We start from the raw sequence: 99,121 nt of genomic DNA, 5'->3' as shown, positions 1-99,121 counted from the left end.
GAGGGGGGAGAGGTGGCGCCGCGAAGCGGCGACGGAGTGGGGGAAGGCGCTGCTCAAACGCGAAGCCGTCGCAAACAAGGCACGACCAAGCGCGCAAGAAATCTCCGGCAAGCCGGCAATCAAGCGGAAGCCTTGCTTTGGCTTGAACTGAAGTCACGCAAGCTCGGCGGCTATCGCTTTACGCGTCAGTTTTCCATCGGACCGTTCTTCGCCGACTTCGCTTGCCGCGAGCGTCGGCTCGTCGTCGAGGTCGATGGATCCCAACACGCCGACAGCTCATATGACCGCCGCCGCGACCACTTCATGCAGGCTCAGGGCTACTCGATCCTGCGCTTCTGGAACCATGACGTCCTGAAACATCGTGCTTCCGTCTGTGAAACCATCCTCGCCGCGCTCGACGGCAGGCTGACCGAAAACATCGCGGCATCCGATCTCCGCTTTGTTTTCACACCTCGATCCCCCGATTCAGTATTTTCAAACACGGATCTATCTGCATGAAATCCCACGTAAAAGCGGTTGTCATCGGCGGCGGCGTCGTCGGCTGTTCGGTGCTCTATCACCTCGCCAAGGCCGGCTGGACCGACATCATGCTGATCGAGCGCTCGGAGCTGACCTCCGGCTCGTCCTGGCATGCGGCGGGCGGCTTCCACACGCTGAACGGCGACCCGAACGTCGCCAAGCTGCAGGCCTACACGGTCCAGCTCTACAAGGAGATCGAGGAACTCTCCGGCCAGTCCTGCTCGCTGCATTTGACCGGCGGCGTCATGATGGCCGATACGCCCGAGCGCATGGACTTTCTGCGGCTGGCTCACGCCAAGGGCCGCTATCTCGGCATGGATACCGAGCTGATTACGCCCTCGGAAGCCAAGGCGATGTTCCCGCTGATGGACGAGACGAACTTCGTTGGCGCCATGTGGGATCCGGTCGAAGGTCATCTCGACCCTTCGGGCACCACCATCGCCTATTCCAAGGCGGCAAAAAAGCTCGGCGCCGAGATCGTGCTGCGCAACCGCGTCGTCGACCTGACTCAGCAGCCGGACGGCACCTGGAACGTCGTCACCGAGCAGGGCACGGTCCATGCCGAGCACGTTGTCAATTGCGGCGGCCTGTGGGCGCGCGAGATCGGCCGCATGGTCGGCGTCGAGCTGCCCGTGCTGGCCATGGAGCATATGTACCTTTTGACCGAGCCGATGCCGGAGGTCGAGGAGTTCAACAAGTCGACCGGCCGCGAGATGATCGGCGTGCTCGACTTCAAGGGCGAGATCTACACCCGCCAGGAGCGCAACGGCGTCCTGCTCGGCACCTATGAGAAGGCCTGCAAGCCGTGGTCGCCGGTCAACACGCCATGGGATTTCGGCCATGAGCTGCTGCAGCCAGACATCGACCGCATCGCGCCGTCGCTGGAGATCGGCTTCAAGCATTTCCCCGGCATCGAGAAGGCCGGCATCAAGCAGATCATCAACGGCCCCTTCACCTTCGCGCTCGACGGCAATCCGCTGGTCGGCCCGGTGCAGGGCCTGACCAATTTCTGGTGCGCCTGCGCCGTCATGGCCGGGTTCAGCCAGGGCGGCGGCGTCGGCCTCGCGCTCTCCAACTGGATGGTGCATGGCGATCCGGGCTTCGACGTCTGGGGCATGGATGTCGCTCGCTTCGGCGAATGGGCGAGCCTGCGCTACACCAACGCCAAGGTGCGGGAAAACTATTCGCGCCGCTTCTCGATCCGCTTCCCGAACGAAGAACTGCCCGCCGCCCGTCCGGCGCAGACGACGCCACTCTACGACACCATGCTCGCCAACAACGCCGTCATGGGCGATTCGTGGGGCCTGGAAACGCCGCTCTGGTTCGCGCCGAAGGGTACGGAGCCCAAGGACATCGTCTCCTTCCACCGCTCCAACGATTTCGGCCCGATCGGCGAGGAAGTGCGCGCCACGCGCGACAGGGTCGGCGTCACCGAGATCGCCAACTTCGCCAAATACGAGGTGTCCGGTCCGGGCGCGGAAGATTTCCTCAACCGGCTGATGACCAACCGCATGCCGAAGGTTGGCCGTATCGTGCTGACCCCGATGGTCAACGAATTCGGCAAGCTGATCGGCGACTTCACCATCGCCAAGGCCGGCCCAAGGAATGGAGAAGACCGCTTCATGATCTGGGGCTCGTCCGCAGCGCAGAAATATCACATGCGCTGGTTCGAGAAGCACCTGCCGAAGGATGGCTCGGTGCGCATCCACCGCTTCGACCAGACGCTGGTCGGTCTCTCCATCGCCGGGCCGAAATCGCGCGACCTGCTGCAGAAGCTCGTCGATGTCGATGTCTCGACAAAGGCCTTCCGCTTCATGGACTTCCGCGAGATGGCCGTTGGCGGCGCGCCCTGCATGGTCAACCGCATCACCTATACCGGCGACCTCGGCTACGAGATCTGGATGGCGCCCGCCTATCAACGCCTCGTCTACAAGGCGATCAAGGAAGCCGGCGCGGAATTCGGCATCGTCGATTTCGGCATGCGTGCGCTGCTGTCCATGCGCCTGGAAAAGAATTTTCCGACCTGGTTCCGTGAATTGCGTCCGATCTATGGACCGTTCGAAGGCTCAATGGACCGCTTCATCAAGCTGGAGAAGAACGACTTCATCGGCCGCGAGGCGTCCGCCAAGGAGCATGCCGAAGGGCCGAAGCTGCGCCGGGTCTCCTTCATCGTCGACGCTGCCGATGCCGACGTGATGGGCGACGAGCCAATCTGGGCCAAGGTCGGCAAGGATTACGGCACAGTCGAGAAGCCGCATGGCTACGGCGCGCCGCGCTTCGACACATCCGGCAAGGAAGTGCGCGGCTCGAAGGCCGCCGAAGGCGCTTCGGCCGTGCGCGGCATCGTCGATGGCGAATGGCGCGTGGTTGGTTGGGTGACCTCGGGCGGCTACGCGCATTACGTGCAGAAGTCGATGGCGCAGGGCTATGTGCCGGCCGCTCTTGCCGAGGACGAAAGCGCCGGCCTGTTCGAGATCGAGATTCTCGGCCACCGCCGCCCCGCCCGCATCAATGTCGAGCCGCCTTTCGACCCGAGCGGCGAGAAGATGCGAACCTGAAACCCCGCGAATTGTTGGATTGCGTCGGTAGCTATGGCATGGTCGGAGCCCACTACCGGCGCATCAGCATGAGAAGATCGTCCCCTTGCGGCAACTAGAGAAATGGACCGATTGGCTCTGCGATGAACGGGTCGGTCCATTCAGCGCGGCGGTTGCGTCGGTCCTCTTCTACTGCCTGACCCAGATCGTCATGATGGCCCTGCTGTCCCATGTTGCGGGCACGGGCGTCGGTGTCGACGATGCAGAGCAATTGACGGAAATGCGATTCCTGGCCGCCGGCTACGGCAGCTCGCAGCCGCCTCTATACACCTGGCTGGCGACGCTTGCGGCCTCGCTGGTCGGAACCAGCGTCCTTGCCCTCAAGATCGTCAAATACGGCCTGCTGGCCGCGGGGCTGGTCGCCTATTTCACCGCCATACGCCGCCTCGGCTACTCGAACCGTGCCGCGGCGGCCGGCATGTTCGGATTGCTGCTGTTTCCTCAGATCTTCTGGGAGATGCAGCACGCCCTCACCCACTCGGTCGCCATATTCTGTTTCACCTCGGTGCTGCTTCTGGCGCTGGTCGAGGTGGAGAAGCGGCGATCGGCTGTTGCCTATGCGTTTTTCGGCCTGGCGACGGCGGCCGCGATGCTGTCGAAATACAACATCGTCATCTTCCTTGCCGCCCTGTTCCTGGCATCTCTCTCGGTTCGCGAAACGCGTGAGGCGATCTTCGACCGCCGTTTCGCAATCAGCGTGGCGGTGGCGGTCCTTGCCTGCCTGCCTACGCTTTATTGGAGCCTGACACATCTGGAAGACCTGCTCGCGCACCAAGGGGGCCTAGGCGTCGCCGAAGGCGGCAGCGTTGCGAAAACGGCGCTTCTCGGCATCCGCAGACTGGTCAACGCGATCGTCAATTTCGCTGGACTGCCGGTCGTGATTTTTGCCGTCGCCTACGTCCTGGCGACAAGAAAACGGACGGATCCGCCTCAGCCGGTACGGTGGCCGGAAAAGCTGTTGTGGCGGGCGATCGTACTTGGTTTTGTGGTCATGGTCACAGTCGTGTTGGCGGCCGGCATCACCCAGTTTCGCGACCGCTGGATGCTACCGATCTTCATCCTCTTGCCCGCGGCGCTCGCCATGCGCTTCGACGCCATGGGCCAGAAGGGCCGAAAGACGCAAGCCACCATTGTCTTCGTCGGCGCTCTCCTTGCCATATTGGTGCTGCCGCTGAGCTGGTACATGCATCTGCATGGCGGCGACAGCCGCGGCAGCATCGTGCGCATGGATTACCGCTCGCTTTACGACCAGATCAACGCCGGCGGACCGGTCAAGACCGTGGTCTCGAGCTGGTTCTGGGTCGGCAATCTGCGCCTGGTCGATGCCGACCTCATCGCGCTCGATGATGAGACGCCGGACTTCGCCAGGTCGATCCGCGAGCCGGCGGTGCTCGTGCTTACCGATGACAGGGAATCGTCCTCGGAGGTTTTCGAAGAGTTGGCGAAGGTCGGCTACGTGATGGACACCATCCACCGCACGATTGAAGTGCCGCAGGCACTCGGCTTTCCGCCCCGCAAGGTCACGATTACCAGACTGCACAAGAAGCCCGCGCAGTAAGCTTCAGGTGGGACGAATGGACAAGTTAGGCTTCGGCCGCCATCGCAAGATCATGCCCTTCGAGCCAAGCTCGGTCGAAGCGCTGCGCGAGGCCTCGCGCGAAAAGGCGGCCTCCCTCAACCAGCATCTGCTGGGCTACGGCGCGACTACCGAAGCCGAGTGGGCGACGGCGGGCGTCGCCGCGCCGGACTTGGCCGAAATGCGCAGATACCGGCTGGACCGCATCCGCGCCGAGCTGAAACGCCGCGACTATGCCGGCGCCCTGCTCTACGACCCGGTCAACATCCGCTACGCGACGGATTCGACCAACATGCAGCTCTGGGTCGCGCACAATCCGACACGCCACTGTTTCGTCGCCGCGGAAGGGCCGGTGGTGCTGTTCGACTATTTCTCCTGCGAGCACCTGTCCGATCATTCGGGTGTCGTCGACGAGGTGCGTCCCGCCGTGTCGTGGATATATCTCTACAGCGGCGAGCTCACCGAGCAGAAAGTCCGGCGCTGGGGTGCCGGTATCGCCGAGCTCGTTGCCGAGCATGGCGGCGGCAACCGCCGCATTGCCGTCGACCGCATCAACCCGGAAGGCGTTGAGGAACTCGCCCGCCGCGGCATTGCGATAGGCAATGGCGAGGCGGTGATGGAGAGTGCACGCCTCATCAAATCGCCGGACGAGATCCTCGCCATGCGCCGCGCCATCGTCGCCTGCGAGGCAGCGATTGGCGAGATGGAGACAGCGCTGAAGCCCGGCATCTCCGAAAACGAGCTCTGGGCGGAACTGCATCGCGGCAACATCGCGCGCGGCGGCGAATGGATCGAAACGCGGCTTTTGTCATCGGGACCGCGCACCAATCCCTGGTTCCAGGAATGCTCCTCGCGCGTCATCGAGGATGGCGACCTCGTCGCCTTCGACACGGACCTGATCGGTCCCTACGGGTTCTGCGCCGATCTTTCGCGCACATGGCTTTGCGGCTACCGGCAGCCGTCGAACGAGCAGCGCGACCTCTTCCGCATCGCCGTCGATCAGATCGCTCATAACACCGATCTGATGCGGCCGGGCATCTCCTTTCGCGATCTCGTCGAGCGCTCGGCGGTGCCGCCGGACGACTGCTATCCGACGCGCTACGGCGTGCTCTATCATGGGGTCGGCCTTGCGGACGAATATCCGACGCTGCCGCATGCCGGCGACTGGACCGACGACACGCCGGACGGCGTGCTCGAACCCGGCATGGTGCTTTGCGTCGAAAGCTATATCGGCAGGCTTGGCGGGCGCGAAGGCGTCAAGATCGAGGAGCAGATCCTGATCACCGAGACCGGCAATGAGAAGCTTTCAGCCTATCCGCTGGACGAGCGGCTGCTCTGATCCGCCTTCGATAGCCGCGACGGCGTCGCGCATCGCGGCAACGATCTTTTCCGGCGTCGTTCGGGCGGTGATATAGGGCAGGCCCTTGCGCCGAGCCGTCCAGCCGACCACCTTCACGCCCCTCGCCGCCGGCTCGAAACGTTGCGCCAGCGCCCAGCTTTCGCAGTCGATGGCCGCAACATCGGCCCTGCCTTCCGCGATCGCCACGATCGACGACCGGTGGCCGCCGCTTTCGCCGCGCGAGGCGAAGATGTCCAGGCTTTCGCCCATCGCCTCCAGGTCGCGCTGCAGGCCGATCAGCCCGGACATCGAATCCGGATTGTTGAAGGTGAAGCGCCTGCCGCGGAGAAGGTCGATCGGGATGAGGGCCTTGCCGTCCACGGGCGAGGCAATCCCCGGTCCGCCATCCGCCGGCATCACCAGCGCGCTGGAATAGAGCTCTCCCTGCCCGCCCTCGAACGCATCGTAGCTCGGCTGCGCAATCACCTGCACATGCCGCGCAAGGCCGAGTTCCATCGGCCCCCAGCAGGTTTGCCCGAAGAGCAGCGCCGGGCTCAGCCAGAGCTGGTCAAAGTCCAACTCTTCCGGGGGCAGCGTCGCCGGGTCGGGCGCAATCGGCTTGCCGGCGCCGTCGAGTATCCCGCCGGGAACCCCTGGCAGCTCGCGATTGCTGCGCACGACCGCCTCCGGCGCATCGATGCCCCTTTGCCGGAAAGCATCGCGGAGCCGCGCCCATTGCGCGTCGACTTGGCCACGCGCTTCGGACCAATCATACATAGGCAGGGCCGCTATCCAGCCGCCGGAATAGCCGTCAGCTTCTCCATTCATTGATTTTTCCAACAACTCTCGTTGCATAACAGCCTCAGCAAAATCGTCCTATTCATACGCTATAGTGCGACCTCAACAAATGTGAGGCAGATCGAGCTCGTCGAGAGCACCTTCCGCAGAATGCGTAGGATCGGTAACAGCCGCCAAGGCCTTGACCGAGATACCCGCTCAACCGAGATGTCGCCGACCGCCCGTTGCCAGAAAGATTGCCCGACATCGTCCTTCTGTCTCAGATCAACAACCATGCTTATTGTAATTGCAAGGCACATCGAATATCGCTGTCCGGCCCTGCGCCCTGACGCTTTGAATATTTCGGGTCAATATCCATGAAATTGTCGGACGATACCGTTCCTTTCCATGAATACATAAATCCTGTCGCGGTATTACTTCTAATATTCGCAGCACTTTATTGGAGTGAATTAAGTACGTTCACGCTCTCGCAAGACGATGAACTCGCGGCATTCCGCCAGTCAGCAGACGTATGGCTTTCTCAAGGTCGATGGGGCATTTACCTAGTCGAACGGTTTCTGATGCCGAGGCCGATCATTCCATATCTCCCGATGGCGCTGTATGGCATCCTCAGTTCCATCGGTTACCTCTTCGTGTTGAAGGCCTATGGATTCAAGCCCGGGGCGATCGCGTACGTTATATTCCCAATCTTTGTCGCATATCCGAGTTGGTTCTGGCTTCTCGAATTTGGAGCGAACATTGCGTCAGCCGGATTCGGTATTTTGGCGGTTTCAGCGTCCACATACGTTTTCAGCCGCCTGCTTGCGAAACCGATTCGCAAGATTTCTCTCGCTGATATCTGTGCACATGTTCTGCTGGGCGGCATAGCGGCAAGTTTTTATCAAACGATTATTTTATCCAAAGCAGTTCTTCTAGTAGGTCTTATTATAGTTAATGGTACAAAATTACAGTGGAACTCCCGCACAATCCTCATCAACATAACGCTTGCAGTAATGTCGACTGTCGGGTCACTAATTACTTACGCCCTAATCCTTAAGGTATTTCTTGCGGCGACCGAAACTCACCTTGCTTACATCCAGAATTTCCTGGATTTAGAGACATTTGGTAACCGACCTTTTCACGTCTTAGCGACTACCTTGTATGAAGTTCTAGCGGTCTATAGCGGTTCGATAGACGCTTACGGGGTTTTCTCGCCTACGTTCGTGATTCCCATAGCTTTTGGTGTCATCTCAACTGTTTGGGCAGTTGGATGTCAAAAGGCAAACTGGTTGCTTCCATTGGCTACAATCCTGTTGTTGCTCGTACCGTTCGTTCAGTTTCCTCTTGCTGGCGGCTCCATGCCGCTACGTGCTTTGGTGGCCGTTCCGGCCACCGTTTGGGTTATGGCTGCTATAGGGTTCAAGTGTGCGCCGCTATGGATGTCTCGATTGGCATTCATTTCGGCGCCTCTGATCGCGCTGCAGTTAGTGAATGTATTGGCGCAGTTGGAAGCGACGAGTTCATTTCTGCGAACGCATGACCAGCTTCTTGCCGGCGCAATATATTCAAGAATCTCCGACACCATACCTGATTTCAGGACTGACCACATATACAAGATCGACATCTATGGTGGGAAACAGTTCAAACCCATTTACTATCCCGGTAGAGGATCAACTGCCAGCAATTCTTTCTTTGGGCTTGCCGGCGGCCAGACAGATCGTATCGTAAACTATATGTATCTGATTGGATTCACCAATCTGGAAGAGGTCAGCCAGGAGGAAAGAACTCGTCTCATAGGCAACTACGCAGATATGCCTATATGGCCGCAGCCCAAATCCGTGCGATTCATTGATGGAACAATTCTTGTAAGACTTGGAGAGCAGCCTAGCGTTGATCACTTAAAAATCCGGAACTGATCTGGCAGGCCAAGCGAGCCTTCGGCAACGGCTTACTCCTTCGGCGGCTCGGCGGGAACCGGCGCCGTGCCAAGTCCGCTGACATTGCGCGCCCTGACGCGCGGCTTGAAGGCGCGGCCCGGTTCCGGCGTGCGCCGCAGCACCGGATGGACGATCGGCTCTTTGGCCCTGAAGGCATGGGCTTTCAGCATCGCAAAATAGTTCGGATAGGCATAACCGTTGTTCATCCGCAGCCATTCCTCGCGGCGCTCGCGAAAGAGCTTCGGCAGCCGGTACCAGGCAATGGTCGGGCTCTTGTGATGAACGAAATGCAGATTGTTGTTCAGGAACAGGAAGGAGAGCGGCGAGCGCTCGACGATCACCGTTCGCCCCTCCGGATGCTCCGACCACTGGTGCTCGGCATAGGTGCGGATCGAGATCAGCGACTGGCCGAGCCACACCGGCACCAGGATATAGAGCCACAGCGGGATGCCGAAGCCGAACGTGACGATCGGCGCCACAATCGCGAGGCCGACGGCATGCAGCAGCCAGGCCTTGCGGATCGCTTTGTCGCCGGCAAGGATCTGCTTGGCATCGTCGATGAAGAAACCGACCGAGGACAACCACGGACCGAGGACTAGGCGGCCAACCATGGTGTTGTTGATCTTGAGCAGAAGCTTCATTGTCGGCGGCAGGCCCTCATGCATCCAGAGCGCCTGATAGTAGCTCTCCGGATCGTCGAGGGGATCGGTCAGGCGCTCGTCTGCATGATGGCGAAGGTGGATGGTTCTGAAGCGGCGGAACGGCCAGACCATGCCGATGGGCAGGAAGACGAAGGCTTCATTGATCCTGGCGTTGCGGGTCGGATGACCGTGCAGCACTTCGTGCATGATCGAGGATTGCAGAGCCAGGATAAAGGGCAGGACGGCAAGCGCCAGAAGCGGATGGGATGGCCAGACAAGGAAACCGGTGGCGAGCCATGCGCCGTAGCAGAAGAGTGTGAGGGAGACTGTCGGCCATTCGACAGCCGGTGTGCTGCTACGTCTCTTTTTCGTGCCGGTATTCACGCTTGCCATGCTCTCGACCACTGCCCCCCAGTCGCCGGAACCAACTCGATTCCTGACAACATTGTGTCAGGAGCCTGCCGTTACATCAACGCGACAATGCGCACAAACCGTTGCGAATGCGCATTTTTGGCGGCATATGTTATACATTGTAAACAGACATCGGGATTCATTTCCGCCTGAGCCACGTTCAGAACGGCCCCGGCGCAAATTTTTCCTCCTCAATGCTGGAGCTGCGTGATGGACAAGCGCGATCTGTCGACGACCTTTCGGGAGCGCCTGAAATTGCTCTTGACACGGTCCGACCTGAACCAGTCGGCCTTCGCGACGGCGGTCGGCATCGACCGTTCGGCGCTGTCGCAGCTCCTCTCCGGCGCCTCGACCCGCCTGCCGCGCGCCGAGACCCTCCTCAACATCGCCGCCGAGTTCAAGGTGTCGCTCGACTGGCTGCTGGGCCTGAGCCAGGACGAAGGTGTCACCGGCGAAATCAGAGAAAGCCTGGAGATCGAGGAGGCGCCCGACGGCTTCGACCGCACGCTTTTGGCCAAATGGCATGCCGAGGCGGCCGGCACCAAGATCCGTTATGTGCCCGCCGGCATTCCCGACCTTCTGCGGACTGAGGCACTGGTGGAATATGAGGCCGGCATTGCCAACAAGAGCCGTGAGGCGCAGGCAGGCGAAACGCAATATCGCATCGACTACAACCGTCGGCCGGAGACCGACATGGAAGTCTGCATGCCGCGCCACACGCTGGAGATCTTCGCGCGCGGCCTCGGTGTCTGGGATCGTTTCCCCGAGGCCGAACGGCGCAAGCAATTGCTGCACATGGCGGCGCTGCTTGACGACCTTTATCCGACCTTTCGCCTGTTCCTCTATGACGGCCGCATTCGCTATTCGATCCCCTATACGATCTTTGGCCCCTATCGTGCCGCGATCTATGTCGGCGACATGTATATCGTGCTGAGCGCCACTCAGCCGATCCGCACGCTCACCAGCCATTTCGACAACCTGATCCGGGCCGCCGACATCAACGCGCACGAGGCCGCGAGCTTTGCGCAAAGGCTGGCCGCAATGTCCTTCCCGTCAGGCTCTGCCTGATCGCGCGCATCGATATCATCTTGGCTGCCCCTGATCGTTCCAGCGAAACCCGTGGCCTTTCTCGGCCGCAAATTCGTTGACTGGACATAAAGACTTCTTTATATCGTTATTTGAATTTGAACGCGAAAGCCATTCCAGGCAGGAAATTCAGGGCGATGACCGCGACCAACCCTATTGACGCACTGCTTGCCGAAAAAGGCGTGCTTTTGGCCGATGGCGCCACCGGCACCAATCTGTTCGCGATGGGTCTGGAGGCCGGGGAAGCGCCTGAGCTGCTCAATGAGGCGGCGCCCGAGACCATCGCCAGCCTGCATCAGAACTTTGTCGACGCCGGCGCCGATATCATTCTCACCAACTCCTTCGGCGGCACTCGCCACAGGCTGAAGCTGCATCATGCGCAGGATCGCGTCCACGAGCTGAACAAGCGCGCCGCCGAGATTGCCCGCTCCGTCGCCGACAAGGCCGGCCGGACGGTGATCGTCGCCGGCTCCGTCGGCCCGACCGGCGAATTGCTGGTGCCGCTCGGCGCCATGACCTATGACGAGGCGGTCGAGGCCTTCGCCGAACAGATCGAGGGCTTGAAGGCCGGCGGCGCCGAAGTCGCCTGGATCGAGACCATGTCGGCGCCGGACGAGATCCGCGCCGCGGCTGAGGCCGCCATCCGGGTCGGCCTGCCCTATACCTACACCGGTTCCTTCGACACGGCCGGCCGCACCATGATGGGCCTGCTGCCGAAGGATATCCACGCCGTCGCCGATGGCCTGTCGCAGGCCCCTCTCGGCGTCGGCGCCAATTGCGGCGTCGGCGCTTCCGATATCCTGGCTTCGCTGCTCGACATGACCGAGGCGAAGCCGGACGCGACCGTGATCGTCAAGGGCAATTGCGGCATTCCGGAGTTCCGCGGCGCAGATATCCATTATTCCGGCACGCCGGAGCTGATGTCCGATTATGTGCGGCTGGCGGTCGATGCCGGCGCCAAGATTGTCGGCGGCTGCTGCGGCACCTCGTTCGCGCACCTTGCTGCCATGCGCAAGGCGCTGGACGCGCACACCAAGTCGACCCGCCCGACCGTCGAGACGATCGTCCAGCGCATCGGCCCGATGCGCAACAAGGCGGCGACGGCAAACACCGCCGAGACCAGCGAAGCCCGCCGCGAGCGCCGGCGCAGCCGCGCCTGATACGTTTTCTATTTGCTGTTTTCAGCGTAGCGCGACAGCGCGGTATTGAGATCGGTGCCGGCACTGCCCCGGTTGTCGGCGCCCATCGTCATCAGGGCGCCCGATGCGCCGGGGTCGCTGATCTGCTCGAGCATCGAGCGAAAACGGTCGTTGTTGAGGGCCGAAAGCGCTGTGTTGCGCGCCGCGTCGACATCGTTCCTGATGCGCGCGGCTTCCGCCGAAGCAGCGGACGGTCCGCGCACCGGCGCATTGGCCGCCGTCGAGTTCACGTTCCCCATTGTCGTGATATGCACTGCTGATCCCTCAAACCCTTGTCAGCACCGACTAACAGAAGCTCGTTGCGGCGAGGTTCCGGAAAAGCCGTGCAATTTAACGATCGAAAAAAGGCCGGCAGGATCTGTCCCGCCGGCCTTTCCTTCAATCCGCAATGGCCTACTTGTTGCCGTCCAGCGATGAGGCCAGCCGCACCAGCGACAGGAACTCCGCCCGATAGCCGAATGGATCGGCGCCGCGCGCGGCATTGGCGATCTCTGCGATGTGGTCATAGCTGAAATTTGCGGTCTGATCCTCGTCGCGCAGCTTCTGCCCGAAGGCCGCGACGGCAACCGAAAAACGTTGGTCGGCGCCGGCCGCATCGAAGGACGAGACCTCATTGGCGGCGGTCACCGGTGTGGTGATGAGCTTCGAGACGTTCTCGTCCGGCAGCTTGTAGCGGATCTTGACGAAGGCATATTCGCCCGCATTGGCGACGCCGCCATTGTCGACCTTGGCCTGGCCGTAGCGCAGCGGATCGACCTGCTCGCCGCCGCTGCCTTTGGGCGTGATCTCATAGACCGCGGTCACCGAATGGCCCGAGCCGATATCGCCGGCATCGACGCGGTCATTGTTGAAATCCTCGCGCTTCAGGGCGCGGGTCTCATAACCGACGAGACGGTATTCGGAGACCGTGGCTGGGTTGAACTCGACCTGAATCTTGACGTCCTTGGCGATGGTGAACAGCGTCGAGGAGGCATCCTCGACCAGCACCTTCTCGGCTTCGGCCAGCGTGTCGATATAGGCCGCCGTGCCATTGCCGTTCTGGGCGATGGTCTGCATCATCTGGTCGTTCAGATTGCCGCGACCGAAGCCGAACACGGAGAGAAACACGCCCGTCTTGCGCTCCTTCTCGATCAGCCGCTTGAGGTCGTCGTCACTGGTCTGGCCGACATTGAAGTCGCCGTCGGTGGCAAGCATCACGCGGTTGACGCCGTCCTTGACGAAGGATTGCTGCGCAAGCTTGTAGGCCTCGCGGATGCCTTCTTCGCCGGCCGTCGAGCCGCCGGGCGCCAGGTTGTCGATTGCCGCAAGGATCTTCTGCTTTTCCGCCCCCTTGGTCGGCATCAGCACCGTGCCGGCATTGCCGGCATAGGTGACGATCGAGACGGTGTCGTCTGGCTTCAGCTTGCTGACCAGCAAGCGGAAGGCGGATTTCAGCAGCGGCAGCTTGTCGGGCTCGTCCATCGAGCCCGAGACGTCGATCAGGAAGACCAGATTGGCCTTCGGCTGCTCGGCCGGCTTAACGTCGAAACCCTTAATCGCGACATGCATGAGCTTGGTATGCTCGTTCCACGGCGTCGGCATGACGGTGACGGTCGAGTTGAACGGCGTCTTGGTCGAATCCGGTCCCTTCCAGTCATAGGGGAAGTAGTTGATCATCTCCTCGACGCGGACCGTGTCCGGTTCGGGCAGACTGCCTTCCTTCAGCGAGCGCCGCACGAAAGAATAGGAGGCGGTATCGACGTCGATCGAGAAAGTCGAGACCGGATCCTGGGCTGTTTCATGCACCGGATTGGTTTTGAAATTCTCGACGCGATCGCGGTTTTCCTCCTGCGGCTGCAGTTGGTCGACCGGCATGGGCGCGGGCTGCACCATCAGCTTGGAATCGGCGACGGCGGGCGGAGACGCCGGAACGGCGGCCGCGCCGCCTGCCGGCGCCTTGTCGGCCCGCTCAGCCTCATCGACGCTAGGCGGTGTCATCGACATGATCACTCTGTTTGACGACCCGTCCTTGCCGCCGGCCGCGAGCTGGCCGCTCTCCGCCGGCGCAGGCTGCAGGGCGCGCTTGCTCTCCGGCGCAGCCTCCTGCTTGAGCAGGCCGTCGACCTCTGTCGCCGGCTTCGGCGCCGCCACTTGTGAATTGGCCCGAGTCTCGGCGTCGGCGTCTGTCTTCTTCTCCTTGGCCGGCGCCGCTGCCAGCGGCTCGTTGATCGCGGGCTGTTCCGGCGCAGGCTTCTGCGCCGCCGGCTTGTCGGCCAAGGTCTCGGTGACAGTGCCGTTGCCGCCGACGACGGGCGGGTGGTCCTTCAGCATCTCGAAAGCGGCATAGCCGGCGATAGGCAGCGCGACCAGCGCGGTGATGGCCGGCGTGGCAATGAGTTTCCGTTGCATGATGTCTCTCCAGAGCATTCTTGCTCGCTCAGTGAGACGAAGGCCTGCGAACGTTCCTTGGCGAACAGGCGAGATTTTTTCGTCGAGGTCGAAGGCCTGCATCGCGGCGGCGAACGCTCGCGCCTTGGCCTCGCCATCCGGCGCCGGTACCGCGATGTCGCGCAGCCTTTCGAGTTCGTTGTCGTCGACCATGGTCACACTTCCCCGGCTGAGCGCATCAGCAGCTTCAACCGTTTCTTCGCTTCATGGATGTGCCAGGACACCGTCGTCTCCGAGATCGCCATCACCTCGGCGGCCGCCGCGTGGTTGAGACCTTCGCCATAGACCAGCAGCACCGCGTCGCGTTGCTTGTCGGGCAGCATCCGCACCGCCGCCCACAGCGCCTCGGCCGGATCGTCGACCTCCGCCGACGCTTCGCCCGCGATCAGCGCATAGGCGCCGTAGGCATCGGTCTTGGCAGTGTCGCGGGCGCGCTTGCGCATCATGTCGCGCGAAGCGTTCAGCGTCATGGCATAGAGCCATGTCGTAAAGGCGCCGCTGCCCTGATAGTCGCGGATCGCGCGGCCGAGACGCACGCAGACGTCCTGGGCGATGTCCTCGGCGTCGGCTTTGCGGCCGCACCAGCGATAGGCGGCGCGATAGACGAAGCCGTAATGCCTTTCGAGCAATCTGCCGAAAGCACCCCTGTCTCCGCCCCTCGCCCGCCCAATCAGTTCGGCATCGGAGGCTTCGCCGTCGTCCAGCATCATCGCCATCATTTGCCTGTTAGACGAAGGCTAATGACCAATCCTTGGGACGATGAAAAGATTTTTTTGCGGAGGCGCATTTGCTTCTGCCCGTTCACGGGGAGAAGGTGCCCGAAGGGCGGATGAGGGGCGGCGCGAACATTCGAAGGCTCGCGCTGCACGGCGCCCCCTTCGCGATCTGCGAAAGAAGGCTAGCCCAGCGTCTCTTTGAAAAACGTCGTCAGCCGCTTCCAATGCCTCTCAGCGCCCGCCTCGTCATAGACGCTGTGGTCCTTGACGCACCAGCCGTGATCGACGCCGACATAGTTTTCGATGACGTGGTCAACCTCTGCCACCCTGAGCGCCTCTGCTAGCCGCGCCGACTGCTCCGGCGGGAAGCTGCGGTCGACGCCGGCGACGCCGACATAGACGCGCGCCTTGATCGAGGCCGCCTTGCGGTGCGGGCTGTCGGCCGCGTCGCTGGCGAGATTGCCGCCATGGAAGCTCGCCGCGGCGGCGATACGGTCGGGATAGCTCGCCGCCGCGTTCAGCGCCCGCGCGCCGCCCATACAGTAGCCGACGACGCCAATCGGTCCGGCGATCCCCTCGGCGGCCAGAGCATCGAGGAAGGCGCTGCCGTCGCGGATGGTCATGCCCTGCGTCGTGCCGCCGCTCAGCATCAACAGCAGGGCCTTGGTCTTTTCCTCGGCAAAGGCGGTTTTGGGATCGAACGGACCATAGGGCGCATAGCGGTAGAAGAGATCGGGCACCAGCACGGCATAGCCATGCTCCGCGAGGCGCTCGGCCATCTGGTCGAGCGCCGGGCGCGGACCGAAAATATCCATATAGAGTATGACGCCAGCCTTGGCCGGCGCGACTGGACGAAACAGCCGTGCCTTCGCCGTGCCGTCCAGGGTCTTGATCTTGATGTCCTGCCTCGTCATTGCGCGCTCCGCCGGTTTGCCAGGCGATAGATATCCGCACCGCCCGGCAGGGCAAGCCGCAACCTCTCGATCTCGGTCAAGTTTCCGTGCGGTTCGGAAGAATGCCTACAGTCCGGCGAACGCCGCCATATGGAAAGCCTGGACATCGGCCGGATAGCGATACTTAGCGCCATAAGGACAGGCGTTGCGGTCGAGGCAGCCGCCGGCGCGGCAGGGTGCACCATCCTTGCCACGCACATGCACCAGGCACGCCTGGTGCGCGAAGCCATCCACCGAATAAGCGTCCACCGGACAGGATTTCAGGCAGGGTTTTGCGACACATGTGTCGCAAAGATGAATCGCTTCGTGAGCTTCCGGGGGAGAAATCTCGTCCTCGAACAGCAAGGCCCCGCGATAGGCATGCCAGAGTCCATAGGTCGGATGCATGAGGATGCCGAGCGGCGACGGTTTCAGCCCCTCAGCCCGCATCGCCCATTGCTGGAACGGCAGATAGGGCCGGTCTGAAGGCGACACGGCGCGGACGCCGAATTCTTGCGCCACCGCGCCGATCACCTCGCGCGACCAACTGTCGAGTGGGTTGGCGATGTCCCTCGCCTGTCGTTCCCGCCAGCGCTGGAAATGCGGCCAGTGCGCCGCGCCCGCCTGTCCGACAAGCAGCACGGATTTGGCCGGCGCGCCGGAAGGCCCGGCTGGCGCCACCTCATCGTCACCGAAGCTGAAACCGCCGCGGAGAATCAGGCCGTTGGCCGCGAGCGCGGCCGCAATCTCCTCGACCGTGCCGCGGAAAAAAGTCATCCCTTCCGGTCCGGGTCGGAGAACGCGCTCCGCCAGACTTCCTTGTGGATGATGTCGGCCACTTTAGCCCGGCCTGACTCGGGCTCCTTTCACGTGAAGGCGTCGGCCATCGAGCCCTTCTTCCTGGCGATGAAGTCCTTCAGCGCCTCGTCGATGGCCGGATCGAGATGCGGCGCCTCGTAGCTTTCCAGCCAGCGGCGTGCGAGCTCGTTGGCGCGCTGCGGGGCGGTCTTCTCGCCTTCGGCCAGCCACTGCTCGTAGGAATTGTTATCGGCGATGCTGGAACGGTAGAAGGCCGTCTGGAAATTCGCCTGCGTGTGATCGCAGCCGAGATAGTGGCTGCCCGGACCGACCTGGCGGATGGCGTCCATCGCCTGGCCGTTTTCCGACAGGTCGACACCTTCGGCAAACTTCTGCTGCATGCCGAGCTGGTCGATATCCATCATGAATTTTTCGTAGCAGGACGCGAGACCGCCCTCGAGCCAGCCAGCCGAATGCAGGACGAAATTGGTGCCGGCAAGGATCGTCGAGTTGAGCGTGTTGGCGCTCTCATAGGCTGCCTGCGCGTCCGGGACCTTCGAGGCGCAGAGCGAGCCGCCGGTGCGGAACGGCAGGCCGAGCCGGCGCGCGAGCTGCGCGGCGCCGTAGGAAACCAGCGACGGCTCCGGCGTGCCGAAGGTCGGCGCGCCGGACTGCATCGAGATCGACGAGGCGAAGGTGCCGAACAGCACCGGCGCGCCAGGCCTGATCAGCTGGGTGAACGAAGCGCCGGCGAGCACTTCGGCCAGCACCTGCGTCAGCGTGCCGGCGACGGTTACCGGACTCATCGCGCCGGCCAGGATGAACGGCGTGACGATGCAGGCCTGGTTATGGCGCGAATAGACTTTCAGCGCGCCTAGCATGGTCTCGTCGAACACCATCGGCGAGTTGGCGTTGATCAGGCTGGTCAGCACCGTGTTGTTCTCGACGAAGTCGTCGCCGAACACGAGCTTGGCCATCGCCACCGTGTCCTCGGCCCGTTCCGGCGCCGTCACCGAGCCCATGAACGGTTTATCCGAATACCGGATATGCGAGTAGATCATGTCGAGGTGGCGCTTGTTGACCGGCACGTCCACCGGCTCGCACACCGTGCCGCCCGAATGGTGGATCGAGGGCGCCATATAGGCGAGCTTCACGAAATTCTGGAAATCCTCGATCGTCGCGTAGCGGCGGTTGCCGTCGAGGTCGCGCACGAAGGGCGGGCCGTAGACCGGCGCGAATACGGTCGCGTTGCCGCCGATCTGCACCGAGCGCTCCGGGTTGCGCGCATGCTGGGTGTAGATCGAAGGCGCGGTCTTCAACAGCGAGCGGCAAAGACCTTTCGGAAAATGCACGCGCTCGCCCTTGACGTCGGCGCCCGCGTCCTTCCAAAGCGCTAGCGCCTCGGCGTCGTCGCGGAAAATGATGCCGATTTCTTCCAGCACAGTGTCGGTATTCTTCTCGATCAGCGCCAGGCCTTCCTCGTTGAGGACCTCGTAGACGTTGATCTTGCGCTTGATATAGGTGAGCTGTGTGCCCGGACCGCCGCCCGAGCGCGCCGCGCGCCGGGCCGCCGCGCCGCCGCTGGCACCGCGCCCGCGCCGTGCGTTTGACGCTTCCTGGTCGACTGCCGCGTTCTCGCTCATGATCGTGCTTCCTATAAAACCTGGTCTGGATGGCTCGCGGCCCATAACCGCCGCTTCTCGCCGGATCGTAACCATGCACCCTATTGGAAACGGCCCGCCAGCGCCAACGCCTGTCGCAAAATCGACAAGAAAAGCGCCAACTTTCCAGTCGCTTTCCTTTTGCGGGAAGTCGCAAATCAGCTATGGCTAGCTTGCCCTCGCGGGTTAGGTATTGGCGCATTGATTTTTAGGCTGCCGCAGTCATTCCGAGCAGCAAGGAGCCCGAGAAAATGTCCGACGACGAGATCATCCTTTCCGAGCTTTCCGACGACGAGCTCGTGCAGCAGATGCACGACGACCTGTATGACGGCCTGAAGGAAGAGATCGAGGAAGGCACCAACATCCTTCTCGAGCGCGGCTGGGCGCCTTACAAGGTGCTGACCGAGGCGCTGGTCGAAGGCATGCGCATCGTCGGCGAGGATTTTCGCGACGGCATCCTGTTCGTGCCGGAAGTGCTGCTCTCCGCCAACGCGATGAAGGCCGGCATGGCCATCCTGCGCCCGTTGCTCGCCGCCACCGGCGCGCCCAAGCAAGGCAAGATGGTGATCGGCACCGTCAAGGGCGACATCCACGACATCGGCAAGAACCTCGTCGGCATGATGATGGAAGGTGCCGGCTTCGACGTCATCGACCTCGGCATCAACAACGCCGTCGAGAAATACCTGGACGCCATCGAGCAGCACCAGCCCGACATCATCGGCATGTCGGCGCTGCTCACCACCACCATGCCCTATATGAAGGTCGTGATCGACACGATGAAGGAAAAGGGCATCCGCGACGACTATGTCGTGCTGGTCGGCGGCGCGCCGCTCAACGAGGAATTCGGCAAGGCCGTCGGCGCCGACGCCTATTGCCGCGATGCTGCGGTGGCGGTCGAGACCGCCAAGGACTTCATGAAGCGCAAGCACAACGTCCGCGCTTCCGCCTGACCCAAGGCATCAGGATGGATCGACAAGAAAAGCCGCGCCTTGCAGCGCGGCTTTTTTGTACCCAGATGATAGGCGAGGCTGCCGATCAGTTGACGGTGTCTTTGACCGCCCTTGCCGTCGATTTGACGTCCTTACCGACGCCCCGGATGGTGTTGGCGCAGGCCGTGAGTGCAAGCGCGCATGCCAGGATGGCGATCGGCGCGATGCGTAGCAGTTTCATGGACGGTGTCTCCCTCGACAGATATTAAGCCCCGCAGCGAAAGCCGGCCCGACTTGGTCAAGACGCAAAAAACGGAACCGAATCAAACAGACAGGCTGCTCGTCATCGCCTGCGGGATGATTGCGCGCGAAGTTTTGGCCGTCAAGCAACAGCTAAAGCTCGACCATCTCGATCTGACCTGCCTGCCGGCCGAGTTCCATTTCTATCCGGACCGCATCGCGCCGGCGATGGACAAGGCGATCGAGAAGGCCAAGGCGGAAGGCTACCGGCACATCTTCGTCGGCTATGCCGATTGCGGCACCGGCGGCCTGCTCGATCGCGTCATCGAGAAGCACGACGTCGAGCGAATGGCCGGGCCGCACTGCTTTGCCTTCTACCAGGGCATGGACGCCTACGCGAAGGTCGCCGACGACGACATGATGTCGTTCTACATGACCGACTTCCTCTGCCGCCAGTTCGACGCCTTCTTCATCAAGCCGCTCGGCCTCGACCGGCATCCCGAGCTGATCAAGGATTATTTCGGCAATTACGAGAAGCTGATCTATCTCGCCCAGACCGACGATCCGGAGCTCGACAAGGTCGCCGAGAAAGCCGCCGCCATGCTTGGCCTCGCCTATGAGCGCCGCTCGACCGGCTATGGCGACCTGACCAGCGAGCTGGCGCGGACGGCACAGGGCGCCGCCCGAGACGCCTAGCCGTCACGCCTGTTCCAGCGCTGCAAGCACATCGGCGAAGCTGGTCCTGCAGACGAAGCCCAGCCGCTCCCTCGCCCGCGACGGATCGTAGACGCGGTCGATCGAGGAAAACATCGTCCAGCCCTTCCTCGCATAGAGCCTCGAATAATCCGGGAAATAGCGCGCGACGACCGTCGGCGCGTCGGCGATCAGCTCGGCGCAATCCTGCGGCCGGAACGGCGTCGGCGCCGAGATGATGAAGATGTCGAAGCTAAGGCTCGGCGCCTTCTCCAGGGCCGCCACATGGGCTTCCGCCGCATCCTCCACCGTCAGTCGCCGGAACAGCAACTCGTTGGCCTTGGTGTTGGCATCGGACTGCTCGATGGCATGCGCCATGTCGTCCGCCTCGGGAAAGAAGCGTGCCGTGCGCAGCACCACCACCGGCAGTCCATGCTCGATATGGTAGAGGCGACAGAGATGCTCGGCCGAGAGTTTCGTCACGCCATAGATGTTGCGCGGCTCAGGCGACATCTCTTCCGTCAGCCAGGCGGCCCTGCGCGCGCCGCCCTGGAACCCTGCGCGGATTGCCTGCGAGATCATAAGCGACGTCGTCGAGGTGAAGACGAAGCGTTGCACGCCGCAGGCCACGGCAGCATCGAGCAGATTGAGCGTGCCTTGCACATTCGTGGCGATAAAGGCCGTGTTCTCATGATGCTCGATATTCGGCTTGTGCAGCGCCCCACTGTGAATGATGGCCTCGATGCTGTTCTCGCGGACGGTCTTCAGGACAAGATCGCGATCCGCGATCGAGCCGACGATCTGCGTGCGCGCCGAGGCAACCGGATCGAGACCGACCACCTCATGGTCGAGCGCTTCGAGCTTTGGCTGAAGCGCGCTGCCCAACCAGCCGGACGATCCCGTGAGCAAGATTCGCATCGATCAACCGCCATTTTCTAGAGCATGATGCCGAAAAGTGTGGAGCGGTTTTCGGACGACATCATGCTCTATCTCTTTGATTTGGAGCCGGATTCAGATTTCAGGTCGACCCGACCTGAAATCATCCGGCTCTGGCTCACGCTGTAAAGCACGGATGACAGGTGAGCGCGAACCGGTAAGTTGTGCGCCAGCGATAGAAAGAACTTCGTTCCAGTCATTGATTTGAGGAAACACGTTCATGATGCCTCGCCTGTTCCTTGCCGCACTCGGTCTCGTAGCCCTCACATTGCCGTCCCTTGCCGACGGCGAGGTGCAGAAGCTGATAACGGCTGCCGACAAGGCGCGATTGGACAAATATGGCGATACGCGCAAGTCGGCTCTCGAGGAGGCAAGAGCCGGCGATCCGTCCGAGGTCAAGCAGTTGGACGAACTGCTCGCCAGACCTCTCGTCGCCTTCTCCGACAAGGATCTCACCGGCAACTGGAAGTGCCGCACCATCAAGGCGGGCGGCCTGAGCCCGCTCATCATCTATGGCTGGTTCAAGTGCAAGGTGACCGACGACGGCTCCGGTTGGCGCCTCGCCAAGATCAGCGGTTCGCAGCGCACCGCCGGCCGCTTCTTCGACGACGGCGAGAAACGCGCCATCTATCTCGGCTCGTTCTCGGTCAATGATGACAAGGCCAAGCCCTATGGCAGCGGTCCCGAAAGCGACCAGGTCGGCTACGCTTTCCGCAACAGCGCCACCGAGTGGCGGATCGAATTCCCGGCGCCCTATTACGAATCGAAACTCGACATCATGGAATTCAAGCGCTGAGCCCGTCCTTTGCTGCCTCGTTGAAACGGCGCCGGCACACCAAGGATTAACCTGCTCCGCCTAGCATGCGCGCGATTTCAAGCGGGTGGGTGCCGTGGCAGCGTCGGACTCGAATACGCGACCGGTCGTGGTCGTCACCGAAGGTGGCCCGCATATCTGGGCCATCGTCAATGCGATTGCCGACCGCGTCGGTCCCGTCAGCGTCATCCTCGAATCCGCCGAATCCAAAAAGCGCCTGCTCATCCGCCGTGCGCGACGTCAGGGCTGGATCTCGGCCATAGGCCAGCTCGGCACGATGGTGCTGACCAGGCTCGGCAAGCGGTTCCTCGCCGGTCATGCCGGGAGGCTGATCGCCGAGGAGAAGCTCGACACTGAACCGCGGCAAGGTCAGGTGATCATCCATGTGCCATCCGCCAACGGGCCCGGATGCCTCGATGCGGTCGCCAGGATCAATCCGGGCGTGGTGCTGCTTGCCGGCTGCAGGCTGTTGTCGAAGGAAACGCTGGCAAGAATGCCTTGCCCGGTGCTCAACTACCATGCCGGCATCGCGCCGAAATATCGCGGCATGAATGGCGGCTACTGGGCGCTGGCCTTCGGCGATCAAGGGAATTTCGGCACCACCGTTCACCTGGTCGATGCCGGCGTCGACACCGGCGGCGTGCTGAAGCAGGCGCGCGGCAGACCCAAGACCGGCGATACGATCGCCAGCTACGCGCTGCGGCAGGCAGCCTTTTCGCGCGATATCTGCGTCGAGGCGGTCGGCAATGCGCTGGCCGGCAGACTGGAAACGATCGATACGGGCCTGCCATCGACGCAATGGTATCACCCGACGATCTGGTTCTATCTCTGGACCGGCCTGACCAAGCGCGTCTGGTGATCAGCCGCAACGGATTCAGCATTCGCTTCGCGCCATCGCCAGCGTCGCTTTTGAAGGCGCGCGCGTCGTCCCATAACAAGCGGCTCAACCACGCATGCGGCAATGCTCCATGACTTCGAGGAGTTGAGAATTCATGGCCGATCTGATCGTCGTCTACTGGCGCGACATCCCAGCCCAGGTCATCGTCAAGAAGGGCCGGCAGAACGCCAAGCGCGAATTGCCGCTGCGCTTCACCGAGGCGATCGACATGTGCGCCATGCGTACCGGCGCCGGCGGCACCGACGACTATCTGGCGGAGTGGCGCAAGGCCGATCCGATCCCGGTCGGCGACGACATCGAAGCCGAGGTCGAGAAGGCCTATCAGGAACTCGACGCGAAATATGACCGAGAGCGGCTGGTCGCTCTGGTCAGGGCTGGCGGGAAAGAAAATGTCTGAGCAACAGCCGGCGGTCACCCAGGCCACCTTGGTCAAGAAGGCCGCGCCGAAATCCGATTACAAGCCTGCCGACGTGTCGCCGCAGCGCCGCGTTCAGCGCACTTTTGCCGTGCGGCTTTGGTCGGTCCGGCACTCGCGCTTGCTCGAATGGTTCTACAGCCGGTTCGCCGACGTCTTCCTGCTCTTGCACCCTCTTTGGAAAGGCATCGGCTACGGCCGCGTCGAAGCCCCGGTGAAATTCGTCGAGAAGCGGGTCAAGGGCTTCATGTTCGACTGCCGCATGTGCGGCCAATGCGTGCTCTCCTCCACCGGCATGTCGTGCCCGATGAACTGCCCCAAGCAACTGCGCAACGGTCCTTGCGGCGGCGTGCGCGCCAACGGCAATTGCGAAGTCGAGCCGGACATGCCCTGCGTCTGGGTCAAGGCCTGGGAAGGCTCGCGCAACATGGTCCACGGCGACAAGATCCTCACCGTGCAGAAGCCGGTCGATCAGTCGCTGCGCGAAACCTCGGCCTGGCTCCGCGTGACCGCGCAGGCCGCCGCCGCGCGCGAAGCGGCCAAGAATCCCGGAGCTTCGGCATGACCATCCGCCAGATCGACGAGAACCCGGCCGGCATCCACCTGCCGCTCGAGCCCCTGCCCGGCCACACGTCGCGCGGCCGGCTGGAGCGCGTGCTGCGCCGCGGCGAGTTCGCTGTAACGACCGAGCTCAATCCGCCCGACAGCGCCGATCCCGAAGACGTCTACAACCGCGCCAAGATCTTCGACGGCTGGGTCGACGCCATCAACGCGGTCGATGCCTCGGGCGCCAACTGCCACATGTCCTCGGTCGGCATCTGCGCGCTGCTCACCCGCATGGGCTACGCGCCGATCATGCAGATCGCCTGCCGCGACAAGAACCGCATCGCCATCCAGGGCGACGTGCTGGGCGGCGCCGCGATGGGCGTCGCCAATATGCTGTGCCTCACCGGCGACGGCGTGCAGGCCGGCGATCAGCCCGGCGCCAAGCCGGTGTTCGACCTCGATTCCATGTCGCTGCTCGAAACCATCCGCATCATGCGCGACAATGGCAAGTTCCTGTCCGGCCGCAAGCTGACGACGCCACCGCAGGTCTTCCTCGGTTGCGCGGTCAATCCCTTCGCGCCGCCCTACGACTTCCGCCCGATACATCTCGGCAAGAAGATCGCCGCCGGCGCGCAGTTCGCGCAGACCCAGTATTGCTTCGACGTGCCGATGTTCAGAACCTTCATGCAGAAGGCGCGCGACCTCGGCCACACCGAAAAGCTCTTCCTGCTCTGCGGTGTCGGCCCGCTCGCCTCCGCCAAGACCGCGAAATGGATCCGCTCCAACGTGCCGGGCATCCACATCCCCGATGCGGTTATCAAGCGGCTGGAGGGCGCGCAGGATCAGAAGAAGGAAGGCAAGCAGCTCTGCATCGACATCATCAACGAGGTGAAGGAAATCCCGGGCGTCGCCGGCATCCATGTGATGGCCTATCGCCAGGAAGAATATGTCGCCGAGATCGTCGATGAATCCGGCGTGCTGAAAGGCCGCCAACCTTGGAAGCGGGAGATCCGCCGCGACGACCAGCTGGTCGCCGACCGGCTCGACCACCTGCTGCATGACGAGATAACCGAAACCCAGGTGGATATGGTGAAGACCGCGCATTGATGTATGTCGCCCCAAAGTGGGAACCGGTTTGGGCAACGACACACATGAACCTAGAGCCTAAGAGCGCGGACGGCACGCATTCACTTGAACCAAATCAGATAACGATATAAAGAAGTCTTTATATCCCGACGGAGAGATCGCATGACCCGCACCATCGTCGCCTCGGCGACCCGAGAAATCGTCATCGGCTTCGATCAGCCCTTCTGCGTGATCGGCGAGCGCATCAACCCGACCGGCCGCAAGAAGCTGGCCGCCGAGATGGTGGCCGGCAACTTCGAGACCGTCATCAAGGATGCGCTGGAACAGGCCGCCTGCGGCGCCACTATGCTCGACGTCAATGCCGGCGTCACCGCCGTCGATCCCAATGCGACCGAGCCGGCGCTTCTGGTGCAGACGCTGGAGATCGTGCAGGGCCTAGTCGACCTGCCGCTGTCGATCGATAGCTCGGTCAGCGCCGCGATCGAAGCCGCGCTGAAGGTCGCCAAGGGCCGCCCCCTGGTCAACTCCGTCACCGGCGAGGAAGAAAAGCTCGAGGCCATCCTGCCGCTGGTCAAGAAATACAACGTTCCGGTCGTCGCCATCTCCAACGACGAGACCGGCATCTCGATGGACCCGGACGTCCGCTTCGCCGTCGCCAAGAAGATCGTCGAGCGCTGCGCCGATTTCGGCATCCCGGCGCATGACGTCGTCGTCGACCCGCTGGTGATGCCGATCGGCGCGCTGGGCGATGCCGGCCGCCAGGTGTTCGCGCTGCTGCGCCGGTTGCGCGAAGAGCTCAAGGTCAACACCACTTGCGGCCTCTCCAACATCTCCTTCGGGCTGCCGCACCGCCACGGCATCAACGCCGCTTTCATCCCGATGGTGATCGGCGCCGGCATGACCTCGGCAATCATGAACCCGGTCCGTCCGCAGGAAATGGAAGCCGTGCGCGGCGCCAATGTGCTGAACGGCACCGACGAGAACTGCACCAACTGGATCCGCACCTACAAGGATTATAAGCCGGCCGAAGGCGGCCAAGCGGTTGCGGCTCCGACCGCCGTCAATGCGCCGGGCGAAGGTAACGGCAATGGCGGCCGGCGCCGCGGCGGCCGCGAAGCCCGCATGGCCAGAGGATAAGCGCGCAATCGTGAGCCGCACCGCAAACAAGGCTGGTCCGATCGCATCGTGGATGCGGCCGGACAGCTCTGCTTTGCGTTCAGGCCACGCCCAATATGGCGTCGAACAACGCCATTCCCGCCCACGATCCGAAAATGCCTGTCACGCCGCCGACGATGAAATCATCGTCATAGGCGGGCCAGAACGCGTGCAGCAGCAGCGCACCGATGATCGCGCCGAGGATCCCGGTGGCGAGATATTGCGGATTGCGCAGCCACGAGCCCTTGATCACGCGCACCATGGTGAACGCGGTGAAGATGGCGGAGAGCAACAGATCCGACATGGTTGGCCCCTGGACCAACGGACTCTCCGCCCAATAGTAAAACGATCCGTTAAACGGCATCGGCGATTGCCATCGAGACACGTGCCAGCATGAATCCTCCCCCCAACATCACCGATCCGCTCGTGCTGTTCATGCCGTCCGGCAAGCGCGGCCGCTTTCCGGTTGGCACGCCGGTGCTCGATGCCGCGCGCCAGCTCGGCGTCTATGTCGAAAGCGTTTGCGGCGGCCGCGCCACCTGCGGCCGCTGCCAGATCGAAGTGCAGGAAGGCAATTTCGCCAAGCACAAGATCGTCTCGTCCAATGACCACATCTCGCCCAAGGGCGCCAAGGAAGAGCGCTATGAGCGCGTGCGCGGCCTGCCCGAGCGGCGGCGCCTCTCCTGCTCGACGCAGATCCTCGGCGACCTCGTCATCGACGTGCCGCAGGACACGGTCATCAACGCCCAGACCATCCGCAAGGACGCAGATACCAGGGTGATCGCCCGCGATACGGCGATCCGCATGTGCTATGTCGAGATCGAAGAACCCGACATGCACAAGCCCCTCGGCGACCTCGACCGATTGAAGATCGCCCTGATGAAGGACTGGGGTTTCAAGAACCTCGAATTCGACTTCTATCTGATGCCGCAGGTGCAAGGCATTCTGCGCAAGGGCAACTGGACCGCCACCGCCGCCATCCACAAGGACGCCGACAGCGACATCGCGCGCGTCATCGCCCTGTGGCCCGGCCTGAAGAACGAGGCGTACGGCCTTGCCTGCGACATCGGCTCGACCACCATTGCCATGCATCTGGTGTCGCTGCTGTCGGGACGCGTCGCCGCCTCTTCCGGCACGTCCAATCCGCAGATCCGCTTCGGCGAGGATCTGATGAGCCGCGTCTCCTACGTGATGATGAATCCGGACGGCCGCGAAGGCATGACGGTCGCCGTGCGCGAGGCGATCTCCGGCCTCGTCGACAAGGTCTGCGCCGAAGGCAATGTCCAGCGCAACGACATCCTGGATTCCGTCTTCGTCGGCAATCCGATCATGCATCATCTGTTCCTCGGCATCGATCCGACCGAGTTGGGCGGCGCGCCTTTCGCGCTTGCCGTCTCCGGCGCGGTGCGCATCAAGGCCTCCGACATCGGCCTGAAGCTCAACCAGGGCGCGCGCCTTTATATGCTGCCCTGCATTGCCGGCCATGTCGGCGCCGACGCGGCCGCCGTCACCCTGTCGGAAGGCCCGCATCGCCAGGACGAGATGATGCTGATCGTCGATGTCGGCACCAACGCCGAGATCGTGCTCGGCAACTCCACGCGCGTCGTGGCGGCCTCCTCCCCGACCGGCCCGGCCTTCGAAGGCGCGGAGATCTCCGGCGGCCAGCGCGCGGCGCCTGGCGCCATCGAGCGCGTTCGCATCGACCCCGAAACGCTGGAGCCGAAATATCGGGTCATCGGTTCGGAGCTGTGGTCCGATCAGCCGGGCTTCACCGACAGCGTGCAGGCGACGGGCGTCACCGGCATCTGCGGCTCCGGCATCATCGAAGTGGTGGCGGAGATGTATCTCGCCGGCATCATCTCGGAGGATGGCGTCGTCGACGGATCGCTCGGCATGCGCTCGCCGCGCATCGTGCCCAACGGCCGCACCTTCTCCTACGTGCTGAAGGAGGGCGAGCCCAAGATCACCATCACCCAGAACGACGTGCGCGCCATCCAGCTTGCCAAGGCGGCGCTCTATGCCGGCACCAAGCTTCTGATGGAAAAGCAGCACACCGACCATGTCGACCGCATCCATTTCGCCGGTGCCTTCGGCTCTTTCATCGATCCGAAATACGCCATGGTGCTCGGCCTGATCCCGGATTGCGACTTGGACAAGGTCCAGGCCGTCGGTAATGCCGCCGGCGCCGGCGCGCGCATGGCGCTGCTCAATCGCGGTTACCGGCGCGAGATCGAGGAGACGGTGAGCAGGATCGAGAAGATCGAGACGGCGCTTGAGCCGAAATTCCAGGAGCACTTCGTCTACGCCATGGCGCTGCCGAATAAGGTCGACCCCTTCCCCAAGCTGGCGGCCGCGGTGAAGCTGCCGCCGCGCAAAGCGCTGAGCGAGGACGGCACCGCCGGTGACGCTACCCCACGCCGGCGTTCACGCGAGGAGCGTGCTGCACGGCGCGGTCGGGACTAACGTTTCAGTTCATTCCGCTGCCCCTGCGGCCGCGGCATTGACTGCCTTGACGGCGCCCTTGGGACGTTGCGGATGCAGCAGCCTGATCAATGGCTTTTCGACGATCAGATATAGCATCGCCGAGAGCGCCAGCGTGGCGACCAGGATCGTCGCCGGCTGCATCGCTGCCGGCAGGCCGGTCCTCAGGACGACGCCAGTCGTCAGGACGCCGACCACGACATGCCACAAATAAATCGAATAGGACGCATCGCCGAGAAATGTGGGCAAGGCAGCCGGCTTGAACGGCCGCGACCGTTCGGCAAAAACCGCACCCGCCACGATCAATGCGGCCGGAAGTCCCCAGCGCAAGGCCCGCGGCAAATCGGCATCGAATAGCGGGCCGGCCGCAAGCAGAAGAAATCCCGCGCCAGCCATCGCCAGTCCCACCCCGAGCGGCAGCCTGGCGCCTTGGAGCCACATGCGCCCCACAAAGACGCCGGCCGCGAATTCGAGCACGACAGGATCGGTGAAGGCATGCGCATATCCGGCCGGAAGGACGAAATGCAGTGCGACGATGGCGACAAGCGCGCCGGTGAGGACGCCGAACCGCCACCGCTCGCCCAGGAACAGGACAAGCGTGAAAACGAGATAGAACATCATTTCATAGCAAAGCGTCCAACCCTGTATGACGATGGGATGCAGCGCGCCCTCCTGCAGGACCGGCAGGAAGAACAGCGAACCAGCGAAATTCGGGACGCTGAAGAAATGGCCGTAGAAGAATTGCGGCTTGAGCAGGATGCCGGCCGCGGTCAGCAGCGTGACGATCCAGTAGAGAGGCACGATGCGGGTGATCCGGCGCCCCATGAAGCGCCAAGGATCAGCCGGCCTGCCGGCGGTCGTCACCCACATGATGAAGCCGCTGATGACGAAGAAGACGTCGACGCCGGATGCTCCGACGTTGAACGGACCGCCGAACTGCTCGCTGACATGAAAGCAGACCACCGCGCAGGCGGCGAGGCCGCGCAGATATTGGACACTATGGATGCTCGTCACGATGCCTTGATCCGATCGCATCATGCTGCGATGCACACGCCCCACGCCGCATTGCACAATAACAATGCAGCCGCTTGCTGCTGTCAACCGCTCATGACAGCTATCCGGATAGGAACCGGCATAGCAGCCCTCTAAATTCGTTTGCATGCAAATGTTTCCGGATTCGCGCGATCCGGAAACCGAAACGCTGTTTTCGCGAAATCGATCCGATACATGCGTGACGCATTTAACGCGCATCGAACGGCGGCCGACCATGCATGTCGCCCAAAAGTGTTTTTGGGAAACGACATCCATGAAAGCAGATCCTCGGCTGCCGCTGGTTCTTCAAAGGGAGATGAAAATGTCGATGTTTGGAAATCTTAGCCGTTTCGGTGTCACCATCAGGCAGGCTCATGCCAGGAACAAGGCGATCCGCGCGCTCAACGATCTGCCGGCGCATGTCCAGAAGGATATCGGCTGGCCGGCCTCGCCGCCAAGCGACCCGCAGGCAGCCCTTCATGCGCTGCTTCTGGGCACGCCGCGCTGATGACCTTCGCCGATAAATGCAAGCTGCTCGGCAAGCGCCTGGGCCGCGACGCGGCCTCGGCGAACGTCGACAACAGACTGCGCGCGGCGCTGCTGTCGAAGCGGCGCTAGAGCAATTCCAGGAAAGTGCGCAGCGGTTAGGCTCGACAATTCGCCGTAGCCTTTCGCCCGAAATCGCGCAAACAAAGAACCGGCACCATCCGATCACGCCGATGTGCCAGCGTGATCCTTGACATTTTTAACTGAGGTACAATCTTCGCAGAGCGGGGGGAATTCTCTTAGTCGGCTCTGCCGAAGTGCGTGTATCTGCATGCCCAGTTTGAAAAGCCATCTCGTTTCGTTCGTTCTCAGGCACAGCCGCAAGAAGGCGTTTTCCAGTCCCGAGAACCTGCAGCGCTGGATCGCCTACGCCCGCAAGACCGAGGACTATCATCCGCCGGCCTTGCTCAGGGCACGGCTGGACATCACCGAGACCGAGATCGACGGCTTTCCCGTCTATGAGATCGCGCCGAAGGAGGGCGAAAGCCGGCGCATCCTCTACATGCATGGCGGCGCCTACGTCTTTCAGATCACCTCCTACCATTGGGGGCTGATCGCCGAAATGGCCGAGCGTCTCGGCTTCGGCATCACCGTGCCGGTCTACCCCATCGCGCCGGAGCACAATTTCCATGACATGTTCGGCATGGTCGGCAACGTCTACCGGCGCATGCTCGAAGAGACTGAGGCGCAAGACATCGTCTTCATGGGCGATTCCGCCGGCGGCAACATGGCCGTTGTGCTGACCATGATGGCCGCCGAGGAGGGGCTGCCGGCACCGTCGCGCCATGTGCTGATCTCGCCCGGTCTCGACGTTTCGCTTGCAAATCCCGAAGTCTTCGAGGCCGAGCGGCTGGATCCGTGGCTGGGTATTGCGGGTGGGCTGGAAGCGGTGCGGCTGTACAGCGCCGGTTTCGACCGCACCGACTGGCACATCAGCCCGCTCTACGGCAACCTGTCCGTGCTGCCCAAGACGCTGCTGCTGACCGGTTCACGCGACATGCTGACGCCAGATAATCTGATCTTCGCCGAACGCGCGCGTGCTGCCGGGGTCGAGGTCGACCTGGTCTACGAGGAAGGCATGTTCCACGTCTGGCCGCTGATCGAGATGCCCGAGGCGCGCCGCGCTCGCGATTCCATCGTCGATTTCCTCAGCGTTCCGGCGCCAGCCCGAGCCCGCGCTCGACGCAGGACGAAAGTAGCTTTCGCAGCCCGCTCCGCGCCCGCGGCCGAATAGTTCAGAACTTGCCGGTTTCCCGGAACACTTCGAACGTCGCCCGGATATGGTCGGCCACGGCCTTCACCGGCGCGCTCGCATCAGGCGCCACCACCATGGCAAGATTGTAGGTGCCGATCTCGGGCATGCCGTCCTTGGTGCCCAGCGAGACCATGTCGTCGCCGAGGAAGGACTTCGGCAGCGGCGCCACCGCGAGGTCGGCCATGATCGCGGCGCGCTGGCCGGCCGTGTGTGCGCTCATATAGGCGATGCGGTAGTTGCGGCCCTCGCGCCCGAGCGCTTCGAGCGCTCCCGCCCGCCAGGCGCAGCCTTCTTCCCACAGCGACACCGGCAGCGGCTCGCGCAGATGCGCGCAGCCGCCCTTGGCGCCGGCCCACACGATCGGCTCGGTCAAAAGCACCTCCGCGCCGATCGCGCTGGTCTTGTAGGAATTGGTGAGCAGCGTGATGTCGAGCGCGCGGTCGTCCATGCGCCGCCGCAGATTGATGCTCTGGTCGATGGTGACGTCGACGGCAATCGAGGGATGCGACTGGGCAAAACGCTTCAGCACATGCGGCAGCACGCGCTCGCCATAGTCGTCCGGGGAACCGAGCCGCACCACGCCGACAATGTCGGGAATGATGAACTTCGACACCACCTCGCGGTTGATCGACAACAGCCGGCGCGCATAGCCGAGCAGCATCTCGCCATCCGTGGTCAGCGTCACCGAACGCGCGTCGCGCGCGAAGACGGAACGGCCGAGGATGTCCTCGAGCTTCTTGATCTGCATGGAGACGGCCGACGGCGTGCGGAACACCGCATTGGCGGCGGTGGTGAAGCTGCCGGTCTCGGCAATCGCCACGAAGGTGCGCAGCACATCGAGATCAAGCAGCGGCAAGGGATGATTGAGCGGGGCGTTCATGGCAGCTTGCCTTCAATTTTTCTGATGCAATCCATCATTCCATTTCGTTTGATTGAACATCACTCCAGGCGCATAGTCAACTCGATCGATACAGGATGCTGCCAAAAGCAGCCATGAAACGACCCTGACACAGTCCTGCAATCGACGTGAAATGAAGCTGAAACAGACCTGACTTAACGCAGTGACGGGCGCCTCCCTGCCCGCATAGAGGAGAAAGAAATGTCTATCCTGTCGTCCATCGGTCGGCTTGCGACCGAATTCAGCGCGGCCCGCGCCCGCTACCAGACCGAACGCGCGATCCATGCCCTGCCGATCGAACTGCAGAAGGATATCGGCTGGCCGGAAGCCGCCGATGCCAAGACCGGCTTGCGCCTCGGTGTTGGAAGCTGGGCCGGAGCGAAGTAATCAAGTGTGTATGGAGTTCTGAAGGCCTGCCGGATCAGCTCGGCAGGCCTTCGTTTGTTTAGAGTCTTTTTATTTGCATTCAAATGACTTTTCCAGCCATGCGGCCGATGCATGACGCATATGAATAAGTCGCATAGCGGGTTAATTTTCGAATTAAGCCGCTGTAAATTATCGGAAATTTTGAGCACACCGCCTAAAAAAGCCGCAAATGATGTCGCTTTTCATAACAAGCGCTTCGCTTTTGCGATTTAGTTTTTGCTGAAGCGAGCCTATATCCACGCCAGCAAACGAGCTGCCCCACTCCATCAAGCGAAGGCGACCCGTCTGAGCAACCGAATGGAGATGATGATGAAGCTTTTTGCCCGCCTGTTCACCCGCCGCGAAATGAACCTGACGACCGCTCTCGAGCGTCAGCGTCTCGCCAAGACCATGCCCGGCCAGACCGGCGCCATGAATGCTGCCCGTCTCGGCTTCGTCGCCTGAGGCAATCGGCATCCAAAGCTGAATTCAACGCCGCCCGGTTGAACCGAGGCGGCGTTTTCAATGCGTTGACGTTGCATTGCCCGGGCGATGGAGCTTTATGCCCAGCTGAATTGCCCATTTGCGACCCATGTCGCAAATTTAATCTTCACTTAGCCGCCTACCCGATTGACAGGAATGATTTTTCCTGTTGTCGCTATGCTGTTCGCGACATCCTGTTCGCGTCATGGCTGCGTGAGGTTTCCCGTGAATGCCGTAAAGCATCCGATCAAGAGATCGTTTGTATTCTTCCTCATTCCCGATTTCACCATGATCGCCTTTGCGACGGCGCTCGATCCGCTGCGCTCGGCCAACCGGATGCTCGGCTACGAAGCCTATCGTTGGCGGCTGGCCAGCATAGACGGCAAACCGGTGCGCGCCTCGAACGGCGTCGAATGCGCCGTCAACACCTCGCTCGAGGAAGAGCGCAAGAAGATGGCCGGGCCGGATCGACCGAACATGGCGATCGTCTGCAGCGGCATCAATGTCGAGCGCTACCACAACAAATCGGCCTTCGCCTGGCTGCGCGAGGAGTATAATCGCGGCGTCGCCGTCGGCGGCCTGTGCACCGGCGCGCATATCCTGGCCGCCGCCGGCCTCTTGTCCAACAAGCGTTGCGCCATCCATTGGGAAAACCTGCCGGGCTTTTCCGAGGCATTCCCGAAGGCCAATGTCTTTGCCGACCTCTTCGAGGTCGACCAGAACGTCTATACCTGCGCCGGCGGCACCGCCGCGCTCGACATGATGCTGAAGCTGATCGGCGACGATTTCGACGAAAGCCTCGTCAACCGCGTCTGCGAGCAGGTGTTGACCGACCGAGTGCGCAGCCCGACCGATCGCCAGCGCTTGCCGCTGCGCGCCCGCCTGGGCGTTCAGAACTCGAAGGTGCTCACCATCATCGAGCTGATGGAAGCCAACCTAGCCGAACCGCTGTCGCTGATCGAGATCGCCGACCATGTCGATCTGTCCCGCCGGCAGATCGAGCGCCTGTTCCGCACCGAGATGGGCCGCTCGCCTGCCCGCTACTATCTGGAGATCCGGCTCGACCGCGCCAGGCACCTGCTCATCCAGTCGTCGCTGCCGGTGGTCGAAGTGGCGGTGGCCTGCGGCTTCGTCTCCGCCTCGCATTTCTCCAAATGCTACCGCGAGCTCTACGCGCGCTCGCCGCAGCAGGAGCGCGTCGACCGCAAGCAGTTGCTGGCGGCTTAAGCAGGCAGAGGCGCAGTCGTCTAGGCGGACTGCCCCTGCGCGGTCCGCATTGCCTCGATGCGGATGTCTTCGGTAAGCTGCGCCTTGAGCGCGGAAAATTCCGGGCTGGTCTTCAGCGTGTAATGGCGCGGATGCGGCAGGTCGACCGGCACGTCCGACTTGATGCGGCCGGGACGGGCGCTCATCACGATCACCCGCGACGCCATGAAGATCGCCTCCTCGATGTCGTGGGTGACGAACAGCACCGTCTTCTTGCGCCGCTCCCAGATGCCGAGCAGCAGTTCCTGCATCAGTCCGCGCGTCTGGTTGTCCAGCGCGCCGAACGGCTCGTCGAGCAGCAGGATTTCGGGGTCGTTGGCCAAGGCGCGCGCGATCGCCGTGCGCTGCTGCATGCCGCCCGACAGCTGCTTCGGCCAATGGTTCTCGAAGCCCCTCAGCCCAACGAGATCGAGATAGGAAGCGACGATCTCGTTGCGCTCGCGCTCGGGCCTGCCTTGCTCGCGCAGGCCGAAACCGATGTTCTCGGCGGCCGTCAGCCAGGGAAACAGCGTGTAGGACTGGAACACCATGCCGCGGTCCGGTCCCGGCCTGGTGACCGCCTTGCCGTCGAGCAGCACGCGGCCGGTGCTCGGCGCTTCCAGTCCGGCGACGATCCTCAGCAGCGTCGACTTCCCGCAGCCGGATGGCCCGAGGATGGTGATGAAATCATTCGCCGAGACGGACAGCTCAACCGGCTGCAGCGCCTGCACCGGCTGGCCGCCCTCGACCCCGGCAAAGGTCCGCGAAACGCCCTCGATCAGAAGCTTGCTCATGCCAGGCTCCACGGATAGAGCCAGCGGTTGAGCGCCTTAAAGGCGAAGTCGGACAGAAGCCCGATCAGCCCGATGACGATGATGCCGAAGATGATCTGTCCCGTCGCCAGCCGCGACTGGCTGTTGATGATCATGTAACCGATACCTGACGACGAGCCGATCAGCTCGGCGACGATGACATAGGTCCAGGCCCAGCCCAGCACCAGCCGCAGCGTTTCGGCGATCTCCGGCGCGTTGGCCGGCATGATGACGCGCTTGACGATGCCATTGTCGGTCGCCCCCAGCGTGTAGGCAGCTTCGACAAGGTCCCGCCTCGTGCCGCCGACCTTGACCGCGATGATCAGGATGATCTGGAACACCGAGCCGACGAAGATAACCAGGAGCTTTTCGAGTTCCCCGATGCCGGCCCATAGGATGAGCAGCGGAATGAAGGCCGACGCCGGCAGGTAGCGCGCAAAGGACACGAACGGTTCGAGGAAGGCTTCGACCGGCTTCCAGGCGCCCATGGCGATGCCGATCGGCACGGCCACGATCGACGCCAGCACGAAGCCGCCGAAGACGCGCCAGATAGTGATCAGGATATCGAGCCAGAACCGGTCTTCGACGAGCAACCGCCAGCCATCCTTCAGCATCGACAGCGGATCGGCAAGAAAGATCCGGTTCACATGGCCGCCGAGCGTGATCCACGCCCAGAACGCCACGAACAGGACGAAGAAGGCGACGCCGAGCACGGTTCGCGTGCCCGGCGCAACGGGATGCAAGGGGCGCAGCATCAGGAAAAGTCCTTGAGAGGAGGGATCGGCGGCGTCACGCCGCCGATCGGGCGATACGCGATCAGTCGGCGATCGCGCTGGTGTCTGCAAGCGTCGACACATCCGGCGCTTCCTTGATCAGCCCCATCTGCAGCAGCAGCTCTGCCGCGGTCTTGGAAAAGTCCTGAAAATCCTTGGTGAAGAACTGCTTGTTCTCGGCCTTGTCGGCCCATTTCAGGTACTTGGCCGACTCCTCGAACTCCTTGGCTGACTGCTTCACGTCGGCGCCCATAATCTCGTAGGATTTCTGCGGATCCTTCTTGATCATGTCGAGCGCGTCGAAATAGCTGTCGGCGAGCGCCTTGGCGGCATCGGGATTGGCCTTGAGGAAGTCCGGCGTGCAGCCGACCGTATCCATCACCATCGGATAATCGAGCGTGGTCGCCAGGATGTGGCCCTGGTCGGCCTTGTCGCGCACGGCTGAGATGAAGGGCTCGTAGGTGACGGCGGCATCGTTCTGGCCGGCGAGGAAGGCTTGCGCCGCCGCGTCCGGCTCCAGGTTGACGACTGTCACGTCCTTGGTCGACATGCCGTTCTTGTTGAGCACCCAGGCGAGCAGGAAATAGGGCGAGGTTCCAGGCGCGGACGAGGCGACGTTCTTGCCCTTGAGATCGGCGACGGTCTTTATGTCGTTGCGCACGACGATGCCGTCGGCGCCATAGGATTTGTCGAGCTGGAAGATCTGCTTGGTGGCGACGCCGCTGGCGTTCCACACCATCCAGGTCTCGACCGTGGTCGCCGCGCATTGCAGGTCGCCGCTGGCGATGGCCAGCGGACGGCTCGCCTGCGGCACTTTCTTGAGCGTGACGTCGAGCCCGTGCTTTTCGAAAAGCCCGGCCTGCTTGGCCAATGTCAGCGGCGCGAAGCCGGTCCAGCCGCTGATGCCGATGGTGATCGACGTCGCCGCCATCGCCGGCGCGCTGAGCACGGCGGCCGCCGTCAGCGCCGCCGCGAAAATGGTGGTTCTTACCATTGTGGTTCCCCTTTTTGCGGTGAGCGCGAATTGTCTCACAGACCCCAAAAGGCTTGTCAATGAAGCGGAAGCCGCACTCGACGATGGTCCAATCCGACGCCCGCCGGCGGACTTTGAGGGGCTTCTCGATTGCTCACGGCGTGCCCCAGCCGCGGTTGCGCCACATCTTCTCGCCCGCCAAGCAATCCGCGGCCGGCCCGTTGTCGGCGAGCACGACCGGCGGATGCGCGGCCTCTTGCGCCGCCCATTGCAGCGAAGCGGGACCGGCAAGCTCGAGCACCAGCTTGCGGCGGATCGCTTCGGGAAACTGCGTCCAGTCGTTGACCGGGATCATGAAGGCGCCCGGTCCGCCGATGACGCAGTCGCTGTAATAGCGGTCGAGATTCTCAACGTCGAAGGCGCCGCTGAAACCGCCGCGCGTCATCAACGGCAGCCCGTTGATGGTGATGCCTTGCTTGACCACCTCGTCGCGCGTGAGGTCGACCGGCGCGCCCTGATTGTTGGGCCCGTCGCCAGAGATATCGATGACGCGCTTGGTTCCCTGGAATCCGCTCTCGGCGAACAGGTCGCTGCCGAAGCTCAGCGCGCCGGAGATCGAGGTCCGCCGAGCGCTGTCGGGCGGACGGGCATCGAGTTGCGCCACCACCTTCTCGGCATCGGCGCGGTTGGCGATCACCGTCCACGGCACGATGACGCGCTGCCAGGTCGTGCCTGCCCACTCGACATAGGTTACCGCGATCTTGCCGTAGGCGCCGTCGGCGATGGCCTTCAGCACATTGTCATGCGTCAGCGCCGCGGCATAACCATGACGCTGGATCTCAAGCTCGGCCGGCGACATCGAGAGCGAAACATCGACCGCCAGCACCAGCTCGACATCGACGGGCTCGGCGGGAGAAGCTGCCGGTGTCAGCCAGAGCGCCAGCGCCAGCGCGGCACTGCCTGAAAAAATATGCCTTGCACGGGCATAAGCAGACATGGAGCAAGGTTAGGCGAAAATCCCCGCGCGCAAAAGCCGGGAATCCGGGCATCGGATTCCGCCGCCGCGGGACCGCTCAAAAATACCGCGCGAGATTTGAACGGATGCGTTCCAGCACGCTGTCACCGGAAAGATCGGGCACGAATTTCTCGCCAGTGATCGCTTCATAGGCCCGGATATAGACCGCCGAGGCCTGGTTGACGATCTCGTCCGGAATTTGCGGGATCGGATCCGTGTAGGGATCGCAGCGCGCCGACACCCACGAGCGGACGAAATCCTTGTCGAAACTCTGCGGCCGCCCGCCGCTTTCGAACGCCTCGTCGTAAGTGGAGGCGATCCAGTAGCGGCTGCTGTCGGGCGTGTGGATCTCGTCCGCCAGCACGATGGCGCCGTCCGGCGCGGTGCCGAATTCATATTTGGTGTCGGCCAGGATCAGGCCGCGTTCGGCGGCGCGCTGCTGGCCGCGCGCGAACAGCTGCTGCGCATAACGCGATACGGTGTCCCACTGCGCCTGCGTGAGCAGCCCCTGTTCGATGATCTCGGCTTCCGACAGCGGCTCGTCATGGCCGCCGCTGGCGGCCTTGCTGGTCGGGGTGATGATCGCTTGCGGCAGCTTTTCATTGTCGCGCAGCCCATCGGGAAAGGTGTGACCGTAGAAGCTCCGTTCGCCCTTCCTGTATTTGGTCAGGATCGAGGTGCTGGTGGTCCCCGCCAGATAGCCGCGCACCACGATCTCGACCGGCAGCATGTCGAGCCGCCTGCCAACCACGACATTGGGATCGGGATATTCTAGCACGTGATTGGGACAGATGTCGGCTGTCTCCTCGAACCAGTAGCGCGCCGTCTGGGTGAGGACCTGCCCCTTGAATGGGATCGAGGCCAGGATCGTATCGAACGCGCTCAGACGGTCGGTCGCGATGATGATGCGGCGCCCGTCCGGCAGATCGTAGTTTTCGCGCACCTTGCCGTTGTAGCGGTTGGGCAGTTCGGGAATGAAGGCGTCGGACAGGATGCGCATGGGGCGTGTTGCTTTCGCGAGCTGCTGATGGGCCACATAAGCTGTTGGCCCCCAGCACATCAAGCCAAGCCTGAAGGCCTTCCGAGGAAGGCCAAAGCTTTTCCGACCAGTTGCCGCTATCGCGCCGGTCGTCAGCTCCGCGGCTTGAGGTTCTCCGGGTCGTAGAGCGGCTTGTAGCCGACACCGGCCACCTCGACCGGATAGGTCTCGCCAAAATACTCGACCTGCAGCTTGCGGCCTTCCTGGCAATAGGCCCAGGGCAGATAGGCGAGCGCGATGTTCTTGCCGATGGTCGGGCCGTAGGCGACCGAGGTGGTGAAGGAGCGTCGGCCGAGCTCGTCGACCAGCGTCTCGCCGGTCGCGGGATCCAGCACCGGCATGGTGCCGACCGGATATCGCGCGACACCCTTGGCGTCCTTGTTGTCGGTCATTACCAGCGTGCACAGCATCGCCGGCTGATGCTCGCGGGCGCGATACTCCAGATGCTTGGCCTTGCCGCAGAAGTCGTTCTCCTTGACCTTTGGACGGGCAAGGTCGGCCTCGAGCAGATTGTACTCGGTGAGCAGATCGGCGTTCTGCAGCCGCAGGCTCTTTTCCATGCGGCGCGTGTTGGCATAGGTCTCGACGCCGAAAGGCATGACGCCGGTCGAGCGCAGCGCGTCCCAGACGGCCAGGCCGTCCTCGTAGCGCATATGCAGTTCCCAGCCCTGCTCGCCGACATAGGAGATGCGGAAGGCGGTGACGTCCTTGCCGCCGACGCGGATCGGCTTGATTGCCGCGAACGGGAAATTCTCCGGCGTCAGCCCGTTCGGATCCTCGACCACTTTCTGCAGGGTCGTGCGCGCATTCGGTCCCCAGATGCCGATGGTGACGTATTTCTCCGTCACGTCGGTGACGGTGACGTCGAAGCCTTTGTCCTGCGCGGTGCGCTGCATGTAGCGGAAGTCGCGCGGGCCGGCGTCGGCGCCGTCGATCAGCCGGCACCGATCGGCCATGCGGATGACGGTAAAGTCGGCGCGCACCATGCCTTCCTCGTCGAGGAAGTGGGTGTAGATGCCCTTGCCGATATTGCTGTCGCCGCCGATCTTGGCCGCGCACAGCCATTCCAGCAGCGCTACATGGTCGGGTCCCTCGATGTCATACATCGAGAAATGCGACAGGTTGACGATTCCGCAATCCTCGCTCATCGCCAGGTGCTCGGCGTTGGAGACGCGCCAGAAGTGGCGGTTGTCCCACTCGTTCTCGCGCACCGGCACGCGGTTGCCGTATTTTTCCAGCAGATGCTCGTTGGCCGCGTAGCCATGGGCGCGCTCCCAGCCGCCCAGTTCCATGAAATAGCCGCCGAGTTCCTTCTCGCGCTCGTAGAACGGCGAGCGGCGGATGTTGCGGCCCTTGGAAAAGGGCTCGCGCGGATGCACCGCCGGATTGTAGACCTTCATCGCCGTCTCGGTGCAGCGATCCCAGATGAACTGTTCCTTGGTCTGGTGCGGGTAGAAGCGCGAATAGTCGATCGCGTGATGGTCGATCGAGGTACGGCCGTCGGTCATCCAGTCAGCGATCAACTTGCCCATGCCCGGGCCGTCCTTGACCCAAATGGCGACGGCATACCACAGCCCCCTCACCTTCTGGCTTTCGCCCATCGACGGGCCGCCATCGGTGGTAACCTGCAGCAGGCCGTTGAAGGAATGGCCTTCGTTATATCCGAGCTCACCGAGGATCGGCGTCAGCTCCATGGCGCGCTCCAGCGGCGCCATGATCTGCTCCATGTCGAGGTCGCGCTGCGACGGCGAGAGCCGCGCCTGGTCTTTTTCAAGGAGATCGCGCGGGTGGCAGAGACGCGGATTGGTCTCCTCGTAATAGCCCCATTCGATCTGCCCGCCCTCGGCGGTCTTCGGGTCGCCGGTGTCGCGCATATAGGCCGAGTTTCCCTGGTCGCGCAGCAGCGGCCAGCCGATCTCCTTGCCGGTGCCGGCGAACTCGTTGTAGGGGCCGAAGAATGTCAGCGGATGGTCGATCGGCATGACCGGCAGGTCCTCGCCGACCAGCGCCGCGGTGAGCCGGCCCCAGATGCCAGTGCAGACCACCACATAATCGGCCTCGATCGTGCCGCGCTCGGTCACCACACCCTTGATGCGGCCGTTCTCGACGACCAGCTCCTTGGCCGAGGTGTTCGCGAAAGCCTGGAGCTTGCCGGCCGCGACACCTTGGTCGACAAGCTTGCCGGCAACCGTCTGCGAGCGCGGGATGACGAGGCCGGCATCCGGATCCCACAGCCCGCCTTGCACCAGATGTTCCTCGATCAGCGGGAATTTTTCCTTGATCTCGGCCGGCTCGATCAGCCGCGCGCGGGTGCCGAAGGATTTTGCCGAGGCGATCTTGCGCTTGATCTCGTCCATGCGGGCGTCGTCGCCGACACGCGCCACTTCGAGGCCGCCGACGCGGGCGTAGTGGCCCATCTTCTCGTAGAAATCGATCGAGTAGAGCGTCGTCCAGCAGGACAGGAAGTCGTGGCTGGTCGTGTAGCAGAAGTCCGAGGCGTGCGCCGTCGAGCCGATATCGGTCGGGATGCCCGACTTGTCGATGCCGACGATGTCGTCCCAGCCGCGCTCGATCAGGTGATGCGCGACCGAAGCGCCGACGATACCGCCCAGGCCGACGATGACGACCTTCGCCTTTTTCGGAAACTCTGCCATTGCCCGCGACTCCGGAATGATGGACGGGCGCGTTTGCACGCCCTTCGAATGGCGCACAATATGCAGAGGACGCGGATTGAGCTACCGCCTGTTTGCGACACGCCGCAGGTACGGCGCGACCCCTCGCGCTGAGATGAATTGGCTAGTCGAAGGCCCAGACGTCCTCGGCCTGGAAGCCGACCTGGTAGCCCGCGGTCTTGAGCTTTACCACGACCTGGCCAATCTCGGCCGCAGGCAGCGCGCCGACCTCGATCTTGATCATGCCCGGACGATAGCGGCCAAGGTCAAGCTGTTCGAACACCATCCAGTCGGCGCCTTCGCAGTCGACCAGGAAAGCGTCAATGTGGGTGATGCCATTGCGGTCGAGCAAAGTCTGCAAGGTTTCGGACGGCACCTCGATATCCTTCAAGTGCGGCGCGAACTTGTTGAAATTGCCGTCGGCCTCGCCCCAGGCGTTCTTGCCTGACATCAGATTGGTGTCGGTGACCGACGAGCAGCCGATGAACTCGATCGGCAGCGTGCCGGCTTCAAGCGCCGCGGCATCGAATGTATGGACCGTGATCGTGCCCTTGGTCCTGGTCACCGCCACCGGCTCTATGACGAAGCGGCTGGCATCCGGGTAATTGGCGCGCAGCCGTTTCTGATTGTACGGGATCGGCTCGACCAGCATCGCGCACGCTCCGGGGATCCGGTGCAGCCAGGGTGTTACGTCGTCGAACAGCGCGCCGTCGCAGGCGCCGACATTGACCATCTGGAACGGCCGGCCGTTGCCGCCGAACCGTGCCTTAAGCGCCGCCTTGGCGAGGAATTTCGTGCCGTGCAGGGAGGGGCCGCGATCGAGCAGGCCGGCCGGAAGGCCGAGCGACAGAAGAACGCGCGCGAGACTGGAAAGCGAGTTCATGACTTGTCTCCGGGAATGACCTGCAGCGCGGCTCGGTGCCTGCCCTGGCTTGCCGATGCCCACAGCGCCATCAGCGGCGCGGCAAGCAGCAGGAAGGGCGGCAGAAGATTGGGGAAATAGATGCGGGTGTCGTGGATCGGGAAGACCGCGAATTTCGCCAGCACGCCGAGCACAAGCGCCGCCAGCAGGATGCCGGCGCGGCGGTCGAGCCGGAAACCGGCGCGGCTCAAGCCGTACCATCCGGCCAGTGCCAGAACCGACACGCCGACCCAGCTGTTGACGTTGATGGCACGCACCACCGAGGCGGCGAAGGCCTTGAGATAGGCCGTTACCGAGAACGGCGGGTCGAACCCGTCCATGTTGTAGTGCTGCTCGATACTGGAAAACCAAAGATGCGGCCACCAGCCGGGATGCTGGGCCCAGTGCGAAATGGCGAAATAGGCGACGAAAGAGGCCGCGAAGCCTGCCAGCGCGCCCCATGCCTTCTCACGGAAAGCGACGAGCAGCGCCGCGAAAATGGCGAGGAAGACGATGTTATCCGGCCTGGCCATGAACGCGAGGAACAGCAGGACCGCCGTCGCCGCCTCGCGCTTGCGCACATAGGCGAAGACACCGCCGAGGAATAGTGCCGAGCACAGAAGGTCCGGCGTCGAGGCCCGCGCCGCATCGCCGAAATCGGCCATGATCAGCAAGGCGCCGACGACAGGCGCCAGCGCCAGCGCGTCCTCGGCGCGCAGCCAAGCGAGCGTAATGGCGCCGAACAGAAGCACGGAAACCACCTGCACCAGCCGCATCGCCTCGACCGGCGAGACGACATGGCTGAGGCCGGAAAGAATTTCGGCATAGAGGAACTTGATCCGGTACATGCCGAGCAGCGAATGGAAATCGGCGGCATTCTGCGCCATATGGCTGCGGAAGCCGCCGCCGTCGTCAGTCAGCGTCCTGTAATCGCCGGCCGACACACCTTGCTTGACCGTGCTGTAGGCATAGTCATGCAGCGCCTGGGGCTCGGGATAGGCGCTTTCCTCGGCGATCGCCAGATAAGGCAGCATGTCCCAGTTGGCGTCGGGCATGAACCAGGCGGTCGCGGCGGTCAGCAGGATATAGAGCGAGAAGGCGACCGCCCCGATCGATGCTGCCCATTTCGCGTAAGCCCCCTCGCCCCACGCCAGGCCGGCGCCGGTCAGGCTTTCCAGCGGATTGGTTGGCGCGGAGGGGCTGGTCAGCATTCTCAGCGGCCCCTATTTACCGACTTGGCTCTTCACGAAGTCCTTCACGATCGCCACGATGCCGCGCGACAAAAGGCTGTCGAAGGCGTCGACGAAGCGGTCGACATGCTCGGACTGGCAGATCAGCGGCGGCTCGAGCCGGATGACGTTGCGGTTGTATTCGGTGAAGGCGACGAGCACGTCATAGTCGCGCAACAGCAGCGAGCCGACGAAGCCCGACAGCGAGCCTTTCAGCTTGTCGTCAAGCACGCTCACCACCGGTCTGAGCACCATCGGCAGGGTCTGCGAGAAGTCGTGGAACTCGAGCCCGATCATAAAACCCTTGCCGCGCACGTCCTTGATGATCTTCGGGTATTTTTCCTTCAGCGCCTGCAGCCGCTGCAACAGGTATGCGCCCGTCGAAGCGGCGTTGTCGATCAGCCCTTCGTCATAGAGCACGTTGACGCCCTCGATCGCGGTGACGCAGGCCTCGCCCATGCCGCCGAAAGTCGCCATGGCGTGGATCATCGCCGTCTTCGGCGTGCCATAGGCCTTCATGTAGATGTCGCGCCTGGCGATCATCGCCCCGACCGCCGCCTTGCCGGCGCCCAGCGATTTCGCCAGCGCCGTCACATCCGGCACCACGCCGTAATGCTCGAAAGCATAGAAGCGGCCCGAGCGGCCATAGCCGCACTGCACTTCGTCGGCGACCCACAGAACGCCATATTGGTCGCAAAGCGCGCGCAGCTTCTGCCAGTACTCCGTGGGCGCCTGGATGATGCCGCCGCCGCCCTGGATGGTTTCCAGCACGATGACGCCGATCTCCGGATTGCTCTTGAACAGCCGCTCGACCGCGTCGATGTCGGCGAAAGGAACGCGCACGACATTGTCTGCGACCTTGAAATCGGCGCGGTAGAGCTGGCCGTCGGTGATCGCCAGCACGCCCTTGGTCTTGCCGTGGAAGGAATTCTCGGCATAGACGATTTTCGGCCGCTTCGGGCCCGCGGCGCGCTCGGCGAGCTTCACCGCCGCTTCCATGGCCTCAGAACCCGACGAGCCCAGGAACACCATGTCGAGATCGCCGGGCGAGCACTTGGCGATGTTGTGCGCAAGCGCTGCCGCATATTGCGACATGAAGGCGATGGCGATCTCCTGGCGCTTCTCCTCCTGGAATTTCTTCCGGGCTTCCAAAATGCGCGGGTGGTTGTGGCCGAAGGCCAGCGAGCCGAAGCCGCCGAAGAAATCGAGGATCCTGCGGCCGTTCTGGTCGATATAGAACATGCCCTCGGCGTGCTCGATCTTGACCTTGTGAAAGCCGAGCAGCTTCATGAAATGCAGCTGTCCAGGGTTGAGATGAGCCTTGAACAGGTCGGTGATGCGGGCGACGTCCATCGCCTTGGCCTGCTCGACGCTGATCAGATCGGGCTTGGCGATTGCTGTGGGCGAAAGCGCCGGCGCGTCGACCAGCGTGCGTGTTCCGGTATGTTCCGGCTTGGCCATGACGGTCATCTGAAAAATCTCCCCTTCGCGCTCTATTCGGCGGGAACCTGTCTGGTGGCGACGGCGTGGCCGTCCATCTTGGCGCGATATTCGTTGTAGGCGGCGATCAGCATGTCCTCGTCGCGATATTGCGGCACCCAGCCAAGCTGACGCTCGGCCTTGGAAACATCGAGCACGCATTCCTCGTCCGCGATCAGATACTGTTCCGGATCCATGATCGGCATGTTCAACCAGTCGAGCAGGTCGAGCGTGCGCTTGACCGCCCAGCCGGGCGTCGGCAGCAGGATCGACTTGGAGCCGGCATGGCGGATCAGATCGCCGAGCAGTTTTTTGACCGGCGGCGGATTGAGCGAGCCGAGATTGTAAGCCTCGTTCGGCACGCCGGCTTTCCAGGCCGCGCGGGCGGCTTCGGCGCAGTCGAACACCGAGATGAATTGGTAAGGGTTCCTGCCCGAGCCGATCATCGGCACCGGAAAATTCCAGTCGATCAGTTTGAACAGCTTTTCCAGGATGCCGAGACGGCCGGGCCCGATGATCAGGCGCGGCCTGAACAGCGAGATCGACATGCCGCGCTTGCGCCATTCAGCGGCGAGCTCCTCGGTCTTGAGCTTCGACAGCCCATACTCGCCGAGCGGCGCGACCGGATGGTCCTCGGTCATCGGCAGCACGACCGTGTGGCCGTAGATCATGTCGGTCGTGTAGTGGACCAGCTTCGAAGCGCCGGCCTTGTCCATCGCCTGGATGATGTGTTCGGTGCCGTGGAAATTCACCGGGAAGAAGAAATCGTGCCGCTTGGCGCGCACCTGGATCGGCGACAGCATCTTCGCCGACAGGTTGTAGACCATGTCGTCGGTCCTGAGGCCGACCGCCGCGACTGAGACCGGATCGGTGACGTCGCAGGTGACGAAACGCATGGAGCGGTAATGCGGCAGGTCGCTCTTGACGATATCGGCGACGACGACGGTCTCGCCATCGGCGGCGAGCTTGGGGGCAAGGTGGCGGCCGACGAAGCCGTCGCCGCCGAAAATCACATGTCTCATCGAACGATCTCGCTTATGCCGATCTTGTCGGGATTGATGGATGCGGTCTGATTCTCATGCCCGCGCCCACCCATTTCCCGGCCACTTTGCGCGATCAGCACCGTGCCGACGCAGATGCAGGCGATGCCGGCGATGCGCCAGCCATTGAGGTCCTCGCGGAAGACGAAATAGGCGAAAATCGCCACGGCGACATAAGCGAGGCTGAGGAACGGATAGGCGAAGCTGAGCTCGACCTTGGACAGCACGTAGAGATGCGATGCCATCGAGATGACGAAGGTGCACAGGCCGAGGAACACCCAGGGGCTGAACACGATCTGCAAGAGCTTGACGAGCGGATTGACGCCCTCGAAGGAGACCGGCCCCATCGACATCATGCCCTGCTTCAGCATCAGCTGCGCTGCGGCATTGGTCATGACCGTAAAGAGAATGAAGATTATGTATTTCATTGTTGCCACCCCGCCCCTTGGGCGGTCCTATTACAAACCCACAAAGATTTCGTGAAGCCTCGACGGTGCTTTGAGTAAATCGCGTATAACCTTTCATTTACCATGATTTATAGAATTTTATCTATTCTGCGGCTTCAAAAACACCTTTCGTTGCATCCAGTCTTTTTGCCGTCCGTATCCAGAAGCTCGACAGGAAAGCCGGGTCGCGAAGCGCCTCCAGCTGCTGCCATTGCGGTAACGACGCGGCGAATGTCTCAGGTCCCATCCGGGCGTCCTTGTAGGGGTTCACCGCGCCGCCCGCCTCGACTGCGATGCGGTCGAGTTCGGCGAGCAGCCGCAACGTCCTTTCGCCCCGGTTGGGGAAATCGAGCGTCAGCGTGTAGCCGGGCCGCGGGAACGACAGCAGCGCCGGCGAGCGGACATCGCCGAAGCGTTTGAGCACTGTGAGGAACGACCCCTCGCCCGCCCGCCGCGCCGCCTCAAGCAGCGCAGGCACGATGCGGCGCGCATTGGCCTCCGGCACCACGCTTTGGTGCTGGAAAAGTCCACGCGGCCCGTAGAGCCGGTTCCAGTCGCGGACCCCGTCGAGCGGAAAGAAGAAGCCCTGATAGCCTGCCTGGTGCGGAGCCTGGGACTTGCCCTTCTTCCAGCGGTAGGCCGCATTGAAGACGGTGAGGAAGGGCCGATTGAGGACATTGAATGGTAGCTGCACCGGCACGGAGAACCGGCTGCCGGCGCGCGCCGCCGCGTGCGAGCCGTGTTCGGCGTGGTTGCCGGTGAACAACAGCCCGCGACCGCCCCCATGTCCGCCGGCGAGCTGATCGATCCAGGCGACGGCATATTCGTTGGCCTGGTCGGCAGCCTCGGCAAGATCGAAGAATTCGCCGAGATCGCGAAACCGCGTCGCCCTTTCCACTATGTCGAGCGAGGGCACTCGCATCAGCTTGATCGATGCCGACAGGATAAGCCCGGTCAGCCCCATGCCGCCGATCGTCGCCCCGAACAGTCGGACATTGTCGGTCTGCGAGCAGCGATAGGTTCGGCCGTCGGACCGAAGCAGCGTCAAAGCTTCGACATGGCAGCCGAAGGTGCCGCGCCGATGATGGTTCTTGCCATGGACGTCGTTGGCGATCGCGCCGCCGAGCGTCACGAACTGCGTGCCTGGAACCACGGTCGGAAAGAAGCCGTAGGGCGCGGCATGAGCGATGATATCGCAAAGCAGCGTGCCGGCATCGGCCTCGAGCACGCCGGTCTCGGCGTTGAAGGAACGGATGCGGTTGAGCGGCCGCATGTCGACCACCATGCCGGCATCGTTCTGGCAACTGTCGCCATAGGAGCGGCCATTGCCATATCCGAGCAGCGAACCTGTCTTCGCCTCGCCGCGTTTAAGCAAGGCGATCGCCTCGTCCGCCGGGATCGCCTTGCGCGCCGGCGGCGTCGCCAGTCCGAAGCTGCCGAAGCGCTCGTGCCTCATCACCAGCCTCCGGCGACGAGGAAGACCGCGCCGATGGCGACGACGATCTGGCTGCGCCAATCGCGGATGATGAAGACGACCGGGTCGTCATGCATCTCGTCGCGCCGGGCAAGGATCCAGACACGCATCGTCAGGTAAAGCACGATCGGCGCCAGCGGCCATATCAGCCACGGATGCGGATAGAGCTCGCGCACCGCCGGGCTGTCCATATAGAGCGCCAGGACCAGCGCCGAGGAAAAAGCCGACGCCATGCCGGCCTGGGCGACGATCTCCTGGTCCTCGGTGCGATAGCCGCGGCCGGCGATGCGCTCGCCGGGCGGGATGGCCGTGGTGCGCAACTCGACGAAGCGCTTCACCAGCGCCAGCGACAGGAAGAAGAAGATCGAGAAGGCAAGCAGCCAGAAGGAGACGTCGACGCCGGTGGCGGCCGCGCCCGCCAGCACGCGGATCGTGTAGAGGCCCGCAAGCGTCAGCACATCGATCAGAAGCATGCGCTTGAACGACAGCGAATAGGCTGTGGTGACGGCCAAATAGCCGGCAAGCACGCCAAGGAATTCGATCGGAAGGAAGAGGCCGGCGGCGATGCCGATCGCAAGCAGCGCAGCGATCGCGCCGAGACCGAATGGGATCGACAATGCGCCGCTGGCGAAAGGCCGGTTGCGCTTGGTCGGATGCTTGCGGTCGAGCGCGAGGTCGAAGAAATCATTGAGAATATAGATGGCGGACGCAGCGGCGCTGAAGGAGACGAACGCCAGCAGGCATTCCCAGATCATGTTCGGGTTGAAATATTCGTGCGACAGCACCATCGGCACGGCGATCAGCGCGTTCTTCAGCCACTGATGCATGCGCAGCATCTTGATGTAGATCCTCAGCGCCGGCTTCGGCGCGGGTATGGCCTCGGCTTGATGCGCCGCCTGCCAGCGCCGGGCGCTGCGGTCGGGCGCCACCACGAGCGCGTTGCGCGCTGCATCGAACACTTTGAGGTCGTGCCGGCTGTTGCCGGCATAGTCGAAGCCTGCATCGCCATAGGCGGCGACAAGTGCCGCGCCTTTCCTGCCGGAGGTCATGTTGTGCGGACCGTCGGTCGCCAGCACATGATCGAAAATGCCGAGATGCGCCGCGATCGCCTCCGCGAATTTGCGCGGCGTTCCCGTCGCCAGCACGATCTTGCGACCCTCCCGGTGCTCGGCGCGCAGCCGGTCAAGCAGATCCTGGCGGTAAGGCAGCGAGGCCGGGTCAATGTCGACGCGGCCGGCGATTTCCTGCTTCAGCCGGGCCGGCCCGCCGATAAACCAGAGTGGCAGGAGAAAGACATAGAGCGGGTTCTTCTTGAGCAGGATGAACAGACCTTCCCACAGAAGGTCCGTTGCGATCAGCGTACCGTCGAGATCGACCGCAAGCGGAATTGCGTTCCTGTCCGACCTCGCGTCCATGGTCCTGCCCCGATAGAGCGCAGGATCCCGAAACTCCGATCACGGAAAGATCACGCGCCAACTCAACCCCACGCCGTATGCCGGCGTCCTCGGGTCGGATATAGCGGGTCATGGCGCAGCGAACGTTAAAACGTCCGGTTGCAGAGCATTGTCCTACCGGTTTTTCGCCGTCGTCGTTAAGCGTCGGCTACCGGAAACGATAAAAGGCCGGACATCAATCCGGCCTTTGCCAATCTGCGGCGCCACTCTCTGTGGCGAGAGTCACTTGATGCGGGCCGCGCCGCCCGAGATTTCGACCGTTTCCGAGCCGGTCAGGGCTTCGAGGTCACCATTGGGCAGGGTGACGAAGCAGCCGCTCGAGCAGAACTCCACCGTCTCGCCGGCGGCAAGCGTCAGCTCGCTCTTGGCGCCGCCTTCGGTCACGACCAGGGTCCGCGTCTGAGCGTCCCTGTTGATCGCGCTGGCGGCGAAAGCCGAACCGCCCAGGGCCAGCAAAGCGATGGCGGCAACGACAGACTTCCACATTGCAATTCCGGTGTTCGCACACCGCCTCTGTTCAAATTTGCAAGGCATTCTCGCCCTTTGCATCGAAGCTTATATGAGATGTTACCTGAACCGCAACTGAATGCCGCATTCATGCCACAATCGGTTTCGGCGCCGGATGAGCGCAGCGTGTGGCCATTTGCAGGCCGGCCTCATCCGAATGTCGACACACCTCAGCCGGGGTCCGGCTTGCGGCCCCTGCGCTTCATCTTGGCCAGCCGTTCCCGCTCGGCCGCGGCTTCCGCCTCCAGCCTCTCGCGCTCCGCGAATTCGGCTTCGATCTTGTCGTCGTCGATCGGCCAGGCCTCGTGCTTCTTGGTTTCGACCACGGCGCGCGGCGTCGAGGGTATCTCGATCTGCTCCTGCTCGAAGATATCGAAGATGGCGAAGCGGATATCGTTCTGGACGACGCTGCCGTTCATGATGTCGGCGACGAACACGCGGATCTCGAATTCGAGCGCGGCCGCCCCGAAATTGGCGAAGAGAACGAAGGGTTCGGGATTCTTCAGCACCATCGGATGGGCGCGCGCAATATCCATCAGGACGGCATGGACGCGTTTGACGTCGCTGCCATAGGCAACGCCGACCTTGATGTCGATGCGCCCGAGCTTGTTGCGATGCGTCCAGTTGCCGACCGCATTGTTGATGAGGTTCGAGTTGGGCAGGATCACCGCCTGCCGCTGGAAGGTCTCTATCTCGGTGGCGCGCACGCTGATCTTCCGCACCGTGCCGCTGACGTCGCCCGCTACGATCCAGTCGCCGACCTTGAACGGCCGCTCGGCAAGCAGGATCAGGCCCGAAACGAAATTCGAGACGACGTTTTGCAGGCCGAAGCCGATACCCAGCGAAAGCGCGCCGGCAACCAGCGCCAGATTGGAAAGATCGATGCCCGCCGCCGAGATGCCGACCAGGCCCGCGACCGCCACGCCGGCATAGCCGACGCCAAGCCGGATCGAGTTGCGCACGCCGGCATCGACCTTGCCGCGCGCCATCACCGATCCGTCCAGCCAGCCCTGGAACCAGCGCGTCAGGAAATAGCCGATGACGAATACGACGATGCCGCTGAGGATGCCGAGAAAGGAGATGGTCACCGAGCCGATCGTGACGCCGGTCGCCAGCTTGTAGGCCCAGGCCTCGATGTCGCCGGGCTGGAAGCCCCACATCAACAGGATCAGCGGCAGGAACACCACCACGATCATCAGATTGATGGCGATGCTGACGACCAGGCCGAGCTGGTCGAGGGCGGTATCCTCGTAGCTGGAGTTTTCCGAGAGCCATCGTCCGACCGAAGTGTCGGCGAAGCCGCCCTCCTCTCCGATCGCGCGTGCCGACAGGAAGCCGATATAGGCCGTCACCAGCACCGTGCCGGTCACCACGACCTGGAACGAGACGAAAAGCGCCAGGCCGATATAGCCAAGCAGCGCCGCCGCGATGGTGAACAGCCCGAGCCCGATGGCGATGAAACGAAGCCAGGCCGGCCAGGGGCGCCATGAGCCGTCGGCCGCCCTGAACGGCCGCAGCAACCCCATCAGCACAAGGATGACGCCGACGATGATGCTGGCGACAACGCCCCTCGCGATCGTCAGCGAAAGTGGCGAACCCATCTTCTCGTTGACGACCGACAGGAAGTAATTGAACCCGAGTACCAGCGCCATGGCGGTCGTCAGTCCGACGAGCCAGCGCGCGGAACCGGTCGCGACCGGGATCAGGCGCCAATTGGGCAGGCGCGGCTCTAGCGCAGCGTTGGTCAGCCGGTTGACGCAGAACACCATGGCGATCACCGTCAGCAAGGCATTGAGGAACGTGCCGATATCGCCGCGCAGCACATTGTAATAGTTGAAGAAGAACACGGCCGAGGCGAAGAAGACGCCGAGCGCCAGGGTCGGCAGCAGCGTCGACCAGAACGCCACCGACAGCCGGCTGAGATAGGAAGGATCCTCCACGGTCGGGTCGGCCTCGAATATCCGGCCGAACAGGCGCCGGCCGCCGATCAAAAGCACCGCCGCCAGCGCCAGCGCCATAAGCGTCGCCGCGAGGATCGCCTGGAACTTGAACCTGACGGCGAAGCTCGCCCAGGACGACACCGCCTTGTAGAGGCCCGTGAACTGGTCATGCGCGTCGGAAAAGGCCTGCGGGCTCAGTGCGTCCGTCAGGTCGTAGTGCTTGGTGATGACGCTGCGGAAAAGCTCGCTGCGCATGACGGCGATCCTGTCGACCAGCCCGTTGACGCGGATCGACAGGTTTTGCGCGCTGGCGACGACCGCGTTGATCTGAGCTTTTTCCGTGGCGAGCGCGCTGCGCTCGTTACTCACGATCACCGGCTCCGGGGGTTGCCCCTGCGCCGGCGGCTGGCCGAGGACCTCTGCGCGATTGTTGATGTCGGTGAGGCGCTGCCGGAATGCCAGGGCGCTGTTCAGCGCCGCCCGCGAAATATCCTCGAGTTGCAACCGGATGTCGACGAGCCCCGCATCGTCCTGGTCGGGGTCGCTCAGTTTCTTTTCCAGGCCGTCGGTCCTGGCCGTCAGGTCCTGGATGGCCTTGGTCTGGTCGGCGATGAGTTGGGACGAGCCATGGCCGATCGCCTGCGCCGACGCGTCCAGCGCCGGCTGCGCGAAGGCAGCGACGATGACGACCAGAACCAGGCGCAGCAGGCGGAAGAACATGATTTTGTTGGCGACTCGCGGCCGAAAAATTCTCGAAATTTCCGCCCTTGATAAAGACCGGCATATCGGGCGGCAAGCCGTCCCGATCGTGCCGGCGATAGTCGGCCTGTCGAAAAGCGATGGCGCAATCTTGGCTTTGCGCTTCCCGCCTGCTCTATAGTCTGCCGCCTCGCATCATAAGGACGATAGGAAGAATGGCGGAATATTCAGCCTTCTCGCTGCTCAAGAACGCGCTGACCGGCAACAAGGATTGGAAGCCCGCCTGGCGCAAGCCTGACCCCAAGGCTTCCTATGACGTCATCGTCATCGGCGGCGGCGGCCACGGTCTTTCGACCGCCTATTATCTCGCCAAGGAACACGGCATCACCAACGTCGCGGTGCTGGAAAAGGGCTGGCTCGGCTCCGGCAATGTCGGCCGCAACACCACAGCGGTGCGCTCCAACTATCTCTTGCCGCAGAACACCCGCTTCTACGAACATTCGATGAAGCTGTGGGAGAATCTCTCGCACGACCTCAACTACAACGTCATGTTCTCGCAGCGCGGCTGCCTGAACCTCGCGCACACGCCAGCCCAGCTCGACGACTATGCCAGGCGGGGCAACGCCATGCGCCATCTCGGCGTCGACGCCGAGCTGATGAGCGTCGACCGTATCAAGCGGCTTGTCCCGGCGCTGGATGTCTCAGGGTCAGCGCGCTTTCCCGTCCTTGGCGGGCTGATGCAGCCGCGCGCCGGCACGGCTCGGCACGACGCGGTCGCCTGGGGCTATGCGCGCGGCGCCGACCGGCGCGGCGTCGATATTATCGAGAATTGCGAGGTCACCGGCTTCCTGCGCGACGGCGACCGCATCACTGGCGTTTCGACGACGCGCGGCGAAATCCGCGCCAAGAAGGTCGCGCTTGCGGTTGCCGGCAGCACCGGCCGCGTCATGCAGCTTGCCGGCATCTCGCACATGCCGATCGAAAGCCATGTGCTGCAGGCCTTCGTCTCGGAATCGCTGAAGCCCGTCGTCGACACCGTTCTCACCTTCGGCATGGGCCATTTCTACATCTCGCAGTCCGATAAGGGCGGCCTGGTCTATGGCGGCGACCTCGACGGCTACAACAGCTACGCCCAGCGCGGCAGCCTGCCGATCGTCGACGAGGTGATGAGCGAGATGGTGGCGCTGTTTCCCGGCCTGGCGCGCGTGCGCATGCTGCGCTCCTGGGGCGGTCTGTGCGACATGACGATGGACGGCTCGCCGATCATCGCCGCCGGTCCACTGCCGGGCATGTATCTCAATTGCGGCTGGTGCTATGGCGGCTTCAAGGCGACGCCAGCCTCCGGCTGGTGCTTTGCCTACACCATTGCCAAGGACGAGCCGCACGAGTTCAACGCGCCCTTCACGCTCGACCGTTTCTACCGCGGCCTGGTCATCGACGACAAAGGCCAGGGCGCGACGCCCAGATTGCACTAGGGTTTGGATTGAAAAATGCTGATCACCTGTCCCTATTGCGGCCCGCGCGACGTTATCGAATTCACCTACCAGGGCGACGGCAACCGCGAGCGGCCGCAGCCCGCCTCGCAGGACCTCGACGCCTGGAACGCCTATGTCTACGACCGGCTGAATCCGGCCGGTGACCACAACGAGATCTGGCAGCATTCCGGCGGTTGCCGCGCGCATCTCAGGGTCGTGCGCAACACAATCACGCACGAAATCCTCAGCACCGCATTCGCCCGTGGCGGCCACAAGACGGAGAGCCGCTCGTGAGCCCGCGCCGCACAGAGACCGGCGGCCGGATCGACCGGCTGCGCACCATCCGCTTCACCTTCGACGGTGCGCCCTATACGGGCCATGCCGGGGACACGCTGGCCTCGGCGCTGCTTGCCAATGGCGTGACGCTGTTCGGCCGCTCCTTCAAATATCATCGCCCGCGCGGCCTGCTTGCCGCCGGTGTCGAAGAGCCGAACGCGCTGGTGACGGTGCTGCGTGGCGAAGTGCGCGAGCCCAACATCGCGGCCACCATGGTCGAGATCTATGACGGGCTCGTAGCCGTCAGCCAGAACCGTACCCCCTCGCTCGCTTGGGATATCGGCGCCCTCAACCAGCTCGGCGGCAAGCTCCTGTCGGCCGGCTTCTACTACAAGACCTTCATGGGGCCGGTGATCGGCCCGCTGAAGGGCACGCGCTTCTGGATGTTCTGCGAGCATTTCATCCGTCGCGCCGCCGGCCTTGGCAAGGCTGGCACCGCTCCCGATCCGTCTCGCTACGAGCGTATGAACGCATTTTGCGACGTGTTGGTCGTCGGCGCCGGTCCGGCCGGCCTGATGGCGGCGAAAGCCGCCGCCGACCAGGGCGCCCGCGTCATCCTCGCCGATCTCGAAGCCCATTTTGGCGGCTCCGCCAACTGGTCGGGCGAAACCATCGACGGCATGCCTGCCGCCGAATGGGCCCAGCGCACGGTCGCGCAGCTCGGAGGCAACGACAATGTGCGGCTTTTGCCGCGCACGACGGTGTGGGGCTATTACGACGGCAACACGCTGGCCGCCCTCGAACGGGTGACCGATCATAAGGAGGCGCCAGCCAAGGGCGAGCCGCGCCAGCGCTACTGGGCGATCCGCGCCGGCACGGTGGTGCTCGCCACCGGTTCCTTCGAGCGGCCGCTGGTGTTTCCGGGCAACGACCGTCCCGGCGTCATGCTGGCGCATGCGGCGGAACGTTACGTCAATGAATATGGCGTGCTGCCGGGACAGCGCATCGCGCTCTTCACCAACAACGACAGCGCCTACCGCTCGGCCGTTGCGTTAAAGAAGGCCGGCGCGACCATTGTTGCCATCGTCGATGTCCGCGCCGACGTCTCGAACGACATGCGCCGGCTCGCCGGCGAGGCCGAGGCCGAGCTGCTGGACGGCCACGCCGTGGTTGCGACCGAGGGCGGCAAGGCCCTCACCGGTCTCAAGGTGCAGCGCTTCGACGCCACGAGCGGTGCGCTCAGCGGCGATGCCCGCAGCATCCATGCCGACAGCCTTTTGATGTCGGGCGGCTGGTCGCCGACCATTCATCTCGCCAGCCAGGCGGGCGCCAAGGCTGAATGGGACCCGGCCAGGCAGGCGTTCCTGCCGCCCAAGCCGACGCAGCGCTGGATCGGCGCAGGCGCCTTCACCGGCAGCTTCTCCACCGCCGAAGCCATCGCCGAGGGCCGCGCGGCCGGCGTTTCGGCCGCCGGCGGAACGGCGGCGCCCGCAGCCCCGCCGATCGTCGAAGCCGCCCCCGGCGATCCAGATCCGGCGCCGGTCTTCGAGATCAAGGCCAAGGGCAAGAGCTTCGTCGACTTCCAGCACGATGTCACCGCCGAGGACGTGCGGCTGGCGCATCGCGAAGGCTTCGTATCGGTCGAGCACCTGAAGCGCTACACCACGCTCGGCATGGCGACCGACCAAGGCAAGAACTCCAATGTGCCTGGCCTTGCGATCATGGCCGAGGCGCTCGGCAAGCCGATCCCCGAAGTCGGCACGACGCGCTTTCGCCCGCCTTACACGGCGGTTTCGATCGGCTCCCTTGCTGCCGAGCGTTTCGGCGACCTCAAGCCCGAGCGGCTGACGCCGATGCATGACTGGCACATCGCCAATGGCGCGACCATGTATTCGGCCGGCCTATGGTACCGGCCGATGATCTACGGCCTTCCCGGCGAGACGGTCGAGCAGGCCTATGTCCGCGAGGCCAGGGCGACGCGCGAAAGCGCCGGCATCGTCGATGTCTCGACGCTGGGCAAGATCGCCGTGCAGGGGCCGGACGCGGCCGAGTTCCTCGACCGCGTCTACACCAACATGTTCTCCACTTTGGCCGTCGGCAAGGCACGCTACGGCTTGATGCTGCGCGAGGACGGGCTTGCCTTCGACGACGGCACCACTTGGCGGCTTGGCGAGCAGGAATTCCTGATGACCACCACCACGGCCAATGCCGGCAAGGTGATGCAGCATCTGGAATATTTCCTCGACGTCATCTGGCCGGAGCTGAAGGTCACCGTGACCTCCGTCACCGACGAATGGGCGGGTGCGGCGATCGGCGGACCGAACGCGCGCGCCATCCTTGCGGCTTGCGTAAAAGATACCGCTGTCGACAACGCTACGCTGCCCTTCATGGGTATCGTCCATGGCCGCATCGCCGGCGTGCCGGTGATGATCTGCCGGCTGTCCTTCTCCGGCGAAATGGCATTCGAGGTCTATTCCGGGGCCGGCTACGGCACCCATGTCTGGGAAGCCTTGATCGAGGCCGGCCAGCCTTTCGGCCTGGTCACCTACGGGCTCGAGGCGCTGGGCACGATGCGTATCGAGAAGGGCCACGTCACCGGCGCCGAGATCGACGGCCGCACCACGGCGCGCGACCTCCATCTCGACTGGATGCTGTCGAAGAAGAAGCCCTTCATCGGCTCGGCCATGATGGACCGCGAAGGCCTGATCGCGCCTGACCGGCTCGAGCTGGTCGGACTGATCGCCCTCGACAACCGGCCGCTCAACGGCGGCGGCCATATCGTCGAGGAACTGGACGAGGACAATCCGCACGACTCTCTCGGTCACATCACCGCCTGCTGCTATTCGCCGGCGCTGGGCAAATACATTGCGCTTGCGCTGGTCAAGGGCGGCAAGGCAAGGCATGGGACCCGCGCCTTCGTCTCCGACCCGCTGCGCAGACGGTTCGGGCCGATCGAGATCGTCTCCAACCATTTCTACGATCCGGACGGGAGCCGCATGCATGGCTGAGCAGCATTTGCCCGAACGCCAATCGCCGCTCGAGCCGGAGTATCATCCGGGTTCGCACGGCAATTTCGAACATGGCGTCGATGTCATCCTGTCCGAGACGCGGCCGGGCTCGATCCTGCAGCTCGCCGCATGGCCGGGTGAAGAGAAGCAACTGATCGAAATTATCGGCAAGCTCACCGGTCTCACTCTGCCCGATGGCGCCGGCGGCGGCGTGAGCAGCGGCGCCCGCGCCGCCTTCGGCTTCGCGCCGGGAAAGTTCACCGTGGTCGACGAAGCGGAGGGGCTTGCTCAAACCTTCGCAGGCGCCATCACGCCGGCCGTCGGTACGATGACCGATCTCTCGCATGGCCGCACCGCGATCCGCATCGCCGGTCCGAAGGCTGAATGGGTGATGGCGAAGTTCTTCGCTGTCGATTTCGCCTTGCCGGCCTTTCCACTCGGCGCCGGACGTTCGACCAACCATCACGACATCTTCGCCCAGATCCAGCGCAGCGGCCCAGACCAGTTCGACATCTACGTCTTCCGCTCCTTCGCGCGCTCCTTCTGGAAGGCCTTGTGCCACGCCTCGGAGGAAGTCGGTTACGAAGTGCAATAGCCCGCTCGGGCGTTGCTGGCTTAGCATTGGTCCAGGCGGCATCTGGCATTATCGACGGCTACAACTGCTGCTTGAGCGCTGGGCCAGCAGCGCGATAGGTAAGGAATCACGGGCGTTTGCAAGGGCAAACGTCCGCACCGGCAACCAGTTCGACCATACCCTTCCATGACTGTTGAGACTTCGGCGACGGCCACGACCCGCTTTGCTCCGGCGGAGGGTCCGTCGATGCTGTTGCCGGCAACCGTCGCTTGCGGCGTGTTCATGACCAGTCTCGACCAGAACGTCCTGGTCACCGCGCTGCCCGGCATCGGCGAGAGCCTCGACCGGCCGCCAAGCCAGCTTGGCCTTTTGATCACCGTCTATGTCGCCAGCCTCATCGTCACCATGCCGCTTGGCGGCTGGCTGGCCGACCGTTTTGGGCTGCGCAACGTCTATTGCTTGGCGCTGCTCGTCTTCGCCGGCGCCTCGGCCTTGTGCGGCCTTTCGGAAAACATCTGGATGCTGGTCGGCTCGCGCGCCCTGCAAGGCTGCGGCGGCGCGCTGATGGGCACGCTTGGTCAGGTCGTGATCCTGTCGAGCTTCCCGCGCGACCGCACGCTGAAGATCAACATGTACATTTCGCTCGCCGGCCAATCCGGGCCGCTGGTCGGGCCGCTCGTCGGTGGCGCGCTCACCACTTACGTCTCCTGGCGCTGGATCTTCTACATCAACATCCCGATCGCGCTGACCGCGGCGCTGCTGGCCGCCTCCCTGTTTCCGACGACGACCAAGCCGGTGCGCACGCCGTTCGATTTGCCAGGCTTCCTGCTCGTCGGCTGCGGCATGACGCTGCTGGTCTTCGGCATGGATTCGGTCGCTGCGAAAGATGTGGCCGCAAGCAGCATGGCGCTTGAGCTCGGCCTGGCGATCGTCATCCTGACGGTTGCCGCCTTCTACTGCCTGCGCGCGCGCAATCCGCTGCTCGACCTCAATCTCTTGCGCATCCGCACCTTCCGCATCTCCTTCCTGACGGGCGGCGGCCTCGACACCATCGGGCTGAGCTCGGTGGTCTTCCTCTTGCCGCTGATGTTCCAGCTCGGCTTCGGCATGAGCGCCGTGCAGGCGGGATCGCTGACCTTCGTGGCCGCGATCGGGTCGTTGATCATGCGCTTCTTCATGCCGCGCCTTTTGAACCGTTTCGGCTTCAAGCGCGTGCTGGTCACCAATACGCCGATCGTCGCTTTGCTGGTCGCGGGCTTCGCCTTGATGCAGGAGAGCCTGCCGGCATGGATCGTGCTTGCCTATATTTTCGCCTTCGGCGTCTTCCGCTCGGTGCAATGGGCCTCGACCGGCAATCTCTCCTATTCGGACATCGCGCCGGAGCAGCTCGCGCGCTTCAGCGCGCTCTATTACATCCTGTGGCAGCTGGCGGTGGCGATCAGCGTCGGCCTCGCGGCCGCGCTGCTGGCGCTGCTTGCCGGCGGCGGCAAGGCCGGCATCAACGACTACCGCATCCTGTTCGTCATAGAAGGATTGATCACCCTTTGCGCGCTGTCGGCCTATCTGAGGCTGACGCCGCAGGACGGCGCCCATGTCAGCGGCCATAGCGCGCATATGAGCACCGACTGACGCCTCAGCCGACGCTACTTCGCGAACGTCACCCAGTCCTCGAGCGGCGCGCGGTCGGTGCGGAACTCGTTTTCGGGCTTCGAGGTGTCCTCGTAGCCGAGCGCCATGCCGCAGACGACGATCTCCTCGTCGGGAATATCGAGCACCGGCCTGATCTGACGGTGATAGGGCGCAAAGGCCGCCTGCGGGCAGGTATGCAGTCCCCTGCCCCGTGCCGCGACCATGATGTTCTGCAGGAACATGCCGTAGTCGATCCACGACCCTTGGTTCAGCCTCCGGTCGATCGTGAAGATCATGCCGACCGGAGCGTCGAAGAAAATGAAATTGCGGTCGTGTTGGGCGCGCATCCTGTCGACCTCGCGGCGGCCGATGCCCAGCACGCCATAGAGCCCGAAGCCGTTGGCGCGGCGGCGGCTGAGATATGGTTCGAAGAACTGGTCGGGATAGTAGCGGTACTCGTCCCACTCCGCCTTTTCGGCACGGATGCCGGAATTGAGGATGGCATCGCTGATGCGCTGCTTGACCTCGCCCTTGGTCACATAGACGCGCCAGGGCTGCATGTTGGTGCCCGACGGCGCGCGCGCGGCGACCGCCAGGATCGCGCGGATCGTGTCGTCATCGACCATATCGGGCAGAAACGCGCGCACCGACCGGCGCGACAGGATCGCGTCGTCGACGATCGCCGCGTCCATGGCGATTCGGCTATTCTTCTCCAGCATGGGCCGTCCCTTCGCGCATGGCCGGAACTGCAACCGGTTCCATGGCGACCATCCGCAGACACTAAAACTGTATTGGTCCCCGACCGGACGTCCCCACTCGCCGTTCGTGATCGTGGCTTTGCCTCAACCTCAAAAATCGCGCAAGTAAATCTTGTGGCCTATGAAAATCCCCTTGATTTTTTCATGACTTTACCGCTTCATGAAATTTACACGGATTTTTTCACGAGATACGCTTGAGCTCGACTACTGCCAGATCGGAGCAGGACAATGGCGACCGGCTGCTGGCCGGCGACATCCGTGCGCTTCGCAAGGCGCGCGGCCTCACGCTGGCCGAGATCGCCCTCAAGCTCGGCCGGTCGGTCGGCTGGGTCAGCCAGGTCGAGCGCGGCCTCTCGATTCCCTCGCTCGGTGACTTGCGGGCATTCGCCAGCCTCTTCGATGTTCCGATCAGCCTGTTCTTCAGCCATGATGTGCCTGTCGAGCAGGAACGCGGCGTGGTCGTGCGCGCCGGCAGCCGCCGTTCGCTTGGCACAAGCGAATCCGGCCTGGTGGAGGAGCTTCTGTCGCCCGACCTCGGCGGTAGCTTCGAGATGCTTCGCTCGGTCTTCGCGCCGGGTGCGGAGCTGAAGACGGAAGCGCGCCGTCCGACGGAAGAAGCGGGCTATGTCGTGTCGGGCACGTTCGAGATCGAGATCGACGGCGTCTGGCATCGTCTCGGCGAAGGCGATTCGTTCCGCTTCGAGGGCAAGCCGTTCCGCTGGCGCAATCCCGGCGCCGAGCCGGCAGTGGTCATCTGGGTGGTTTCGCCACCGGTATACTGACAATGCATGTCAACCAAAAGTGCGAAGCGGTTTTGGGATAACGACATGCATCAAAAACAAAAATCGAAGCGCGAAGCGCTGAGACTCTGGAGGAAGAAATGGCCGGTTTGCCGACCACGGCACGCGTGGTGATCATCGGAGGCGGCGTCGTCGGCACCTCCTCGCTCTATCACCTCTGCAAGGCGGGCTGGACCGATTGCGTGCTCCTGGAAAAGAACGAGCTGACCTCGGGCTCGACCTGGCATGCCGCCGGCAACGTGCCGACCTTCTCCTCGTCCTGGTCGCTGATGAACATGCAGCGCTATTCGACCGAGCTTTACCGGGGTCTGGCCGAAGCGGTCGACTATCCGATGAACTACCATGTAACCGGCTCGCTCCGGCTCGCCCATACCAAGGAGCGCATGCAGGAATTCCAGCGCGCCAAGGGCATGGGCCGCTACCAGGGAATGGATATCGACGTCGTCGGCCTCGACGAGATCAAGCGCCGCTACCCCTTCATCGAGACGCATGAGTTGAAGGGCGCGCTCTATGACCCGAGCGACGGCGACATCGACCCGGCTCAGCTGACCCAGGCGCTGGCCAAAGGCGCGCGTGACATGGGCGCCAAGATCATCCGCTTCTGCCCGGTCACCGGCGTGCGCCGCGAGAACGGCGAATGGGTGATCGCCACCCCGCAAGGCGAGATCCGCTGCGAGATCGTCATCAACGCGGCCGGCTACCGCGCCGCCGAAGTCGGCAAGATGTTCGGGCGCGACGTGCCGATGATGGTGATGAGTCATCAGTACATATTGTTCGAGGAAATCCCCGAGCTTGCCGCGTGGACGAAGGAACAGGGCCACAAGCTGCCGCTGCTGCGCGACGTCGACACGTCTTATTACTTGCGCCAGGAAAAGAGCGGCATGAATCTCGGCCCCTATGAGCGCAATTGCCGTGCGCATTGGGCGACCCACAACGATCCGATGCCGGAGGATTTCTCCTTCCAGCTTTTCCCCGACGATCTCGACCGCCTCGAGCATTACCTCGCCGACGCCGTCGCCCGCGTGCCGATCCTCGGCACCGCCGGCCTCTCCAAGGTGATCAACGGCCCGATCCCTTACGCGCCGGACGGCAATCCGCTGATCGGGCCGATGCCCGGCGTGCCGAACGCCTTCGAGGCCTGCGTGTTCACCTTCGGCATCGCGCAAGGCGGCGGCGCCGGCAAGGTGCTGGCCGAATGGGTCACCGAAGGCCAGACCGAATGGGATATGTGGTCCTGCGATCCGCGCCGTTTCACCAGCTTCGCCTCGGCGCCCGACTATTGCGTCGCCAAGGGCATGGAGATCTACGGCAACGAATACGCCATCCAGTTCCCGCGCCATGCCTGGCCCGTGGGGCGCAACCGCAAACTGTCGCCGCTGCATGATCGCATCAAGGCGCTGGGCGGCCAGTTCGACGCCTATAATGGCTGGGAGCGCGCGACTTGGTACGCACAAGCCGGCGATGATACTTCCGAAGAGTCTACCCTCACCTTCCGCCGCGACGGCCCCTGGCAGCAGCGCGTGCGCGAGGAATGCCTTGCCGTGCGTGACGCCGCCGGCATCCTCGACCTGCCCGGCTTCTCGCGCTTCAACCTCGAAGGTCCGGGCGCGGCCGATTGGCTGGCCTTGCAGGTCACCGGCCTTGTGCCGAAACCCGGTCGCATCGGCCTCGTCTATTTCGCCGACGACAAGGGCCGCATCGTCACCGAAATGTCGGTGGTGCGCCATGGCGAGGACCAGATGACGCTGATCACTGCCGCGGTGGCGCAGTGGCACGATTTCGAATGGCTGCAGTCGCGCATGCCCGCCGATGCGGCCTTCACGCTGACCGACCGTACGGAGGAATTTTCGACGCAGATTCTGACCGGCCCGAATTCGCGAAAAATCCTGGCCGAAGTCTGCGACGCCGACCTGACGCTGCCCTGGCTGACGCATCAGGAAACAATCATTGCCGGGCGCTGGGCGAAGCTGGTGCGCGTCTCCTTCGCCGGCGAGCTCGGCTGGGAAATCCACACCAAGGTCGCGGACACGGCGACCGTCTTCGATGCCGTCTGGGCCGCCGGCCGGAAGCACGGGCTAAAACCCTTCGGCATGTATGCGCTGGATTCGCTGCGGCTGGAAAAAGGCTACCGCGCCTGGAAAGGCGATCTGTCGACCGACTATTCGATCCTGCAGGGCGGCCTGGAGCGCTTCGTTAAATGGGACAAGCCGGACTTCCGCGGCAAGGCGGCTCTCCTCAACGAGAAGCAGCAGGGCGTGAAGAAGCGCTTCGTCACTTTGGTTGTCGAGAACCCCGGCGACTGCGACGCACCCTATATGTCGACGCTCTGGCACGACGGTAAGATCGTCGGCGAGACGACCTCGGGCGGCTGGGGCCACCGGGTCGGCAAGTCGATTGCGCTTGGCATGCTGCGCGCCGATCTCACGCAACCGGGCACCGCGATCGAGGTCGAGATTTTTGGCGATCGCTTCATAGCCGTCGTCCAGAAGGACGAGCCCCTGTGGGATCCGAAGAATGAGAGGTTGAGAGCCTGATGCCAAAACCATCAAAGCGCATTACCGGTATCGTGCCTTCCGGCAAGGACGGCTGGGAGGTCCATTTCGCCGCCTGGAATCGCAAGCAGGCCGGCGAAGACATCATTGTGCTCTCGGTCGGCGACCATGATTTCGACACGCCGTCGGAAACCATCGAAGCCTGCGTGAGCGCCGTGCGCGGCAGCAACCATCACTACACGCCGCTGCCCGGCCTGCCGCGCCTGCGCAAGGCGATGGCCGCCGCCGCGACCGTTTGCGCCGGCATCCTCACGGAACCCGACGAGGTCATCGCCACGCCTGGCGGCCAGGCAGCGCTTTATGCCGCCGTGCAGGGCGTGCTCGACCCGGGCGACCACGCCATTGTAGTCGCGCCTTACTACGCCACCTACCCCAACACCTTCAGCGCCGCGGGCGCCAGCTTCACGGTGGTCGAGACGCCGGCCGAAGATGGGTTTCAACCCCGCGCGGAGATGATCCGCGCCGCGCTTCAACCCAACACCCGCGCCATCCTGATCAACACGCCGAACAATCCGACCGGTGCCGTCTATTCGCGCGAACGGCTCGAGCAGCTAGCCGAAATCTGCAAGGAGAACGATCTCTGGCTGCTGTCGGACGAGGTTTACTGGACGCTCGGCGGCGGCGAGCACATCTCGCCGCGCTCGCTGCCCGGCATGGCCGAGCGCACGCTGGTCATCAACTCCATGTCGAAGAGCCACGGCATGACCGGCTGGCGCATGGGCTGGCTGACCGGGCCGAAAGCGATGATCGCGCTGATGACCGACCTCAATCTGGTCACGACCTACGGCCTGCCGGCCTTCATCTCCATCGCCTGCGCCGAGGCACTCGAAAACCACTATGGCGTGAAGGATATCGCCGAGCGTTACGCCGCGCGGCGCACGATCTTCCTCGATGCCATACGCGGAGCCAATGAAGTCACCGTGCGCGGCTCCGAAGGCGGCATGTACATCATGCTCGATGTCTCCGCGGTCGAACCCGACGACGAGAAATTCGCCTGGGCGCTGCTCGACAAGGAAAAGGTCGGCGTGATGCCCGGATCGAGCTTCGGGGAAGCCGCCGCCGGCCACATCCGCATCAGCCTCTGCCAGCCCGAACCCGTCCTCAAGGAAGCAGCGCTTCGCGTTCGCCGTTTCGCTTCCAACTATCGCCGCGAGGCCGCATGACCAAGACCATCCCGGCCAAAGCCCGCGCGGTAATCATCGGCGGCGGCGTCTCCGGCTGCTCGGTCGCCTATCATCTGGCCAAGCTCGGCTGGACCGACATCGTGCTCTTGGAGCGCAAGCAGCTCACCTCCGGCACCACCTGGCATGCGGCCGGGCTGATCGGCCAGTTGCGCGGCTCCCAGAACATGACGCGACTGGCGAAATATTCGGCCGATCTCTACGTCAAGCTTGAAGCCGAGACCGATGTCGGCACCGGCATGCGCCAGGTCGGCTCGATCACCGTCGCGCTGACGGAGGAGCGCAAGCACGAGATCTACCGGCAGGCGTCGCTCGCCCGCGCTTTCGATGTCGACGTGCGCGAGATTTCGCCGCGCGAGGTCAAGGAGATGTACCCGCATCTCAACGTCTCGGATGTGGTCGGCGCGGTGCATCTGCCGCTCGACGGCCAGTGCGACCCGGCCAACATTGCAATGGCGCTGGCCAAGGGCGCGCGCCAGCGCGGTGCGACGATCATCGAGAACGTCAAGGTCACCAAGGTCCATACCAAAAACGGCCGCGTCTCCGGCGTCTCCTGGACGCAGGGCGAGGAGCAAGGCACGATCGAGACTGACATTGTCGTCAACTGCGCCGGCATGTGGGCGCGCGAGTTGGGCCGGCAGAACGGCGTCACCATCCCGCTGCACGCCTGCGAGCATTTCTATCTCGTCACCGAGCCGATCCCCGGCCTCTCCCGCCTGCCGGTGCTGCGCGTGCCGGACGAGTGCGCCTACTACAAGGAGGACGCCGGCAAGATGATGCTCGGCGCCTTCGAGCCGGTGGCAAAGCCCTGGGGCATGGACGGCATCCGCGAGGATTTCTGCTTCGACCAGTTGCCCGAGGACATGGACCATTTCGAGCCCATCCTCGAAATGGGCGTCAACCGCATGCCGATGCTGGGCACCGCCGGCATCCATACCTTCTTCAACGGCCCGGAGAGTTTCACGCCGGACGACCGCTATTATCTCGGCGAGGCGCCGGAGCTTTCCGGCTACTGGATGGCGACGGGCTATAACTCGATCGGCATCGTCTCCTCCGGCGGCGCCGGCATGGCGCTGGCGCAATGGATCAATGACGGCGAGGCGCCCTTCGACCTGTGGGAGGTCGATATCCGCCGCGCCCAGCCTTTCCAGAAGAACCGCCGCTACCTCAAGGAGCGCGTCTCCGAAACGCTCGGCCTGCTCTATGCCGACCATTTCCCCTATCGCCAGATGGCGACCTCGCGCGGCGTGCGCCGCTCGCCCTTGCACGAGCACCTGAAGGCGCGCGGCGCCGTCTTCGGCGAGGTGGCGGGCTGGGAGCGCGCCAACTGGTTCGCGCGCGAAGGCCAGGAGCGCGAATACCGCTATTCCTGGAAGCGGCAGAACTGGTTCGACAACCAGCGCGAGGAACATCTCGCGGTGCGCAACGGCGTCGGCCTGTTCGACATGACTTCCTTCGGCAAGATCCGCGTCGAGGGTCGCGATGCCTGCGCCTTCCTGCAGCGGCTCTGCGCCAACGACATGGACGTGGCGCCGGGCAAGATCGTCTACACGCAGATGCTCAACCAGCGCGGCGGCATCGAGAGCGACCTCACCGTGACGCGGCTTTCGGATACGGCCTATTTCCTGGTCGTGCCGGGCGCCACGCTGCAGCGCGACTTCGCCTGGCTGAGAAAGCATGTCGCCGACGAGTTCGTCGTCATCACCGACGTCACCGCCGCCGAAGCCGTGATCTGCGTCATGGGTCCGGAGGCGCGAAAACTGATCCGGAAGGTCAGCCCGAACGACTTCTCCAACCAAGCCAATCCGTTCGGCACTTTCCAGGAGATCGAGATCGGCATGGGTCTGGCCCGCGCCCACCGCGTCACCTATGTCGGCGAGCTTGGCTGGGAACTCTATATCTCGACCGAGCAGGCGGCCCATGTCTTCGAGGCGATCACCGAAGCCGGCGCCGATGTCGGCCTGAAACTCTGCGGCCTGCACACGCTTGATTCCTGCCGCATCGAAAAGGCCTTCCGGCATTTCGGCCACGACATCACCGACGAGGACAATGTGCTGGAGGCGGGCCTCGGCTTTGCGGTGAAGACGAGCAAATCCGGCTTCATCGGCCGCGACGCTGTGCTCAGGAAGAAGGAAGCCGGTCTGTCACGCCGGCTGGTGCAGTTTCGTCTGAAGGACCCGCAGCCGCTCCTCTTCCACAACGAGGCCATCCTGCGCGACGGCAAGATCGTCGGCCCGATCACATCAGGCAATTACGGCCACCATCTCGGCGGCGCGATCGGGCTTGGCTATGTGCCTTGCCAAGGCGAGAGCGAGGCGGATGTGCTGGGCTCATCCTATGAGGTGGAGATCGCCGGCGAGCGTTTCACGGCGGAAGCCTCGCTGAAGCCGATGTACGATCCGAAGGCGGAACGGGTGAGGATGTAGCTTTCCTCTCGCGGCTTCGGGCAGGATTGCCCGCAGGCGTGACCAAGAGTCGCTATTACTTGTCCGGCATGGTTGACGGATCGCGAGCACCGTGTCGGATACCGACAATCACAATTTCGGCGGCGGAAGGCTCATAGTAGATCAGGTAGGGATAAGGCCGCACGACAATCCGGCGCATCGGCCTTTCGTCTGTAGCAACGCCGGCCAAAGGATGTTCAAGCAATAGATTGATGACTGCGTGGAGTCTGGCTTGGATCCGCTTCGCCCCTTTGGGTGACTGCAACGCGATATTGCCGAGAACCTCGTCTAACTCGGCTAACGCCGCCGGCGTGTAACGAAGCTTCACAGGCCGTGCTTCGCCCAAACAGCGCGGACTTCCTCGTCGGTTGCAAATTCACCACGCGCAGCCTGCGCTCGGGACATTGCGAGCGAGGCTTTTTCCTCTCGGCTCAGTTGGTGAATAGGTTCGTCCCCCACTTCACCCGCGAGGCGCAAGAGGACACGTGCGTACTCGTCCTGCAATTCAGGAGGCAAGGTGCGAACACGTTGGACTGCATGCTCGAAAAGCTTGGTCATGCCCTTATTATGCACTTCATTTCCGCATAAAAAAAGGCGTTCGCCACAATCCCGCAGGATAGCTGAAGGCCCCCTAAAACCGCTCAAGCGTCCTGCGGACTTTGACCAGAAACCCCGCCCGGCTCTTCGGCGTCGAGGCATCCATCAGATAGTGCGCCAGGAAAAACGTCTTGCAGCGCGTGGCGCATAGCGCCCGCATGCCGCGTAAAATCGTCTTGCGTCCCGGCTGGCCGACGACCACGCTCCACCAGGTCGGCGCGCCGCAGGTGGTGATGACGCCGACCTTGGTGACGTGTCGCATCAGCGACGTGATGCGTCCCTTGCCGGCCGGCAGCTTGAAGGCGATCTCGGTCGCCCACACGCGGTCGAACCAGCCCTTCAGCATCGCCGGCAATCCGTACCACCAGGTCGGGTAGATGAAGAGAATCGCCTGCGCCCATTGCAGATGCTCGAAATGCGGCGTCAGCGCCGGGTCTTGCGGCGCCCGGTCGTTGTAGAACCGCCGCTCATCGCAACTCATCACCGGATCGAAATTCTCGGCATAGAGATCGAGCAGACGCACGTCCCAGCCCCGCCCTTTCAGCACCTCGATCGCCAGGTCGCGGATCGCCGCGCAATAGCTTTCCGGCACCGGATGGCAATAGACCACCAGCACGCGCATCAGAAGGCGTCCATCGTGGCCGCGACCTTCGCCATGAAGACTTTGCGCGTCTCGTCGGTGGATAGGTTCATCGAATAATGCGCGAGATAGGAGACGGGAGCGCCTGGCTTGATGGTCGCCCGCAGCATGCGCTTGACGATCTTGCGCGGCGGGTCGCCCATCAGCATGGCGCGAAAGCGGCTGCCGCCATAGGTGGTGATGGCCGCGAGCTTGCGGATGTTGTGCAATGTCGGCTGCACTTTGCCGTCGACCAGCTTGAACGACACGCCGGGCAGAAAGACGCGGTCGAAAAAACCTTTCAGGATTGCCGGATAGCCATAGTTCCAGACCGGAAACGACAGCACCAGCGCTTCGGCATTCTTCAGCCTTTCGACATAGCCGGCGACCGCGTCGTCCGGCCCGCGCGGGTCGTGGTAGCCGAGCCGCTCGGCGCGTGTCAGCCTTGGGTCGAAATCGTCGGCATAGAGGTCGCAGTCGTCGACCGCATGCCCCGCCGCGGCGAGCCGCTCGACGATCGTCTTGTGCAGGCCGGCGTTGAAGCTGGTCTCCACCGGATGAGCGTAAAGCACGAGGATTTTCATCACCCCGCCTTCTGCAATCCCTTGAACAGGAACATGCGGCCGGAGCGATAATCATAGTCCGGGTTTTCCCAGGCGATCATCTTGCCGGGATTGAGCAGCCCTTGCGGATCGGTCTCGCGCTTGAAGGCGAGCTGGATCTCGTCGGTCTGCTTCATGCCGCCCTCTTCCAGCGTGTAGCGATGCGGGTTGAAGATCGGGCAGCCATTCTCCTCATGCAGGCGGATGATCTCGTTGAGCCGCGCCTCGGTGGTGAACTTGATCAGCGGCAGGCCGAAGCAGGTGATGTTGCCGTCGAGCCGCACGAATTCGAGATGCGAGAACACCTCGCCTGGGAACATCGCGTCCATCTTCTCGGCCAGCGCCAGCTGGTTGGGGAACGGATAGAGCGACTGCAGATAGGTGATCGACGGGTCGACGCGCAGTGCCCGCAGGGTCGTGTGGTTCCAGGCAAGCTCATAGGCCGGCGGCAGGCCCTTCTTGTCCTCGTTCGTCGCGGTCGCCGCATTGAAGATGACCTCGCCTCCGGTGCGCCGGGTGAAAGCCAGGAAGGCATCGAGCCCATGGTTCGCGACCATGACGACACAGATGCTTTGCCCCTCGCGCAAGAATTTCTGGTGCCGCTTGAAATAGAGCTGCGGCACGGGTTCGGCGATCGGCGTGATCAGCTTGGTCAGGATGCCGTCCTGGCAGGCAAGCGCGTTGCCGTAGCGGGCGGCGCCCATGAATTTGTCGAAGCCGACAATGACGTCGATCCATTCATAGGCGGCGGTCAGCGGCATCTCGACCTCCGTGATGATGCCGTTGGTGCCGTAGGCATGCGTGACCTTGTGCAGATCCTCGCCGGTGAGCTCGAGCGCCTTTGGCTCGGCCTCCATGGTGACGACGCGCAGCCGCAGCACATTGCCGAAATCGCGCAGGCCGCCGAAATTGATCGAGCCGACCCCGCCCGAACCGCCGGCGATGAAGCCGCCGATCGAGGCGGTGTTGTAGGTCGAGGGCGAGAGCCTGAGCTCCTGCCCGGAATGCGCCCGCGTCGCCTTGTCGATCTCGGCAAGGATTGCGCCCGGCCCGGTCACCACCCGCCCCGGCGCGATCGTTTTGATCTCGTTCATCTCGGCGAGGTTCAGCACCACGCCGCCCGACAACGGCATCGCCTGCCCGTAATTGCCGGTCCCGCTGCCGCGCGGCGTCACCGGGACGCCATGCCGGTGGCATGCGGCAAGCACGCGGATCACCTCATCCTCGCTCTTCGGGGTAACGATCAGGTCGCCTTTGATGTGATCGAGTTGCGCCTTCAGCACCGGGCTGTACCAGTAGAAGTCGCGGCTCTTCTGCTGGACGATGGCCGGATGGTCGTCGAGCTTGATCCCGTCGAGATCGCGCTTCAGCGCTGCGATATCCATCATCACACCATCAGTTCGTCGAGTTCGGCATAGTCGGGCAGTTGGCGTTCGATCGCCCTGCCGTCGCGCACCACGATGCGATCCGATTCGGGCCGCGACAGCAATTCGGTCCAGCTCCGCCCCTTGAAGACAACGAAGTCGGCGCTGCCGCCGGCGGCAAGCGTACCGGCGCCGTCGAGCCGCATCACCTCGGCCGGCGTTGCCGCCACCGCCTTCGGCCAGTCGCCTACCGGATGGTCGAAATGCAGGATGCGCGTCGCCATGCGGTAGACCTCCAGCATATCGAGATCGCCATAGGCGTAGAAGGGATCGCGCGTGTTGTCGGAAGCAACCGCCACCTTGATGCCGCGCGCCTTCATCTCGTGCAGCAGCGTCACGCCGCGCCAGCGCGGGGTGGTGTGATCGCTGCGGCGGTCCTGCAGATAGAGATTGCACATCGGCAGCGACACCACGGCAAGCCGCGCCTTCGCCATCTTGTCCAGCGTGTCGAGCACCTCGAGGTCCGGCTGGCGCGCCAACGAGCAGCAATGGCCGACCAGGATGTTGCCCTCGAAACCGTTCCACAGCGACGCCTCGGCGATCTTCTTCAGCGAGATGGCCGCGACATCGTCGGTCTCGTCGGCATGGAAATCGAGATCGAGCCCATGCTCGATCGCCTGGGCGAACACCTTGTCGAGCAGTTCCTCGAGATCGGGTACCATATAGGTGACGACGCCGAGCACGCCCTTGGCCGCGGCGACGCGCTTCGCCAACCGTTCGAACCAGGCTTTGTCGCGCACGCCTTCGATGCCGAGCAGGCAGGCCGCCTGCAGCTCGATGCGCCCGCGCCATTTTTCCCGCATCGTTTCGAACACCGGCCAGGAGATCTCCTCCTGCGGCGGCACGCTGTCGAGATGCGTGCGCATAGCCTTGGTGCCGTGCGCGTAGGCCGAGCGCAGCGAGAAGTCCATGCGGCGCGCGACATCCTCGGCGCTCCAGCGCGTGGTGCGGTCGGCGCCGGTGGCATTGAGCGCGCCCATGAAAGTGCCGTCCGGATTGGGCTTTCGCGGCCAGATATGGCCCTTGTCGATATGGGTATGGCAGTCGACGAAGCACGGCATCACGATGCGGCCGGCAAGGTCGATCGCGCCGGGGTGCGCCTCTGCCTGGTCGTGCGCGGCAAGATCGGCGATCTTGCCGTTGGTGATGGTAATGTTGGCAAGCGCAAACCCGTCCGAGTCGAAAGCGGCGGCAAGACCCGGCGTGAGCGATCGATGAAGCCGAACGTTAGCCAGGCAATAAGAACCAGAGGTTGGTATCAAGGCCTGGCCCCCGCTGTCTTATGCAGAACTGGTCCCCAAATGGGCGCCTCACTATTCTCAACCGCGTCGCGCACCTTACCGCTCCTGTTTCAGCGCGCTCTCGTGCCAGCGGCGCAGGATGAGATGCGACACCAGCGACAGCACCAGGAAGATAAGGATGCCGGTGAGCGAGATCAGGATCAGCGCCGCGAACAGGCGCGGCGCGTTGAGCCGGTAGCCGGCCTCGATGATGCGGGACGCGAGCCCCGACGACTGCCCCTGCGCGCCGGCGACGAATTCCGCCACCACCGCGCCGATCAGCGACAGGCCGCCGGCGATCTTCAGCCCGCCGAGGAAATAGGGCATCGCCGCCGGCAGCCGCAGATAGCGCAATTGCTGCCAGCGCGTCGCGCCGTTGAGCTTGAACAGGTCCCGCAGGTTCCGATCGACCGAGTTCAGGCCGAGCGTGGTGTTGGAGAGGATCGGGAAGAAGGCGACGATCCAGGCGCAGAGCAGCAGTTTGACGGTCTGGTTGTCCACATAGATGTTGATCAAGGGGAAGATGGCGACGATTGGCGTCACCTGCAGCACGATGGCGAAGGGGAAGAACGACATCTCCACCCATTTCGATTGCGCGAACAGCACCGCCAGTCCGACGCCACCGATCACGGCGAGAGCCAAGCTGAAAAAGGTGATCCTGAGCGTCACCAGCAGTGACGAGAACAACAGCCCCGCGTCGTTGTGCAGCGTCTGCAGCACCACGCCCGGCCGCGGCAGGATATATTGCGGGATCTCGTTCCAGACGCAGATGCGGTCCCACAGCACGATCGCCAGCACCATGATCGCCAGCGGCAGCACCCATTTGCCGATGCGCTCCAGCCGCTCCTGGCGGGCGCGGCGCGCCTCTTCCGGATCGAGCGTCAGGACATTGTCTTCAATGGCCATCATTTTGCGATCCGGCGGTTGAGTTGATGGCGTCGACCAGCACGCCCGAGGCCTGCCGGCAAAGCGCAGCGTAGCCCGGCGAGGTCCGGAACGCTTCGTCGCGAGGATAGGGCGCATTGATGGGGAGTTCGCCGAAAACGCGGCCCGGCCGCGCGGCCATGACGACGACGCGGCTGGACAGAAACACGCTTTCGAACACACTGTGGGTGACGAAGACGACGGTGAAGCGCTCGTCCTGCCAAAGCTCCAGAAGATCGTTGTTGAGCTTGAAGCGGGTGATCTCGTCGAGCGCCGCGAAAGGCTCGTCCATCAGAAGGATGCGCGGCTTGGTCACCATGGCCCGCGCGATCGAGACGCGCATCTTCATGCCGCCGGAAAGCTCGCGCGGCACAGCGTTCTCGAAGCCGGTGAGATGGACGCGCGACAGCATCTCCATCACGGCGGGTTCCGCCTTGGCGCGCGACACGCCCTTCAGCCTCAGCGGCAGCCAGACATTGTCGAAGACGCTGGCCCAAGGCAGCAGCGTCGGCTCCTGGAACACGAAACCGATATTCGAGCGGTCGATCGAGCCGCGCCAGTCGAGCTGGCCGGAGGTCGGCGTCGAGAGACCCGCGATCAACCTGAGCGCGGTCGACTTGCCGCAGCCCGAGGGGCCGAGCAGGCTCAGGAAATCGCCTTCGCGGATCGCCAGGTCGACCTTGCTCAGCGCCGTCACGCCGTTGGAAAAGACCTTGCCGACATTGCGCAATGCCAGCAGCATCGGGACCTCCCCCGATGCCGCCGGCGTCTCAGCCACTTTCTCCTGGATCATCTCAGGCCGGCCGCCTTACTTCTTCAGCTCCAGCCCGACACCCTTATTGATGAAGGCCAGCGTGTAAGCCTTCTTGATGTCAAGGCCCGGCTGCGCGACCTTGGCCTTGACCATCTTGTCGTAAAAACTCTGGATGCGGGCTTCGGTCATCGCGCCGATGCCGAGCTTTTCCGAATCGCCCGAATCGACAACGCCGAACTTCTTCATCTGCTCGATCGAGAAGGCCATCTGCTCATCCGTCATGTCCGGATTGTCCTTCTTGATCATCTCATTGGCGGCCTTGTTGTCGCCATAGAGGTATTTGTACCAGCCCTTGGCCGAGCCATCGACGAAGCATTGGACCACCTCCGGCCGCTTGTCGATCGTATCCTGCATCACCTCGATGGTCGTCGCATAGGTGTCCCAGCCATTGTCGGCAAGCAGGAACTGGTTCGGCGTGAAGCCTCCCTGCTTCTGCACCGCGAACGGCTCGGAGGTCACATAACCTTGCTGGATCGACTTCTTGTTGGCGATGAAGGGCGCCGGATTGAACGTGTAGGGCACGCGCTTGGCGGCGTCGAAGCCGAGATCGGTGACCATCCACTGGAAGAAGGTCTGCGCGCCTTCGTCACCCATGATGTACTGGTCGGCGTTCTTCAGGTCTTCCCACTTGTCCAGCCCCTCTCCCGGATGGGACATGATGACCTGCGGGTCCTTCTGGAAATCGGCGGCAACAACGCGCATCGGAATACCTTGCTGCACGGCGTCGAAGGCCGACAGCAGGTTGCCGCCCATGTAGAAATCGATCTTGCCCGCAAGCAGCATCGGCCGGCCGCTGACCTGCGGGCCGCCCTGCATGATGGTCACATCGAGGCCGCAGGCGGCATAGGTGCCGTCGGCGATCGCCTGATAGTAGCCGCCATGTTCCGGCTCGGCCAGCCAGTTGGTGCCGAACGTCACCTTCTCGTTCGCAGCAGCAGTCAGCGTGCCCGCCACCAGCAGGACGGCGGCGCCCGCCAAAATCTTTCCTTGTCCGATCATAAACATCACCCTCTCTTGGCCCGGGCGCGCGACGCGCAGGGCTCAACACCATCGATTCAAGAAGCAAGACACATGCCACCGCCTGGACCGCCTGCTTGTGCGGCAGTCATTGCCGAGACCGGACGGGTCATGCCGTACGCGAGGCATCGTGCCTATTTTTTGGACGCCTGTCCATAATCGCTCCTAGCGGCATCCACGGCATCTTGAATGTTTCATGAATCCGCCACTAGGCTGTCGGCCGACAGGAGAATGCCATGCTCAAATACCTCGCCCCCAAGTCGATCAAGCCGCCTTTCGCCCGCTACAGCCACGGCGTCGAAATACCGGCCGGAAAGCGCCTGGTGCTGTGCTCGGGTCAATTGGGAATCGGCCCCGACGATACCGTGCCGGAGGACGCCGGCGCGCAGGCCGAGCTCTGCTTCAAGAACATCGCCGCGATTCTGAGCGAGGCCGGGCTGACCTTGAACGACATCGTGCGCATCAACGCCTTCGTCATCGGCCGCGAGCACCTGCAGGCCTATATGGATGTCCGCAACCGGCTCTTTTCCGATCCGGCGCCGGCCTCCACGCTGATGATCGTCTCCGGCTTCGCCCGCCCGGAATTCAAGGTCGAGGTCGAAGTTCTGGCAGCGGGCTAGCTGTTTCCGGGGATAGTCTCTAGACCTCAGGCCGGACAGCAGACCAATCGGGAGACGAAAAGTGACGACAAGACGCGTATGGTGGGGCGATTACCGGACGACCGAATACGCCTCGATCGACGCCGAAGCGACCATCGCCGTGCTGCCGGTGGCGGCGATCGAGCAGCACGGCCCGCACCTTCCGGTCTCGACCGACACCTCGATCATGGCGGGCATGCTGGAGACGGTGATCGCGCGCCTGCCCGACGATCTCGACATCCGCATCCTGCCGGTGCAGGCGGTCGGTAAGTCGAACGAGCATCTGCATGCGCCGGGAACGCTCACCTTGCCCGCCACCACCTTGGTCGACGCCTGGACCGAACTCGGCCTGTCGGTCGCCCGCGCCGGGGTGAGAAAGCTGATCGTCGTGAATTCGCATGGCGGCAATGAAGAGATCATGGGCATCATTTCGCGCGAATTGCGCGTGCGCGCCAAAATGCTGTCCGTGAAGACGAGCTGGCAGCGGTTCGGCCGCCCGGCCGGCATGTACACCGAGCTGGAGGATCGTCACGGCATCCATGGCGGCGATGTCGAGACATCGCTGATGCTGCACTTCCGGCCCGATCTCGTCGACATGAGCAAGGCGGAGAATTTCGTCTCCAATGTCGGCCGCGCCGAAAAGGAATTCGCCCTGCTGCGCCACACCGGAACGCACGCATTCGCCTGGATCGCCAGCGACCTCAATCCGAACGGCGTGGTCGGCGACGCTTCGATCGCCACGGCCGAGAAGGGCCGGCTGACGGCGGAAATGCAGGCCGACGGTTTTATCAACCTGGTCAGGGATGTGCGCAAAGCGAAGCTTGCCGAGTGGCTGTCGTAGTGGCTGGTCCGCTTTGACTTAGGCGTCGATCCCCAGTTCGAAGGGTATCCCTTCGAACGCGTCGGCGCCGCGCCCGATGGCCTCGATCGCCGCGATCATGCGGCCGTCGCGCTCAAGCAGCGTGTCGGCGACGGCGATCAGCCGTGGATTGGGCGTAGCCGTCGGCGAGAGAAAGCGCAGCGTTCGGGCGAGCTCCATCTCGTCACGCTTGGGCGCCAGCGCCGCGGCGATGATGTAGGCCGACGCCGTCGAGCGGCTGACGCCGGCATAGCAATGCACCACCAGCGGCTTTACCCGGTCCCAGCGATAGGCGAAATCGAGCAAGGCCCGCACATGCTCCTCGCCGGGCATCGTCATGCCTTCCTGCGCGACAGCGATGTCGTGCATGACCAGATGCAGGTGGTTTTCCGACAGGATCGAGGCCGGGCGGACCACTTCGGTGCCTGCGGCGAGCAGCGACAACAACCGCTGCGCACCGGTCCTTGCCACGGCCTCGTCGACCTTCGACAGCGAACAGACGTGGATCATTGCCCGAACTCCTTTGGCGCATCCTTGCGCCGCGCGGCCCACGTGGCAAGGGCGCCTTCGAGGTGTTGCCATTCCGCTTCATTGCCCGGCAAACCGACACGCAGCACTTGAGGCCGCTCGGCAAAATGGCGGACCAGCACGCCGCTCGAGCCAAGTGCCGAAAAAAGGCCTGCGGCCTCGGGAAACGACAGATAGCGGAACAGGCTGGTGCCGCCGGCGACCGGAACATCGAATCGGCCAAGCAGCGCGTCGAGCCGCCCGGCATCCTGCGCCAGGCGTTGCCGCACATCCGCCTGCCACGCCGCATCCGACAAGGCGCGGATGCCATATTCGAGCGCCGGGCCGGCGACCGCCCAGGGCCCGAGCTGCACATCCAGCCGCTCGGCCGTCAGCGGATCCGCCAGCGCGAAGCCGAGCCGAACACCGGCGAGGCCGAAGAATTTGCCGAAGGAGCGCAGCACGACGATGCCCCCCTCCCCGACATCGCCGGCCAAGCTTTGCTCGATCGGGCCGACATCCATGAAAGCTTCGTCGACGACCAGCAGCCCGCCCTTGGCGCGAAGTCGCGCCGCAAGGTCGAGCAGACGGGCCTTTTCGATCACCCGCCCGTCCGGATTGTTGGGATTGACCAGCACCGCAAGGTCCGCCTCGGCCAGCGCGTCGAAATCGCTGACCTCCGCGACCGCATGGCCGGCGATAGCCGCGGCCCGGGCATGTTCGGCATAGGTTGGGCCGAGCACCAGCGCCTTGCCTGGCCGCAGCAGCGAAGCGACGCGCGGCAGGAGAATCTGCGTGCCGGGCGCCGCCGCCACATGCGCCGCCGACGGCGCGCCATAGGCCCTGGCCGCAATTTCGGCCAATTCGCGCAGTTGTCCTGCCTCCGGCAATCGGGACAGCGCTGTGGCGGGCAGGTCGAAAAGCGGATAGGAGTGCGGATTGATACCTGTCGAGAGGTCCACGAAAGGTTTTGGCGCATGAGGAAAAAGCGCGTTTGCCCGGCCAAGGCTGCCGCCATGATCAACCGCTGCAATCGCTCCGCTTAGAAGTTTCATGTCCGTCCTGATCGCTTTCCTATCACTCGCCATCGAACGCGCCCTCGGCTACCCGGACTGGCTGTTCGGCGCCATCGGCCATCCGGTCACCTGGATCGGCAGGCTGATATCCTTTCTCGATCGCCGGCTCAACCACGCTACGGATTCCGACGAATTGCGTCGCCGCCGCGGCGTCCAGGCCTTGCTCGTCATTCTGCTGGTGCCCGGCCTGATCGGCCTGGCGCTGCATGTCCTGCTCTGGATGATGTTCCCCACGGGCCTCGTCATCGCCGCCATCCTCGGTTCCTCGCTGCTGTCGCAGAAGAGCCTCGCGGAGCATGTCGAGGACGTCGCCGATGCGTTGGAGACCGGCGGCCTGACCCTCGGCCGCATCGCCGTATCGCGCATTGTCGGCCGCGATCCGGAAAAGCTCGACAAGGGCGGTGTCGCGCGTGCCGCGATCGAAAGCCTGGCCGAGAATTTTTCGGACGGCATTGTTGCGCCCGCCTTCTGGACCGGCATCGGCGGACTGGGCGGAGGTGCTGCCTACAAGGCCGCCAACACCGCCGATTCGATGATCGGCCACCGCACGCCGAAATACGAAGCCTTCGGCCGTGCGGCCGCCCGCTTCGACGATCTCATCAACCTGCCCGCATCGCGGCTCACCGGCCTGCTGATCGTGCTGGCGGCATTTCTCGTTCCGGGCGCCGATCCGCATGGCGCCTGGCAGGTGATGCGGCGCGACGCCAGGAAGCATCGTTCGCCCAATGCCGGCTGGCCGGAAGCTGCGATGGCCGGCGCGCTGGGCCTGTCTCTCGCCGGACCGCGCAGCTATGGCGGCGAAGTCGTCGAGGACGCCTTCATGGGCGAAGGCGGCCGCCGCGAGGCCGAAAGCACCGACATCCGCCAGGCGCTCAAGCTCTATCGCGTAGCCGACTGGCTGCTGCTCGGCCTATTCGCGGTCGTCTCGGCGATCGTGATCTACCTGACCATCTTGATCGGCGGCTAAAACTCAATTCCCTGCTGCGCCTTCACGCCGGCGGCGAAATGGTGCTTGGTCAGCCCCATCTCGGTGACGAGATCGGCCGCCTCGACGAGGAGCGGCTTGGCGTTGCGGCCGGTGACGATCACATGCAGGTCGCCCCGGCGCGCCTTCAGCGCTGCGACCACCTTTTCCAGGTCGAGATAGTCGTAGCGCAGCGCGATGTTGAGCTCGTCGAGCACAACGAGGCTCATCGAGGGATCGGCCATCAGCTCCAATGCCTTGGCCCAGGCGGCTTCGGCGGCGGCGATGTCGCGCTTCAGGTCCTGCGTCTCCCAGGTAAAACCCTCGCCCATCGCATGCCACACGACTCGGTCGCCGAAGGCCGCGAAAGCATCCTTCTCGCCGGTATGCCATTTGCCTTTGATGAACTGCACGACGCCGACGCGCTTGCCATAGCCCAGCATTCTCAGCGCCAGGCCGAAGGCGGCCGTGGTCTTGCCCTTGCCCGGCCCGGTGTTGACGATCAGCAGCCCCTTTTCAACCGTCTTGCCGGCCACTTCGGCATCCTGCACCGCCTTGCGCTTGGCCATCTTGGCGCGGTGGCGCTCGGCGTCCTTGTCATCAATGGTCTTGTCTTCGATTTCGGCCATGTCACTTCACCTTGAGTGGCAATCCCGCCACCATCATGAGAACGCTGTCGGCAGCGGCCGCCACCTGCTGATTGAGCCGGCCCGCGGCGTCGCGGAACCGGCGCGCCAGCGCGTTGTCGGGCACGATGCCCAATCCGACTTCATTGGATACCACGAACCATGGACCGCGCGGCCGCGACAGCGCATCCTTGAGCCGCCGGCATTCTGCCTCGACATCATGTTCGGCCAGCATGTGGTTGGTGAGCCACAATGTCAGGCAATCGATCAGCACAGGTTGGTGGGTCGGCAAAGCCTCGATTGTGCCCGCCAGATCGAGCGGCGCATCGACGGTGACCCAGCCTTCGCCGCGCCGCGACCGATGCAGCGCGATGCGCTCGCGCATCTCGTCGTCATAAGCCTGCGCCGTGGCAATGTAGGTCCAGGGCGATGGATGGGCGGTTGTCAGCGCCTCGGCATGCGTGCTCTTGCCCGAACGGGCACCGCCCAGGATGAAGGTCAGCTTCCCATCAGAAGCTCTATTGCCGCTCGCGGCTGTCGCGCCGGTCATTCTTGCCTTCCAGGTTGGAATCGTGTCGCGGCCCAGAGGCCGACGGTGCGCGAACCTTAGGCAGAAGCGCAACCACCGGCAAACCCAATTCCGCCACCGCCCGGCGCGATTGCGGCGCGACTTGCGGTGCTACGAGCCGGCAATCCGCGCCGCGACCAGCTGCTGCAGCCGCCACAAATGCGTATCGTGGATGCCGCGCTGCTCGAGATTCTTCACAGTGTTGTAGAGATAGTCGGCGCCCGAGCCCCAATGGCCGCAGGAGGTCGCCAGCCTTTCGACAACCGCTTCCTCGCTTAATGGACCGGCATAGGTGGTGCCCTGGCGGTTGATGACGAAGGCCAGCGCCCGCAGCGGGCCGCCATCGCTCGTCATATCGAGCAGGCGCGGATGGTAGCTGGTCGGCTTCAGTGTCACCTCTCGCCGCAGGAGCTTGTCGAGCAGCTCCCGCCTGTCGCCGTCGCCGAGCCGAAAGGCGACGCCCTTGCATTGTCCGCCACGGTCCAGCGCCATCATCAGACCCGGACTCTCCTTGGTCCCGCGCCAACGCGTCATGTTCATGCAAAAGGATCTGTGCCAGCCGCGCAGCAGCGCCACGCGCTCCTCGACATGCTCGATCTCGGGCTTCCAGATCAGAGAGCCGTAGCCAAACAGCCAGAGCGGTTCGTTGGCCAGGAGTTGAGCCTCCAGCTCACGCGTCATCGCCGCATAGTCGCTGTCATCCAGATGCGCCGCATCGGGATCCGGTCCCGCATCCTCGACCGCACGGAAGCAGCGGGCGACCAGTTCCTCGGTAAGCGACATGGTTCTTGGCAGCATGCGCGCGACCTTAAGGTTCCTGCGCGACCGAAACTATGCGGGCGCCTCGCGATTGACAACTCCTTGGCCCGGGTGTCGGCTGTCGGCAGCCACGGAGAAGCCGATGCAGCCCGATCCGAGCGAACGCGCGCCTTACAACGGCCTGACCAGTCTCCAGTCGACCTTGCCGTCCGCCTCCTACTGGGGCGCCGACGAGTATCGTCGCGATCTGGACGCCATCTGGTACCGAAGCTGGCTGATGGTCTGCCGCGAGGCCGATCTCGCGGAACCCCTCGCCTTCCGCACGGTGCGCATCGGGACCCAGGAGATCGTCGTGCTGCGTGACGAGACCGGCGCCTTGCGCGCCTTCCACAACACCTGCAGGCATCGCGGCTCGCAGCTTTGCCAGGAGAGCGCCGGGCGGCTGAAAGCCAGACTGCTGACCTGCCCCTACCACGCATGGTCCTATTCGCTGCGCGGCGATCTCGTGCGTGTGCCGTCGAAATCGCTGCCCGAGGGCTTCGACAAGGCCGATTATCCGCTCTACCGCGTGGCGCTCTCGGTTTGGCGCGGTTTCGTCTTCGTCAACCTCGCCGAGCATCCCGACGGCTCGGCGGAAAGCGCCTTTGACCGCGCCTCCGGCGATCTTTCCAACTGGCCGCTGGAGACGCTCGTCACCGGTCACCGGCTCACCAGGGTGATGAACTGCAATTGGAAGGTCTTCTGGGAGAACTTCAACGAATGCCTGCACTGCCCGGGCGTGCATAAGGATTTGTCGCGACTGGTGCCGATCTACGGCCGCGGCCTGATGGCCAGGCATGACGATCCCGAATGGGCGCGCCACTCCGACAATGACGCCCCGGAATTCTCCGGCCGGCTGCGCCCCGGCGCCGAAACCTGGTCGAAAGACGGCCATGTCCATGGCCCGGTCTTTTCCGGCCTGACGCCGGCCGAGCGCGCCGCCGGCCAGACCTACGCCACCTCGCTGCCCTCGATGTTCATCGTCGGCCATGTCGATTACATGCGCACCGTGCGGCTGGCCCCGCTCGGTCCCGAGCAGACCGAGCTCACCGCCGAATGGCTGTTCGCCCCGGAAGCGTTGGCTGAGACCGATGTCGAAAACATCGTCGCCTTCGGCACCCAGGTGCTCGAAGAAGACGCCGTGATCTGCGAGATCAACCAGAAGGGGCTGCGCTCGATGCGCCACGAGGCCGGCGTGCTGATGCCGGAGGAATACGATCTGCACCGCTTCCACGATTGGGTGCGCGGCCGTCACGCAGCGTTCAAAACGCCTTCGGCAGGTAGTGCCAGGTGACGAAGCCGCAGAAGGCGGCCAGGATGCCGAGCGTGACGAACACCGAGCCCAGCCCGAAGAAGGCGAGCACCACCGAATAGACGAGCGGCGGCGTCAGCTCGGAGAAATCGAGATAGGTGCGGTAGACCGCCGCCATCTGCGCCTTCTCGTAAGAGCGTACTGAGCGCAAGAAGGCGGTCGAGCCAAGCGCGTCGAGCGCGATGGTGAAGAGCGCGCCGCAGAGCAGCAGCGCGCCCGTGAGCAACGGCGCCGCCTCGCCGATTCCGCCCGCGGCAAACAGCATGGCCGACATGGCGAAATAGGCGAAAGTCATGACCTTGCGCCCGCCAAAGCGCTTGCCGGCCCTGCCCCAGAAGATCGCCGCGAACAGGAGCGCGTTGCCGGCCGAAACCAGCAAGCCGCCGGCGAGCTCGCCCTGGCCGGTAATCACCATGAACAGCGGGCCGTAGACGAAGAACGTCGTCCAGAAACAGGAGCGGCCGAAGGCGATCAGCCAGGCAAGCCTGAGCCTTGGCTGTTTCACGAAGCGGCCGATATTGGCAAGTGGATTGGCGGGCCGCGACTTGCCGGGCCGGATCGACTGGTTATCGCTCAGCCGGTAGAACCAGAACAGGCAAAGCAGCGCGAACGCAAACACGACGACCGCGCCATGCGCGGCATAGATGCCGAAATGGGTGTAGAGGAAGATGCCGAGCGTCGGCCCGCCGGTCCAGGCGAACATCGACCATGCCATGCGCAGCGATTCTGCCTGCATGAAGTCGGTCTTGCGTATGTGATCCATGATGTAGAGGTTGAGCGTGATCGACAGCGCGCTCGCCCCCATGACGCGGCACAGCATGCCGGCAATCTGGCCGGGCAGCGAGTGGGTGATGAAGAAGGCGGAGCCGAGCGCCAGCAGCACGCAGCCTGCCGTGTAGACCCAGCGCCGCGCGAAGCGGCGAATGAGCACCGGCATGAACAGCGTGACCGAGAGGCCCATCAGGGACACGATCGTGTAGAGGACCGAGACGATCCGCTCATTGTGCAGGATCTCGTAGGCCTGGATCGGGATCACGCTGGAGATCGTGGCGCGGGCGAAGGATTCAACCGCATAGAGTGAGGCGAAGGTGCGCGCGTCCGCCGGCCGCAGGGCCGGAAGCCAGATCGGATGGCGCACATGGGTGGACATCGGCCCTCCGAAACGTGAATCCCGCGCCCGAATCTGGCCGGGCCAGCTGCCGGCCAGTAGCAGGAAACCGACTCCGAAAGGCCGAAAAGCGAAGCCTGCCAAAGGCTTTCCAGCTCTGGCCTAAAGCGAATTTCATGGCTGCCATGAACCGCATTGATGGCCGCCTGCTTCTGTCGTCCACTTGAACCGTGATAGTCGTTTGGCAGGACTGAATCGGATCGAGATGATGAGCCTTCAAACGACGAGCAGCCCTGTTCAGGACGCGCCAAAGCACGGCCGCATCCAGGCCATCGACATCCTGCGCGGCATCGCGCTGATCGCGATGGCGAGCTACCACTTCACCTGGGACCTCGAAAACTTCGGCTACACCGCGCCCGCCCTCACCGCCTTCGGCTGGTGGAAATTCTACGCGCGCTGCATTGCCTCGACTTTCCTGTTCCTGGTCGGCGTCAGCCTCTTCCTCGCCCACGGCCATCAGATCCGTTGGCCAGGCTTCTGGAAGCGCTTTGCCATGGTGGGCATCGCAGCGGCCGCCATCTCGGCAGTCACCTACATCGTCACCCCGGACGGGTTCATCTTCTTCGGCATCCTGCATGAGATCGCGCTGGCGAGCCTGCTCGGCCTCGCCTTTCTAAGGCTGCCCTGGCTGGTGACGGCGATCATCGCCGCGGCGGTAATTGCCGCCCCTTACTATCTGCGGTCGGAGTTCTTCGACCATCCGGCTCTGTGGTGGGTCGGCCTTTCCGCCACCAACCCGCGTTCCAACGACTACGTGCCGCTCTTCCCGTGGTTCGGCGCGGTGCTTGCGGGCATCGCCACGGTGAAGCTCGCTTCCGCATCGGGCTTGCTCGCCCGTCTGGGAAGGTGGCTGCCCGGCCGCTGGTCTAAGCCGCTGACCTTCATCGGCCGGCACAGCCTCGCCTTTTACCTCATCCACCAGCCGCTTCTGTTCGGCTCGGTGTGGCTGTTCTCGCAGGTCATGCCGGCAGTCCCTCAGGATCGGGAAGCCGGCTTCCTGCCGGCTTGCCAGGCGCAGTGCGAACAACAGCGGGACAGCAAGTTCTGTACGAGCTATTGTGGCTGCATGCTGGACACGCTGAAGGGCGAAGGGTCGCTCGACAAGCTCTACGCCAACGATCAGTCCAGCGTCTGGAAATCGCATCTGGCCGACATGGCGGAGACCTGCACCGCCGCGACGCAGGACCAGATGGAGGGAGGGCAGCAATGACGGGCATCACAAAGCCCAGACACGGGATCATTCCCTGGCCGCCGGTGATCTATGTCGCGGCGATTGCGGCGAGCATCGTCCTCGGCATGCTCTACCCACTGCCCTGGATCGGCGACATTCTCGGCGATCTCCTGTTCGGCGTCGGCTGGGTGGCGCTGTTCGGCGTCGCCATGCTCTGGGTCACGGCCATCCGTGTCATGATGCGGGCCAAGACGACATTCGACCCCAACGCCGAGCCCGATCATCTGGTGACGTCGGGCCCCTTCGGCATCACCCGCAATCCGATGTATCTCGCCAACACGCTGCTGCTGATCGGCGTCGCCTTCATCACCGGCATCGGCTGGTTCCTGCTCTTCGCCTTTCTGGCCGCCTTCGCGACGCAGAAACTGGCGATCGAGAAGGAGGAAAAGATCCTGGCGGAGAAGTTCGGCAAGAAATACCGCGATTATGCCAAGCGGGTGCGGCGCTGGATTTGAGGTTGCTTCCGCAATGACGGCTGCCTGGTGCGATCAGACTGCACACCTAGGCGATCAGCAACCGCGCACCTCGGCGATTTGGCAGGAGCATCCGCAACTTCGTCATTCCAGGGCGGAGCAAGGAGCGAAGCGACGCGCGCAGACCCTGGAATCCATGCCGTTACCTATACGCGTTGCAACGGTGCAGAGAGCCTACGTTCTGCACCGTTTTCGCCCTTCGGCGAAGGTAACGGAATGGATCCTCGGGTCTTCGCTCCGCTTCGCGTCGCTACGCCCAAGGATGACGAAGGTTCGGAACGCTTCGGCTAATCACCAAGGTCCGCTATGACAGGTGCCATCAGGTATTCACACCCAACTCGGCTAGCCGCTCCACGCAGGATTCTTCCGCCTGGTCCAACTCGGCCAGCGTCTCTTCCAGGTCGCGCCGCTTCTGGCGCAGGTCCTCGCGCTTCTCCTCGATGCGCTTGATCATCAGCTTGAGCTGGCCGACCTCGCCGGGCGGCTCCTTGTACATCTGAATGATCTCGCGGATCTCGTTGATCGAGAAGCCGAGCCTTTTTCCCCGCATGATCTGGCGGATGAGATGCCGGTCCGACGGCCGAAACAGCCGCGTGCGGCCGCGCCTTACCGGCTGCACCAGCCCCTCGTCCTCGTAAAAACGCAATGTCCGCGTCGACACGTCGAACTCGCGCGTCAGCTCGGTGATCGTGTAATATTCCCGCATTCCCGCTCCCAAGCCCGGGCATCGCGCTTGAAGCGTCGCCCTTCCCTCCGATGATACCCATCCAGCGCCGGAATCGGCACGTGACCCCGCGGCAACCCTCGCACGGCACTTACGTAAAAGTCAATTAATGGCGCTTTATTGCTTTAGCGAATGCTGAACCACCAGGTAGCCAAGCCAAGGAAAGCAAAGAAGCCGACGACATCGGTGACGGTGGTGACGAAGACGGCGGAGGCCACGGCCGGATCGATCTTGAAACGGTCAAGCAGCAGGGGAATGAGAATCCCTGCCAAGGCGGCCGCGAACATGTTGATGATCATCGCCGCCGCGATGATGCCGCCCAGATTGGGATCGCGGAACCAGAAACCGGCGACCATGCCGATAAGCACGGCAAACACCACACCGTTGATGAAACCGACACCGACCTCGCGGCGGATGATGCGGGCGGCGTTGTAGATATCGAGGTCCCTGGTCGCCAGCGCGCGCACGGTGACGGTCATGGTCTGCGAGCCGGCATTGCCGCCCATGCCGGCGACGATCGGCATCAGCACCGCCAGCGCGACCACATGCTCGATGGTGCGGTCGAACAGGCCGATGACCGAAGCCGCGAGGAAGGCGGTCACAAGATTGACCAGCAGCCAGGGCACGCGTGAGCGCGAGGTGGCGAGCACCGTGTCGGACAATTCCTCGTCGCCGACGCCGCCCATGCGCAAAAGGTCCTCTTCCGCCTCTTCCTGGATGACGTCGACCACGTCGTCGATGGTCAGTACGCCGACCAGCCGCCCGTTCTCGTCGACCACGGCGGCGGAGAGCAAATTATACTGCTCGAACTCGCGTGCCGCCTCTTCCTGGTCCATGGTGGCCGAGATCGCATGCAGTGTCTCATGCATGACATCCTCGACCTTGACCGCCCGCTTGTTGCGCAGGATCTGGTCGAGATCGATGGCGCCGAGCAGCTTGAAGCTCGGGTCGATGACGAAGATCTGGCTGAAGCGCTCGGGCAGGTTTCTGTCCTCGCGCATGTAGTCGATGGTCTGGCCGATGGTCCAGAACGGCGGCACGGCGACAAACTCCGTCTGCATGCGCCGGCCGGCGGTCTCTTCCGGATAGTCGAGCGCGCGCCTGAGCCTGATGCGCTCGGTGAAAGGCAGTTGCGACAGGATTTCGTCCTGGTCTTCCTTCTCTAAGTCCTCGAGGATGTAGACCGCGTCGTCGGAATCCAGCTCCTGCACCGCCTGCGCGATCTGCGCATTGGGCAGATTGTCGACGATGTCGAGGCGGATCGCTTCATCGACTTCGGTCAGCGCGGAGAAGTCGAAATCGGAGCCGAGCAGTTCGACCAAAGCCCGGCGCTGTTCGGGATGAAGCGCCTCCAGCACGTCGCCGAGTTCCGACTGGTGCAGGTCATCGACCTCGCGCTTGAGGGTGATCGTGTCGCGGTCGACGATCGCCGCGCCGATCTGGGCAAGGAAGGAGGCGCGCACCGCGCCGTCCTCGCCATAGATGTCGGCGTGATGCTCCTCGGCGGGCGCGGCGCCGGTCGTCTGTGTGTCCTGGCCTTCCACCAGCGCCTCCCGCAACGAGGAATCCTGAAACGAGGTCTAGTGCATGATCCCGAAAAGGGGAAACCGCTTTTCGGAAAATCCAAACCCTGTTCGGCAGATAGCGCGGCAACAGGATTCGTCTTGGAAAGATGTCGCTCTAGCGCGTGGAATAGCCGAAGAAATGTGACGGTCGCCTTCGCCTCGCAACCTCCCGGAAGTAGCGTGGAGCGCCCGGGTGGCGGGTGCGACAATCGCTTCAGCCGGCGCGACAGCGCATGTCGCTGGGGAAAGAGCACCCCTTCCCTATTGAGGCAGAATTGTCATGATGCATGATCCAGCAGGATCAGCGCATCGCCAATCGGTCCGGGGACAACGCTGGCCTTGAACATCAAGTCCGCAAAGACGAACGAGGGCAATGCCGAGCGGCGCGTTCGCGTGGTCGTCGCCGAGCGCAATCCTTTCGTCGTTTCGGCGCTGCGCGAGATGCTGGAATGCGACGGCCGCTTCGATTTGCTCGGTGTCGTGCACAGCGGCGCGCAATTCCTGGAACTGGCCGCCGCCACGCAATTCGATGTCGCCGTCGTCGGCTGGAAGCTGGCCGACATGGACGGCGCCGATGTGCTTACGGAAGTCCAGAGCCGCGAGCTTGGCGTGCGCATCGCGATCTTCTCCAACGACCACGACATCGGCATCCTGAAGCAATGCGTACGCCTGGGCGCTCAAGGCTACTGCTTCCAGTTCGACGATCCGCCGGTCATCTTCGAGACGATCCTGGCGGTCGCCCACGGGCGCATCTGCATTCCGTATATCGACATCAACAAGGTCAACGACACACCGTTGTCCAGGCTCACCGTGCGCGAGCGCGAGTTGCTGGCGGTGCTTTCCGACGGCTGGACCAATTTGCAGATCGCAACGCGGACCGGGATTTCCGAGAACACGGTGAAGTATCACTTGAAGAATCTCTACGACAAGCTGGACGTCCGCAACCGCGCCATGGCCGTCGCGCTCTATTCGAGCGAAAAACGCCGCACTTCCAAATCGCCTATCGGGTAGGCCAACCGGGTAGGATCATCCCACCCTCAAGGGCAAACAACTTACCCGGCAAGGTGTTGTTGCAAGGCCTCATCGAAACGAAACTGCCTCCAATATCCCAACGATCGGAGGAGTTTCGCGCATGGCTGGGTTTACCCATCTCTTTATCCCAGGACCCACCAACATTCCGGAACAGGTCCGGCAAGCCATGAACCTGCCGATGGAGGATATGCGCGCCTCCTCCTTCCCCAACCTGACGCTACCGCTGTTCGAGGACATCAAAAAGGTCTTCAAGAACGAGACCGGCCGCGTCTTCATCTACCCCTCCTCAGGCACCGGCGCCTGGGAAGCGGCGATGACCAATGTGCTCAGCCCCGGCGACAAGGTGCTGATGTCGCGCTTCGGCCAATTCTCCCATCTGTGGGTCGACATGGCCGAGCGGCTCGGCTTCGATGTCGATGTCATCGATTGCGAATGGGGCACTGGCGTCCCGCTCGAGCTCTATGTCGAGAAGCTTCGGGCCGACAAGGCGCACCGCATCAAGGCTGTCTTCTGCACCCAGAACGAGACCGCGACCGGCGTCACCAGCGACGTCGCCGGCTGCCGCGCCGCGCTCGACGCGGCGAACCATCCTGCCCTTCTCTTCGTCGACGGCGTTTCCTCGATCGGCTCGATCGACTTCCGCCAGGAGGAATGGGGCGTCGACTGCGCCGTCAGCGGTTCGCAGAAAGGCTTCATGCTGCCGGCCGGCCTCGGCTTCCTGTCGGTCAGCAAGAAGGCGCTTGCCGCTTCGCGGGTGGCGACACACCGGCACTGCTACTTTTCCTTCGAGGACATGATCCGCGCCAATGACGCGGGCTATTTCCCCTATACGCCGGCCACCCAGTTGCTGCGCGGCCTGCGCGCCTCGCTCGACCTGATTGCCGAGGAAGGGTTGGAAAACATCTTCGCCCGCCACCATCGCCTGGCCGAGGGCGTGCGCAAGGCCGTCGACGCCTGGGGCCTGAAGCTCTGCGCCAAGACACCGCAATGGCACTCCGACACGGTCAGCGCCATCCTGGTGCCGGAAGGCATCGACAGCGCCAATGTCGTCAAGCGCGCCTACCAGCAATACAACACCTCCCTCGGCGGCGGCTTGAACAAGGTGTTCGGAAAAGTCTTCCGCATCGGCCATCTTGGCTGGCTGAACGAGGTTATGGTCTGCGCCTCGCTGTCGGCCGCCGAAATGGCGCTGCTCGATTGCGGCGTGCGCCTGGCGCCCGGCTCGGGCGTGGCGGCGGCGATCGAGCATTTCCGCCGCACGGCCGATGTGCCGGTCGCCAGAGCGGCGTGAGGGGTACCATGAGCCACACCATCAACCATCTGAAGAAGCTGAGGCTGCAGCGCAGCGAGCTCGCGGTGCCGGGCTCCAGCCCGGAGATGATCGACAAGGCGGCCAACAGCGCCGCCGACTTCGTCTTCCTCGACATCGAGGATGCGGTGGCGCCGCCCGACAAGGAACGCGCCCGCAAGAACATCATCCAGGCGCTGAACGACATCGACTGGCGCGCCAAGGGCAAGACCGTCTCGGTGCGCATCAATGGGCTCGACACGCATTACATGTACCGCGACGTCGTCGACGTCATGGAGCAGGCCGGCGACCGGCTGGACACGATCCTGGTGCCGAAGGTCGGCGTGCCGGCCGACCTCTATATGGTCGAGGCCATGGTCAACCAGATCGAGATGGCCAAAGGTTTCAAGACCCGCGTCGGCCTCGAGGCATTGATCGAGACGGCGCTGGGCATGGCCAATGTCGAGGCGATCGCCGCCACGCCGGGCCGGCTGGAAGCCATGCATTTCGGCGTCGCCGACTATGCCGCAAGCAACAAGGCGCGCACGGTCAACATCGGCGGGCTCAACCCCGACTATCCCGGCGACCAGTGGCATTTCGCCCTGTCGCGCATGACGGTCGCCTGCCGCGCCTACGGCCTGCGCGCCATCGACGGTCCATTCGGCGATTTCTCCGATCCGGAGGGCTACAACGCGGCCGCCAGGCGCGCCGCGGCGCTCGGCATCGAAGGCAAATGGGCGATCCACCCTTCGCAGATCGCCTTGGCCAACGATGTGTTCTCGCCGCCGGAGAAAGAAGTCACGCGGGCCAGGCGTATCCTCGAGGTGCTGAAGGAGGCCGAGGCGCTCGGCAAGGGCGCCGCGGCGCTCGACGGCAAGATGATCGACGCGGCGTCGGAGCGCATGGCGCGCAACGTGCTGGTGGTGAGCGAGGCGATCGAGCGCGCCGGCCAGTCGCATGGCGCGGCGCACTAAAAAATTACTGGGAGGACATGATGGACATCCACGAATACCAGGCCAAGGAACTGCTTGCCCGCCACGGCGTGCATGTGCCGCGCGGCGGCCTCGCCTACAGCCCCGAACAGGCGACCTACCGTGCCCGGGAGATCGGCGGCGCCAAATGGGTGCTGAAGGCGCAGGTTCACTCCGGCGCGCGCGGCAAGGCCGGCGGGATAAAACTCTGCTCGAACGACGAGGAGATCTCCAACGCGGCAGAAGCCATGCTCGGGCGCAAGCTGGTGACCCAGCAGACCGGCCCGCGCGGCAAGCTGATCTCGCGCCTCTATCTCGAGGAGGCCGTCGACATCGCGCAGGAGCTCTATCTCGGCTTCGTCCTCGACCGCAAGGAAGAGCGCGTCATGATCGTGGCGTCGGCCGCCGGCGGCATGGAGATCGAGGACATCTCCGAAAAGAAGCCGGACTCCATCATCCGCGCCACCGTCGATCCGGGCGTCGGCATGCAAGGCTTCCAAGCGCGCGAGATCGCCTTCGGACTGGGCCTCGAGAGCAACCTGATCGGCAAGGCGACCGAAACCATCCTCGGCTGCTACCAGGTGTTCCGCGACTACGACGCCTCGATGCTGGAAATCAATCCGCTGGTGGTGACGCGCGACGGCAGCCTGGTCGCGCTCGACGCCAAGATGTCGTTCGACGAGAACGCGCTGTTTCGCCGCCCGGAAATTTCCGAGCTGCGCGACAAGAGCCAGGAAGATCCGCGCGAGACTTTCGCCAGCGACCGCGGCCTCTCCTATGTCGGGCTCGAAGGCAATATCGGCTGCATCATCAACGGCGCCGGCCTGGCCATGGCGACGATGGACATGATCAAGATCGCCGGCGGCGAGCCGGCCAATTTCCTCGATATCGGCGGTGGCGCCTCGCCGGAGCGGGTGGCGAAATCCTTCCGCGCCGTGCTCGGCGATAAGAATGTCGAGACAATCCTGGTCAACATCTTCGCCGGCATCAACCGCTGCGACTGGGTGGCGGAAGGCGTCATCAAGGCGATCCGCGAGGTCGGTGTCGACGTGCCGTTGGTGGTGCGCCTATCCGGCACCAAGGTCGAGGAAGGACGCAAGGTCCTGGCCGATTCCGGCGAGAAGGTGATCGTCGCCGACACGCTGGCCGAAGCCGCCGAAAAGGCCGTCGCCGCCTGGCGCGAAGCCGCCAAGAACAAAAAAGCAGCCTGAGGGAGGTCGAGAAATGGCAATCCTGCTCAACCGCAGCACGCGCGTCATCGTGCAAGGTTTTACCGGCAAGATCGGCAGCTTCCATGCCGACGACATGAAGCGCTATGGAACCAAGCTGGTCGGCGGCGTCACCCCCGGCAAGGGCGGCCAGACGCATCTCGGCCTGCCCGTCTTCAACACTGTCAAGGGCGCCGTGCGCGAAACCCGCGCCGAGGCGAGCATCGTTTTCGTGCCGCCTCCCTTCGCCGCCGATTCGATCATGGAAGCCGCCGACGCCGGCATCAAGCTTTGCGTCTGCATCACCGACGGCATCCCCTCGCAGGACATGATGCAGGTCAAGCGCTACATGCGCCGCTACCGCTTCGAGGACCGCATGCGCCTCGTCGGCCCGAACTGCGCCGGCGTCATCACGCCCGGACAGGCGCTGATGGGCATCATGCCGGGCAGCATCTATCTGCCCGGACGCGTCGGCATCGTCGGCCGTTCCGGCACGCTGGGCTACGAGGCCGCCTCGCAGATGAAGGCGCTGGGCATCGGCGTGTCGACCAGCGTCGGCATCGGCGGCGATCCGATCAACGGCTCGTCCTTCAAGGACATCCTGCAGCTCTTCGAGCGCGACGACGACACCGACGCCGTGGTGATGATCGGCGAGATCGGCGGCCCGCAGGAAGCCGAAGCCGCGATCTGGGCGCGCGACAATATGAGGAAGCCGCTGATCGCCTACATCGCCGGCCTCTCAGCCCCGAAGGGCCGCCGCATGGGCCATGCTGGCGCGATCATCTCCGCCTTCGGCGAGTCGGCGCAGGAAAAGGTCGAGATCCTCAAGGAAGCGGGCGTCGTCATCGTGCCGACCCCCGCCTCCTTCGGCGAGGTGGTGGCCGATACGCTGGCGCGGACGAAGAAGGCGGCTTGACGGCCGACCAGGCGAGAATCGCGACAGGATGTGAAGCCTGTTCCGGGCCGGCCTCCTCGATGGTCGTCGGCCCGTGCCTCGGCGCTGCCCTATGAAGGGCAATCCCAGGAAACGTGCGCTGCGGCCGTCCGGGATTGCCTGAAAACAACTGCTTAGCAGCGCGGCGGCAAATCGGCTGACGATCGGGAAAGCGGCTTTGGAACAGAGCAAACCCATCAAGTTTCGTGAGGACGAGCGCAGCCTGCTGTTACGCCTGCTGCTTCAGGTCGCAAGCGCGCGTGAGCCCGAGATCGCCGCGGTCCTGAACGGACGCAGGTCACTCGTCTCGCTGGCCCCGGAGCAGCGCATCCCGGCGCTCCAGGCGAGCGGCGTGTGGTTCCAGTTGCTGACCATTGTCGACGAGTTGCTTGCCATGCGGGCGCGGCGCGAGCTCGAGCAAGGTGCGGGCGCCGACGAAGTGCCTGGGTCGTTCGCCAGCGTGATTGCCGAGATGGCGGCGAACGGCCACTCGGCGGCGGAAGCCCAGGCGGCGCTCGACGAACTTTGCGTCGGCCCGACCATGACCGCGCATCCGACGGAGGCCAAACGCGTCACCGTGCTGGAGATCCACCGCCGCATCTATCGCAAGCTGACCGAGCTCGATCAGCCGCGCTGGGCGCCGCGCGAACGCGATCTCCTGGTCGCCGACTTGGAAAGCGAGATCGAGCTTTTGTGGATGACCGGCGAGTTGCGGCTGGAGCGGCCGACGGTCGAGCGCGAGATCGCCTGGGGACTGCATTTCTTCCGCGAAGTCATCTTCGAGGCAACGCCGCAGCTCTATGGCAAGCTTCAGAGCGCCTGCGAGCGCCACTATCCGGGCGAGCCGATCCGAATTCCTTCCTTCATGCGCTATGCCTCCTGGATCGGTGGCGACCGCGACGGTAATCCGAACGTGACGGCTGCGGTCACGGCCCATGCCATGGCCGAATACCGCAACACCGCCATAGGCTGGTATCTGGCGCAGGTGCAGCGGCTGGTGACGGTGCTCAGCGCCAGTTCGAACGTCATCGACCTGCCGGCCGGCTTCAGGCCGGTGCTGCAAACAGCGCTGGATAAGAGTGGAGAGGCGCAAGAGATAGCCGCCCGCAACCCTGACGAACCGCTGCGCCAGTTCGCTTCGGCCCTGCTGGCCCGGCTGGTCGCCACGCGTGACGGCGGCAAGGCGGCCTACCCCTCGGCGGAGGCGTTTCGCGCCGATCTCAACGCTCTCTCATCAGTCCTCGAAGCGATCGGCGGCCGCGCGGTCGCCAGGCGTTTCATCCAGCCGCTCGTTTGGCAGTTCGGAAGCTTTGGCTTCCGCACGGTCTCGCTCGACATCCGGCAGAACTCCACAGTCGTCAATCGGGTGCTGGCCGAGCTGTTTGCGCTGATAGACGCCGCCGATCCGATCGCCGCCGGCACGCCGCAATGGTCGGCGCGCATTCGCGCGGCCCTCAGCCAGGGCGAGCGGCTGGAGATCGACGAAGGACGGCTCTCGCCGGAAGCCGCCGAGCTGCTTTCGACATTCTCGGTTATCGCCAAGCAGATCTCGGGCTCCGATGCCGATGCGGTCGGCTCTTTCGTGCTCAGCATGACCCGCTCGGCCGACGATCTGCTCGCGGTCTACCTGCTGGCGCAATATTGCAGGCTCTCCACCGCGCCCGGCGGCGACGGCACGATCAGGCTGCGGATCGTGCCGTTGTTCGAGACCATCGCCGACCTGCAGGCAGCCCCTGCCATCCTGAACGAACTGCTCGGCGTCTCGCTGGTGCGGCGGACGGTGCGCGATTTCGGCGCGCGCCAGGAAATCATGCTTGGCTATTCGGACTCCAACAAGGATGGCGGATTCCTCGCTTCCAATTGGGAACTGGCAAAGGCGCAGAAGCGCCTCGCCGCCATCGGCCGCAAGCACAAGGTCAGGATCGGTTTCTTTCACGGCCGCGGCGGCTCCGTCAGCCGGGGCGGCGCGCCGACCGGCCGGGCCATCGCGGCGCAGCCGCAGGGCACCGTCGCCGGATCCATGCGGGTGACCGAGCAGGGCGAGGTCGTGTCGTCGAAATTCGCCAATCGCGGCACCGGCCTCAACCAGCTTGAGGTTCTCGCCGCCGCCGTGCTGGCGCACGGGATCCGATCGCCCGGCGATGCCGGGCCGAAGGAATCGCCGGAGTTCGACGAAGCGCTGGAAGCGCTGGCCGGCATGTCGCAGGCGTCTTATGCCAGGTTGATGGCCGAGCCGGGCTTCCTCGATTATTTCAACCAGGCGAGCCCGGTCGCCGAACTGGCGCTCTTGAAAATGGGCTCACGGCCGGATCGTCGTTTCGGCGCCAGCGGCATTGCCGATCTGCGCGCCATTCCGTGGGTGTTCGCGTGGAGCCAGAACCGACATCTCTTGACCGGCTGGTACGGCATCGGCAGCGCGCTGAGCGCGTTCGTCACAGTACGCGGCGAAGCCGGGCGCGAGCTTCTGACCCGCATGTTCGAGCACTCGCGCTTTTTCCGCCTGATCGTCGACGAGGCCGAAAAGACGCTCTACCAGTCCGACATGGAGATCGCACGGCTCTATGCCGACCTGGTGTCCGACAGCGATGCGGCGGTAAGAATCCACGCCCGCATCGCCGCCGAATACGAGCTGACTCGGCGCCTGATCGGCGACCTTACGGGAGGCGACCTTTCCGCGCGCTTCCCGATGTTCAAAAGGCGTTTCGACAATCTGCGCCGGCAGATGGACGATATCCACCGGCTGCAGGTCAATCTGCTGCGCGAAGTTCGGGCAGGCACAGGCGCAGATCAAAGGCGGGCGACCGACGCCCTGCTCGTCTCGATCAACTGCATCTCGGCCGGTCTGGGGTGGACGGGATAGGCTCGGTTTGCCCGTTGCCGGAATTGCCTCGCGTCAAGCATCAGCGGCGGTGTGGTCTCATTGCCCGCCGCCGCTTCACTTTGGTTCAGGAAACAGCCGGCAGCGACGAGAACGATCGCTCGCCGATGCCAAATTCGACAGGCTTTTGGGGAGAATGGTGCGGTCGAGAAGACTCGAACTTCCACGGGTTGCCCCACAGCGACCTCAACGCTGCGCGTCTACCAATTCCGCCACGACCGCACGTGGTAGGAGCCGGAACCGTCCGGCCCGGGGCCTGTAGCAAATCGTTTCCGGCGAAACAAGTGCGCCGAGCGGAATATTCGCGAATGCGTATCGCCCACAGGTGCGCAGAGATTTTGGGAGGACGACGTGCATCAGGCAAAGCGGCTGGCACAAGCCTCCGCGGCTCGGCTTCACACTGGCAGAACTGGACGTTTTGGCCGATTGCCGCCATATGAGAGGAGCATCGAGAAAGTTCCATGACAGAACGTAGCCAGATCGCCACGTCGTTCCTTCCCCTGCCTGGTTCGGCGCCTGTGGAATGGGTGATCGAACCTGGCCTCACCTCTTATCCGGACGCGCTGGCTTTCATGGAGGCGCGCGCCGAGGCGATCCGCAGCGGTGCTGCCGGCGAGATGGTCTGGCTGGTCGAGCATCCGCCGCTCTACACCGCCGGCACCAGCGCGCGAATTGAAGACCTGATCGATTCCGACCGCTTTCCGGTCTTTGCCGCCGGGCGCGGCGGCGAATATACCTATCACGGTCCTGGCCAGCGCGTGGCCTATGTGATGCTCGACCTGAAGCGCCGGCGCGAGGATGTGCGCGCCTTCGTCGCGGCGCTCGAGCAATGGATCATCGCCACGCTCGCCGCCTTCAACGTGCGCGGCGAGCGGCGCGAGGACCGCGTCGGCGTCTGGGTGGTGCGGCCGGACCGGCCCGCCCTGCCGGACGGCACGCCCGCCGAAGACAAGATCGCGGCCATCGGCATCCGGCTGCGGCGCTGGGTGAGCTTTCACGGCATCGCCATCAATGTCGAGCCGGATCTCGGCCATTTCAGCGGCATCGTGCCCTGCGGCGTCTCGGACCATGGCGTGACCAGCCTCGTCGATCTTGGGCTGCCCGTCACCATGGCCGACCTCGACCTCGCGCTGAAAGCTGCGTTCGAGGATGTGTTCGGACCTGCCGCCGTTCCGGCTGTAGAGCCTGCTCGCAAGGCTAGCTAAGCCGCTCCGCCTAGGTGTGTCGATATTCAGGTCAGGCCGAGTCGAAAATGGCGGGTTCCGAGAACCGCAGCGGAGCGTATTTTGGTCGTGAGCACCGGAAGCGCAGGAAGCCGCCATTTGCAGACCGGCCTCACCTGAATATCGACACACCCTACATGAGCTGCGCCGAAGCCCACAGCATGCCGTAGCCATGGATGGCAAAGACGGCGAGCAGCGCGCCGGCCATGGCCAGCCGGTCGAAGGGCCGGATCGGCTTCAACTCGTGGCGCGGTTTCACGCCGCTGCCCACGGTGATCAGGCTCAGCATCGCGAACACCGCGCCGGCGATCAGCAGGAAGGTCGGCGAGAACCCAGCCCGCCAGCCGAGCGACAGAAGCGCTGAGAGCAGCAGGAAGGACGCCAGCGCAAGTGCGGCCGGGCCTGGGCAGATCTGGCGCAGCACCTGGCCGCCGTCGAATTTCCACACCGGCACGAGGTTGGCGATGTTGAACAGCGACGCGCAGCCGGCAAGCGTGGCCAAAAGCATGGCGGCCAGCCGATGTCCTTCGCCATTGGCGAAGCCGCTGGCGGCGATCAGCACCGGCACCAGGAAGGCGGAGAAGCCGGCGCCCATAAGCGCCACGAAGGCGACCTCGAAGCGGCTGTCATAGGGCCTGCCGCCGATCGCGATGCCGCCAAGCAGCGGAATGAAGATCATCCGCGCGCGGCGATGCCCCGTCAGGCGGAAGGCGGCCATATGGCCAAGCTCGTGCAGGGCGACCACCGAGGTGAGGATCGCCGCCAGCGCCAGGCCGCCAAGATTGAGCCCGAAGAACGGCCACAGGATCAGGGCCGAAAGCACGGCGAAGCCGATCTGGCTCAGCGGATGCTCGAACCAGCCGCCTTTGCGATAAGTGCCCGTCGCCGCCCAGACGTCGAGCTTGCGCAATTCGCGACGCATGGCGAAGAAACGGAAGATCAGGAACGCAACGCCGCGATAGCGGTCGGTCTGGGTGAGCGTCACTCGCACGGCCTCGCCTTCCGGCACAAGTTCGACGGTCTCGCGATAGTTCGCCCAGAATGATGGATCGAGCGCCGTATCCTCGAGGACGGTCATGGAGAAGTAGCTTCCCTCCCTCACATCCTCGAGCCGCGCCTTGCGGTCGATCGGCCGGCCGTCCCGTCCTTCCCAGGAGAGCCGGATCAGCGCCGTCCCCTCGCCGTCCAGCGACTCGGCGGAAAGAATTTCGCCCGACCATCCGGCATCGCTGCCGAACGGCCACAGCGCCTGCCAAAGGCGATTGCGGTCGGCCTTGATCACGCGGCTGACCGTCACCGTGCGCAGTCCGAGCGGCACGGTCATCAAAAGAAAGATCAGTCCGAGATTGCCGGCCACGAGCGTGACCGTGACGATGACCGACACTTGCCTTGGCTCCCTATCTTGAAGGAGCAGCCTAGCGGCGACGCGGCCAAGAAAGGCTTAACAGCGGGCGGGCTCTTGCCCGTCCCGCGGGTGGGCTCTTGCCCGTTCCAGGTGGTCTCCCCCATCCCGACATGGGCGGACTCCTGCCCGCCCCAACGACGGGCGGGCATCTGCCCGTCCCGTACGGCGGCGAAACCGCCTGATCACATGGCGCCGATCCAGATCGCCATGGAAACGAGAAAGGTGCTCATGCAAACCAGTGAAACGACGTCCTGAACAAGATCGCTCATAACTCTCTCCTGTTGTTGCTATGTTCGTAATTTGTTCCAATTTTGTTCGAATGTCAACGACCGTCGGAGGCGTGCCAGATTGATTTCGGGCGATCCGTTTGGGCAGGGTTAAGGAAAGGTTGAGGGCCTTGCTCCGCGGGCACACCGCAGCCGTTTGCGATTAGCCAACACGCCGATGGCTTCGTCATTCTAGGGCGGAGCAAGGAGCGAAGCTCCGTCGCGGAGATCCTGGAATCCTGTGTGTTGGTTCTGGTGTATGGTTGAAGTGGGAAGGAGACCGAATGAATCCTGGTCGTCCTTTCGG

91 protein-coding genes and 1 tRNA gene are annotated in these 99,121 nt (G+C 63.6%); 43 read left to right on the top strand and 49 right to left on the bottom strand.

The features are described 5' to 3' along the window. Nucleotides 1-36 precede the first annotated feature (36 nt). The 4 genes from LB529_RS24330 (at nt 37) to LB529_RS24315 (ending at nt 6,031) form a co-directional block, all read left to right on the top strand. Complete coding sequence (locus LB529_RS24330; protein ID WP_224712504.1) at nt 37-498, top strand: endonuclease domain-containing protein; 462 nt, start codon at nt 37-39, stop codon at nt 496-498. After that, entirely contained in the window at nt 495-3,077 is a 2,583-nt protein-coding gene (locus LB529_RS24325) for an FAD-dependent oxidoreductase (RefSeq protein WP_224712501.1), read from the top strand. Before LB529_RS24330 ends, LB529_RS24325 begins: the two co-directional genes overlap by 4 nt. Before the next feature lie 193 nt (nt 3,078-3,270). Then, a complete protein-coding gene (locus tag LB529_RS24320; RefSeq protein WP_224712500.1) occupies nt 3,271-4,674 on the top strand; it encodes an ArnT family glycosyltransferase in 1,404 nt (467 codons plus the stop codon). A gap of 16 nt (nt 4,675-4,690) precedes the next feature. Continuing rightward, a complete protein-coding gene (locus tag LB529_RS24315; protein WP_224712499.1) occupies nt 4,691-6,031 on the top strand; it encodes a M24 family metallopeptidase in 1,341 nt (446 codons plus the stop codon). On the opposite strand, the gene LB529_RS24310 is transcribed toward LB529_RS24315, so the two are convergent. Next, nucleotides 5,999-6,859 (bottom strand): phosphate/phosphite/phosphonate ABC transporter substrate-binding protein, encoded by an 861-nt coding sequence (locus LB529_RS24310; protein ID WP_224712498.1) that lies wholly within the window; start codon nt 6,857-6,859, stop codon nt 5,999-6,001. The genes LB529_RS24315 and LB529_RS24310 overlap by 33 nt on opposite strands. Before the next feature lie 326 nt (nt 6,860-7,185). Between LB529_RS24310 and LB529_RS24305 the strand changes: the two genes are divergently transcribed. Beyond that, a complete protein-coding gene (locus LB529_RS24305; protein WP_224712496.1) occupies nt 7,186-8,724 on the top strand; it encodes a glucosyltransferase domain-containing protein in 1,539 nt (512 codons plus the stop codon). Between the two features lie 32 nt (nt 8,725-8,756). Here LB529_RS24305 and LB529_RS24300 read toward each other — a convergent pair whose 3' ends face one another. Further along, a complete protein-coding gene (locus tag LB529_RS24300; protein ID WP_224522686.1) occupies nt 8,757-9,779 on the bottom strand; it encodes a fatty acid desaturase in 1,023 nt (340 codons plus the stop codon). Nucleotides 9,780-10,007: 228 nt separating this feature from the next. On the opposite strand from LB529_RS24300, the gene LB529_RS24295 reads away from it, so the two are divergent. Next, nucleotides 10,008-10,865, top strand: a complete 858-nt coding sequence (locus tag LB529_RS24295) for a helix-turn-helix domain-containing protein (RefSeq protein WP_224601842.1) — start codon at nt 10,008-10,010, stop codon at nt 10,863-10,865. Between the two features lie 155 nt (nt 10,866-11,020). Next, the gene (gene bmt / locus LB529_RS24290; RefSeq protein WP_224712495.1) at nt 11,021-12,043 is read left to right on the top strand and encodes a betaine--homocysteine S-methyltransferase; all 1,023 of its coding nucleotides are present in this window, start codon (nt 11,021-11,023) and stop codon (nt 12,041-12,043) included. An 8-nt stretch (nt 12,044-12,051) separates the two neighbouring features. Here the strand turns inward: bmt and LB529_RS24285 are convergent, their stop codons facing one another. The 6 genes from LB529_RS24285 to LB529_RS24260 form a co-directional block, all read right to left on the bottom strand. After that, complete coding sequence (locus tag LB529_RS24285) at nt 12,052-12,336, bottom strand: hypothetical protein (protein WP_224601847.1); 285 nt, start codon at nt 12,334-12,336, stop codon at nt 12,052-12,054. Nucleotides 12,337-12,475: 139 nt separating this feature from the next. Then, on the bottom strand, nt 12,476-14,662 hold the full coding sequence (locus LB529_RS24280; RefSeq protein WP_224712494.1) for a vWA domain-containing protein: 2,187 nt from the start codon (nt 14,660-14,662) through the stop codon (nt 12,476-12,478). Nucleotides 14,663-14,664: 2 nt separating this feature from the next. Next, on the bottom strand, nt 14,665-15,225 hold the full coding sequence (locus tag LB529_RS24275; protein ID WP_224636157.1) for an RNA polymerase sigma factor: 561 nt from the start codon (nt 15,223-15,225) through the stop codon (nt 14,665-14,667). A 182-nt stretch (nt 15,226-15,407) separates the two neighbouring features. Continuing rightward, on the bottom strand, nt 15,408-16,139 hold the full coding sequence (locus LB529_RS24270; protein WP_224712493.1) for a dienelactone hydrolase family protein: 732 nt from the start codon (nt 16,137-16,139) through the stop codon (nt 15,408-15,410). 105 nt (nt 16,140-16,244) lie between these two features. Continuing rightward, nucleotides 16,245-16,934, bottom strand: coding sequence for a 4Fe-4S dicluster domain-containing protein (locus LB529_RS24265; protein WP_224712492.1), 690 nt, complete (start codon nt 16,932-16,934; stop codon nt 16,245-16,247). A gap of 89 nt (nt 16,935-17,023) precedes the next feature. Further along, nucleotides 17,024-18,598, bottom strand: coding sequence for a trimethylamine methyltransferase family protein (locus LB529_RS24260; RefSeq protein ID WP_140840065.1), 1,575 nt, complete (start codon nt 18,596-18,598; stop codon nt 17,024-17,026). A gap of 269 nt (nt 18,599-18,867) precedes the next feature. Here LB529_RS24260 and LB529_RS24255 point away from each other — a divergent pair, with 269 nt between their 5' ends. Then, nucleotides 18,868-19,566 (top strand): corrinoid protein, encoded by a 699-nt coding sequence (locus LB529_RS24255; RefSeq protein WP_095764935.1) that lies wholly within the window; start codon nt 18,868-18,870, stop codon nt 19,564-19,566. An 85-nt stretch (nt 19,567-19,651) separates the two neighbouring features. Here the strand turns inward: LB529_RS24255 and LB529_RS24250 are convergent, their stop codons facing one another. Next, the gene (locus LB529_RS24250; RefSeq protein ID WP_041003961.1) at nt 19,652-19,786 is read right to left on the bottom strand and encodes an entericidin A/B family lipoprotein; all 135 of its coding nucleotides are present in this window, start codon (nt 19,784-19,786) and stop codon (nt 19,652-19,654) included. 53 nt (nt 19,787-19,839) lie between these two features. Here LB529_RS24250 and LB529_RS24245 point away from each other — a divergent pair, with 53 nt between their 5' ends. Beyond that, nucleotides 19,840-20,481: a DUF1638 domain-containing protein gene (locus LB529_RS24245; RefSeq protein ID WP_224626001.1), complete on the top strand. Its 642-nt coding sequence runs from the start codon at nt 19,840-19,842 to the stop codon at nt 20,479-20,481. A gap of 3 nt (nt 20,482-20,484) precedes the next feature. Here LB529_RS24245 and LB529_RS24240 read toward each other — a convergent pair whose 3' ends face one another. Then, a complete protein-coding gene (locus LB529_RS24240) occupies nt 20,485-21,396 on the bottom strand; it encodes an NAD-dependent epimerase/dehydratase family protein (protein ID WP_224626003.1) in 912 nt (303 codons plus the stop codon). Nucleotides 21,397-21,489: 93 nt separating this feature from the next. Then, nucleotides 21,490-21,636 (bottom strand): hypothetical protein, encoded by a 147-nt coding sequence (locus tag LB529_RS24235; RefSeq protein ID WP_181174728.1) that lies wholly within the window; start codon nt 21,634-21,636, stop codon nt 21,490-21,492. On the opposite strand from LB529_RS24235, the gene LB529_RS24230 reads away from it, so the two are divergent. The 6 genes from LB529_RS24230 to LB529_RS24205 all read left to right on the top strand — a co-directional run bounded on the left by LB529_RS24230 (nt 21,635) and on the right by LB529_RS24205 (nt 26,310). Then, nucleotides 21,635-22,210 (top strand): DUF4893 domain-containing protein, encoded by a 576-nt coding sequence (locus LB529_RS24230; protein WP_224626005.1) that lies wholly within the window; start codon nt 21,635-21,637, stop codon nt 22,208-22,210. The two genes, LB529_RS24235 and LB529_RS24230, sit on opposite strands and share 2 nt — an antisense overlap. 94 nt (nt 22,211-22,304) lie before the next feature. Beyond that, nucleotides 22,305-23,087, top strand: a complete 783-nt coding sequence (locus LB529_RS24225) for a formyl transferase (RefSeq protein ID WP_224712491.1) — start codon at nt 22,305-22,307, stop codon at nt 23,085-23,087. 133 nt (nt 23,088-23,220) lie between these two features. Continuing rightward, entirely contained in the window at nt 23,221-23,523 is a 303-nt protein-coding gene (locus LB529_RS24220) for a virulence factor (RefSeq protein WP_224712490.1), read from the top strand. After that, nucleotides 23,516-24,106 (top strand): methylenetetrahydrofolate reductase C-terminal domain-containing protein, encoded by a 591-nt coding sequence (locus LB529_RS24215; protein ID WP_224522699.1) that lies wholly within the window; start codon nt 23,516-23,518, stop codon nt 24,104-24,106. The genes LB529_RS24220 and LB529_RS24215 overlap by 8 nt, the downstream gene beginning before the upstream one ends. Continuing rightward, nucleotides 24,103-25,194 carry a methylenetetrahydrofolate reductase gene (locus LB529_RS24210; RefSeq protein ID WP_095764929.1) on the top strand — a complete coding sequence of 364 codons (1,092 nt, stop codon included), beginning with the start codon at nt 24,103-24,105 and terminating at the stop codon, nt 25,192-25,194. The genes LB529_RS24215 and LB529_RS24210 overlap by 4 nt, the downstream gene beginning before the upstream one ends. A gap of 141 nt (nt 25,195-25,335) precedes the next feature. Next, nucleotides 25,336-26,310 carry a methyltetrahydrofolate cobalamin methyltransferase gene (locus LB529_RS24205; RefSeq protein WP_095764928.1) on the top strand — a complete coding sequence of 325 codons (975 nt, stop codon included), beginning with the start codon at nt 25,336-25,338 and terminating at the stop codon, nt 26,308-26,310. Nucleotides 26,311-26,389: 79 nt separating this feature from the next. Here LB529_RS24205 and LB529_RS24200 read toward each other — a convergent pair whose 3' ends face one another. Further along, nucleotides 26,390-26,632 (bottom strand): hypothetical protein, encoded by a 243-nt coding sequence (locus LB529_RS24200; RefSeq protein ID WP_224545512.1) that lies wholly within the window; start codon nt 26,630-26,632, stop codon nt 26,390-26,392. 89 nt (nt 26,633-26,721) lie between these two features. Between LB529_RS24200 and LB529_RS24195 the strand changes: the two genes are divergently transcribed. Further along, nucleotides 26,722-28,791: an ASKHA domain-containing protein gene (locus LB529_RS24195; protein WP_224712489.1), complete on the top strand. Its 2,070-nt coding sequence runs from the start codon at nt 26,722-26,724 to the stop codon at nt 28,789-28,791. Between the two features lie 9 nt (nt 28,792-28,800). On the opposite strand, the gene LB529_RS24190 is transcribed toward LB529_RS24195, so the two are convergent. Continuing rightward, complete coding sequence (locus tag LB529_RS24190) at nt 28,801-29,823, bottom strand: acyltransferase family protein (protein ID WP_224712488.1); 1,023 nt, start codon at nt 29,821-29,823, stop codon at nt 28,801-28,803. Nucleotides 29,824-30,163: 340 nt separating this feature from the next. Between LB529_RS24190 and LB529_RS24185 the strand changes: the two genes are divergently transcribed. Further along, a complete protein-coding gene (locus tag LB529_RS24185) occupies nt 30,164-30,349 on the top strand; it encodes a hypothetical protein (protein ID WP_181174730.1) in 186 nt (61 codons plus the stop codon). A gap of 309 nt (nt 30,350-30,658) precedes the next feature. Continuing rightward, complete coding sequence (locus LB529_RS24180; protein WP_224600954.1) at nt 30,659-31,621, top strand: alpha/beta hydrolase; 963 nt, start codon at nt 30,659-30,661, stop codon at nt 31,619-31,621. A gap of 1 nt (nt 31,622) precedes the next feature. On the opposite strand, the gene LB529_RS24175 is transcribed toward LB529_RS24180, so the two are convergent. Next, the gene (locus LB529_RS24175) at nt 31,623-32,522 is read right to left on the bottom strand and encodes a LysR substrate-binding domain-containing protein (protein WP_224600953.1); all 900 of its coding nucleotides are present in this window, start codon (nt 32,520-32,522) and stop codon (nt 31,623-31,625) included. Nucleotides 32,523-32,741: 219 nt separating this feature from the next. On the opposite strand from LB529_RS24175, the gene LB529_RS24170 reads away from it, so the two are divergent. From LB529_RS24170 to LB529_RS24165, 3 genes are all read left to right on the top strand, one after another. Further along, complete coding sequence (locus LB529_RS24170; RefSeq protein WP_095764923.1) at nt 32,742-32,927, top strand: hypothetical protein; 186 nt, start codon at nt 32,742-32,744, stop codon at nt 32,925-32,927. A gap of 348 nt (nt 32,928-33,275) precedes the next feature. Next, a complete protein-coding gene (locus tag LB529_RS29070; RefSeq protein ID WP_140749884.1) occupies nt 33,276-33,410 on the top strand; it encodes a hypothetical protein in 135 nt (44 codons plus the stop codon). A gap of 306 nt (nt 33,411-33,716) precedes the next feature. Continuing rightward, nucleotides 33,717-34,655 (top strand): GlxA family transcriptional regulator, encoded by a 939-nt coding sequence (locus LB529_RS24165; protein ID WP_263482302.1) that lies wholly within the window; start codon nt 33,717-33,719, stop codon nt 34,653-34,655. A gap of 20 nt (nt 34,656-34,675) precedes the next feature. Here the strand turns inward: LB529_RS24165 and LB529_RS24160 are convergent, their stop codons facing one another. The 15 genes from LB529_RS24160 to LB529_RS24090 form a co-directional block, all read right to left on the bottom strand. Further along, on the bottom strand, nt 34,676-35,467 hold the full coding sequence (locus LB529_RS24160; RefSeq protein ID WP_224712487.1) for an ABC transporter ATP-binding protein: 792 nt from the start codon (nt 35,465-35,467) through the stop codon (nt 34,676-34,678). Continuing rightward, nucleotides 35,464-36,240 (bottom strand): ABC transporter permease, encoded by a 777-nt coding sequence (locus LB529_RS24155; protein ID WP_176476899.1) that lies wholly within the window; start codon nt 36,238-36,240, stop codon nt 35,464-35,466. Before LB529_RS24155 ends, LB529_RS24160 begins: the two co-directional genes overlap by 4 nt. Nucleotides 36,241-36,301: 61 nt before the next feature. Next, a complete protein-coding gene (locus LB529_RS24150; RefSeq protein WP_224600951.1) occupies nt 36,302-37,252 on the bottom strand; it encodes an ABC transporter substrate-binding protein in 951 nt (316 codons plus the stop codon). A 133-nt stretch (nt 37,253-37,385) separates the two neighbouring features. Further along, the gene (locus LB529_RS24145; RefSeq protein ID WP_224708438.1) at nt 37,386-38,228 is read right to left on the bottom strand and encodes a DUF1194 domain-containing protein; all 843 of its coding nucleotides are present in this window, start codon (nt 38,226-38,228) and stop codon (nt 37,386-37,388) included. A gap of 76 nt (nt 38,229-38,304) precedes the next feature. Continuing rightward, the gene (locus LB529_RS24140; protein WP_224712486.1) at nt 38,305-39,246 is read right to left on the bottom strand and encodes a phosphoribosylaminoimidazolesuccinocarboxamide synthase; all 942 of its coding nucleotides are present in this window, start codon (nt 39,244-39,246) and stop codon (nt 38,305-38,307) included. A 131-nt stretch (nt 39,247-39,377) separates the two neighbouring features. Beyond that, nucleotides 39,378-41,939, bottom strand: a complete 2,562-nt coding sequence (locus LB529_RS24135; RefSeq protein ID WP_224712485.1) for an FAD-dependent oxidoreductase — start codon at nt 41,937-41,939, stop codon at nt 39,378-39,380. A 142-nt stretch (nt 41,940-42,081) separates the two neighbouring features. Next, complete coding sequence (locus tag LB529_RS24130) at nt 42,082-42,840, bottom strand: FkbM family methyltransferase (protein ID WP_140840036.1); 759 nt, start codon at nt 42,838-42,840, stop codon at nt 42,082-42,084. Next, the gene (locus tag LB529_RS24125) at nt 42,837-44,069 is read right to left on the bottom strand and encodes a hypothetical protein (protein WP_224712484.1); all 1,233 of its coding nucleotides are present in this window, start codon (nt 44,067-44,069) and stop codon (nt 42,837-42,839) included. Before LB529_RS24125 ends, LB529_RS24130 begins: the two co-directional genes overlap by 4 nt. A 12-nt stretch (nt 44,070-44,081) precedes the next feature. Then, on the bottom strand, nt 44,082-45,557 hold the full coding sequence (locus LB529_RS24120; RefSeq protein ID WP_224545500.1) for an aspartate aminotransferase family protein: 1,476 nt from the start codon (nt 45,555-45,557) through the stop codon (nt 44,082-44,084). A 23-nt stretch (nt 45,558-45,580) separates the two neighbouring features. Then, the gene (locus LB529_RS24115) at nt 45,581-46,588 is read right to left on the bottom strand and encodes an NAD-dependent epimerase/dehydratase family protein (RefSeq protein WP_224712483.1); all 1,008 of its coding nucleotides are present in this window, start codon (nt 46,586-46,588) and stop codon (nt 45,581-45,583) included. Further along, nucleotides 46,585-47,034 carry an EamA family transporter gene (locus tag LB529_RS24110; RefSeq protein WP_224712482.1) on the bottom strand — a complete coding sequence of 150 codons (450 nt, stop codon included), beginning with the start codon at nt 47,032-47,034 and terminating at the stop codon, nt 46,585-46,587. Before LB529_RS24110 ends, LB529_RS24115 begins: the two co-directional genes overlap by 4 nt. Nucleotides 47,035-47,155: 121 nt before the next feature. After that, nucleotides 47,156-48,508, bottom strand: coding sequence for an FAD-dependent oxidoreductase (locus LB529_RS24105; protein WP_224712481.1), 1,353 nt, complete (start codon nt 48,506-48,508; stop codon nt 47,156-47,158). Next, nucleotides 48,508-49,941: a UbiA family prenyltransferase gene (locus tag LB529_RS24100; protein ID WP_224712480.1), complete on the bottom strand. Its 1,434-nt coding sequence runs from the start codon at nt 49,939-49,941 to the stop codon at nt 48,508-48,510. Before LB529_RS24100 ends, LB529_RS24105 begins: the two co-directional genes overlap by 1 nt. A 261-nt stretch (nt 49,942-50,202) precedes the next feature. Beyond that, the gene (locus tag LB529_RS24095; RefSeq protein ID WP_095764911.1) at nt 50,203-50,466 is read right to left on the bottom strand and encodes a hypothetical protein; all 264 of its coding nucleotides are present in this window, start codon (nt 50,464-50,466) and stop codon (nt 50,203-50,205) included. 191 nt (nt 50,467-50,657) lie between these two features. Then, complete coding sequence (locus LB529_RS24090; RefSeq protein WP_224626026.1) at nt 50,658-53,147, bottom strand: mechanosensitive ion channel family protein; 2,490 nt, start codon at nt 53,145-53,147, stop codon at nt 50,658-50,660. 194 nt (nt 53,148-53,341) lie between these two features. On the opposite strand from LB529_RS24090, the gene LB529_RS24085 reads away from it, so the two are divergent. The 5 genes from LB529_RS24085 (at nt 53,342) to LB529_RS24065 (ending at nt 60,088) form a co-directional block, all read left to right on the top strand. After that, on the top strand, nt 53,342-54,601 hold the full coding sequence (locus LB529_RS24085) for a sarcosine oxidase subunit beta (protein WP_140840020.1): 1,260 nt from the start codon (nt 53,342-53,344) through the stop codon (nt 54,599-54,601). Nucleotides 54,602-54,616: 15 nt separating this feature from the next. After that, nucleotides 54,617-54,895: a sarcosine oxidase subunit delta gene (locus tag LB529_RS24080; RefSeq protein ID WP_095764908.1), complete on the top strand. Its 279-nt coding sequence runs from the start codon at nt 54,617-54,619 to the stop codon at nt 54,893-54,895. Then, nucleotides 54,892-57,885, top strand: coding sequence for a sarcosine oxidase subunit alpha (locus LB529_RS24075; RefSeq protein WP_224712479.1), 2,994 nt, complete (start codon nt 54,892-54,894; stop codon nt 57,883-57,885). Before LB529_RS24080 ends, LB529_RS24075 begins: the two co-directional genes overlap by 4 nt. A gap of 7 nt (nt 57,886-57,892) precedes the next feature. Continuing rightward, on the top strand, nt 57,893-58,480 hold the full coding sequence (locus LB529_RS24070) for a sarcosine oxidase subunit gamma (protein WP_318012579.1): 588 nt from the start codon (nt 57,893-57,895) through the stop codon (nt 58,478-58,480). Nucleotides 58,481-58,705: 225 nt separating this feature from the next. After that, entirely contained in the window at nt 58,706-60,088 is a 1,383-nt protein-coding gene (locus tag LB529_RS24065) for an MFS transporter (protein WP_224712477.1), read from the top strand. Between the two features lie 14 nt (nt 60,089-60,102). On the opposite strand, the gene LB529_RS24060 is transcribed toward LB529_RS24065, so the two are convergent. Then, entirely contained in the window at nt 60,103-60,807 is a 705-nt protein-coding gene (locus tag LB529_RS24060) for a nitroreductase (RefSeq protein ID WP_224712476.1), read from the bottom strand. A 233-nt stretch (nt 60,808-61,040) separates the two neighbouring features. Between LB529_RS24060 and LB529_RS24055 the strand changes: the two genes are divergently transcribed. From LB529_RS24055 to LB529_RS24040, 4 genes are all read left to right on the top strand, one after another. Beyond that, nucleotides 61,041-61,628: a helix-turn-helix domain-containing protein gene (locus LB529_RS24055; protein ID WP_224712475.1), complete on the top strand. Its 588-nt coding sequence runs from the start codon at nt 61,041-61,043 to the stop codon at nt 61,626-61,628. A gap of 98 nt (nt 61,629-61,726) precedes the next feature. Then, nucleotides 61,727-64,180, top strand: a complete 2,454-nt coding sequence (locus tag LB529_RS24050; RefSeq protein ID WP_224712474.1) for an FAD-dependent oxidoreductase — start codon at nt 61,727-61,729, stop codon at nt 64,178-64,180. Then, nucleotides 64,180-65,361, top strand: coding sequence for a pyridoxal phosphate-dependent aminotransferase (locus LB529_RS24045; protein ID WP_224712473.1), 1,182 nt, complete (start codon nt 64,180-64,182; stop codon nt 65,359-65,361). The genes LB529_RS24050 and LB529_RS24045 overlap by 1 nt, the downstream gene beginning before the upstream one ends. Continuing rightward, nucleotides 65,358-67,805: an FAD-dependent oxidoreductase gene (locus tag LB529_RS24040; RefSeq protein ID WP_224712472.1), complete on the top strand. Its 2,448-nt coding sequence runs from the start codon at nt 65,358-65,360 to the stop codon at nt 67,803-67,805. Before LB529_RS24045 ends, LB529_RS24040 begins: the two co-directional genes overlap by 4 nt. A 55-nt stretch (nt 67,806-67,860) precedes the next feature. Here LB529_RS24040 and LB529_RS24035 read toward each other — a convergent pair whose 3' ends face one another. From LB529_RS24035 to LB529_RS23995, 9 genes are all read right to left on the bottom strand, one after another. Then, nucleotides 67,861-68,151, bottom strand: coding sequence for a type II toxin-antitoxin system RelE/ParE family toxin (locus tag LB529_RS24035; protein ID WP_224601904.1), 291 nt, complete (start codon nt 68,149-68,151; stop codon nt 67,861-67,863). Next, nucleotides 68,148-68,381, bottom strand: a complete 234-nt coding sequence (locus tag LB529_RS24030) for a hypothetical protein (RefSeq protein WP_095764901.1) — start codon at nt 68,379-68,381, stop codon at nt 68,148-68,150. The genes LB529_RS24035 and LB529_RS24030 overlap by 4 nt, the downstream gene beginning before the upstream one ends. A gap of 73 nt (nt 68,382-68,454) precedes the next feature. Continuing rightward, nucleotides 68,455-69,042 (bottom strand): NAD(P)H-dependent oxidoreductase, encoded by a 588-nt coding sequence (locus tag LB529_RS24025; RefSeq protein ID WP_224601906.1) that lies wholly within the window; start codon nt 69,040-69,042, stop codon nt 68,455-68,457. After that, the gene (locus LB529_RS24020; RefSeq protein ID WP_224712471.1) at nt 69,042-69,623 is read right to left on the bottom strand and encodes an NAD(P)H-dependent oxidoreductase; all 582 of its coding nucleotides are present in this window, start codon (nt 69,621-69,623) and stop codon (nt 69,042-69,044) included. The genes LB529_RS24025 and LB529_RS24020 overlap by 1 nt, the downstream gene beginning before the upstream one ends. Further along, complete coding sequence (locus tag LB529_RS24015; RefSeq protein ID WP_224712503.1) at nt 69,623-71,026, bottom strand: FAD-binding oxidoreductase; 1,404 nt, start codon at nt 71,024-71,026, stop codon at nt 69,623-69,625. Before LB529_RS24015 ends, LB529_RS24020 begins: the two co-directional genes overlap by 1 nt. Nucleotides 71,027-71,028: 2 nt before the next feature. Beyond that, on the bottom strand, nt 71,029-72,327 hold the full coding sequence (locus LB529_RS24010; protein ID WP_224712470.1) for a cytosine deaminase: 1,299 nt from the start codon (nt 72,325-72,327) through the stop codon (nt 71,029-71,031). 75 nt (nt 72,328-72,402) lie between these two features. Continuing rightward, nucleotides 72,403-73,254: an ABC transporter permease gene (locus LB529_RS24005; protein ID WP_224712469.1), complete on the bottom strand. Its 852-nt coding sequence runs from the start codon at nt 73,252-73,254 to the stop codon at nt 72,403-72,405. After that, nucleotides 73,241-74,062 carry an ABC transporter ATP-binding protein gene (locus LB529_RS24000; protein ID WP_224712468.1) on the bottom strand — a complete coding sequence of 274 codons (822 nt, stop codon included), beginning with the start codon at nt 74,060-74,062 and terminating at the stop codon, nt 73,241-73,243. The genes LB529_RS24005 and LB529_RS24000 overlap by 14 nt, the downstream gene beginning before the upstream one ends. Nucleotides 74,063-74,077: 15 nt before the next feature. Beyond that, on the bottom strand, nt 74,078-75,082 hold the full coding sequence (locus LB529_RS23995; protein ID WP_224712502.1) for an ABC transporter substrate-binding protein: 1,005 nt from the start codon (nt 75,080-75,082) through the stop codon (nt 74,078-74,080). Between the two features lie 254 nt (nt 75,083-75,336). Between LB529_RS23995 and LB529_RS23990 the strand changes: the two genes are divergently transcribed. Both LB529_RS23990 and LB529_RS23985 read left to right on the top strand, forming a co-directional pair. Continuing rightward, nucleotides 75,337-75,720: a RidA family protein gene (locus LB529_RS23990; protein WP_224712467.1), complete on the top strand. Its 384-nt coding sequence runs from the start codon at nt 75,337-75,339 to the stop codon at nt 75,718-75,720. A gap of 61 nt (nt 75,721-75,781) precedes the next feature. Then, entirely contained in the window at nt 75,782-76,579 is a 798-nt protein-coding gene (locus LB529_RS23985) for a creatininase family protein (protein WP_224600924.1), read from the top strand. Nucleotides 76,580-76,597: 18 nt separating this feature from the next. Here LB529_RS23985 and LB529_RS23980 read toward each other — a convergent pair whose 3' ends face one another. Both LB529_RS23980 and cobD read right to left on the bottom strand, forming a co-directional pair. Next, nucleotides 76,598-77,107 (bottom strand): tyrosine phosphatase family protein, encoded by a 510-nt coding sequence (locus tag LB529_RS23980; RefSeq protein ID WP_224600923.1) that lies wholly within the window; start codon nt 77,105-77,107, stop codon nt 76,598-76,600. Continuing rightward, the gene (gene cobD / locus LB529_RS23975; protein ID WP_224712466.1) at nt 77,104-78,159 is read right to left on the bottom strand and encodes a threonine-phosphate decarboxylase CobD; all 1,056 of its coding nucleotides are present in this window, start codon (nt 78,157-78,159) and stop codon (nt 77,104-77,106) included. The genes LB529_RS23980 and cobD overlap by 4 nt, the downstream gene beginning before the upstream one ends. On the opposite strand from cobD, the gene cbiB reads away from it, so the two are divergent. Next, on the top strand, nt 78,158-79,147 hold the full coding sequence (gene cbiB, locus LB529_RS23970; protein ID WP_224600921.1) for an adenosylcobinamide-phosphate synthase CbiB: 990 nt from the start codon (nt 78,158-78,160) through the stop codon (nt 79,145-79,147). The two genes, cobD and cbiB, sit on opposite strands and share 2 nt — an antisense overlap. Here cbiB and cobO read toward each other — a convergent pair. The 3 genes from cobO to LB529_RS23955 form a co-directional block, all read right to left on the bottom strand. Continuing rightward, a complete protein-coding gene (gene cobO / locus LB529_RS23965; RefSeq protein ID WP_095764889.1) occupies nt 79,144-79,773 on the bottom strand; it encodes a cob(I)yrinic acid a,c-diamide adenosyltransferase in 630 nt (209 codons plus the stop codon). The genes cbiB and cobO overlap by 4 nt on opposite strands. A 1-nt stretch (nt 79,774) precedes the next feature. Then, the gene (cobU, locus tag LB529_RS23960) at nt 79,775-80,320 is read right to left on the bottom strand and encodes a bifunctional adenosylcobinamide kinase/adenosylcobinamide-phosphate guanylyltransferase (protein ID WP_224545475.1); all 546 of its coding nucleotides are present in this window, start codon (nt 80,318-80,320) and stop codon (nt 79,775-79,777) included. Nucleotides 80,321-80,449: 129 nt separating this feature from the next. Then, on the bottom strand, nt 80,450-81,136 hold the full coding sequence (locus LB529_RS23955) for a gamma-glutamylcyclotransferase (RefSeq protein ID WP_224600919.1): 687 nt from the start codon (nt 81,134-81,136) through the stop codon (nt 80,450-80,452). Between the two features lie 103 nt (nt 81,137-81,239). Between LB529_RS23955 and LB529_RS23950 the strand changes: the two genes are divergently transcribed. Then, a complete protein-coding gene (locus LB529_RS23950; RefSeq protein ID WP_224600918.1) occupies nt 81,240-82,430 on the top strand; it encodes an aromatic ring-hydroxylating oxygenase subunit alpha in 1,191 nt (396 codons plus the stop codon). On the opposite strand, the gene LB529_RS23945 is transcribed toward LB529_RS23950, so the two are convergent. Beyond that, entirely contained in the window at nt 82,399-83,598 is a 1,200-nt protein-coding gene (locus LB529_RS23945) for an MFS transporter (protein ID WP_224600917.1), read from the bottom strand. The two genes, LB529_RS23950 and LB529_RS23945, sit on opposite strands and share 32 nt — an antisense overlap. A 226-nt stretch (nt 83,599-83,824) precedes the next feature. On the opposite strand from LB529_RS23945, the gene LB529_RS23940 reads away from it, so the two are divergent. Continuing rightward, on the top strand, nt 83,825-84,826 hold the full coding sequence (locus LB529_RS23940) for a heparan-alpha-glucosaminide N-acetyltransferase (RefSeq protein WP_224600916.1): 1,002 nt from the start codon (nt 83,825-83,827) through the stop codon (nt 84,824-84,826). Then, complete coding sequence (locus LB529_RS23935) at nt 84,823-85,302, top strand: methyltransferase family protein (protein ID WP_224600914.1); 480 nt, start codon at nt 84,823-84,825, stop codon at nt 85,300-85,302. The genes LB529_RS23940 and LB529_RS23935 overlap by 4 nt, the downstream gene beginning before the upstream one ends. 337 nt (nt 85,303-85,639) lie before the next feature. On the opposite strand, the gene LB529_RS23930 is transcribed toward LB529_RS23935, so the two are convergent. Together LB529_RS23930 and mgtE are read right to left on the bottom strand one after the other, a co-directional pair. After that, nucleotides 85,640-86,026 carry a MerR family transcriptional regulator gene (locus LB529_RS23930; RefSeq protein ID WP_027168973.1) on the bottom strand — a complete coding sequence of 129 codons (387 nt, stop codon included), beginning with the start codon at nt 86,024-86,026 and terminating at the stop codon, nt 85,640-85,642. Nucleotides 86,027-86,169: 143 nt separating this feature from the next. Next, a complete protein-coding gene (gene mgtE, locus LB529_RS23925) occupies nt 86,170-87,588 on the bottom strand; it encodes a magnesium transporter (protein ID WP_224600912.1) in 1,419 nt (472 codons plus the stop codon). 360 nt (nt 87,589-87,948) lie between these two features. On the opposite strand from mgtE, the gene LB529_RS23920 reads away from it, so the two are divergent. From LB529_RS23920 to LB529_RS23895, 6 genes are all read left to right on the top strand, one after another. Beyond that, a complete protein-coding gene (locus tag LB529_RS23920; RefSeq protein WP_224545470.1) occupies nt 87,949-88,620 on the top strand; it encodes a response regulator transcription factor in 672 nt (223 codons plus the stop codon). Between the two features lie 121 nt (nt 88,621-88,741). After that, nucleotides 88,742-89,932, top strand: coding sequence for an aminotransferase class V-fold PLP-dependent enzyme (locus LB529_RS23915; RefSeq protein ID WP_224600911.1), 1,191 nt, complete (start codon nt 88,742-88,744; stop codon nt 89,930-89,932). A gap of 8 nt (nt 89,933-89,940) precedes the next feature. Further along, a complete protein-coding gene (locus tag LB529_RS23910; RefSeq protein WP_224522751.1) occupies nt 89,941-90,903 on the top strand; it encodes an HpcH/HpaI aldolase/citrate lyase family protein in 963 nt (320 codons plus the stop codon). 20 nt (nt 90,904-90,923) lie between these two features. Beyond that, nucleotides 90,924-92,111, top strand: a complete 1,188-nt coding sequence (locus tag LB529_RS23905) for a malate--CoA ligase subunit beta (RefSeq protein ID WP_224712465.1) — start codon at nt 90,924-90,926, stop codon at nt 92,109-92,111. 13 nt (nt 92,112-92,124) lie between these two features. Beyond that, nucleotides 92,125-93,024, top strand: a complete 900-nt coding sequence (gene sucD / locus LB529_RS23900; RefSeq protein ID WP_095764879.1) for a succinate--CoA ligase subunit alpha — start codon at nt 92,125-92,127, stop codon at nt 93,022-93,024. A 196-nt stretch (nt 93,025-93,220) separates the two neighbouring features. Beyond that, complete coding sequence (locus LB529_RS23895; RefSeq protein ID WP_224522752.1) at nt 93,221-95,902, top strand: phosphoenolpyruvate carboxylase; 2,682 nt, start codon at nt 93,221-93,223, stop codon at nt 95,900-95,902. 155 nt (nt 95,903-96,057) lie between these two features. Here the strand turns inward: LB529_RS23895 and LB529_RS23890 are convergent. After that, a tRNA-Leu gene (locus LB529_RS23890) sits at nt 96,058-96,142 on the bottom strand. Between the two features lie 239 nt (nt 96,143-96,381). Between LB529_RS23890 and lipB the strand changes: the two genes are divergently transcribed. Further along, nucleotides 96,382-97,125 (top strand): lipoyl(octanoyl) transferase LipB, encoded by a 744-nt coding sequence (lipB, locus tag LB529_RS23885; RefSeq protein WP_224712464.1) that lies wholly within the window; start codon nt 96,382-96,384, stop codon nt 97,123-97,125. Between the two features lie 151 nt (nt 97,126-97,276). Here the strand turns inward: lipB and LB529_RS23880 are convergent, their stop codons facing one another. After that, entirely contained in the window at nt 97,277-98,527 is a 1,251-nt protein-coding gene (locus LB529_RS23880) for a site-2 protease family protein (protein ID WP_224522754.1), read from the bottom strand. Nucleotides 98,528-99,121: the final 594 nt, after the last annotated feature.

This window comes from Mesorhizobium sp. CA5, assembly GCF_020165105.1.
Taxonomy (GTDB): Bacteria; Pseudomonadota; Alphaproteobacteria; order Rhizobiales; family Rhizobiaceae; genus Mesorhizobium.
The sequence above is the reverse complement of the archived record's forward strand: the minus strand, read 5'-3'. Positions and strand labels throughout refer to the sequence as shown.

What these genes read in the sequence shown, in the direction of transcription:
- LB529_RS24325 (WP_224712501.1), top strand. Translation starts at nt 495, where the DNA reads ATGAAATCCCACGTAAAAGCGGTTGTCATCGGCGGCGGCGTCGTCGGC.
- LB529_RS24320 (WP_224712500.1), top strand. Translation starts at nt 3,271, where the DNA reads ATGGCCCTGCTGTCCCATGTTGCGGGCACGGGCGTCGGTGTCGACGAT.
- LB529_RS24315 (WP_224712499.1), top strand. Translation starts at nt 4,691, where the DNA reads ATGGACAAGTTAGGCTTCGGCCGCCATCGCAAGATCATGCCCTTCGAG.
- LB529_RS24310 (WP_224712498.1), bottom strand. Translation starts at nt 6,859, where the DNA reads ATGAATGGAGAAGCTGACGGCTATTCCGGCGGCTGGATAGCGGCCCTG.
- LB529_RS24305 (WP_224712496.1), top strand. Translation starts at nt 7,186, where the DNA reads ATGAAATTGTCGGACGATACCGTTCCTTTCCATGAATACATAAATCCT.
- LB529_RS24300 (WP_224522686.1), bottom strand. Translation starts at nt 9,779, where the DNA reads ATGGCAAGCGTGAATACCGGCACGAAAAAGAGACGTAGCAGCACACCG.
- LB529_RS24295 (WP_224601842.1), top strand. Translation starts at nt 10,008, where the DNA reads ATGGACAAGCGCGATCTGTCGACGACCTTTCGGGAGCGCCTGAAATTG.
- bmt (WP_224712495.1), top strand. Translation starts at nt 11,021, where the DNA reads ATGACCGCGACCAACCCTATTGACGCACTGCTTGCCGAAAAAGGCGTG.
- LB529_RS24280 (WP_224712494.1), bottom strand. Translation starts at nt 14,662, where the DNA reads ATGGTCGACGACAACGAACTCGAAAGGCTGCGCGACATCGCGGTACCG.
- LB529_RS24275 (WP_224636157.1), bottom strand. Translation starts at nt 15,225, where the DNA reads ATGGCGATGATGCTGGACGACGGCGAAGCCTCCGATGCCGAACTGATT.
- LB529_RS24270 (WP_224712493.1), bottom strand. Translation starts at nt 16,139, where the DNA reads ATGACGAGGCAGGACATCAAGATCAAGACCCTGGACGGCACGGCGAAG.
- LB529_RS24265 (WP_224712492.1), bottom strand. Translation starts at nt 16,934, where the DNA reads ATGACTTTTTTCCGCGGCACGGTCGAGGAGATTGCGGCCGCGCTCGCG.
- LB529_RS24260 (WP_140840065.1), bottom strand. Translation starts at nt 18,598, where the DNA reads ATGAGCGAGAACGCGGCAGTCGACCAGGAAGCGTCAAACGCACGGCGC.
- LB529_RS24255 (WP_095764935.1), top strand. Translation starts at nt 18,868, where the DNA reads ATGTCCGACGACGAGATCATCCTTTCCGAGCTTTCCGACGACGAGCTC.
- LB529_RS24250 (WP_041003961.1), bottom strand. Translation starts at nt 19,786, where the DNA reads ATGAAACTGCTACGCATCGCGCCGATCGCCATCCTGGCATGCGCGCTT.
- LB529_RS24240 (WP_224626003.1), bottom strand. Translation starts at nt 21,396, where the DNA reads ATGCGAATCTTGCTCACGGGATCGTCCGGCTGGTTGGGCAGCGCGCTT.
- LB529_RS24230 (WP_224626005.1), top strand. Translation starts at nt 21,635, where the DNA reads ATGATGCCTCGCCTGTTCCTTGCCGCACTCGGTCTCGTAGCCCTCACA.
- LB529_RS24235 (WP_181174728.1), bottom strand. Translation starts at nt 21,636, where the DNA reads ATGAACGTGTTTCCTCAAATCAATGACTGGAACGAAGTTCTTTCTATC.
- LB529_RS24220 (WP_224712490.1), top strand. Translation starts at nt 23,221, where the DNA reads ATGGCCGATCTGATCGTCGTCTACTGGCGCGACATCCCAGCCCAGGTC.
- LB529_RS24215 (WP_224522699.1), top strand. Translation starts at nt 23,516, where the DNA reads ATGTCTGAGCAACAGCCGGCGGTCACCCAGGCCACCTTGGTCAAGAAG.
- LB529_RS24210 (WP_095764929.1), top strand. Translation starts at nt 24,103, where the DNA reads ATGACCATCCGCCAGATCGACGAGAACCCGGCCGGCATCCACCTGCCG.
- LB529_RS24205 (WP_095764928.1), top strand. Translation starts at nt 25,336, where the DNA reads ATGACCCGCACCATCGTCGCCTCGGCGACCCGAGAAATCGTCATCGGC.
- LB529_RS24200 (WP_224545512.1), bottom strand. Translation starts at nt 26,632, where the DNA reads ATGTCGGATCTGTTGCTCTCCGCCATCTTCACCGCGTTCACCATGGTG.
- LB529_RS24195 (WP_224712489.1), top strand. Translation starts at nt 26,722, where the DNA reads ATGAATCCTCCCCCCAACATCACCGATCCGCTCGTGCTGTTCATGCCG.
- LB529_RS24185 (WP_181174730.1), top strand. Translation starts at nt 30,164, where the DNA reads ATGTCGATGTTTGGAAATCTTAGCCGTTTCGGTGTCACCATCAGGCAG.
- LB529_RS24180 (WP_224600954.1), top strand. Translation starts at nt 30,659, where the DNA reads ATGCCCAGTTTGAAAAGCCATCTCGTTTCGTTCGTTCTCAGGCACAGC.
- LB529_RS24175 (WP_224600953.1), bottom strand. Translation starts at nt 32,522, where the DNA reads ATGAACGCCCCGCTCAATCATCCCTTGCCGCTGCTTGATCTCGATGTG.
- LB529_RS24170 (WP_095764923.1), top strand. Translation starts at nt 32,742, where the DNA reads ATGTCTATCCTGTCGTCCATCGGTCGGCTTGCGACCGAATTCAGCGCG.
- LB529_RS29070 (WP_140749884.1), top strand. Translation starts at nt 33,276, where the DNA reads ATGAAGCTTTTTGCCCGCCTGTTCACCCGCCGCGAAATGAACCTGACG.
- LB529_RS24165 (WP_263482302.1), top strand. Translation starts at nt 33,717, where the DNA reads ATGATCGCCTTTGCGACGGCGCTCGATCCGCTGCGCTCGGCCAACCGG.
- LB529_RS24160 (WP_224712487.1), bottom strand. Translation starts at nt 35,467, where the DNA reads ATGAGCAAGCTTCTGATCGAGGGCGTTTCGCGGACCTTTGCCGGGGTC.
- LB529_RS24155 (WP_176476899.1), bottom strand. Translation starts at nt 36,240, where the DNA reads ATGCTGCGCCCCTTGCATCCCGTTGCGCCGGGCACGCGAACCGTGCTC.
- LB529_RS24150 (WP_224600951.1), bottom strand. Translation starts at nt 37,252, where the DNA reads ATGGTAAGAACCACCATTTTCGCGGCGGCGCTGACGGCGGCCGCCGTG.
- LB529_RS24145 (WP_224708438.1), bottom strand. Translation starts at nt 38,228, where the DNA reads ATGTCTGCTTATGCCCGTGCAAGGCATATTTTTTCAGGCAGTGCCGCG.
- LB529_RS24140 (WP_224712486.1), bottom strand. Translation starts at nt 39,246, where the DNA reads ATGCGCATCCTGTCCGACGCCTTCATTCCCGAACTGCCCAACCGCTAC.
- LB529_RS24135 (WP_224712485.1), bottom strand. Translation starts at nt 41,939, where the DNA reads ATGGCAGAGTTTCCGAAAAAGGCGAAGGTCGTCATCGTCGGCCTGGGC.
- LB529_RS24130 (WP_140840036.1), bottom strand. Translation starts at nt 42,840, where the DNA reads ATGAACTCGCTTTCCAGTCTCGCGCGCGTTCTTCTGTCGCTCGGCCTT.
- LB529_RS24125 (WP_224712484.1), bottom strand. Translation starts at nt 44,069, where the DNA reads ATGCTGACCAGCCCCTCCGCGCCAACCAATCCGCTGGAAAGCCTGACC.
- LB529_RS24120 (WP_224545500.1), bottom strand. Translation starts at nt 45,557, where the DNA reads ATGACCGTCATGGCCAAGCCGGAACATACCGGAACACGCACGCTGGTC.
- LB529_RS24115 (WP_224712483.1), bottom strand. Translation starts at nt 46,588, where the DNA reads ATGAGACATGTGATTTTCGGCGGCGACGGCTTCGTCGGCCGCCACCTT.
- LB529_RS24110 (WP_224712482.1), bottom strand. Translation starts at nt 47,034, where the DNA reads ATGAAATACATAATCTTCATTCTCTTTACGGTCATGACCAATGCCGCA.
- LB529_RS24105 (WP_224712481.1), bottom strand. Translation starts at nt 48,508, where the DNA reads ATGAGGCACGAGCGCTTCGGCAGCTTCGGACTGGCGACGCCGCCGGCG.
- LB529_RS24100 (WP_224712480.1), bottom strand. Translation starts at nt 49,941, where the DNA reads ATGGACGCGAGGTCGGACAGGAACGCAATTCCGCTTGCGGTCGATCTC.
- LB529_RS24095 (WP_095764911.1), bottom strand. Translation starts at nt 50,466, where the DNA reads ATGTGGAAGTCTGTCGTTGCCGCCATCGCTTTGCTGGCCCTGGGCGGT.
- LB529_RS24090 (WP_224626026.1), bottom strand. Translation starts at nt 53,147, where the DNA reads ATGTTCTTCCGCCTGCTGCGCCTGGTTCTGGTCGTCATCGTCGCTGCC.
- LB529_RS24085 (WP_140840020.1), top strand. Translation starts at nt 53,342, where the DNA reads ATGGCGGAATATTCAGCCTTCTCGCTGCTCAAGAACGCGCTGACCGGC.
- LB529_RS24080 (WP_095764908.1), top strand. Translation starts at nt 54,617, where the DNA reads ATGCTGATCACCTGTCCCTATTGCGGCCCGCGCGACGTTATCGAATTC.
- LB529_RS24065 (WP_224712477.1), top strand. Translation starts at nt 58,706, where the DNA reads ATGCTGTTGCCGGCAACCGTCGCTTGCGGCGTGTTCATGACCAGTCTC.
- LB529_RS24060 (WP_224712476.1), bottom strand. Translation starts at nt 60,807, where the DNA reads ATGCTGGAGAAGAATAGCCGAATCGCCATGGACGCGGCGATCGTCGAC.
- LB529_RS24050 (WP_224712474.1), top strand. Translation starts at nt 61,727, where the DNA reads ATGGCCGGTTTGCCGACCACGGCACGCGTGGTGATCATCGGAGGCGGC.
- LB529_RS24045 (WP_224712473.1), top strand. Translation starts at nt 64,180, where the DNA reads ATGCCAAAACCATCAAAGCGCATTACCGGTATCGTGCCTTCCGGCAAG.
- LB529_RS24040 (WP_224712472.1), top strand. Translation starts at nt 65,358, where the DNA reads ATGACCAAGACCATCCCGGCCAAAGCCCGCGCGGTAATCATCGGCGGC.
- LB529_RS24030 (WP_095764901.1), bottom strand. Translation starts at nt 68,381, where the DNA reads ATGACCAAGCTTTTCGAGCATGCAGTCCAACGTGTTCGCACCTTGCCT.
- LB529_RS24025 (WP_224601906.1), bottom strand. Translation starts at nt 69,042, where the DNA reads ATGCGCGTGCTGGTGGTCTATTGCCATCCGGTGCCGGAAAGCTATTGC.
- LB529_RS24020 (WP_224712471.1), bottom strand. Translation starts at nt 69,623, where the DNA reads ATGAAAATCCTCGTGCTTTACGCTCATCCGGTGGAGACCAGCTTCAAC.
- LB529_RS24015 (WP_224712503.1), bottom strand. Translation starts at nt 71,026, where the DNA reads ATGGATATCGCAGCGCTGAAGCGCGATCTCGACGGGATCAAGCTCGAC.
- LB529_RS24005 (WP_224712469.1), bottom strand. Translation starts at nt 73,254, where the DNA reads ATGATGGCCATTGAAGACAATGTCCTGACGCTCGATCCGGAAGAGGCG.
- LB529_RS24000 (WP_224712468.1), bottom strand. Translation starts at nt 74,062, where the DNA reads ATGATCCAGGAGAAAGTGGCTGAGACGCCGGCGGCATCGGGGGAGGTC.
- LB529_RS23995 (WP_224712502.1), bottom strand. Translation starts at nt 75,082, where the DNA reads ATGATCGGACAAGGAAAGATTTTGGCGGGCGCCGCCGTCCTGCTGGTG.
- LB529_RS23990 (WP_224712467.1), top strand. Translation starts at nt 75,337, where the DNA reads ATGCTCAAATACCTCGCCCCCAAGTCGATCAAGCCGCCTTTCGCCCGC.
- LB529_RS23980 (WP_224600923.1), bottom strand. Translation starts at nt 77,107, where the DNA reads ATGATCCACGTCTGTTCGCTGTCGAAGGTCGACGAGGCCGTGGCAAGG.
- cbiB (WP_224600921.1), top strand. Translation starts at nt 78,158, where the DNA reads ATGTCCGTCCTGATCGCTTTCCTATCACTCGCCATCGAACGCGCCCTC.
- cobD (WP_224712466.1), bottom strand. Translation starts at nt 78,159, where the DNA reads ATGAAACTTCTAAGCGGAGCGATTGCAGCGGTTGATCATGGCGGCAGC.
- cobO (WP_095764889.1), bottom strand. Translation starts at nt 79,773, where the DNA reads ATGGCCGAAATCGAAGACAAGACCATTGATGACAAGGACGCCGAGCGC.
- cobU (WP_224545475.1), bottom strand. Translation starts at nt 80,320, where the DNA reads ATGACCGGCGCGACAGCCGCGAGCGGCAATAGAGCTTCTGATGGGAAG.
- LB529_RS23955 (WP_224600919.1), bottom strand. Translation starts at nt 81,136, where the DNA reads ATGCTGCCAAGAACCATGTCGCTTACCGAGGAACTGGTCGCCCGCTGC.
- LB529_RS23950 (WP_224600918.1), top strand. Translation starts at nt 81,240, where the DNA reads ATGCAGCCCGATCCGAGCGAACGCGCGCCTTACAACGGCCTGACCAGT.
- LB529_RS23945 (WP_224600917.1), bottom strand. Translation starts at nt 83,598, where the DNA reads ATGTCCACCCATGTGCGCCATCCGATCTGGCTTCCGGCCCTGCGGCCG.
- LB529_RS23940 (WP_224600916.1), top strand. Translation starts at nt 83,825, where the DNA reads ATGAGCCTTCAAACGACGAGCAGCCCTGTTCAGGACGCGCCAAAGCAC.
- LB529_RS23935 (WP_224600914.1), top strand. Translation starts at nt 84,823, where the DNA reads ATGACGGGCATCACAAAGCCCAGACACGGGATCATTCCCTGGCCGCCG.
- LB529_RS23930 (WP_027168973.1), bottom strand. Translation starts at nt 86,026, where the DNA reads ATGCGGGAATATTACACGATCACCGAGCTGACGCGCGAGTTCGACGTG.
- LB529_RS23915 (WP_224600911.1), top strand. Translation starts at nt 88,742, where the DNA reads ATGGCTGGGTTTACCCATCTCTTTATCCCAGGACCCACCAACATTCCG.
- LB529_RS23910 (WP_224522751.1), top strand. Translation starts at nt 89,941, where the DNA reads ATGAGCCACACCATCAACCATCTGAAGAAGCTGAGGCTGCAGCGCAGC.
- LB529_RS23905 (WP_224712465.1), top strand. Translation starts at nt 90,924, where the DNA reads ATGGACATCCACGAATACCAGGCCAAGGAACTGCTTGCCCGCCACGGC.
- sucD (WP_095764879.1), top strand. Translation starts at nt 92,125, where the DNA reads ATGGCAATCCTGCTCAACCGCAGCACGCGCGTCATCGTGCAAGGTTTT.
- lipB (WP_224712464.1), top strand. Translation starts at nt 96,382, where the DNA reads ATGACAGAACGTAGCCAGATCGCCACGTCGTTCCTTCCCCTGCCTGGT.